General features: G+C 57.3%; 113 protein-coding genes (1 of these 113 cut by a window edge). 52 read left to right on the top strand and 61 right to left on the bottom strand.

All coding sequences use genetic code 11. The features are described 5' to 3' along the window. On the top strand, window positions 1-946 hold the 3' portion of the coding sequence (locus ACR0MP_RS18275; protein ID WP_480887469.1) for an adenosine kinase. 44 nt of this gene lie to the left of the window's left edge; only the last 946 of its 990 coding nucleotides appear in the window; its start codon lies beyond the left edge, outside the window; it ends in the stop codon at window positions 944-946. Between the two features lie 82 nt (window positions 947-1,028). Beyond that, window positions 1,029-2,366 carry a serine hydrolase domain-containing protein gene (locus tag ACR0MP_RS18270; RefSeq protein ID WP_480887471.1) on the top strand — a complete coding sequence of 446 codons (1,338 nt, stop codon included), beginning with the start codon at window positions 1,029-1,031 and terminating at the stop codon, window positions 2,364-2,366. Window positions 2,367-2,372: 6 nt separating this feature from the next. On the opposite strand, the gene ACR0MP_RS18265 is transcribed toward ACR0MP_RS18270, so the two are convergent. After that, the gene (locus ACR0MP_RS18265; RefSeq protein WP_170408516.1) at window positions 2,373-2,858 is read right to left on the bottom strand and encodes an RNA pyrophosphohydrolase; all 486 of its coding nucleotides are present in this window, start codon (window positions 2,856-2,858) and stop codon (window positions 2,373-2,375) included. Window positions 2,859-2,995: 137 nt separating this feature from the next. On the opposite strand from ACR0MP_RS18265, the gene ACR0MP_RS18260 reads away from it, so the two are divergent. The 3 genes from ACR0MP_RS18260 (at window position 2,996) to ACR0MP_RS18250 (ending at window position 5,757) form a co-directional block, all read left to right on the top strand. Next, window positions 2,996-5,023: an NADPH-dependent 2,4-dienoyl-CoA reductase gene (locus ACR0MP_RS18260; protein WP_170408517.1), complete on the top strand. Its 2,028-nt coding sequence runs from the start codon at window positions 2,996-2,998 to the stop codon at window positions 5,021-5,023. A gap of 186 nt (window positions 5,024-5,209) precedes the next feature. Beyond that, complete coding sequence (locus ACR0MP_RS18255) at window positions 5,210-5,371, top strand: hypothetical protein (protein WP_480439055.1); 162 nt, start codon at window positions 5,210-5,212, stop codon at window positions 5,369-5,371. Next, on the top strand, window positions 5,368-5,757 hold the full coding sequence (locus ACR0MP_RS18250; protein WP_170408519.1) for a hypothetical protein: 390 nt from the start codon (window positions 5,368-5,370) through the stop codon (window positions 5,755-5,757). Before ACR0MP_RS18255 ends, ACR0MP_RS18250 begins: the two co-directional genes overlap by 4 nt. Before the next feature lie 26 nt (window positions 5,758-5,783). Here ACR0MP_RS18250 and ACR0MP_RS18245 read toward each other — a convergent pair whose 3' ends face one another. Next, on the bottom strand, window positions 5,784-6,224 hold the full coding sequence (locus ACR0MP_RS18245; RefSeq protein ID WP_170408520.1) for a DUF4399 domain-containing protein: 441 nt from the start codon (window positions 6,222-6,224) through the stop codon (window positions 5,784-5,786). 228 nt (window positions 6,225-6,452) lie between these two features. Between ACR0MP_RS18245 and ACR0MP_RS18240 the strand changes: the two genes are divergently transcribed. Beyond that, a complete protein-coding gene (locus tag ACR0MP_RS18240) occupies window positions 6,453-7,358 on the top strand; it encodes a LysR family transcriptional regulator (RefSeq protein ID WP_170394766.1) in 906 nt (301 codons plus the stop codon). Between the two features lie 67 nt (window positions 7,359-7,425). Here the strand turns inward: ACR0MP_RS18240 and ACR0MP_RS18235 are convergent, their stop codons facing one another. The 5 genes from ACR0MP_RS18235 to ACR0MP_RS18215 all read right to left on the bottom strand — a co-directional run bounded on the left by ACR0MP_RS18235 (window position 7,426) and on the right by ACR0MP_RS18215 (window position 11,298). After that, window positions 7,426-8,241 carry a DUF2189 domain-containing protein gene (locus tag ACR0MP_RS18235; protein WP_480887474.1) on the bottom strand — a complete coding sequence of 272 codons (816 nt, stop codon included), beginning with the start codon at window positions 8,239-8,241 and terminating at the stop codon, window positions 7,426-7,428. 148 nt (window positions 8,242-8,389) lie between these two features. Continuing rightward, window positions 8,390-9,289, bottom strand: coding sequence for an OmpA family protein (locus tag ACR0MP_RS18230; RefSeq protein WP_170394770.1), 900 nt, complete (start codon window positions 9,287-9,289; stop codon window positions 8,390-8,392). Then, on the bottom strand, window positions 9,286-9,858 hold the full coding sequence (locus ACR0MP_RS18225; RefSeq protein ID WP_170408522.1) for a peroxidase-related enzyme: 573 nt from the start codon (window positions 9,856-9,858) through the stop codon (window positions 9,286-9,288). Before ACR0MP_RS18225 ends, ACR0MP_RS18230 begins: the two co-directional genes overlap by 4 nt. Window positions 9,859-9,868: 10 nt before the next feature. After that, window positions 9,869-10,579, bottom strand: a complete 711-nt coding sequence (locus tag ACR0MP_RS18220) for a GNAT family N-acetyltransferase (protein WP_170408523.1) — start codon at window positions 10,577-10,579, stop codon at window positions 9,869-9,871. Next, window positions 10,576-11,298, bottom strand: a complete 723-nt coding sequence (locus ACR0MP_RS18215; protein ID WP_170394779.1) for a molybdopterin-binding protein — start codon at window positions 11,296-11,298, stop codon at window positions 10,576-10,578. Before ACR0MP_RS18215 ends, ACR0MP_RS18220 begins: the two co-directional genes overlap by 4 nt. A gap of 51 nt (window positions 11,299-11,349) precedes the next feature. On the opposite strand from ACR0MP_RS18215, the gene sfsA reads away from it, so the two are divergent. Beyond that, a complete protein-coding gene (gene sfsA / locus ACR0MP_RS18210) occupies window positions 11,350-12,051 on the top strand; it encodes a DNA/RNA nuclease SfsA (protein WP_170408524.1) in 702 nt (233 codons plus the stop codon). A gap of 109 nt (window positions 12,052-12,160) precedes the next feature. Next, window positions 12,161-12,973 (top strand): type I methionyl aminopeptidase, encoded by an 813-nt coding sequence (gene map, locus ACR0MP_RS18205; protein WP_170408525.1) that lies wholly within the window; start codon window positions 12,161-12,163, stop codon window positions 12,971-12,973. On the opposite strand, the gene ACR0MP_RS18200 is transcribed toward map, so the two are convergent. Genes ACR0MP_RS18200 through ACR0MP_RS18185 form a run of 4 tightly spaced genes read right to left on the bottom strand, consistent with a single transcriptional unit; the run spans window position 12,961 to window position 15,568 of the window. Next, the gene (locus tag ACR0MP_RS18200) at window positions 12,961-13,140 is read right to left on the bottom strand and encodes a hypothetical protein (protein WP_170394788.1); all 180 of its coding nucleotides are present in this window, start codon (window positions 13,138-13,140) and stop codon (window positions 12,961-12,963) included. The genes map and ACR0MP_RS18200 overlap by 13 nt on opposite strands. A gap of 25 nt (window positions 13,141-13,165) precedes the next feature. After that, window positions 13,166-13,801 carry an HAD family hydrolase gene (locus ACR0MP_RS18195; protein ID WP_170408526.1) on the bottom strand — a complete coding sequence of 212 codons (636 nt, stop codon included), beginning with the start codon at window positions 13,799-13,801 and terminating at the stop codon, window positions 13,166-13,168. Between the two features lies 1 nt (window position 13,802). Beyond that, a complete protein-coding gene (gene rsmD / locus ACR0MP_RS18190) occupies window positions 13,803-14,360 on the bottom strand; it encodes a 16S rRNA (guanine(966)-N(2))-methyltransferase RsmD (RefSeq protein WP_480887477.1) in 558 nt (185 codons plus the stop codon). Continuing rightward, a complete protein-coding gene (locus ACR0MP_RS18185) occupies window positions 14,357-15,568 on the bottom strand; it encodes an FAD-dependent oxidoreductase (RefSeq protein WP_170408528.1) in 1,212 nt (403 codons plus the stop codon). The genes rsmD and ACR0MP_RS18185 overlap by 4 nt, the downstream gene beginning before the upstream one ends. A 99-nt stretch (window positions 15,569-15,667) precedes the next feature. Between ACR0MP_RS18185 and ACR0MP_RS18180 the strand changes: the two genes are divergently transcribed. From ACR0MP_RS18180 to ACR0MP_RS18165, 4 genes are all read left to right on the top strand, one after another. After that, window positions 15,668-16,153, top strand: coding sequence for a peroxiredoxin family protein (locus tag ACR0MP_RS18180; protein WP_170408529.1), 486 nt, complete (start codon window positions 15,668-15,670; stop codon window positions 16,151-16,153). A gap of 103 nt (window positions 16,154-16,256) precedes the next feature. Next, window positions 16,257-16,502: a glycine zipper 2TM domain-containing protein gene (locus tag ACR0MP_RS18175; protein WP_170394802.1), complete on the top strand. Its 246-nt coding sequence runs from the start codon at window positions 16,257-16,259 to the stop codon at window positions 16,500-16,502. Between the two features lie 11 nt (window positions 16,503-16,513). Next, the gene (locus ACR0MP_RS18170; protein WP_170394805.1) at window positions 16,514-16,861 is read left to right on the top strand and encodes an EF-hand domain-containing protein; all 348 of its coding nucleotides are present in this window, start codon (window positions 16,514-16,516) and stop codon (window positions 16,859-16,861) included. A 28-nt stretch (window positions 16,862-16,889) separates the two neighbouring features. Further along, window positions 16,890-17,198 carry a hypothetical protein gene (locus ACR0MP_RS18165; protein ID WP_170394808.1) on the top strand — a complete coding sequence of 103 codons (309 nt, stop codon included), beginning with the start codon at window positions 16,890-16,892 and terminating at the stop codon, window positions 17,196-17,198. On the opposite strand, the gene ACR0MP_RS18160 is transcribed toward ACR0MP_RS18165, so the two are convergent. Genes ACR0MP_RS18160 through ACR0MP_RS18145 form a run of 4 tightly spaced genes read right to left on the bottom strand, consistent with a single transcriptional unit; the run spans window position 17,181 to window position 19,938 of the window. Further along, window positions 17,181-17,486, bottom strand: coding sequence for a 4a-hydroxytetrahydrobiopterin dehydratase (locus ACR0MP_RS18160; protein ID WP_170394812.1), 306 nt, complete (start codon window positions 17,484-17,486; stop codon window positions 17,181-17,183). The genes ACR0MP_RS18165 and ACR0MP_RS18160 overlap by 18 nt on opposite strands. Beyond that, window positions 17,483-18,670, bottom strand: a complete 1,188-nt coding sequence (locus ACR0MP_RS18155) for a GNAT family N-acetyltransferase (protein ID WP_480887479.1) — start codon at window positions 18,668-18,670, stop codon at window positions 17,483-17,485. Before ACR0MP_RS18155 ends, ACR0MP_RS18160 begins: the two co-directional genes overlap by 4 nt. Window positions 18,671-18,715: 45 nt before the next feature. Continuing rightward, window positions 18,716-19,486: a glycerophosphodiester phosphodiesterase family protein gene (locus tag ACR0MP_RS18150; protein ID WP_170566907.1), complete on the bottom strand. Its 771-nt coding sequence runs from the start codon at window positions 19,484-19,486 to the stop codon at window positions 18,716-18,718. After that, window positions 19,483-19,938: a RidA family protein gene (locus ACR0MP_RS18145; protein ID WP_170394820.1), complete on the bottom strand. Its 456-nt coding sequence runs from the start codon at window positions 19,936-19,938 to the stop codon at window positions 19,483-19,485. The genes ACR0MP_RS18150 and ACR0MP_RS18145 overlap by 4 nt, the downstream gene beginning before the upstream one ends. A 297-nt stretch (window positions 19,939-20,235) precedes the next feature. Between ACR0MP_RS18145 and ACR0MP_RS18140 the strand changes: the two genes are divergently transcribed. After that, window positions 20,236-21,051 carry an MlaA family lipoprotein gene (locus ACR0MP_RS18140; protein ID WP_170408533.1) on the top strand — a complete coding sequence of 272 codons (816 nt, stop codon included), beginning with the start codon at window positions 20,236-20,238 and terminating at the stop codon, window positions 21,049-21,051. Next, window positions 21,041-21,649, top strand: coding sequence for an MlaC/ttg2D family ABC transporter substrate-binding protein (locus tag ACR0MP_RS18135; RefSeq protein ID WP_170408534.1), 609 nt, complete (start codon window positions 21,041-21,043; stop codon window positions 21,647-21,649). Before ACR0MP_RS18140 ends, ACR0MP_RS18135 begins: the two co-directional genes overlap by 11 nt. A gap of 59 nt (window positions 21,650-21,708) precedes the next feature. On the opposite strand, the gene ACR0MP_RS18130 is transcribed toward ACR0MP_RS18135, so the two are convergent. From ACR0MP_RS18130 to ACR0MP_RS18110, 5 genes are all read right to left on the bottom strand, one after another. After that, window positions 21,709-22,518: a methyltransferase domain-containing protein gene (locus ACR0MP_RS18130; RefSeq protein ID WP_480887481.1), complete on the bottom strand. Its 810-nt coding sequence runs from the start codon at window positions 22,516-22,518 to the stop codon at window positions 21,709-21,711. Between the two features lie 108 nt (window positions 22,519-22,626). Continuing rightward, complete coding sequence (locus ACR0MP_RS18125; RefSeq protein WP_170408536.1) at window positions 22,627-23,724, bottom strand: ABC transporter ATP-binding protein; 1,098 nt, start codon at window positions 23,722-23,724, stop codon at window positions 22,627-22,629. A gap of 5 nt (window positions 23,725-23,729) precedes the next feature. Continuing rightward, window positions 23,730-24,629 carry a carbohydrate ABC transporter permease gene (locus tag ACR0MP_RS18120; protein ID WP_170408537.1) on the bottom strand — a complete coding sequence of 300 codons (900 nt, stop codon included), beginning with the start codon at window positions 24,627-24,629 and terminating at the stop codon, window positions 23,730-23,732. Beyond that, complete coding sequence (locus ACR0MP_RS18115) at window positions 24,622-25,494, bottom strand: carbohydrate ABC transporter permease (protein WP_039543053.1); 873 nt, start codon at window positions 25,492-25,494, stop codon at window positions 24,622-24,624. The genes ACR0MP_RS18120 and ACR0MP_RS18115 overlap by 8 nt, the downstream gene beginning before the upstream one ends. A 57-nt stretch (window positions 25,495-25,551) precedes the next feature. Further along, window positions 25,552-26,796: an ABC transporter substrate-binding protein gene (locus ACR0MP_RS18110; RefSeq protein ID WP_170514081.1), complete on the bottom strand. Its 1,245-nt coding sequence runs from the start codon at window positions 26,794-26,796 to the stop codon at window positions 25,552-25,554. Between the two features lie 217 nt (window positions 26,797-27,013). Between ACR0MP_RS18110 and ACR0MP_RS18105 the strand changes: the two genes are divergently transcribed. Beyond that, the gene (locus tag ACR0MP_RS18105; protein WP_170408540.1) at window positions 27,014-27,751 is read left to right on the top strand and encodes a response regulator transcription factor; all 738 of its coding nucleotides are present in this window, start codon (window positions 27,014-27,016) and stop codon (window positions 27,749-27,751) included. Beyond that, window positions 27,748-29,190: a sensor histidine kinase gene (locus tag ACR0MP_RS18100; RefSeq protein WP_170408541.1), complete on the top strand. Its 1,443-nt coding sequence runs from the start codon at window positions 27,748-27,750 to the stop codon at window positions 29,188-29,190. Before ACR0MP_RS18105 ends, ACR0MP_RS18100 begins: the two co-directional genes overlap by 4 nt. Here ACR0MP_RS18100 and fliP read toward each other — a convergent pair whose 3' ends face one another. Genes fliP through fliF form a run of 4 tightly spaced genes read right to left on the bottom strand, consistent with a single transcriptional unit; the run spans window position 29,191 to window position 32,381 of the window. Next, on the bottom strand, window positions 29,191-29,919 hold the full coding sequence (fliP, locus tag ACR0MP_RS18095) for a flagellar type III secretion system pore protein FliP (protein ID WP_170408542.1): 729 nt from the start codon (window positions 29,917-29,919) through the stop codon (window positions 29,191-29,193). Beyond that, complete coding sequence (locus ACR0MP_RS18090) at window positions 29,916-30,203, bottom strand: FliM/FliN family flagellar motor switch protein (RefSeq protein ID WP_170394848.1); 288 nt, start codon at window positions 30,201-30,203, stop codon at window positions 29,916-29,918. Before ACR0MP_RS18090 ends, fliP begins: the two co-directional genes overlap by 4 nt. Next, entirely contained in the window at window positions 30,196-30,792 is a 597-nt protein-coding gene (locus tag ACR0MP_RS18085; protein ID WP_170408543.1) for an ABC transporter ATP-binding protein, read from the bottom strand. Before ACR0MP_RS18085 ends, ACR0MP_RS18090 begins: the two co-directional genes overlap by 8 nt. After that, on the bottom strand, window positions 30,792-32,381 hold the full coding sequence (gene fliF, locus ACR0MP_RS18080; RefSeq protein WP_170408544.1) for a flagellar basal-body MS-ring/collar protein FliF: 1,590 nt from the start codon (window positions 32,379-32,381) through the stop codon (window positions 30,792-30,794). The genes ACR0MP_RS18085 and fliF overlap by 1 nt, the downstream gene beginning before the upstream one ends. Before the next feature lie 119 nt (window positions 32,382-32,500). On the opposite strand from fliF, the gene ACR0MP_RS18075 reads away from it, so the two are divergent. The 5 genes from ACR0MP_RS18075 to ACR0MP_RS18055 are packed head-to-tail and all read left to right on the top strand — an operon-like array spanning window position 32,501 to window position 37,170. After that, window positions 32,501-32,998, top strand: a complete 498-nt coding sequence (locus tag ACR0MP_RS18075; RefSeq protein WP_170408545.1) for a flagellar basal body-associated FliL family protein — start codon at window positions 32,501-32,503, stop codon at window positions 32,996-32,998. 9 nt (window positions 32,999-33,007) lie between these two features. Continuing rightward, window positions 33,008-33,520, top strand: a complete 513-nt coding sequence (locus tag ACR0MP_RS18070; RefSeq protein WP_480887484.1) for a hypothetical protein — start codon at window positions 33,008-33,010, stop codon at window positions 33,518-33,520. Next, the gene (locus tag ACR0MP_RS18065; protein WP_170408547.1) at window positions 33,517-34,110 is read left to right on the top strand and encodes a MotE family protein; all 594 of its coding nucleotides are present in this window, start codon (window positions 33,517-33,519) and stop codon (window positions 34,108-34,110) included. The genes ACR0MP_RS18070 and ACR0MP_RS18065 overlap by 4 nt, the downstream gene beginning before the upstream one ends. Before the next feature lie 46 nt (window positions 34,111-34,156). After that, complete coding sequence (gene motA, locus ACR0MP_RS18060; protein WP_170408548.1) at window positions 34,157-35,026, top strand: flagellar motor stator protein MotA; 870 nt, start codon at window positions 34,157-34,159, stop codon at window positions 35,024-35,026. Beyond that, on the top strand, window positions 35,023-37,170 hold the full coding sequence (locus ACR0MP_RS18055; protein ID WP_170408549.1) for a hypothetical protein: 2,148 nt from the start codon (window positions 35,023-35,025) through the stop codon (window positions 37,168-37,170). Before motA ends, ACR0MP_RS18055 begins: the two co-directional genes overlap by 4 nt. A 680-nt stretch (window positions 37,171-37,850) precedes the next feature. Here the strand turns inward: ACR0MP_RS18055 and betB are convergent. Beyond that, on the bottom strand, window positions 37,851-39,305 hold the full coding sequence (gene betB, locus ACR0MP_RS18050; protein ID WP_480887486.1) for a betaine-aldehyde dehydrogenase: 1,455 nt from the start codon (window positions 39,303-39,305) through the stop codon (window positions 37,851-37,853). A 191-nt stretch (window positions 39,306-39,496) separates the two neighbouring features. Between betB and ACR0MP_RS18045 the strand changes: the two genes are divergently transcribed. After that, a complete protein-coding gene (locus ACR0MP_RS18045) occupies window positions 39,497-39,826 on the top strand; it encodes a hypothetical protein (RefSeq protein WP_170394874.1) in 330 nt (109 codons plus the stop codon). Between the two features lie 6 nt (window positions 39,827-39,832). Here the strand turns inward: ACR0MP_RS18045 and ACR0MP_RS18040 are convergent, their stop codons facing one another. Both ACR0MP_RS18040 and trhO read right to left on the bottom strand, forming a co-directional pair. Then, the gene (locus tag ACR0MP_RS18040; RefSeq protein WP_170394876.1) at window positions 39,833-40,333 is read right to left on the bottom strand and encodes a potassium channel family protein; all 501 of its coding nucleotides are present in this window, start codon (window positions 40,331-40,333) and stop codon (window positions 39,833-39,835) included. Between the two features lie 64 nt (window positions 40,334-40,397). Next, window positions 40,398-41,303 carry an oxygen-dependent tRNA uridine(34) hydroxylase TrhO gene (trhO, locus tag ACR0MP_RS18035; RefSeq protein WP_170408551.1) on the bottom strand — a complete coding sequence of 302 codons (906 nt, stop codon included), beginning with the start codon at window positions 41,301-41,303 and terminating at the stop codon, window positions 40,398-40,400. A gap of 96 nt (window positions 41,304-41,399) precedes the next feature. Here trhO and pncA point away from each other — a divergent pair, with 96 nt between their 5' ends. The 3 genes from pncA (at window position 41,400) to pncB (ending at window position 43,984) form a co-directional block, all read left to right on the top strand. Continuing rightward, on the top strand, window positions 41,400-41,993 hold the full coding sequence (pncA, locus tag ACR0MP_RS18030) for a bifunctional nicotinamidase/pyrazinamidase (RefSeq protein WP_170408552.1): 594 nt from the start codon (window positions 41,400-41,402) through the stop codon (window positions 41,991-41,993). A 132-nt stretch (window positions 41,994-42,125) separates the two neighbouring features. Then, entirely contained in the window at window positions 42,126-42,353 is a 228-nt protein-coding gene (locus ACR0MP_RS18025) for a hypothetical protein (protein WP_170408553.1), read from the top strand. 338 nt (window positions 42,354-42,691) lie between these two features. Next, window positions 42,692-43,984 carry a nicotinate phosphoribosyltransferase gene (pncB, locus tag ACR0MP_RS18020; protein WP_170394888.1) on the top strand — a complete coding sequence of 431 codons (1,293 nt, stop codon included), beginning with the start codon at window positions 42,692-42,694 and terminating at the stop codon, window positions 43,982-43,984. Here pncB and ACR0MP_RS18015 read toward each other — a convergent pair. From ACR0MP_RS18015 to ACR0MP_RS17995, 5 genes are all read right to left on the bottom strand, one after another. Then, entirely contained in the window at window positions 43,981-45,432 is a 1,452-nt protein-coding gene (locus ACR0MP_RS18015; RefSeq protein ID WP_170408554.1) for an aldehyde dehydrogenase family protein, read from the bottom strand. The two genes, pncB and ACR0MP_RS18015, sit on opposite strands and share 4 nt — an antisense overlap. 36 nt (window positions 45,433-45,468) lie before the next feature. Then, window positions 45,469-47,067, bottom strand: a complete 1,599-nt coding sequence (locus ACR0MP_RS18010) for an ABC transporter ATP-binding protein (RefSeq protein ID WP_480887490.1) — start codon at window positions 47,065-47,067, stop codon at window positions 45,469-45,471. Further along, complete coding sequence (locus tag ACR0MP_RS18005) at window positions 47,064-47,879, bottom strand: ABC transporter permease (RefSeq protein WP_480887492.1); 816 nt, start codon at window positions 47,877-47,879, stop codon at window positions 47,064-47,066. Before ACR0MP_RS18005 ends, ACR0MP_RS18010 begins: the two co-directional genes overlap by 4 nt. Next, window positions 47,876-48,823, bottom strand: a complete 948-nt coding sequence (locus ACR0MP_RS18000; protein WP_170408557.1) for an ABC transporter permease — start codon at window positions 48,821-48,823, stop codon at window positions 47,876-47,878. The genes ACR0MP_RS18005 and ACR0MP_RS18000 overlap by 4 nt, the downstream gene beginning before the upstream one ends. A gap of 155 nt (window positions 48,824-48,978) precedes the next feature. Continuing rightward, a complete protein-coding gene (locus ACR0MP_RS17995; RefSeq protein ID WP_170408558.1) occupies window positions 48,979-50,466 on the bottom strand; it encodes an ABC transporter substrate-binding protein in 1,488 nt (495 codons plus the stop codon). Window positions 50,467-50,637: 171 nt separating this feature from the next. Between ACR0MP_RS17995 and panB the strand changes: the two genes are divergently transcribed. From panB to glpK, 3 genes are all read left to right on the top strand, one after another. Further along, window positions 50,638-51,477: a 3-methyl-2-oxobutanoate hydroxymethyltransferase gene (gene panB / locus ACR0MP_RS17990; protein ID WP_170408559.1), complete on the top strand. Its 840-nt coding sequence runs from the start codon at window positions 50,638-50,640 to the stop codon at window positions 51,475-51,477. Beyond that, a complete protein-coding gene (gene panC, locus ACR0MP_RS17985) occupies window positions 51,474-52,325 on the top strand; it encodes a pantoate--beta-alanine ligase (RefSeq protein ID WP_170408560.1) in 852 nt (283 codons plus the stop codon). Before panB ends, panC begins: the two co-directional genes overlap by 4 nt. Before the next feature lie 70 nt (window positions 52,326-52,395). Next, entirely contained in the window at window positions 52,396-53,874 is a 1,479-nt protein-coding gene (gene glpK, locus ACR0MP_RS17980; protein WP_480887495.1) for a glycerol kinase GlpK, read from the top strand. Here glpK and smpB read toward each other — a convergent pair. From smpB to ACR0MP_RS17930, 10 genes are all read right to left on the bottom strand, one after another. Continuing rightward, a complete protein-coding gene (gene smpB, locus ACR0MP_RS17975; RefSeq protein ID WP_170394914.1) occupies window positions 53,871-54,353 on the bottom strand; it encodes an SsrA-binding protein SmpB in 483 nt (160 codons plus the stop codon). The two genes, glpK and smpB, sit on opposite strands and share 4 nt — an antisense overlap. A gap of 44 nt (window positions 54,354-54,397) precedes the next feature. Beyond that, window positions 54,398-54,940 carry an isopentenyl-diphosphate Delta-isomerase gene (gene idi, locus ACR0MP_RS17970; RefSeq protein ID WP_170394917.1) on the bottom strand — a complete coding sequence of 181 codons (543 nt, stop codon included), beginning with the start codon at window positions 54,938-54,940 and terminating at the stop codon, window positions 54,398-54,400. Window positions 54,941-55,084: 144 nt separating this feature from the next. Continuing rightward, window positions 55,085-55,498, bottom strand: coding sequence for a c-type cytochrome (locus tag ACR0MP_RS17965; protein ID WP_170394920.1), 414 nt, complete (start codon window positions 55,496-55,498; stop codon window positions 55,085-55,087). A 113-nt stretch (window positions 55,499-55,611) separates the two neighbouring features. After that, window positions 55,612-56,625, bottom strand: a complete 1,014-nt coding sequence (locus ACR0MP_RS17960) for a P1 family peptidase (RefSeq protein ID WP_170737155.1) — start codon at window positions 56,623-56,625, stop codon at window positions 55,612-55,614. Between the two features lie 82 nt (window positions 56,626-56,707). After that, window positions 56,708-57,454: an SDR family oxidoreductase gene (locus tag ACR0MP_RS17955; protein WP_170408563.1), complete on the bottom strand. Its 747-nt coding sequence runs from the start codon at window positions 57,452-57,454 to the stop codon at window positions 56,708-56,710. A gap of 60 nt (window positions 57,455-57,514) precedes the next feature. Beyond that, window positions 57,515-57,934: an alternative ribosome rescue aminoacyl-tRNA hydrolase ArfB gene (gene arfB, locus ACR0MP_RS17950; RefSeq protein WP_170394928.1), complete on the bottom strand. Its 420-nt coding sequence runs from the start codon at window positions 57,932-57,934 to the stop codon at window positions 57,515-57,517. A 263-nt stretch (window positions 57,935-58,197) separates the two neighbouring features. Beyond that, complete coding sequence (locus tag ACR0MP_RS17945) at window positions 58,198-58,845, bottom strand: queuosine precursor transporter (RefSeq protein ID WP_170408564.1); 648 nt, start codon at window positions 58,843-58,845, stop codon at window positions 58,198-58,200. A 91-nt stretch (window positions 58,846-58,936) separates the two neighbouring features. Then, window positions 58,937-59,821 (bottom strand): esterase-like activity of phytase family protein, encoded by an 885-nt coding sequence (locus tag ACR0MP_RS17940; protein ID WP_170408565.1) that lies wholly within the window; start codon window positions 59,819-59,821, stop codon window positions 58,937-58,939. Further along, window positions 59,794-60,657 carry a penicillin-insensitive murein endopeptidase gene (gene mepA, locus ACR0MP_RS17935; protein ID WP_170737153.1) on the bottom strand — a complete coding sequence of 288 codons (864 nt, stop codon included), beginning with the start codon at window positions 60,655-60,657 and terminating at the stop codon, window positions 59,794-59,796. The genes ACR0MP_RS17940 and mepA overlap by 28 nt, the downstream gene beginning before the upstream one ends. After that, window positions 60,654-62,021: an MFS transporter gene (locus ACR0MP_RS17930; RefSeq protein WP_170737150.1), complete on the bottom strand. Its 1,368-nt coding sequence runs from the start codon at window positions 62,019-62,021 to the stop codon at window positions 60,654-60,656. Before ACR0MP_RS17930 ends, mepA begins: the two co-directional genes overlap by 4 nt. A gap of 133 nt (window positions 62,022-62,154) precedes the next feature. Here ACR0MP_RS17930 and ACR0MP_RS17925 point away from each other — a divergent pair, with 133 nt between their 5' ends. The 3 genes from ACR0MP_RS17925 to yaaA all read left to right on the top strand — a co-directional run bounded on the left by ACR0MP_RS17925 (window position 62,155) and on the right by yaaA (window position 65,364). Further along, complete coding sequence (locus tag ACR0MP_RS17925; protein WP_170394943.1) at window positions 62,155-62,442, top strand: YggT family protein; 288 nt, start codon at window positions 62,155-62,157, stop codon at window positions 62,440-62,442. A gap of 78 nt (window positions 62,443-62,520) precedes the next feature. Beyond that, on the top strand, window positions 62,521-64,560 hold the full coding sequence (gene recQ / locus ACR0MP_RS17920) for a DNA helicase RecQ (RefSeq protein ID WP_170737148.1): 2,040 nt from the start codon (window positions 62,521-62,523) through the stop codon (window positions 64,558-64,560). Between the two features lie 33 nt (window positions 64,561-64,593). Next, window positions 64,594-65,364, top strand: a complete 771-nt coding sequence (gene yaaA / locus ACR0MP_RS17915) for a peroxide stress protein YaaA (RefSeq protein ID WP_170737146.1) — start codon at window positions 64,594-64,596, stop codon at window positions 65,362-65,364. On the opposite strand, the gene ACR0MP_RS17910 is transcribed toward yaaA, so the two are convergent. The 6 genes from ACR0MP_RS17910 to ACR0MP_RS17885 form a co-directional block, all read right to left on the bottom strand. After that, entirely contained in the window at window positions 65,355-65,816 is a 462-nt protein-coding gene (locus tag ACR0MP_RS17910; protein WP_480887498.1) for a VOC family protein, read from the bottom strand. The genes yaaA and ACR0MP_RS17910 overlap by 10 nt on opposite strands. A 9-nt stretch (window positions 65,817-65,825) precedes the next feature. Beyond that, window positions 65,826-68,039 (bottom strand): response regulator, encoded by a 2,214-nt coding sequence (locus tag ACR0MP_RS17905; protein ID WP_480887500.1) that lies wholly within the window; start codon window positions 68,037-68,039, stop codon window positions 65,826-65,828. A gap of 67 nt (window positions 68,040-68,106) precedes the next feature. Next, complete coding sequence (locus ACR0MP_RS17900; protein WP_170408571.1) at window positions 68,107-70,149, bottom strand: hypothetical protein; 2,043 nt, start codon at window positions 70,147-70,149, stop codon at window positions 68,107-68,109. Then, window positions 70,146-72,908, bottom strand: a complete 2,763-nt coding sequence (locus ACR0MP_RS17895) for a DUF4159 domain-containing protein (RefSeq protein ID WP_170408572.1) — start codon at window positions 72,906-72,908, stop codon at window positions 70,146-70,148. Before ACR0MP_RS17895 ends, ACR0MP_RS17900 begins: the two co-directional genes overlap by 4 nt. Then, complete coding sequence (locus tag ACR0MP_RS17890) at window positions 72,905-73,780, bottom strand: DUF58 domain-containing protein (RefSeq protein ID WP_170408573.1); 876 nt, start codon at window positions 73,778-73,780, stop codon at window positions 72,905-72,907. Before ACR0MP_RS17890 ends, ACR0MP_RS17895 begins: the two co-directional genes overlap by 4 nt. Continuing rightward, window positions 73,777-74,784 (bottom strand): AAA family ATPase, encoded by a 1,008-nt coding sequence (locus tag ACR0MP_RS17885; RefSeq protein WP_170394959.1) that lies wholly within the window; start codon window positions 74,782-74,784, stop codon window positions 73,777-73,779. Before ACR0MP_RS17885 ends, ACR0MP_RS17890 begins: the two co-directional genes overlap by 4 nt. 64 nt (window positions 74,785-74,848) lie before the next feature. Between ACR0MP_RS17885 and ACR0MP_RS17880 the strand changes: the two genes are divergently transcribed. Continuing rightward, on the top strand, window positions 74,849-75,427 hold the full coding sequence (locus tag ACR0MP_RS17880) for a DUF1285 domain-containing protein (protein ID WP_480887503.1): 579 nt from the start codon (window positions 74,849-74,851) through the stop codon (window positions 75,425-75,427). On the opposite strand, the gene ACR0MP_RS17875 is transcribed toward ACR0MP_RS17880, so the two are convergent. Then, the gene (locus ACR0MP_RS17875; RefSeq protein WP_480439074.1) at window positions 75,352-76,359 is read right to left on the bottom strand and encodes a DMT family transporter; all 1,008 of its coding nucleotides are present in this window, start codon (window positions 76,357-76,359) and stop codon (window positions 75,352-75,354) included. The two genes, ACR0MP_RS17880 and ACR0MP_RS17875, sit on opposite strands and share 76 nt — an antisense overlap. 179 nt (window positions 76,360-76,538) lie before the next feature. Here ACR0MP_RS17875 and ACR0MP_RS17870 point away from each other — a divergent pair, with 179 nt between their 5' ends. Next, the gene (locus tag ACR0MP_RS17870) at window positions 76,539-77,294 is read left to right on the top strand and encodes a TIM barrel protein (protein ID WP_170408575.1); all 756 of its coding nucleotides are present in this window, start codon (window positions 76,539-76,541) and stop codon (window positions 77,292-77,294) included. A 73-nt stretch (window positions 77,295-77,367) separates the two neighbouring features. Beyond that, entirely contained in the window at window positions 77,368-77,598 is a 231-nt protein-coding gene (locus ACR0MP_RS17865; protein ID WP_170408576.1) for a DUF2798 domain-containing protein, read from the top strand. Window positions 77,599-77,643: 45 nt separating this feature from the next. Here the strand turns inward: ACR0MP_RS17865 and polA are convergent, their stop codons facing one another. The 3 genes from polA to ACR0MP_RS17850 all read right to left on the bottom strand — a co-directional run bounded on the left by polA (window position 77,644) and on the right by ACR0MP_RS17850 (window position 81,442). After that, window positions 77,644-80,445, bottom strand: a complete 2,802-nt coding sequence (polA, locus tag ACR0MP_RS17860; protein WP_480887506.1) for a DNA polymerase I — start codon at window positions 80,443-80,445, stop codon at window positions 77,644-77,646. A gap of 104 nt (window positions 80,446-80,549) precedes the next feature. Continuing rightward, on the bottom strand, window positions 80,550-81,212 hold the full coding sequence (locus tag ACR0MP_RS17855) for a YrbL family protein (RefSeq protein WP_170408578.1): 663 nt from the start codon (window positions 81,210-81,212) through the stop codon (window positions 80,550-80,552). A gap of 44 nt (window positions 81,213-81,256) precedes the next feature. After that, window positions 81,257-81,442, bottom strand: a complete 186-nt coding sequence (locus tag ACR0MP_RS17850) for a zinc-finger domain-containing protein (RefSeq protein WP_170394974.1) — start codon at window positions 81,440-81,442, stop codon at window positions 81,257-81,259. 87 nt (window positions 81,443-81,529) lie between these two features. Between ACR0MP_RS17850 and ACR0MP_RS17845 the strand changes: the two genes are divergently transcribed. Further along, the gene (locus ACR0MP_RS17845) at window positions 81,530-82,522 is read left to right on the top strand and encodes an ABC transporter ATP-binding protein (protein ID WP_170395098.1); all 993 of its coding nucleotides are present in this window, start codon (window positions 81,530-81,532) and stop codon (window positions 82,520-82,522) included. Here ACR0MP_RS17845 and ACR0MP_RS17840 read toward each other — a convergent pair. Beyond that, complete coding sequence (locus ACR0MP_RS17840; protein ID WP_170394977.1) at window positions 82,519-82,986, bottom strand: DUF1203 domain-containing protein; 468 nt, start codon at window positions 82,984-82,986, stop codon at window positions 82,519-82,521. The two genes, ACR0MP_RS17845 and ACR0MP_RS17840, sit on opposite strands and share 4 nt — an antisense overlap. Window positions 82,987-83,182: 196 nt before the next feature. Between ACR0MP_RS17840 and ACR0MP_RS17835 the strand changes: the two genes are divergently transcribed. Beyond that, complete coding sequence (locus ACR0MP_RS17835) at window positions 83,183-84,121, top strand: DMT family transporter (RefSeq protein WP_170408579.1); 939 nt, start codon at window positions 83,183-83,185, stop codon at window positions 84,119-84,121. Window positions 84,122-84,175: 54 nt separating this feature from the next. On the opposite strand, the gene ACR0MP_RS17830 is transcribed toward ACR0MP_RS17835, so the two are convergent. Next, window positions 84,176-85,288, bottom strand: a complete 1,113-nt coding sequence (locus ACR0MP_RS17830; RefSeq protein WP_170394983.1) for an S-(hydroxymethyl)glutathione dehydrogenase/class III alcohol dehydrogenase — start codon at window positions 85,286-85,288, stop codon at window positions 84,176-84,178. 129 nt (window positions 85,289-85,417) lie between these two features. Here ACR0MP_RS17830 and ACR0MP_RS17825 point away from each other — a divergent pair, with 129 nt between their 5' ends. Continuing rightward, window positions 85,418-85,705, top strand: a complete 288-nt coding sequence (locus tag ACR0MP_RS17825) for an I78 family peptidase inhibitor (protein WP_170408581.1) — start codon at window positions 85,418-85,420, stop codon at window positions 85,703-85,705. A gap of 2 nt (window positions 85,706-85,707) precedes the next feature. On the opposite strand, the gene ACR0MP_RS17820 is transcribed toward ACR0MP_RS17825, so the two are convergent. Next, window positions 85,708-86,433, bottom strand: coding sequence for an SDR family NAD(P)-dependent oxidoreductase (locus ACR0MP_RS17820; protein WP_170515234.1), 726 nt, complete (start codon window positions 86,431-86,433; stop codon window positions 85,708-85,710). Between the two features lie 185 nt (window positions 86,434-86,618). Here ACR0MP_RS17820 and ACR0MP_RS17815 point away from each other — a divergent pair, with 185 nt between their 5' ends. The 5 genes from ACR0MP_RS17815 to ACR0MP_RS17795 are packed head-to-tail and all read left to right on the top strand — an operon-like array spanning window position 86,619 to window position 90,819. Beyond that, window positions 86,619-87,947 carry an NAD(P)/FAD-dependent oxidoreductase gene (locus ACR0MP_RS17815; protein WP_480887509.1) on the top strand — a complete coding sequence of 443 codons (1,329 nt, stop codon included), beginning with the start codon at window positions 86,619-86,621 and terminating at the stop codon, window positions 87,945-87,947. Continuing rightward, complete coding sequence (locus ACR0MP_RS17810; RefSeq protein WP_480887511.1) at window positions 87,904-88,443, top strand: hypothetical protein; 540 nt, start codon at window positions 87,904-87,906, stop codon at window positions 88,441-88,443. The genes ACR0MP_RS17815 and ACR0MP_RS17810 overlap by 44 nt, the downstream gene beginning before the upstream one ends. Beyond that, window positions 88,443-89,666, top strand: coding sequence for an MFS transporter (locus ACR0MP_RS17805; RefSeq protein WP_170426002.1), 1,224 nt, complete (start codon window positions 88,443-88,445; stop codon window positions 89,664-89,666). Before ACR0MP_RS17810 ends, ACR0MP_RS17805 begins: the two co-directional genes overlap by 1 nt. Beyond that, window positions 89,663-90,280 carry a DUF3833 domain-containing protein gene (locus ACR0MP_RS17800; RefSeq protein ID WP_170408586.1) on the top strand — a complete coding sequence of 206 codons (618 nt, stop codon included), beginning with the start codon at window positions 89,663-89,665 and terminating at the stop codon, window positions 90,278-90,280. Before ACR0MP_RS17805 ends, ACR0MP_RS17800 begins: the two co-directional genes overlap by 4 nt. Then, window positions 90,277-90,819 (top strand): DUF3833 domain-containing protein, encoded by a 543-nt coding sequence (locus ACR0MP_RS17795; RefSeq protein ID WP_480762702.1) that lies wholly within the window; start codon window positions 90,277-90,279, stop codon window positions 90,817-90,819. The genes ACR0MP_RS17800 and ACR0MP_RS17795 overlap by 4 nt, the downstream gene beginning before the upstream one ends. A 36-nt stretch (window positions 90,820-90,855) precedes the next feature. Here ACR0MP_RS17795 and ACR0MP_RS17790 read toward each other — a convergent pair whose 3' ends face one another. The 3 genes from ACR0MP_RS17790 to ACR0MP_RS17780 all read right to left on the bottom strand — a co-directional run bounded on the left by ACR0MP_RS17790 (window position 90,856) and on the right by ACR0MP_RS17780 (window position 93,808). Further along, window positions 90,856-91,644 (bottom strand): ATP-binding cassette domain-containing protein, encoded by a 789-nt coding sequence (locus ACR0MP_RS17790; RefSeq protein WP_170395006.1) that lies wholly within the window; start codon window positions 91,642-91,644, stop codon window positions 90,856-90,858. A gap of 1 nt (window position 91,645) precedes the next feature. Beyond that, window positions 91,646-92,770 (bottom strand): ABC transporter permease, encoded by a 1,125-nt coding sequence (locus ACR0MP_RS17785; protein ID WP_170408588.1) that lies wholly within the window; start codon window positions 92,768-92,770, stop codon window positions 91,646-91,648. Between the two features lie 87 nt (window positions 92,771-92,857). Then, entirely contained in the window at window positions 92,858-93,808 is a 951-nt protein-coding gene (locus ACR0MP_RS17780) for a sugar ABC transporter substrate-binding protein (RefSeq protein WP_170395010.1), read from the bottom strand. Window positions 93,809-93,995: 187 nt separating this feature from the next. On the opposite strand from ACR0MP_RS17780, the gene ACR0MP_RS17775 reads away from it, so the two are divergent. Next, window positions 93,996-95,000: a LacI family DNA-binding transcriptional regulator gene (locus ACR0MP_RS17775; protein WP_170395012.1), complete on the top strand. Its 1,005-nt coding sequence runs from the start codon at window positions 93,996-93,998 to the stop codon at window positions 94,998-95,000. On the opposite strand, the gene ACR0MP_RS17770 is transcribed toward ACR0MP_RS17775, so the two are convergent. The 3 genes from ACR0MP_RS17770 to ACR0MP_RS17760 are packed head-to-tail and all read right to left on the bottom strand — an operon-like array spanning window position 94,997 to window position 98,160. Then, entirely contained in the window at window positions 94,997-96,130 is a 1,134-nt protein-coding gene (locus ACR0MP_RS17770; RefSeq protein WP_480887513.1) for a Gfo/Idh/MocA family protein, read from the bottom strand. The genes ACR0MP_RS17775 and ACR0MP_RS17770 overlap by 4 nt on opposite strands. 13 nt (window positions 96,131-96,143) lie before the next feature. Then, window positions 96,144-97,037 (bottom strand): sugar phosphate isomerase/epimerase family protein, encoded by an 894-nt coding sequence (locus ACR0MP_RS17765; protein WP_170408590.1) that lies wholly within the window; start codon window positions 97,035-97,037, stop codon window positions 96,144-96,146. A 19-nt stretch (window positions 97,038-97,056) separates the two neighbouring features. Continuing rightward, window positions 97,057-98,160 (bottom strand): Gfo/Idh/MocA family protein, encoded by a 1,104-nt coding sequence (locus ACR0MP_RS17760; RefSeq protein ID WP_170408591.1) that lies wholly within the window; start codon window positions 98,158-98,160, stop codon window positions 97,057-97,059. 129 nt (window positions 98,161-98,289) lie between these two features. Between ACR0MP_RS17760 and iolD the strand changes: the two genes are divergently transcribed. The 9 genes from iolD to ACR0MP_RS17715 all read left to right on the top strand — a co-directional run bounded on the left by iolD (window position 98,290) and on the right by ACR0MP_RS17715 (window position 111,794). Then, window positions 98,290-100,158, top strand: coding sequence for a 3D-(3,5/4)-trihydroxycyclohexane-1,2-dione acylhydrolase (decyclizing) (gene iolD, locus ACR0MP_RS17755; RefSeq protein ID WP_480887515.1), 1,869 nt, complete (start codon window positions 98,290-98,292; stop codon window positions 100,156-100,158). After that, window positions 100,158-100,997 (top strand): phytanoyl-CoA dioxygenase family protein, encoded by an 840-nt coding sequence (locus ACR0MP_RS17750; RefSeq protein WP_480887517.1) that lies wholly within the window; start codon window positions 100,158-100,160, stop codon window positions 100,995-100,997. Before iolD ends, ACR0MP_RS17750 begins: the two co-directional genes overlap by 1 nt. Then, window positions 100,994-101,971, top strand: a complete 978-nt coding sequence (iolC, locus tag ACR0MP_RS17745; RefSeq protein ID WP_170514224.1) for a 5-dehydro-2-deoxygluconokinase — start codon at window positions 100,994-100,996, stop codon at window positions 101,969-101,971. The genes ACR0MP_RS17750 and iolC overlap by 4 nt, the downstream gene beginning before the upstream one ends. Window positions 101,972-101,983: 12 nt before the next feature. Beyond that, the gene (locus ACR0MP_RS17740) at window positions 101,984-102,841 is read left to right on the top strand and encodes a 5-deoxy-glucuronate isomerase (protein WP_170408595.1); all 858 of its coding nucleotides are present in this window, start codon (window positions 101,984-101,986) and stop codon (window positions 102,839-102,841) included. Beyond that, the gene (locus tag ACR0MP_RS17735) at window positions 102,838-103,668 is read left to right on the top strand and encodes a class II fructose-bisphosphate aldolase (protein WP_170408596.1); all 831 of its coding nucleotides are present in this window, start codon (window positions 102,838-102,840) and stop codon (window positions 103,666-103,668) included. Before ACR0MP_RS17740 ends, ACR0MP_RS17735 begins: the two co-directional genes overlap by 4 nt. A gap of 1 nt (window position 103,669) precedes the next feature. Further along, window positions 103,670-104,659, top strand: coding sequence for an inositol 2-dehydrogenase (iolG, locus tag ACR0MP_RS17730; RefSeq protein ID WP_480887519.1), 990 nt, complete (start codon window positions 103,670-103,672; stop codon window positions 104,657-104,659). Between the two features lie 2,201 nt (window positions 104,660-106,860). Beyond that, complete coding sequence (locus ACR0MP_RS17725) at window positions 106,861-109,047, top strand: adenylate/guanylate cyclase domain-containing protein (RefSeq protein WP_480887521.1); 2,187 nt, start codon at window positions 106,861-106,863, stop codon at window positions 109,045-109,047. A 26-nt stretch (window positions 109,048-109,073) separates the two neighbouring features. Then, entirely contained in the window at window positions 109,074-110,225 is a 1,152-nt protein-coding gene (locus ACR0MP_RS17720; protein ID WP_170408598.1) for a phosphatase PAP2 family protein, read from the top strand. Window positions 110,226-110,246: 21 nt separating this feature from the next. Then, entirely contained in the window at window positions 110,247-111,794 is a 1,548-nt protein-coding gene (locus ACR0MP_RS17715; RefSeq protein WP_480887524.1) for a S8 family serine peptidase, read from the top strand. The last annotated feature ends 443 nt before the right edge of the window (window positions 111,795-112,237 follow it).

The following is a 112,237-nucleotide window of genomic DNA, read 5'->3' as shown; positions in this document are numbered from 1 at the left end:
CGTGATTTCCCAAGCCGATGACAGTTTCCTTGAGCTGATGGGCATCGAAAAGGGTATCATGCAGCTGATCGAACAGGAACGCGGCGAGGTACTGTACGCCTCGATGGAAAGCCGGGTGCAGACTCCGGGTGGCTCGGTTGCCAATACCATTGCGGGTGCGGGTGCACTGGGTCTGGATTCGGCGTTTATCGGGCGGGTGCATGATGATGCGCTGGGCCGTTTCTATGCCGATGCGATGAACGAAGACGGGGTGGATTTTGTGAACCCGCCGGTGCCGGGGGGCGAGCTGCCAACCTCGCGTTCGATGATCTTTGTCTCACCGGATGGCGAGCGGTCGATGAACACCTATCTGGGTATTTCGTCCGAGCTGTCTTCTCGGGATGTCTCGGAAGACGTCGCGGGCAACAGCCAGATCATGTTCCTCGAGGGCTATCTGTTCGACAAGGAAAAGGGCAAGGCGGCATTCCTGGAGGCCGCGCGCAACTGCCACAAGGGTGGCGGCAAGGCGGGCATCGCCATTTCTGACCCGTTCTGTGTAGAACGGCACCGGGTCGATTTCCTGCTGCTGATCGAGAATGAGCTGGATTTTGTAATCGGCAACGAGGCCGAAATCAAATCGCTGTTCGAAACCGACGATCTTGAAGAGGCGCTGGCGAAAACGGCCGAGATTTGCCCTCTGGTCGTCTGCACCCGGTCTGGCGACGGGGTGACCGTTCTGAACGGCGACGCGCGCATCGACGTACCAGTTGAAAAGATCGTCCCCGTGGACGCGACCGGCGCGGGCGATCAATTCGCCGCCGGGTTCCTTTATGGCATGGCAACAGGCCGCGATTACGAGACCTGTGCGCGGATCGGCAATGTCTGTGCCCGCGAGGTGATCAGCCATATCGGCCCGCGCCCTGAGGCGAACATGCAGGAGTTGCTGCAGGCTGAGGGATTGCTCTGATCCCGCGAAACGCAACGTAACGCTGGTGCGTCACATTTCGGAATGGCTACCCTTTTTTTGGATGTAAGGGGGGAGCCAATTCATGTTGGGCAGAGCACTCAGGATCACCGCAGGAACATTGGCGTTGGGGCTTGTGGCCGGCGTTGGGTACCTGCTGATCTCTCCGCCCGACCTGTTGCGAGTCGGGACCAACTATTCTGCCAAGATCGTCTGTTCTAACGTGTTCATCGCCAGGCGGGATGCGCAGGAGGTACTGGCGGTTGATGTGCAGGCGCCCGGGCATCCGTTGCTGAAACACGTCTCGGTCTCGGTAGACCCCGAGGCGCAATCAGTATCCGCAAAGCTACTCGGGATCTTCGCCCCTGCGACCAGCCAATATCGCGAGGGGCTTGGATGTGCGAATACGCATGAGGCCCAACCGGTCAACGCCCAGCTAAACACTCTGCCCGCGCTGTCTGATGCACTTTGGCCGGAAGGCACCACCGTGGCCCCAGCGCAGAACTCCAAATTGGCAATGGTTCTGTCGGACCCGACCATTCTGGGAAAGGGCTTCCGCGCCGTAGTTGTGGTGCATGATGGCCGGATCATTGGTGAGGCTTATGCGGATGGATTCGACGAAAATACCCCTCTTCTGGTCTGGTCAATGACCAAAACCATAACCTCTGGATTGATTGGAACGCTGATAAAATCCGGTCAGATGAAGTTGACGGATACACTGGTCGATTCATTTCCCGATTGGGCAGAGGACAACCGGCAGCACATTACCGTCGAGGATATGTTGACCATGTCCAGCGGCCTGCGATGGAACGAAGGCTATGGTGACGTCTCGGACGTGACTCGGATGTTATATCTGAGCGACGACATGGCGGGGTTTGTCACTTCGCTTGAGGCCGAGGCTGAGCCAAATACTGAATTCAACTATTCGTCGGGCACATCCACCGTCTTGGCGCGGGTCTGGCAGGATCAGGTCAAAGATGACAGCTTGTCCTATCCGCAGCGCGCACTCCTGCTGCCACTGGGCATGACCTCGGCCATACTTGAAACTGATGTTTCTGACACCTTTGTCGGCTCAAGCTATATGTACGCCACAGCGCGGGATTGGGCACGATATGGGCAATTCCTGCTGCAGGGCGGCACATGGGACGGGCAGCAAATTCTGCCCGAAGGGTTCACTGACTGGATGTTCGAACCGGTTGCTGTCTCGGGCGGGGCATATGCCAAAGGTCACTTGTGGCGCGACGTGCCGGGTGGAGAACCCCCGTTCGAAGATGCGGTCTGGATGGCCGGACATGATGGGCAATCGGTCGGGATATTCCCTTCGCGTGATTTGGTGATCGTGCGATTGGGGCTTACACCGTCCGATACCGGTTATTCCCCGCTGCCGCTGGCCAAAGCGGTGATTACGGCGCTTGGTTCCTAAACCGAACTACCCGAAATGCGGCTGAAACGCAGAAAGCACCTGCTGGTAGACGTCCTTTTTGAACGGCACGATCTCATCGACCAGCCGCGTCGTGGTCTGCCATTTCCAATGGGTGAACTCGGGGTGCTCGGTGGCGATGTCGATCTGATCATCCCGGCCCAGAAACCGCATCAGGTACCATTTCTGCTCCTGCCCGCGATACCGGCCCTTCCAGATTTTCGGCACAATGTCATGCGGTAGGTCATAGGGCAGCCAGCCGTCGGTCTCGGCGATGATTTCCACAAGATCAGCGGTCACTCCAGTTTCTTCCCAAAGCTCGCGCAGGGCCGCATCGCGCGGGTCTTCGCCCTTGTCCACGCCGCCCTGAGGCATCTGCCAGGCGTCCTTGTGGCGATCATTGCGCTGACCGACAAAGATCAGACCCTCGGCATTCATCAACATCAGTCCCACGCAGGGGCGATAGGGCAGTTTGGCGATTTCATCAGGGGTCATGCGCGGCCTCGTGATTAAGCTTTGCTGCGTCTCTAGCAAGCGTCGCAGTAAAGGCAAAGGGAATGACGTTAGGTTTCGCGTGACAAAGGTGACGCGAAGGTCAATCTGACGGTCAAAGTCGGGAGGGAGAGTTTGCCATGACTGCGTACCCAAACATGTTGGCCCCGCTGGATCTGGGTTTTACCACGTTGAAGAACCGCGTGCTGATGGGCTCGATGCATACCGGTCTGGAAGAGACCGGCGACTGGATCCGTGTCGCCGAGTTCTACGCGGATCGCGCGCGCGGTGGTGTTGCTTTGATGGTGACGGGTGGGATTGGCCCGAACCTTGAGGGCTCGGTGCTGCCCGGGGCCTCGATGATGACCAATGATGAAGAGGTGGCGAACCATTCCATTGTGACCAAACGTGTGCATGAGGCAGGCGGCAAGATCGCGATGCAGATCCTGCATGCGGGGCGCTATGCCTATGGTCCGAAATGCGTTGCCCCCAGCCCGGTGAAATCCCCAATTTCTCCGTTTCCGCCGCATGAGTTGGACGAAGAGGGTATCGAGAAGCAAATCAGCGACATCGTCAACGCGGCTGTTCTGGCCCAACAGGCGGGCTATGACGGGGTCGAGATCATGGGGTCCGAGGGGTATTTCCTGAACCAGTTCCTCGTGACCCACACCAACAAGCGCGAGGATCGCTGGGGTGGGTCATACGAGAACCGGATGCGTCTGCCTATCGAGGTGGTGCGCCGCACGCGGGAAGCCGTGGGGAGCGATTTCATCATCATCTATCGCCTTTCGATGATTGATCTTGTGCCCAATGGGTCGACCCATGACGAAGTCGTTGAACTTGCGCAGCGGATTGAACAGGCCGGGGCAACGATCATCAACACCGGTATCGGTTGGCATGAGGCGCGGATTCCGACGATTGCCACCAGCGTTCCCCGTGCAGCGTTTGCGTGGGTTACCAAGAAGCTGATGGGTAAAGTCGGGATTCCAGTGATCACCTCGAACCGGATCAACACGCCTGAGGTTGCCGAAGAAGTTCTATCGACCGGTTGCGCCGATATGGTGTCTCTGGCGCGGCCCATGCTGGCCGACGCGGATTTCGTGAACAAGGCGATTGCGGATGAGGCCGCGAAGATCGCGCCGTGTATCGCATGCAATCAGGCCTGTCTGGACCACACTTTCAGCGGCAAGCTGACCTCATGCCTGGTCAATCCGCGCGCCTGTCATGAGACCGAATTGGTGATCGGCAAGGCCGAGACACGCAAGACAGTGGCCGTTGTCGGCGCTGGCCCTGCAGGTTTGTCCACCGCGATGACAGCTGCCCAGCGCGGCCATGATGTAACCCTGTTTGATCGCGCCGCCGAGATAGGCGGGCAGTTGAACATGGCCAAACAGGTGCCAGGGAAAGAAGAGTTCTGGGGACTGGTCGACTGGTATCGCACCATGATGGACGACCTAGGCGTGACGGTCGAACTGAACCGCGAAGTCAGCGCAGATGATCTGATCGGTTATGATGAGGTGGTCATCGCCACCGGTGTCACTCCTCGTGATCCACAGATTCCCGGCCAGGATCGGGACAATGTGCTCAGCTACATCGACGTGCTGCGCGACAAGGCCAAGGTCGGCAGCACCGTCGCCGTGATCGGGGCCGGAGGCATCGGGTTCGATGTCTCCGAATTCCTGCTGGAAGACGGTCACAGCCCAACCACGGACCTTCCATTGTGGATGAAGGAATGGGGCGTGACCGACCCCGCAGAACACCGCTCGGGCCTGGCCCCCGAGGGCCCGCAGCCCGAAGCACCAGCACGGCAGGTCACGCTGCTGCAGCGCAAGGCGCAGCGTCACGGCAAGGGGCTGGGAAAGACAACGGGCTGGATCCACCGCGCGACATTAAAGATGAAGGACGTCAGTTTCGTTGGTGGTGTGAATTATGAGCGCATCGACGAGGACGGCCTGCATGTCAGCTTTGGCGAAACCCGCGATGATCCAACCGTCATCGCAGCCGAGTCGATCGTCCTATGTGCCGGGCAGGTCTCGGACCGGTCGCTGGCGGATGAGCTGATCGAACGTGGAATGACCCCGCATGTGATTGGTGGCGCAGATGTGGCAGCCGAGCTGGACGCCAAACGTGCGATCAATCAGGGCACACGTCTGGCGGCAGCGTTCTGACGTTGTAATGCCAGTGCGCTGGAGAAAGCCGCCCCGGAAGAGGCGGCTTTTTTAGTTCCTCTTGACTCAAGTGGTACTTAAGTACATATGTACCACATGAGTCAGAATATAGAACGCACCCAAACAGGAATTCGAATCGAGAAGCGACTTTTGAAGGTTCTCAAAGGGCTGGCAGAATCGCTGGACATGACCCTTGGCGACCTGATTGAGGGCATCGCGCTGCACAGCTTTGAGAACAAGCCAGCCTTCTCTGAAGAGACGCTGAAGAAGATCAAACAGCTCAAAAGTGTCTACGACTTCGATTGGACAGCTGAAGACAGCCACCGTTTCAAGGAGGATGAAGAATGAGCGCATCGCGATACGCCGACGTCACCATCGCATTTGAAGCACACGCAATCGACAACGCAACGTTCGGACACGCCAAACATGTGCAAGTCGCTTATGACCTGCTACGCAAGTATGATTTCATCGATGCCGCAGCGATCTACGCCAAGGGTATTCGCGCGTTAGCAGCGAACGCAGGCGCACCGGACAAGTTCAATCTGACAATCACCTACGCATTCATGAGCCTTATCGCAGAGCAGTTGGCCAACACGCAAGCTACTGACTTTAAGAGTTTCGCACAGGAAAACTCCGACCTGATGGCCAAGTCAGTACTCAACCAATGGTATTCTGCGGAACGTCTCAACACGCAGCTTGCCCGCGATATATTCCTGCTGCCTGCCGCCGCATAATCGTGTTTTGCGGCGAAGGTGAATTGTTACTCAACAGTGATCGTAATCACCTCGGACACAATGGGCGTCGCATGAGGGACGTGGCCTGCATCCCCAAGCACCAGCTGCAAAGTATGCTCACCCGGAGCAAGTTCCAAAGTCACCTCAGTCTGACCGCCACCGAAATGAATGTGATTGTCGTCTGCGGGCAGACCGTATGACAGTTCGTCCGCACCGTCTTCTCCCTGCCCAAGTGGTGGGCGATCAATCAGGAGGTGATGGTGCCCTGTATTTTCCTTGTCGGTTCCTGCAGGGGCAACGCCCATGCCGCTGAGGCCAAAGACTACGATCACAGGTGATTGCACGGTGTCCCCGTCAGACAGGTTGACGAAATAGACCTTCGCATCTGGATTCGATGGTGTTTCCCCTCCGGCCCACGCAAGGCTGGCGATCAGACACAGGGTAATGACAGCAAATAGGGCTTTCATAGTCTCCTCCGTGGTCACAAAAATGCCATTCTCATCATAGCACGATTGGAAAAAAGTCCAGAAAACGGGATTTTGTATCGAAAGGCATGGTCCGCGGCATATAGGCCCGGGCGTTTCCTAGTTGCAAACGATCCGATTCAAAACCCTGATATTATCCCATGTCTGCCCAGTTCTTGCCCAGATTGATCGCGATAAAGAGACAACGAACGGAAGACCTGGGGAACGAGAATGGATCGACTAACTGAAATGGAGGCCTTTTCCAACGTGGTGGACCAGGGTGGTTTCACCGACGCGGCCAAGAAAATGGGCATCTCCAAATCAGCCGTGTCTAAACACGTCTCGAGCCTCGAGGCGCGGTTGGGGGCAAGGCTATTGAACCGGACAACGCGCCGGGTTTCGCCAACCGAGATCGGGTTGGCCTATTATGATCGCGCCCGTCGCGTGCTGAACGACGCAGGCGAAGCGGATGCGCTGGTGACTTCGATGCAATCTGCGCCTTCTGGTCTGCTGCGGATCTCTGTGGCAACAGATTTTGGCGTCAATCACCTGTCGCCGGTCCTGTCGGACTTCCTGTCGGCCTATCCGGACATCACCGTGAACATGGTTCTGAACAACCGCTATGTTGAGCTGATTTCCGAAGGCTTTGACGTGGCCGTGCGCATTGGTGAGCTGGAAGACAGCACGCTGCGCGCCCGTAAGCTGACCGAAACAGTGAAACGCATGGTCGCGTCGCCGAGATATATCGAGCAGTTTGGACGCCCGCAGAAGATCGACGATCTGAACGAACACAAACTGCTGCATTACTCCAGCCAATCCTCGGGCAGCGTGTGGAAGCTGACGGCGCCTTCGGGCGAGAAGCGTCAGGTCCGCACTGCTGGCTGGCTGAGCGTAAATGATGGGCAGTCGCTGCTGAACGCCGCGATCTCGGGGCTTGGGATCGCGCATCTGCCCAGCTATCTATATGCCGAAGCACTGAAATCGGGCGAGGTGGTAGACGCCATGCCATCGCTGCCGGATGAGGTTCAGGGCGTCTATGCGGTCTACCCGCCGGGCCGGTTCACCCAGCCCAAGGTGCGGGCTTTCATTGATTTTCTTGTCGAGTCCTTTGCCGAAAAGGGTCCGATGGATTGGTAGAATTCTCCCTGTGGCACCTAAACGGCCCGTGCTGAATAGCACGGGTCTTTTTTTGTTTAGCGATGCATCAGTTAGTCTCTGGTGATACGGCCCGCTGATACAGGTGCCACGTGGTGTGGCCCAGGATCGGCAGCGTGAAAATCAGCCCCAGAAACGCCGGAACCAGCGACAAAAGCATGGTGACCGAGATGATCGCCGCCCAACTGAGCATTACCACCGGGCTTTCAGCGACCACGCGAATGGACGTGAGCATGGCGGAAACAAAGTTGGTTTCCCGATCCAGAAGCATGGGCATGGCCACCACAGTCACCGAGAACAGGACCGCAGACAAAAACGCGCCGATGCAGGTGCCGACCGCTAGAAAGATCCAGCCTTGCGATGTGAAGAAGATGGTGTTCATGAACCCTTCGAAATCCGAGAAGGACGCCTTTTGCAGGATGATCGCCAGCCAAAGGCGGATTTGGTAGGTCCATACCCAGAAAATGAACAGGGTGACAAAGGCCATCCAACCCATCTCGCGCTTGCGTTGATGGGCCATGACGCTGAGGATTTCGGACCAGCCGAAGCGTTCCCCTTTCTGCATCCTACGGGAGATTTCATAAAGCCCGGCGGCCGCAAATGGGGCAACCAGCGGAAAGCCTACGGCGGCAGGAATGATCATCCAGATCTTGCCAAGCCCGACCAGGCACCAAACGAACAGGATGCCGAAAACCGCGTAGAACAGGCCGAAAAAGCCGCTCATGACCGGGTGTGCGAGGAAGTCGGAAAACCCGGCCTTCAGCGATGCGGTAATATCCTCGGCCGTCAGCCTGTTAACCTCGGGCATGGATTGCTGTGGGACCGTGTTATCCGGCGGAGTGGTATCTTCGGTTTTGGATGCCATGACGCATTCCTCCCAAAGCATGGTGGCTGGTGGGACTGCCTGCCAACAGGCCTGATGGCAAGACAGACGCACCGATTAGCTGCAAGTGTGCATCAGGCCGCGCCATCAGGGCAAGGGGGACACAGGGCGTCCGCGGTGCTCGCGCCTGTTAGTTGACCAGCAACACCGCCTCGACCCGGCGATTGAGATCGCGGCCCTCGGGCGTAGCGTTAGAGGTGATGGGCGCAAGATAGCCTACGCCCTGCGCCTCGATCCGGTCGGCGGCAACACCGTGCGCTTCGATCAGGCGCGCACGCACGGCTTCCGCCCGTTTGGTGCTGACCGCAATATTGGCCTGCAATGCGCCCGTATCATCCGTGTGCCCTACCAGCGCCAAACGGGTCGAAGGATTGTCGGCCAGATAGCCCGCAAGCAGCGCAAGCGAGGCAAACGGCCCTTCGCCCAGCGCGACTTCGCCGGTGCGAAAGTGCAGGTCATCAAGGATGACATGTCCGGTACTGCTGAGATCGTTTAGCAAACCGGCAGGGCCCTCAACGGTTTCCTCGATCACAAGTGGCTGCGCAGGCTGCGTACCTTGCGGGGTTACCCGGATCATCTGCACATAGCCATCCGGCGGGTTGCGGCTGACCAGCAGGCTCAGCACTTCGTCACCGCGGGAGGCGGATAGAAAACGGTAATCGTGGATCGCCACATACATGTCAGGCGTCGGCACCACTTCGGTGCCAAAGCGGAAATCGAACCCTCCACAATTGCGTGCCTCGCATTCAAACGTGATCTCGAAACCTTGCGCCTGAAGCTGATCCCGAAGCGGTGCAAGAATTTGCAGCGTCGTGCTAGACCCGGCCTGCAGACGCCATGTTAGCCGCTCGACACGCCCTTCGACAGTGCGGGATGGAACTGCGCCGTCGGCAAACACGCCGGTTGGCAGGTCGTAGCTGTCCAATGCACTGGTGCGATCCGAAATCTGCCGGGCGCTGGCGGGCAACGTCAGTTCCTGCGCCTGCACAGGCACGGCCAAAAGGAGGCTAAGGAACAGGAAACGGATCATCGGAACTGTGCGTGATACTCGGGGTTCGGGACCATGGCAGTGGCACTGGCCACGCGGTTGGTCATATTGAAGAAACCGGTGACATTGGCAATGTCCCAGATATCGCGATCCGAAAACCCGACATCACGTAAAAGCTGGCGATCGGGCTCTTCGATTGTGGTGCTGGCGGTAGTCATCTTGGCTGCGAAATCCAGCATTGCACGTTGGCGCGCGTCCAATTTGGCGACGCGGTAGTTCATGACCAGCATCTCACCCAGCTGCGGATCGCCCGAAAGCTGCCGCACCGCTGCGCCATGAGCCACGAGGCAGTAGAAGCATTTGTTGATCGAGGACACCACGACCGCAATCATCTCGCGTTCCAGCTTGGCCAGCCCGCTATCGGCCAGCATCAGATCATTATACATCGAAGTGAAGGCATTCAGCTTGTCGATATCGAAGGCATAGGCGCGCAGGACATTCGGCACCATTCCCAGTTTCTCAACACAGATATCAAAGTATTTCTGCGTCTCTGACGGTAGTGGGTCCACCATTGGCAGATCCAGGGCAGTGGGCATGTCCTGTTTTGTCAATTCGTCCTCCTCAGACGCGCTGGCGATAGTGGTATTCTCCGACGATCTTCATCCCAAGCGAGTGATAGAGGCCATTGGCCCCCGCGTTCGCCTTGGTACAGATCACGCTAAGCGTCTGCGCGCCATTGTCCAGCGCCCAAAAGGCCGCGGCGCGCATGGCCCACTGGCCCAACCCCTTGCGGCGGTGATCCGGCAGGATTTCGAGCGCGTGAACCATCGCGATACCTTCATGGATCGCCACGAAGCCTGTTCCTGCGGGCTGATCGCTGTGGCGCAACAAAAGGCCGGTCTTTGGGCCCGGTGCCCGGTACATGATCGCAATCCGTTCGGGGCCGATACCGCCCTGCGCCCAGATCTCACGCATGATGGCCAGCGGTTCCCAGATGTTGAAAACAGTCACGCGCGGGATCGGGATATCGGTCAACTGCTGCGCCGGGCAGGAATAAATATTGACCGGATCAAGGATGTCGTAGCCGCGTTGCGCAAGCATTGCATCCAGCGCCTCATCCCCCGGACGCAGGCAGAAGATGCGTTTTTGACCCATCGCCTGCATGGCGCTTTCGGCCGCATCGATATCGGCGCTGGTGACGTCCCCGGTGCGATTGGCGGCAGAAACGCGTGAACCTCCGCCCTGTCCTTGCCGCAGTCGAAGTGGGCCTTGCGTTTGATAGCCGGCGGCAGGCCATGTGCCATCGACAACAGCGGCCCAATCGGGATTCAAAGCTCGATCTCTTTCGCAAGGCGGGTCATGGCGGCATCGATCCGTCCACCCTCGGTGCCGCGCACGACGACGTTGGCTCCGAAGACGCCATTCGTCTGAAACGGATAACAGCCGATCGAAAGATCGCCGAAGTCTTTGGCCAGTGCGGCCAAAGTTGCTGCAATATCGCCTTCACCCCGATCCACACGCAGCGTCTGCGACAAAAGCGGGCTACCTCCGATGAGCGAAGGCAGAACACTCGCAACCATGGCCTGAAAAACCAAAGGCACCCCGGCCATGACATGGACGTTGTTGATGGTAAAGCCGGGCGCGGTCGAGACCGGGTTGTCGATCAATTCGGCCCCTTCCGGAATACGCGCCATGCGCAGGCGAGCGTCGTTCAGTTCCAGCCCGGATTTCTCGTAATGCGCCTCAAGCAATGCACGCGCGTCGTCGCGAACATCGATATGCACGCCAAAGGCACGGGCGATGCAGTCAGCGGTGATGTCGTCATGGGTCGGACCAATACCACCACTGGTAAACACATGGTCATGGGCCTCTGATAGCGCCCTTACCGCTGCCTCAATCGCGGGTGCATCATCGCTGACAATGCGCACCTCTTTCAGGTCAATGCCGTGTTTGGTCAGCTCTCCAGCCAGATAATGCATATTAGCATCGCGGGTGCGGCCCGAGAGGATCTCATCCCCGATCACCAACATTGCAGCGGTTGGATTGGCCATGACGCGCCCTCCCTCTTGATCGACCGTTAGGGCAGGTATAGGCCCTTGGCCATGCGATTTGAAACCCCCCTTGTCCCCGCTCGACTGATCCGCCGCTACAAACGCTTTCTGGCAGACTGCAGGCTGGAAGACGGGCGCGAGGTGACAGCCCATTGCGCCAATCCGGGCTCAATGATGGGGCTGGCAGAACCGGGTGAGAAAATCTGGCTGGAGCCCAACGACGATCCGAAGAAAAAGCTGAAATACGGCTGGCGGCTGGTCGATCATGAGAACGGGCATTTCACAGGGGTCGACACATCAGTCCCCAACAAGGCGCTTCGGGTGGCGCTCGAGGCGCGTGAAATCCCCGAGCTGGCCGCCTATGAAACCGTGCGCCCCGAGGTCAAATACGGTGGAAACAGCCGTATCGATTTCCTGCTGACTGGGCCGGGCCTACCCGATGCTTATGTCGAGGTCAAAAGCGTCACCCTCTCACGCCAAGCGGGCCTCGCCGAGTTTCCCGACAGCGTCACCGCACGCGGCACCAAACATTTGGGTGAACTGGCAAAGATGGCCGTACAGGGCCACCGGGCGATCATGCTTTATTTGGTGCAAAGGACCGATTGCAATCGGTTTGCACTGGCCGATGATATTGACCCAGCCTATGCGGCGGCGTTTGAGGCGGCGATAGGTGTTGAACGCTTTGTCGTTGGAACTCGGATCACGCCCGAAGGCGTCTGGGTTGAGCCCGCTCGGCAATGGGGCACGGGCTAGAAACTTCTTTGATAGACCCTATTTACTAGTTGAAAACCGAGCCCTCTGGTACTTTCTGCACAAGCAGCGTAAAAGAAGTGCTGCGTGAAATATTTGGAGTCCCGCACCGATGAAAGAACATCGTGGCCGTCTGACCAAAGACGGTATCCGCATCTATGAACAGAGTGACTTTGCCGGCATGCATGCGGCAGGGGCGCTGGCTGCGCGGATATTGGATGACATTGCTGAACATGTTTTTGTCGGCCAGACCACCGGTGCGATTGACGGGCTGATCACTCAGATGGTCGAGGATGCAGGTGCGGAATCGGCAACCATTGGCTACAAGGGTTATCAGCACGCCAGCTGCATCAGCGTGAACCACGTGGTCTGTCACGGTATCCCCGGCGAGAAGAAATTGAAGGACGGCGATATTTTGAATATCGACGTCACTGTCATCGTCGATGGCTGGTTCGGTGATACGTCGCGCATGTATGTGGCGGGTAAATTGCCGCGCAAGGCCGAACGGCTGATTCAGGTGACCCACGACGCACTGTTCAAAGGTATCGAGATGGTCAAGCCGGGCAATACTTTCGGCGATATCGGCCACGCCATTCAGGCCTATGTCGAGGCGCATCGGATGAGCGTTGTACGCGATTTCTGCGGCCACGGTCTGGGCCGGGTGTTCCACGCGCCACCAAATGTCCTGCACTATGGGCGTCCGGGTACCGGAGCTGTGTTGGAAGAGGGCATGTTCTTTACCATCGAGCCGATGGTCAATCTGGGGCGTCCTGAAACCAAGACACTGTCCGATGACTGGACTGCCGTGACCCGCGACAAATCGCTGTCGGCGCAGTTCGAGCATTCGGTCGGTGTGACCGCAGATGGGGTTGAGATTTTCACCTTGTCACCGGGCGGCAAATATCACCCGACCTATTCGTCCTGATCGGTCGCCTGATCGCGTAGTAGCTTCAGTAGCAAGGTTTCATCCCGCCACGGGATGACCGCGTCGTGAATGAACACCGGCGCGCGCATCGGTTTGGGCGGAGGCCCAGTTGTGGTGTCAGCGTCTTTCGAAAAAGCCCAGAGCGGAGGTGTGATAGCGCGGTCCATGGACCAAGCATAACACGTTTATGGCTCAAAGTCCCAAAAGCTTGGGCGCATGTAACATGTCGGAGAACACTTCGGCCCCTAGTTCTTCCAATCGCGCACCATCATCATGGGCCGCATAGCCCAGGCAGCGCATATTGGCGCGCATTGCTGCGGTGACACCGTTTTCGCTGTCTTCGATCACAACCGGCACCGTTGCGCCGAAATGCTGGGCAGCGGTCAGGAACAGGGTCGGGTCGGGCTTGCCCGTTCCAAGCACCTGAGCCGAAAACATCACATCTTGAAAACGCTCCCAAAGACCATTCTGGCCCAAAGTGATCTTCATTTTCTCAGGCCGACCATTTGAGGCGACACAGTAGGGAATGTCGCTTGCATCCAGTTGCGCCAGCAATTCACGGATACCCGCGACCAGAGGCGTGCCTGCTTTCAGCGTCTCGTAGATTTCCGCATAGATTTGATCAGTCCAGTCATCCGGCAGATCAGCCCCCAGCTCGCGCGCCTTGTCGCGCACACCGGTCATGGTGCCACCAACAAACAGGGACATGCATTCGGCTAAGGACAAGTGCAGGCCATGGCCGGCGAGATTGTCGACCATGACCTGATTGGACAAAACCTCGCTATCGACCAGAACGCCGTCGCAATCAAAGATAACCAGATCGTGCATCTCAGCCCCCTGTGCGCCACATCAGCGAGATATGCGTGTCGCCATACTTCCGCGTGTCGTGCAGCGTAAAGCCCTCGGGCGCAGTCATTGGGGTGCTTTCTTCCCAGACGATCAGAGCGTCATCAGACAGCCAACCAACTTGGGTAGCCGCGGCCAGTGCCCTTTGACCCAGAGCTTTTCCGTAAGGCGGATCCAGAAAAACCAGATCACAAACAGCGCCCGGGTTTTCGCCCAAACGGGTCGCATCCCGCCGGATCAAAGTGGTCTGGCTGGCGCTTCCGGTCAGGGCGATATTCTTGCGGATCAGACCCTGCGCGACCCTCCCATCATCGACAAACGTGACGTGGGACGCGCCGCGAGACAGCGCTTCAAGTCCCAATGCACCGGTGCCCGCAAACAGGTCGAGAACCTGCAAGCCGTCGAAGTCGATCTGACTATTTAAAACGTTGAACAGGCTTTCCCTTACCCGGTCAGTGGTCGGGCGAAGATGCGCACCGGCATCGCCTTTGCCAACCGAAGTCAGAGCCCGGCCCCGGAAGTCTCCGGCGATGATCCTCACGCTTTGAGCAGCGGTTTCAGGTCCGCTTCTGGGTCGGCAACGACAACAGGATCAGCGGTCTTTCCCGCATCAATCAGGCGTTTGCCGACCATATAAGCACGCGGGTCATTCATCGCATCGACCGCGATCAGCTGATCGCCCTTGTAGTACCAGAAGGACACCGTCGCGCCCTCACCCTTGCGAGTCACCACACGGTCATAGCCGGTATTCAGCCCGGCGATCTGAAGCTTGACGTCATACTGGTCCGACCAGAACCAAGGTGTTGCGGTGTAATCCTTAGCTGCACCCAGCATGTTCTGGGCCACGATTTCGGCCTGATCAATGGCGTTCGGCACGCTTTCCAGGCGAATACGGCCTTCGCCATGCGGGAACGACGCGCAATCGCCCGCCGCCCAGATCGACGGATCTGAGGTGCGGCCATGGGCGTCGGTCTTGATGCCGTTATCCAGCTCTAACCCAGCTATTTCAGCCAATTGAATCGACGGCGCGATGCCGACGCCAACCACGACGAAATCCACCTCAAGCTCGGTGCCGTCGGTCAGAATAGCACCCTTCACTTTGCCGTTTTCACCAACCAGACGATCCAACCCGACGCCCTCACGAATGTCGGCCCCGTATTCGGTGTGCAGCGTGCGAAAGTAGTCGCTTGTCTCTTTGGCCGCGACACGCTGAAGGATGCGGTCGGCCATCTCGACCAAGGTCACCCTGACCCCGCGCTTGGCACAAACGGCGGCGGCTTCAAGCCCGATATAGCCGCCACCAACGATCAGCGCGCGGGCGCCATCCGATACCCGAGGTTCCATCTCGTCGATATGGGCGAGATCTCGCACCACATGGACACCCTCAAGATCGCCCCCGATCGCTGCGGGCAGGCGGCGTGGGTCGGACCCAGTGGTCAGCGCCAGTTCATCATAGGTGATCACCTCATCGCCGAGGGTCACCGTCTTGGCCTTTGGATCAATCGCCGTCACACGTTGACCCAACCGTAGGGTGATATTGTTTTCGGCATAGAAGCTCTCGGGCCGCAGGAACAGGCGCTCCAGTTCCATCTCGCCCAACAGGTAAGCCTTGGACAAGGGCGGGCGTTGGTAGGGCAAATGCGGCTCGGCTCCGATCAGGGTGATGTCACCTTCGAACCCGTCCTTGCGCAGCCGTGCTACCAAAGAAGCACCGGCCTGCCCTGCCCCGATCACGACAATATGGCTCATGTTTCGCTCACCCTGCAGAATTCACGTGGTTACTTTGTTTCGACCACCTATATTGCGGCAAAGCCCGACTCTGCAAATCCAAATGACAGGAGCGTAAAAATGATTGCAACAGGTGACATGCTGCCCGAGGCCACGCTGATCCAGATGGGTGCCGAAGGCCCCGAGGAGGTTCGGATTTCAGACAAGACCAAAGGGCGCAAGGTTGTGATCTTCGCTGTACCCGGTGCGTTCACCGGAACCTGCACAACCGCTCATGTACCAAGCTTCATGCGGACCAAGGACCAGTTCGATGCCAAGGGTGTAGAAGAAATCATCTGTATCTCGGTCAACGACCCTTTCGTGATGGGCGCCTGGGGAGAAAGCACCGGTGCAACAGCGGCCGGGCTGACCATGCTGGCCGATGCGGCGTCCGAGTTTACCAAGGCCATCGGCATGGATTTCGACGCCCCGCCCGTAGGCCTGATTGCACGCTCCAAACGCTATGCAATGCTGGTTGAAGACGGCAAGGTCGTGGCGATGAATCTGGAAGAAAACCCCGGTGTCTGTGAGGTCTCGGCTGGTGAAGGCCTGCTTGATAGTATCTGATCCCTGTCGGCCCCGGTTTGACCGGGGCCACGTGAAACGCATTTAACTTGATGCAACGCCCCGATGCGCCAATACTTGGCCCATACAACTGGGGAGTTCATTGATGCGACTGAAATTGCTTACATTGTTTCTTGGCACCGCCGGGGCCCTGGCGGCGTGCGGACCTGCACCCACACCCCAACAACAGGCTGCCCGACAGCACGAGATCGCCTGCCTGAGTGGTACCATAGGCGGCGCCCTAATCGGTGGAGTGATCGGCAATCAATTTGGCGGTGGTTCAGGCAAGACCATCCTGACGGCGGCGGGCGCCGCTGCGGGTGGCGTGTCTGGCGAACGTTACGCGTGCTGAGGAGATTTGAGATGAAACGAGTATTGATTATCACCACCGCATTCCTGATGGCTGCTGCTGCAAACGCCGAGACCGTCGCAGAACTGCACGAGGCCGAGTTGAATAACATCGACACCAACAATGACGGCTTCCTGTCCAAAGACGAATTCAACGCCTTCTCGGACTATGCATTTCAGGCAATGGACGAAGACAAGAACGGCACTCTGGGCCTGAGCGAAGCAAAACCGTTTTTGGATATCAAACAGTTCGAAGCCGTTGACCGGGATGGCGACAGTCTTATCTCAAAGGCAGAGTATGTCAGCCAAATGCAGAACGATTTTGACGCTGCGGATAAGGATGGCAACGGTCTCTTAGATTAAACGCCAACTTGGTTGGCAGGAGCGTGTCATGAATAAATGGATCTGCCTCGGTAGCCTGGTGGCTTTGGCCGCATGTGACGTACAGCAATCCCCGGTGATCAGCGGCCCTGATGGTCAGGTGCAGATTCAGATCAATACCAGCGGTCTGACCTGCTATGAAAATCGGTGTCTCGACATCAATCCGTCGGCCCGCAGCGTGCGGTCCGTCGGCACCCGTACGATCAGAATTCCGGGCAATATCAATGTCAGCGACGGCACGATCACCCCGGCAGAATTCAAGCAGCTGGGAACGGCAACATTGCTGGCCGGTGGGACGGGTTCACGCGGAGACCGTTAGCAGGCTGTCCATCTTACGCGCCAGCTTGGCGTCTTGTGCAGACAGACCGCCAACATCATGGGTCGACAGGACCACCTCTACCGTGCGGTAGACATTCGACCATTCGGGGTGGTGGTTCCATTTCTCGGCCCAGATCGCCACCTGCGTCATCCAGCCAAAAGCGGCGACAAAATTATCGAAGATGAAGGTCTTGGTGATCGCATCGCGGTCTTCGACCATGGTCCAGCCATTTCTGAACAGCGGGTCCAGCAGCGGGCCGCGGGTCTCGGTTGACAGAAGTTCGGTCATTGCTGTTCCTCCGGGTTCGATTTCCTGAACGGACCATAATCCGTCAGAATCTCGATCTCTTCTCCCACTGCGTGGGACTCGGCGTCCAGATATTTCTGAACCGCATCAGCAAAACCCGGATCGCCAACCCAGTGCAAGCTATGCGTACGGGTTGGCAGATAGCCGCGCGCCAGCTTGTGCTCGCCCTGTGCACCGGCCTCAACCCGGGCCAGGCCTTCTGCAATGGCAAAGTCGATCGCCCTATAATAGCACAGTTCGAAATGCAGGCAGGGGTGATGCTCGACACAGCCCCAGTAGCGGCCAAAGAGCGTTTCCCGCCCGATGAAGTTCAACGCCCCTGCGATGGGGTATCCGTTGCGTTCCGCCAGCACCAAGGCGATGTCATCCGTCATGGTTTCCTGAGCGATATCAAAGAATTGTCGCGTCAGGTAGGGCGAGCCCCATTTTCGCGCGCCGGTATCCTGATAGAACCGCCAGAACGCGTCCCAATGCTCGGGTCGCAGATCATCGCCGGTGATTGTTCGAATCTGCCCACCGAAATCACAGGCCTGCGTGCGTTCCTTCTTGATATTCTTGCGTTTGCGCGAGGACAGCGCAGCCAGAAACTCGTCAAAATCGGCGTAATCATCATTGAGCCAGTGAAACTGCTGCGAGTGACGCACCATCAGGCCCATCTGTTCCCCTGCCAGCGCCTCGGCCTCGGTACAGAAGGTCGCGTGCAGGGAAGAAATTCGATTCTCGGCGGCCAGTTGCACCGCTCCTTGCACCAGCGCCGAGATCCCGACAGCATCGTAGCCGGGTCGCACCAAAAAACGCCTGCCAGTCGCGGGTGTGAAGGGCACCGCGATCTGCAGCTTGGGATAATATCGCCCGCCCGCGCTTTCATAGGCATGAGCCCAGCTATGGTCGAAGATGTATTCACCTTGGGAGTGCGACTTGGCAAACATCGGGGCTGCCGCAATCAGCATCCCGTCCAGATAGGCTGTCAGGTATTGCGGCTGCCAGCCAGTACCACGCCCGACCGAGCCGCTTTCTTCCAGGGCATGCAAAAACCGATGTGTCGTGAACGGATCAAGCGGTCGCCCGCCATCGGCAACCTCAGGGCAGGCGCAACTGTCCCAGTCGCTCGCGGAAATCTGCGAGACCGATGTCAGAACCCGAACCTCAATCTGTGCCTGATCCATATCCCCTCCGCGCTGCACCTTTATCTGTGATCGCGCGCGCCGGGATCAAGCGGGATGTTCGGCCAGATAGCCTTCGAACGTAACATTATCGGCAACCTTGCGTGCCTCTGCTTCTTGTTCAAGCGAACGCACGGTCCAGCACAGGATCGGCACACCCTGTGCCTTCAACTCAGCGACCCGGGGGCGGTCAAGATCGATGACTTCATGGCTGATAAAGCTGGCTCCAACGCGGTCGAAATCCGGGATGTTGCGCAGATGATCGCAGACGGCTTGCGGCAGAAGCTCGACCTTGGGCTCATAAGAGCTGGTAACGAGACCGCGCGGCAAATGTGGCGCAAGGCGTGCAATCTCTGCGACTGAATGCGGGTTGAACGACATCAACGCGACCGGGCCTTCATAGTCTTTCAGTGCGCTTACAACATCTGCTTCCAAAGCGCCGATATCGGGGCCCATTGCACCATCTTGATCCTTCAGCTCGATGAGCAAGGGCACCCGTCCTGCAACAATGGCCAGCACCTCTTCGAGCGAGGGGATACCTTCACCGTCAGAATGCAGAAGCGTCTGGGCCCGCGCTTGTGTCTCGGTGATCTGTTGGATCGGTCCGGGCTGCCCGGTCAGACGTGTCATGTCATAGTCGTGAAACACCATGGCCCGATTGTCACGGGTGCGTTGCAGATCAATCTCGACCCCATAACCGGCGTCAATTGCGGTACGAATGGCGGCCCGGCTATTCTCGGGCCGCTGATCAGAAATGTCATGCAGCGCGCGATGTGCTATCGGGCGCTGCAGGAACTCAGACGGAAGGGACGGTTTCATTGAACCTCGAAAATACCCTCGATTTCAACGGCAACACCCAAAGGTAATGAGGCTGCGCTGACGGCCGAGCGCGAATGACGACCGGCGTCGCCCAGCGCTTCGACCAGGAAGTCGGAGGCCCCGTTGATCACCTTCGGCTGTTCTGTGAAATCAGCGGTCGAGTTTACAAAACCGGTCAGCTTGATCACGCGCACCAGCTTGTCGATATCGCCACCACAGGCCGCCTTGACCTGAGCCAACAGGTTGATGGCGCAGACTTTGGCTGCAGCGGCGCCTGCCTCAACATCCATATCATCACCGAGCTTACCAGTGATCAGATCATCCGCCTTGGAGATCTGGCCCGACACGTAGACAATGTTGCCAATGCGCACGAAAGGAACGTAGTTCGCTGCCGGAGCAGGTGCGTCCGACAGGCTGACACCCAGGCTGTCCAGTTTTGCTGCGATGCTCATGTGGATTATCCTCATCTCATAGTGATTCCGCGCGGACGCTAACCGGGAAAACCTGTTTCCGAAAGCGTGAAAGCGGGATTTTTCCCATTGCCTGCAAACTGGGCAGGTCTTCTCTTATTCAGGAAGTGTTGAATTCGTGTCACTTTACGTCGCCCCATCGGCTGAGGTAAACGCGAGTTGTTGTTTCAAATCCTGCGCGAAACCTCTATGTGAGACCAATTGCGCCACCAAGGGTGCAAAGGCTGTATTGATTGAAGGCCCGGATACCGCTGGGCAATTTTCGGAGTAACGAAGACAGTGCCAAGTTACATTCGTCTGAAGCACCTGATCATATTCGGCATCCTGACGGTCCTATCGGCATGCGCGACGCAGCCTCAGGACGCAGCGGCGCGGGGTGAGATTTTTGACCCCTATGAAGGGACCAACCGGGGCATTCACAAGTTCAATCTGGGTGTGGACCGATTCCTGTTCCGACCGGCCTCGAAAGGCTATGTGAAGATCGTACCAGATCCGATGGTTACCAGTTTCAATCACTTTGCCGAAAACCTGACGATGCCCGGGCAGGCGCTGGACTATCTGCTGCAAGGCAATCTGAAACAGTCCGGCAATGCGCTGCTGCGCTTTCTGATCAACTCGACCGTGGGCGGCTTTGGCCTGTCAGCCCCGGCCGATGAGCTGAACCTGCCGCCTGTTGATACTGATTTCGGCGAAACCCTGCATGTCTGGGGCGTGGGCGAAGGTGCTTATGTGGAACTGCCCTTCTACGGCCCGTCCACCGCGCGCGATGCGGTCGGCGTTGTGGTCAACCTGTTCTCGAATCCGATCAACTTTAGCCCGACCCGCCCGGTCGACAATATTGGTGTCTATGCCGAGGTCGTGCGGCGGATGGGAGATCGCGGTCGGTTCTCGGATACAGTTGATTCGATTCTGTACGAAAGTGCAGACAGTTACGCGCAAGCGCGCACGATCTACCTGCAAAATCGCCGCTTTGAACTGGCAAGGGATGATGAAGACGCCTATCTGGGTCTGTATGACGATCCCTACGCCACCACCGGGACCGACCCTGTCAGAGACCCCTATCTTGACCCGTACGAGGACCCCTATGCCGAATAACCTGTTGAACCGACGCCGTTTTGTGGCCACCGCCCTGACCGGGATGACAGTTGCCGCATTGCCTCTGCCCGCGTTCGCGCTGACCGAAGCGCAGGCCAAACAGCTGGTCAACAGCGTTGTGGCCGATATCACGCGTATCATTGACTCGGGTAAATCCGAAAATGCCATGCTGCGTGATTTTCAAAAGATCTTTGTGCAATACGGTGATGTGCCGATCATGGCCCGCTATGCGCTGGGGGCGGATGCACGCACAGCCTCATCCGCACAGCTGCGTCAGTTCACCAAAGCGTTCGAAGGCTATATTTCGCGCAAATATGGTCGCCGGTTCCGCGAGTTCATCGGCGGTGAGGTCACCGTGCGTAACGCGCGCAAGATCAAGACCGGATACGAGGTCAGAACCTCGGTCAAATTGCGCGGCTCATCCCCGTTCGAAGTGACATTCCTGGTGTCCGACAAATCGGGTCGTGGAAAGTTCTACAACATGTTCATCGAAGGTGTGAATTTGTTGCTGACCGAGCGCACAGAGATTGGCGCAATGCTGGATGCGCGCGGCGGCGACCTGAATCGCCTGATCAAGGATCTGAAAAAGACTGGCTGATCAGAGGTATTATCCTACGCCGGCCACCGCTCGACCCGTTCGCGCGGTGGCTTTTTTGTTCAGGTTGCAGGCTTGCGCGCGATCTGGCTGACATAAGACATGTAGCCAAAAAACGTGCTTGCAGACACACGCGCCCGGGCCTCGGATTTCAGCGCCTGTGCCGTTTCAGGCGCCAACAACCCGGTCTCGGCCATTCGATCCGCACCACGGTCGATAACGGTCAGAAAGTAAGTCGCCTCTCCTTCGGCCACATAACCGTGTCCCCGGCGACGGCCCAACTCAAAACCTGCTTGAGAGAGTGCACCGCCAATCTGGCGCATGATCCAGAGGTTTGTGACGTTCTGATTGATCATGAACCGAATGAGTTGATCCAGAGGATCAAAATCGGCAATCTGCGCTGTGGCGGTATCGTAGTCCCCATCGCAAATCGCAAATATCCCGCCCGGTTTCAGTATCCGAAAGGCCTCGGAAACCACTTCTTCGGGGCCGGGTACATGGCACAACAGTGTATGCGCCAGAACAAGGTCTGCTGAGCTATCTTCAAGCCTGGTTGCCTTTGCATCGCCGGTTTCAAAAACAAGATTGCTCTCGCTGGCGAAGCTGTTTCTCGCACGTTCGACCATAACCGGTGAGGGCTCAATGCCGAGCGCGCGCTCCACCCCGCCAACTGACAGCAGCTCTTGCGTGATGTGCCCGGTGCCTGAACCCAGCTCAACCGCGAACCCGCCCTCAGGGACAATCAGATCACTTAGATAGCTATCCCTGATATCTTTCTGCGCCGGCTCCAGACACCGCGCTTCCATAGCTTCGGCGATACGCTCTTGGACCGAGATATCCTGCCCGGCCAGATCGGAATACGGATCGGACATAGCGCGCCTCCCTTCGCTACGTCCCAAGATAGCATATTTCAAATTTACCGGCCAAAACCGACTGTGATTGGTATGGCCCACCCCGGGTTGGTGCGGGCCAACGGCAACTTAATTCAGCCGTTCACCCGTTTCCTTGGCAAAGTAGGACACCTTGCTCATGTCGAACGCCAGGTTCAGCAATTGACCTGCCTGCGCGCTGGTTTCAGCATGCAGCCGCGCCGTGACCTGCTTGCCACCCAATTCCGACACAACATAGGTATCTGCCCCTGCGGGTTCGACCATATCGACCATGCAGGCGGCTTCCTGCACGCCTGCGCCAGCGCGGAACCCCGCCTCGGCGATATCTTCAGGGCGTAGACCAAGGATGACATCCTGCGGCAGAGACAAGTCGCGTGCATCGTTCAGAACCAGCGTTTCACCGGATTCGCGCGCGATCGAGATTTGCGTCCCCGAGCCATTGTTCGATGCCTGTGCCGGGATCAGGTTCATCGCAGGTGAGCCCATGAAATCCGCCACAAACAGGTTGGCCGGGTTGTTGTAGATCTCGGCCGGAGTACCGATCTGCTGCACGACCCCGCCTTTCAGGACTACGATCTTGGTGGCCAGCGTCATCGCTTCGATCTGGTCGTGGGTAACATAAACTATGGATGCGTCCAGTGTCTGGTGCAGCTTCTTGATCTCGGTCCGCATCTCGACCCGCAGCTTGGCGTCAAGGTTCGACAGCGGTTCATCGAACAGGAACAGCTTGGGGTCGCGCACCAACGCCCGGCCCATCGCGACCCGCTGACGCTGACCACCCGACAGTTGGCTGGGGCGGCGGTTCAGCAATGGCTCGATCTGCAGCAAGGAGGCGACGTCTTTCAGCTTGGCTTCCTGCGTGGCCTGATCGACCCCGCGCACTTTCATGCCGAAGGTGATGTTCTTGGCCACCGACATGGTCGGGTACAAAGCGTAAGACTGGAACACCATCGCGATGTCGCGATCCTTGGGGCTGACATGGGTCATGTCGTTGCCGCCGATGGACAATGTGCCACCGGTGATCTCTTCCAGTCCCGCAATGCAGTTCAGCAGCGTAGACTTACCGCAGCCCGAGGGGCCGACAAGCACCAGGAAGTCGCCCGGTTCAATCGAGATGTTGATGTCTTTCAGAATCTCGGTCGCGCCGTAATTCTTGTAGAGTTTGTTGATATCAAGGATGGGAGCCATGGGTCTTATCCCTTCACAGAGCCAGCGGTCAGGCCGCGGATGAAATACTTACCGGCAACGACATAGACGAGCAGCGTCGGCAGCCCCGCGATGATCGCGGCAGCCATGTCGACGTTGTATTCTTTGACGCCGGTGGTGGAGTTTACGATGTTGTTGAGCGCAACAGTCACGGGCTGTGTCCCTGCCTGGCTGAACGACACGCCGAACAGGAAGTCGTTCCAGATCTGCGTGAACTGCCAGATCACGGTCACCACGATGATCGGCAGCGACAGCGGCAGGAAGATCGACCAGAAAATTCGCATGAACCCAGCCCCATCAACCCGCGCCGCCTTGGTCAGCTCGGCCGGAATGGTGACATAGTAGTTGCGGAAGAACAGCGTGGTGAAGCCCAGCCCGTAGATCACATGGACAAAGATCAGGCCCGGAATGGTACCCGCAATCCCCATCATACCCAGCAGACGTGCCATTGGCAGCAAAACAACTTGGAACGGGATGAAGCAACCGAACAGCATCAGCGAGAAGATGATATTGGCCCCTTTGAACCGCCATTGCGCCACGACATAACCGTTCAGCGCACCCAACAGGGTCGACAAAAATACCGCAGGCACCGCGATCAGGACCGAGTTCCAGAAATAGGGCCGCAGACCTTCACACTGGATACCGGTACAAGCGCCGGACCATGCGGTTTTCCAAGCGTCGAAGCTGACCTCTCGCGGCAGCGAGATCAGGCTGCCGGTGCGGATTTCCTCAAGGCTTTTCAATGATGTCGTCAACATCACGAAGAGCGGCATCAGGTAATACAGTGCGAACAGACCAAGCAGGACATAAAGCAACCAACGCAGGGCAATCTTGCCAGTGGCGCTTTGGGTGCGGGTTTGTGTTTGGGGCATCGACAGATCAGTCATTTTTCGCCCTCAGCTCTGAGTAAAGATAGGGAACCACAATGGCAAAGACGACCAGCATCATGATCATCGCGGACGAGGCTGCTTGACCAATATCGCCGCGCGAAAACGCCATGGCGTACATATAGGTGGCTGGCAAATCGGTTGCGTAGCCCGGACCGCCACCAGTCAGGGCGATGACAAGGTCGAAGCTTTTGATTGCGAGGTGCGCAAGCACGATGAAAGCAGACAGGAAAATCGGGGCCATCGAAGGGATGATGATCGCCGTATAGATGCGCCACGTGGGGATACCATCGACCTGTGCGGCCTTGATGATCTCGCCATCGACCGAACGCAAACCGGCCAAAAACAACGCCATGACGAAGCCGGAACTCTGCCAGATCGCGGCGATCACGATAGTGTAGATCGCATAGTCAGGGTTCACCAGCCAGTCGAATTCGAAATTCGGAAAGCCCCAGCCCTGCACCATGGATTCGATGCCCAGGCCCGGGTTCAAAATCCACTTCCACGCCGTACCGGTCACGATCATCGACAACGCCATCGGATACAAGTAGATCGTCCGGATCGCGCCTTCGACGCGGATCTTCTGATCCAGCAGGATGGCCAGCAACAGGCCCAGTACCATCGCGATCACGATGAACAGCGCGCCAAAGATATACAGGTTGTTGATCGCCGTATCCCAGCGGGGAGAGTCGAACAGGCGTTCATACTGAATGAAGCCTTTGATCTCGTATTTCGGCAGTAGTTTCGATCGGGTTAGCGACACCCATGCGGTCCATCCGATAAATCCGTAGACAAAGATCAATACGGCGATGAACGACGGTGCCAGCACCACCTTGGGAAGGTGGTTTTCCAGCCATTCGGACATTTTAGCCTCCGGGGAAAGATGCTCTGCCCCTCACTATAGGGGGCAGAGCGTATTGGATCAGTAGCTGTTTGCTACCGCGTCCGCCAGTTGCTGAACCGCGTCAGCCGAGGACATATCCGAGTTGAAATGTGCGGTTACAACATCCGTAATCGCACCGGCCTGCGACCCGCGCAGCGCCATGCCATGGGCATAAGACGGCAGCAGCGAACCGCCTGCCGAGGTCGAACCCATATCTTCGGCCGAGATTTGCGCGCAGATGTCGAACGCATCCAGCGCCACATCAGTCCGCGCAGGGATCGAGCCCTTGTTCAGGTTGAACACTTCCTGGAATTTCGGCGCGACGATCAGCTTGGCCAGCAATTCCTGACCAGCGCGGTTGTCGTCACCTTCCACTTCGAACATGGCGAAGCTGTCGACGTTGTACAGATATCCGTCGCCGGGGGTCGAGGCACACAGGAAGTCTTCGCCGGGCTTCTTGCCAGCCGCCAGGAATTCGCCTTTGGCCCAGTCACCCATGATCTGGAAAGCTGCTTCGCCATTCATCACCATGGCGGTGGCAAGGTTCCAGTCGCGGCCTGAGAAGTTTTCGTCCACATAACCGCGCAGGGTGCGCATCTGGTCAAAGACCTGCACCATGGTGTCCGAGGTCAGCGCCTCGGGGTCGAGATCGACAAAGGCTTTTTGATAGAACTCGGGGCCACCCAGACCCAGCGCAACCGCTTCGAACACTGTGGCGTCTTGCCATGCCTGGCCACCATGGGCCAAAGGGATCACTCCGGCAGCCTGCAGTTTTTCGGCAGCGGCGTTGAACTCTTCCCATGTTGTGGGCATTTCAATGTCGTTGGCGGCCAGAACGTCAGCATTGGCCCAAATCCAGTCGATGCGGTGCACGTTCACAGGTGCTGCGCACCACGTACCTTCGCACATCATGTGGCCTGCAATCGATGCTGGCAGCACATCGGCCCAGCCTTCGGCTTCTGCCACGGATGAAATGTCTGCCAAAACGCCCTCTTCATACCATTCCTGAATGGCAGGTCCTTTCAGCTGAACAGCAGTCGGCGCGTTACCCGCAAGAACCCGGGCCCGCAGCGCAGTCATGGCCGCATCGCCGCCGCCACCTGCGACCGGCATATCGGTCCATGTGCCGCCGTTCGAGGCGAACTCTTCCTGCAGAACCGCGACCGATTTCGCCTCACCACCGGATGTCCACCAGTGCAGAACTTCGGCCTTTGGTTCAGCCACAACAGCCGACCCGGCCACTACGGCCAAGGTCGACACGGTGGCAAATGCAAAACGCTTCATTTTTTGTTCTCCTCCCTGAGAATTCGGTGCCACCCCAAGGGCGGCCATAGGTGATATAGCGCTAACGGATTGCCGCATGGCAACGCAGAATGCGATGCAATATCCTGACAAGGTGGAAATTTTCACCGCTTTTGTTACCCCGTGTTACGTTGGCCTTGAATCCGTTTCCATTCGTTACAATTGGCGGCGACGGAGAACCCTGAGGAGGAGAAACAGAGTGGGCATTCCCCGGCTCCTGGTGGTGGACGACGATTCGGAGATGCGGTCGATGATGACCCAGTTCTTTCAGCAGAACGGGTATATTGCTCTGCCTGCCAGTTCCGAAAGTGAAATACGCACGCATCTAACGTCGGGGCGGATCGACCTGATCCTGTTGGACGTGATGCTGGGCGATGAAAACGGCGTCGAGATCTGTGCCCGGTTGCGGGCCGAACAGGATGTACCGATCATTCTGGTCTCGGCCCTGTCGGCGGATCATCAGCGCATGGCAGGATATGAGGTTGGAGCAGACGATTACATCGCCAAACCATTCAACCCGCAACTGTTGCTGGCCCGCGTCCGTGCGGTGATGCAACGCGCCCGACGCACGCCTTCGCTGGCATACCGCCGCCGCACGCGCACCTTTCACTTTGACGGCTGGGTCTTTGACGGCAAACGGGACGAGGTGCATTCGCCCGAAGGCTATCTGGTTTCCCTGTCCCAACGGGAGACCGCCCTGCTGAAGGTTTTGCTGGCGAACCCGCATATTCCGCTGACCCGTGATGAGATCGCCGCCGCACTGGATGTAACCGGTGAGGCCGACAAGCCCGAGGCGCAAGGCCGTGCCATAGATATGCTGGTGGGGCGGTTGCGGTCGAAAATCGAGGCCAATCCAAAAGACCCCCAGATGCTGCGCACCGAGCGCGGTGTTGGCTATCTGTTTACCGCTGACGTTATGGTGGATGAGGACGCATGACCCTGCGCCTGCGCAGTTTTGGCTGGCTCTGGACCCTGTCCGCCTTTGTCGCGGGGCTGGTCGCTGCCGGGATGTGGTTCACCTCGGCACAGGCGTGGAACCGGTACCAGACCGCAGCATTTGTTGCTGGTTTCACCATATACGAAGATTTGCGAGCGGGGATGGCGCCGCCACCCGGCCTGTTGATCAACCCATTGCCAACCGAGGCAGCCGCTCTTGCTGACAGGGGAGCGTTCCAGCAAATGCCCGGCTTTGCGGATCGCCGCTTTGTCACCAATCTGTCGATCCTGACCGACAGTTCAGCTCCCTTGAGTGGCCGCGAATTGACGCTTGCGGTGTTATCGGATCGACTGGTCTATCCGGTTTCAGACATCGTCTCCGGCAGCGATCAGACCGGCCCCGAGAAGATGGGGAACCTGACCCGTCTGTTGGCCACATATTGCAGCGAACCTATCCTGATCGCGCAATTCGGGCGCGGAGTTTGGCAGCAAGTCGACGGCACCGAAATCTGGGGCTGTAAGGCTGCGCCGGTTGATCTGCGTTTGCCCGCGATATTACTGGGCATTGTGTCCTTGGCGGTGCTTCTGACCTCGGTCGGGAATGTTTCTGACAGTTTCGCACGCTTTGCTCAGGCACTAGGCGACCGCCGACGTCGCGGCGGGCCGCAAAGCTATGACGCGGACGGGCCCGAAGAGCTGCGCGATATCGTGACTGCGGTGAATGATCACCTCGATGCCGAACGTGCGCAGCTTGAGAAACGCGCCATTGTACTGTCGGGTGTCAGCCACGATCTGGGGACACCTGCAACCCGCGTCCGGCTGCGTGCGGCGCTGATTCCCGATGGAGAGTTGCGCGAAAAGCTCGAGGCCGATGTGGACCAGATGACCGGCATGATCGAAAGCGTGCTTACTTACACGCGATCGGAACTCAGCGTCGAGGAACCGCGCCAGATATCGCTGACCTCGCTGGTTGAGTCGCTTGTGGCCGATTATCAGGATATGGACCGGCCTGTGTCGTTGAAAGCCGTTGATCCCGTTGTCGTCGAAAGCGCGTCGTCTGTTTTCATGTCACGCCGTGGGCATGCGTCGCTGCCGGAAACGCGGCGCATCCTGGTGACGGGTCAACCGATCGCATTGAAACGAGCGTTGTCCAATCTGATCGACAATGCGCTGAAATACGGTCGTCACGCCGAGGTTGAACTGGAAACTGATGCTCAGACCGCCACGATCATCGTCGAAGACAAGGGCACCGACCTATCGGTCGCGGATATCGAGGCGCTGTTGGCACCGTTCCAGCGCGGATCAAACATCGGATCTTCGGACGGGTTCGGATTGGGCCTGACAATTGTCAGCACCGTTGCCGAACAACATGGCGGAACGCTGAGTTTCGAGGCCGGAGATCAGGGTCTGCGCGCGCGACTACAGATCACACGGCAATAGTCATGGCGCATAGCTGCGCACCAAGGCGCTGGCGATCAAGGCCCAGCCATCAGCGATGACGAAAAACGCCAATTTGAACGGCAGCGAGACCGTAGCCGGAGGCACCATCATCATTCCCATCGACATCAAAACCGCTGCGACAACGAGATCGATAATCAGGAAAGGCAGGAAAATCAGGAACCCGATCTGAAAGGCCCGCGCGATTTCCGACAACATGAAAGACGGCATCAGCACGGATAACGGGGCCTCGGGCGATAGTTGAATCGCAGCACCATCCGGGCGCAGGTCTGCCATGGCCTGAAACGTGTCGGCATCAATACGCGCTGCCATAAAACTGCGAAACGGCACCAGCGCGCGTTCCAGCGCAGGCTCTAGGTCAAGCGTTTCCTCGACCATCGGCTGAATCCCGGTCTCCCACGCCTCGGTAAAAACCGGCTCCATGACGAAATAGGTCAGAAACAGCGCCAGACTGACGATCAACATATTTGGCGGTGACTGCTGCAAGCCGATTCCTTGCCGCAGGATCGCCAAAACCGTGATCAAAAACGGGAAACAGGTGATCATGATCGCCAGTCCCGGTGCCAGGCTGAGCACCGTGATCAGCAAAATCAACTGTATGGTCCGGGCCGAGATCGACCCGCCTTCGCCCAGGGACAGCGACAGTTCTTGCGCCGCGCCACCGGAGGGTATGACCAGCAAAAATGCCAGCCAAAAAAGGTGGCGCATCATCCGATCCCGTTCTGCAGATCCGAGATTTCGGTCAGCCGTACAGCCAGTTGCCCGGACTGATCGCCCTCCATCTCTTCCAACAAACCGCGCGCGACCAATTGGTCCCCGACATAGAGGTCAACCGGATCCTCGATCCGCTTGTCCAGTGTCAGTACGGCATTTTCGCCCATGCTCAACAGGTCACGGATCAAAGGCCGCGCACGCCCGACCGAGACGGTGACTTCGATCGGAACAGTCTCGAACGGGTTGGGTTTTTCGGGTTTCGGTGGTTGAGGATCACTCATTTGACAAAGCCTCTTTTGCTTCAAACAGATATGCGTCGAACGCTGCAGCAATGGATGAGAGCAAGGCAGCGCAGTCCACCTCGCGTTGGGCGATCCCCACCTGCAATCGCGCCTGTCCCGGCTGGAGCGAGACATCCTCGATAACCTGGGGACGCGGCGAGATATCCTGCGGCAGCATCGCCTCGACCTGATCCGAAGTGCCCGCCGGAACAGTCAGCTGCAGTGGCTGGTCGACCTGCTCACGCGCCATGTCGCAAAGCTGCTCGGTCAATCGCTTCGCAAAGCCATGCTCGATCGTCTCAGGCAGAATAGTCTGAACCAGGCTTTGGAACATCGGTTCCAGCGACAGGGTCATGCGGGTCAATGCTTCTTGATAGGTAAAGGACAGGTCGGATAACGTCGCCGACAGATCGGAGCTTAGCTGTGTGCCAGTCTGTTCCTGCGCCTGAACCGCATCTTCCCAGCCCGCCCCATAGCCTTGTTCAAATGCAGCAAGCCGCTGTTCTTCCAGTGCGTCTTCATCCAGTAGATGTACGGCCACCCCAGCCGCAGGGGCGGTGAAGTCTTCAAGAAGATGAGCGATCGACATCACACCTTCTCCTCGCCTTCTTCGAGCCAGCTGCGCAGGATCTCTACCGTCTCTTCCTGCTTGTCGCCGATCATGGCGCGCAAACGGTCGACAGGATCTTCCCCTCGCGCAGCGGCAATCGCCGGAACATTCGGCTGCGCCGCATCCGCGAGCGGTGCAAAGTCCGGCGCATCTGCGGTCGCAATTTCCCCGGTCAGGGAAGGCGCTGGGGCGACCTCGACCGGTGCACCTGCTGGCAGCAGCGCCGATGCCGCAGATTTCGTCAGAATTGGCCGTATGACAAACAGACCCAAAACAAGGGAAACCAGCGCCAAAACCACCATCTGGATTAGCGACATAGCGTCGATATGCATGTTCTGCCAGATCGACCCGGACACCAACTCGCCCTGGGGTTCAACCATGGGCAAGTCGAGCGATTTCAGTGTGATGACGTCGCCGCGTTCAGCATCAAACCCGACCGCAGAAGCCACAAGCTCTTGCAGTGCATCAAGCTCGGGCTGCGGCATGGGTTCAAAAATCTCGACGCCATCTGTGCCTGCCGCTCGAACACCATTGACCAGCACCGCGACAGTCAGACGTTTGATCGCACCTGGCGCGCGATGAACTTCCAACTCGGTCTCTGACACCTCATAATTCACCCGTTCGCGGGTCTGAGTGGCATTCGAATTGGATTCATCGCCTCCTGCCCCGTCGCCATCCGGCAGATTCGACGCCACTGTCACATCCGCTGACTGATTACGCGCACTGTCCGACCGTTCTTCAACATCTGTGCTGATCGCAACACGGCCTTTGGGGTCAAAGCGACGTTCCCGTATAGACTCGGTTTCGGTCACCGTATCTACGCTGACCTCAACCACCGCGTTGCCGGCCCCGACCCGGGCTTCGACCAGACGTAGAACTTTCTCACGCAATTGGCGCGCCTTATCATCTGCAGTATCGGCTGCCACCGCCGTGTCCTGCGCGCCAATCACAGCCCCGTTCGAATCAATCACAGTGACGTTTTCCGGTGCCAGCCCGCTAACCGCCGACGCCACTAAAAACCGGATCGCCTTTGCCTGATCTCCGTTAATCGGTGCACCCGACGGGACCAGATAAACCGAAGCGGTTGGCGCTATGCTGCGCTGAAACGGGTTGGAGGAGCTGTTGGCGATGTGCACCCGGGCCTTGCTGACATGCGGGCTGCCCACAATCGTGCGCGCCAGCTCTCCTTCTTTTGCGCGCCAATAGGCGGCATCAAACATCTGCGACGTAGTGCCAAAGCCGCTGAGCGAATCCAGCAGTTCGTAACCGCGATTGCCGTTCGCAGGCAGGCCCTCGCTAGCCAAAGTCATCCGCAACTCATCCCGCTGAACGCCGGGGACGTAGATCGAGCCACCCCTTATTTCATAGTTCACACCACGCTGGTCCAGCGCCCGCACGATATCCCCGGCTGCACCGCTTTCGAGCCCCGCATAAAGCAGCGTCATCGACGGCGCTGTCACAATCCGTGACATCGCAAGCACACCCAGAAACACCAGTGCCACGGCACCGGCCACGATAATTTGTTTGCGCCTGTCCAAACTTGCCCAGACAGTTCCGATCTGCTGCACGCTTACCTCCGACTCACCGACATTCTGTGCGGCTCTGCCCTTGTTTGGACGATTGCCCTTAACAATCGGTTAGTCCCTGAGGGGTTATGACGGTTGCCGAACAGATTCATGAGGACCGCATGACCGACGCAACTGCAGATGAGGCGGAAGCCCCTAAAAAATCAGGGAAAAAGGGCCTTCTGCTTGGACTGATTCTGGCTATCGCGGGCGGTGTTGGTGGCTATTTCATAACTGCATCCGGCCTGCTTCCCATAGGTGGGTCCGAGATGGTGAAAGAGGCCAAAAAGAAAGGCGAAGACGCTTCCGTAAAGGCACTTCCCGATGTGAAATTTGTCGATCTTCCGCCGGTGATCATCTCGGTCAAGTCAGATGATTCGCGACATTTGAAATTTCACGCGCAGCTTGAAGTGAACGCGGGCTACGCCGCCGAGGTTGAAAAGATGCAGCCGCGAATCATGGACGTTCTGAACAGCTATTTGCGCGCCCTTGAGTTAACCGATCTGGAAGATTCTCTGGCTTTGATGAGGATCCGCGGACACCTGCTACGACGCATTGGGATCGTCGTGGGCGAAGGCCGCGTGCGTGACGTTCTGGTCATGGAATTTGTACTGAATTAGGAGGCGATGGTGGAGTTGATTGCCGATATTCTTCTGGTTGCGGGCGCTCTTGGGGCTGGTCTGTATTGTTTCGTTCTGTCGCGACGCCTGAAGCGGTTTACCGATCTTGAGAAGGGTGTGGGTGGCGCCGTTTCCGTGCTGTCCTCGCAAGCAGAAGAGTTGCGAAAATCGCTGGATAGCGCGCGTCAGGCTTCGGATGATTCCGGCACCGCGTTGCAGACGCTGACCGAACGGGCGGAAACCGTCGCACAACGGTTGGAGCTTATGATGGCCTCGATGCACGACGTCGTTCAGGAAGAGCCCTCTGAGCCGGAAGTTCCCATGGATCAGCCAGATGACGCACCTGCTGAGGGCAGGTCTGAGCAGCCCGGCGAAGCAAAAGAAACTGTATCCGATCCGTCTGGTGAACCAACTGAGGTCTCGACTGAGCCATCGGAAGCACCACCAGAGCCGCCCGCAAAGAAACCAGAAGGCCTGATGTTCTTTCGGCACGCCGCACCATCTGACGGAGCAGCGAAATGAGTCGCAACCGGGCAAAAGCGCCTGATCGCCGAGCGCGCGGCGGTGTTCTGACCGTCATTTCCTTGCTGATGGTCGGCTCTGCGATTATTCGCATCGGGCTTGAGGCCGGGCCTGCACTTGCCCGCGGCGCGGAACCAAACATGGCCTCGCCCGTCGGTGGTGAACGCAAAGAGGCGAATGCGGCAGATCTACAATTGCTGCTTACGGAACTATTGCGCCGTGAAAAGACTCTAAACCAGCGTGAAAGCACGATTTTGGACCGGGAACGGGCGCTCGACATTGCCGATCAGGCCATCGAAACCCGGCTCACCATGCTGGAGGACGCCGAGAACGCTCTGCGTGAAACGGTGGCGATTGCCGAAAAGGCCGCCGAAAACGATCTGACACAACTGACTGACGTGTATCAGAGCATGAAGCCCAAAGATGCCGCCGCGTTGTTCGAAACGATGGACGCGGTATTCGCCGCTGGCTTCCTGTCTCGCATGCCACCTGAAGCTGCCGCTGAAGTTATGGCCGGTCTCAGCCCCGAGGCTGCTTACACCATCAGCGTGATCATGGCCGGGCGCAATGCACGTGCCCCACAGGAATGACCCTCATGGCCATATCTATCTGCACCCTCAACGCTGGAGACCTTTCATGATCGGGCTCATCGGAATTGCCGTCATCTTTGTCATGGTATTCGGCGGCTACCTTGCCGCAGGCGGCAAGATGGCCATCATTATGAAATCACTGCCCTTCGAGATGATGATGATCGGAGGGGCCGCAGTCGGCGCATTTCTGATCAGCAATGATATCGGCGGCGTAAAACACACTGCCAAGGATATCGCGAAAGTTTTTAAAGGACCCAAATGGAAGCCCGAGGATTATCGCGATCTGTTGTGCTTGTTATTCTCTCTGATCCGGATCGCACGCGCGAACCCGGTCGAGGTAGAGCAGCACATTGAAGAGCCAGGAAGCTCATCGCTATTTTCCGCATATCCCAAGATTCAAGCCGACAAAGAAGCGGTGGACCTGATCTGTGACACCATGCGCTCGGCGGCGATGAACTATGACGACCCGCACCAGGTTGAGGAGGTGCTGGAAAAGCGGATGGAGGCGAACTTCCACCATGCCATGCATTCAAGCCACGCGCTGCAAACCGTTGCTGACGGGTTGCCCGCCTTGGGGATCGTGGCCGCCGTTCTGGGTGTGATCAAGACGATGGGATCAATCGACCAACCACCGGAAGTTCTGGGTAAGCTGATCGGCGGCGCGTTGGTTGGGACGTTTCTGGGGGTTTTTCTGGCTTATGGATTGGTGGGTCCTTTCGCGGGCAAGCTGAAATCTGTTGTTGAAGAAGACAACCACTTTTACCAACTCATCAAAGAGGTTCTGGTGGCTAATCTTCACAACCACAACGCGGCCATGTGTATAGAGGTCGGCCGCCAGAACACACCGACCCACAACCGGCCCGGTTTCTCGGAACTTGAAGACGCGCTTAAGGAACTCAAGCAGGCTGCAGCATGATCCGCGCATTGTCTTTGGTCTTGCTCGCATGGGGCACAAGCGCGTCAGCACAGGCTTTGACCGTGCGATCGGGCGAGCATGAGGGATACACGCGACTGGTGGTACAGGTCCCCTCTGGCACCGGTTGGATGTTGGATCCGGTCGAGAACGGCGCGCGGCTGAGCATTGGCATCGATAATGCGACATTCAACACTGCAGCTGTCTTCGACCGCCTGTCGGGGAACCGTCTGCAATCGCTTCAACAGGCCGGGCCAGGTGCAGCGTTGGAGATGACATTTGGGTGCGACTGCGTGGCAACGGCATTTCTGCATCGCCAAACTATGGTGGTCATAGATATCGCACCCGACCAGGGTACACCTGCAAATGACCCGGTAGAGCCAGAGGCGCTTCCCAGGACTGCAAGTATCCCGGCCCCAAAACCCTTACCTACTGATATTCCAGCCACCGAACTGGCCTTGCCTTTGCTGCAATTAAATCAACGAAATTTTGAGGAGCAGTTGGCATCACGTATATTGCAAAGCGCTGATCGAGAGGTTGTTGATCTTGAACTGGCAGGTGTCGGAAGCAGGGAATCGTCCAGTTTTGGGTCGCTGCGATCTTCGGAAAAGCTGGTACCAAATCTGCGACTGTCTTCGGTGCTCGATGAGGTTTCGGGGCTAGGCAATCTGGCAGTTCCTCAGATTGATAGCAAACCGGAATGTATCACGGACAGCGAACTGGGTTTTGGGACATGGTCGGGCGCTCGATCATTTTCCGAGGATGTGGCCGAATTGCGGGTCGGGCTATTTCAGGAATTCGATCGTGTCGACCAGGCGCATGCAATGGATTTGGCGAAGCTCTATACGTATTTCGGGTTCGGTGTAGAAGCGCACCAAGCCCTGTCTTTGTTGTCGGAGACCTCGGTTGAGCAGCGCAGAGTAGCGGCCATCGCATCAGTGATGGACGGGTTGCCTGCGCCGACGCCGAACCCTTTGGAAGGACAGCAAAGATGTGATGGTGCCGCCGCACTCTGGGCGCTTTTGAGTAAGGGTAAACTTCAATCCGATGCGCATGTGAAGGCGATCGAACGCAGTTTTGGTCGGCTGCCGTGGCATCTCAGGCAACATCTCGGCCCGGATATCGCCGAGATGTTTGTCTCGGCAGGCCGACTTGAAGTATCGCGCCGGATCTTGCGTGCGGTCGAACGGGTCTTAGAGGACGAACCCGCTGATGTAACCTTTGCCCAAGCCAAAATCGCGGATGCTGCAGGGGATACCGATACCGCAGAAACGCTGTTGACCGAGGTCATATCGGCGCCCGATGCCGCGACCGATGCGCCGTTGGCACTTGCGCGGTTGATCGAAAAGCGGTGGTCGGACCGGGGTACGGTCTCGCCCCGCGACCTCGATTTAGCTGCAAGTTATGCGCGCGAGCTTCGGAAGTCCGATCTTGGCCCGATGTTGGCGCGTGCACACGCTTTGGCGATGGCTTTGTCGCAGGATTTTACCGGAGCTCTTGCCAGTTTTGAGGATGTCTCGGATTCCGACGAATGGCAGAGGACACGAGATCAGGTATTCCAATTGCTGGCGGAGCGGGCGGACGACATTACTTTCCTGCGCCATGTGATGGAATTGAAGGACAAGCGACGCAACGCGCTGGCGGTCGAAACTGCCGTGTCCATGGCAGAGCGATTGGCTGACCTTGGGTTTTCAGCGCAGGCTTACGCGCTGGCAAACCGACCGCAAGATCGGGAACGCAGCCGTGATCGTGCTCGGCTTCGGGCAAAGGCGGCTCTGTTGGGCAACCGTCCCCGTCAGGCGCTGCTGGAAATCGCGGACGATTCCTCGGACACCGCGCAAGAGTTGCGCGCCCAGGCCATGATGCAAACACAGGATTTCGATGCCGCCGCGCGCGCATTGCAGGCAGGCGGGAAGCACGAGATGGCCGATCGATACAACTGGTTGGCGGGCTCCGGCGGTGCGGATGAAGAGAGGTCAAACACCTTCACCGATTTGTCCCGCATCCGAACGTCCCTGATCAAGCCCGTTGCGCGGCAGCCGGACAAGCCGTTGTCGGACGCCGCAATGCTAATACAGGACAGCACCATCGCACGCGCGCAGATCATTGAAATGCTTGAGACAGTGCGCACAATTGACCCGAACTGAACCTTGGAAGTCTGTTCTTGCAGGGACAGGTGTAACTGATTTGGCCTGTAGGCTGATAGACGCCAAAATCAGCCTCTAACAAAGGTATTGAATTCATTTGGACTTCCTATGCGTTAATCCATGATGCCCATGGGACAGTGGCGGTAAACTCAGTGAACGTGTCGAAGATCTACAGCTGGCTCAATGATCATTCAGGACCACCGCACGCGTTCAAGTGTGCTGGTTCTTGGACAACTCTATCTGAAATTACGATCACCACATCTGCCCTTGGTAATCCAGGCCGAGTGACTCAGACTTTCTGAAACCGTATTCCAGGGCATTACGGTTGCCACATCGGGATCCTGCAGACCCGCCCCAGAGATTTGTTCAGCCCAGATGTGAACATGCACCGCCAAAACAGCCGCTACAATTGGCATTGCGTATTGTGCCGGGGACATGGTCTGGGGTTGGCCCCAAGTTAGCTCGCCCTTTCCAGCATCGCCACGTCAATCCAACCAAACTTGGCCAGTTGATAAAGGATCAAACTGCACCGATCACATAAGCTTGGGCGTGTGTTTTCACAGGCTGATCTCCGGTTTGCGGAGGAGGCGTCTTGAGGAATTTAGTCATATGTACGAGCCGGCATGTGCTCTGCCCCCGACGTGAACCATCAAGAACAGAGACTATTCAACCGGATTTATTCAGTATGGGGCCTCCACATCATTCATCGAGACGTAGACTGTCTTCATCTCGCTGAAGTGGTTGATTGCCAGTTTCGAGTTCTCGCGACCGACGCCCGACATCTTAGATCCGCCGAACGGTGCCTCAACCGGGGCCAGGTTATAAGTGTTGATGTAACAAGTCCCCGCCTCAAAACCTGCCACGATGCGGTGGGCGCGGGTTAGGTCGTTGGTGAAGACGCCGGCGGCCAGACCGAATTCAGTGTCATTGGCACGGGCCAAAACCTCTTCTTCGGTGTCGAAGTCCAGCACCGACATCACCGGGCCGAAAATCTCTTCGCGCGCGATTGTCATATCGTCCTTAACATCGGCAAAAACCGTGGGCTGCATGTAGAAACCATCGCCTTGGACCCGTTCGCCGCCATAGATCAGCCGCGCGCCTTCAGCCTTACCCTTTTCGACATAGCCAAGCGCGATATTCATCTGGTTTTCGCTGACCATCGGGCCAAAGTTGACCTCTTCATCCATCGGGTCGCCGATTTTCGCCGTAGCAAGGCGTTCAGACAGGCGCTTAAGGAACGCTTCCTTGATTCCCTTTTGCACAAAAACTCGAGTGCCGTTGGAACAGACCTGTCCCGAGGAATAGAAATTTCCCAGAATGGCGCCTGACACGGCATTTTCGATGTCGGCGTCGTCGAACACGATCATCGGGGACTTGCCACCCAATTCCATGGTGACATGTTTCATGCCATCGGCGGCAGCAGCGTACACCTTGCGACCCGTTGGAACCGACCCTGTTAGCGAGACCTTGGCCACTCGGGGGTCGGTCACCAGGCTGGCGCCTACATCACCGTAGCCCTGAACAACGTTATAGACGCCTTTGGGTGCACCTGCCTCGATCAAAATCTCGGCTACTTGCAATGCCGACAGCGGAGTAGTCTCGGAAGGCTTGAAGATCATTGTGTTTCCGCACGCCAACGCCGGGGCACCCTTCCAGCAAGCGATCTGCGTCGGGTAGTTCCATGCCCCAATGCCCACACAAACGCCCAGCGCCTCGCGGACGGTATAGACAAAATCCCCGTCTGCCAGAGGGATATGTTCGCCGGTCAGCGAGGCCGCCAGACCGCCAAAATACTCCAGCGCATCCGCGCCGCTGGTAGCGTCGGCCACCAGCGTTTCCTGCAGAGGTTTGCCGGTATCATGGGTTTCGATAATCGATAAGTCACGATTGCGATCCCGCATGATGTCGGCCGCGCGTCGCAGCACACGGCCTCGCTCGGTGCCCGATAGGGCAGCCCAGGCCGCTTGGGCCGATTTTGCACTGTTTAGAGCCTTTTCAACAATCTCAGGCGTGGCGGAATGCAGCCGTGCGATGACCTCTCCGGTGGCGGGGTAGATAACGTCGATGGGCGCGCCATTGGTGTCCTCGACAGACTCGCCATTGATGAAGTGGCTGGCCTTGGGTTGAAACTTCATGCCGGTTCCCTTTGTGTTCAGAAATCTCTTTAGGCAAAGAGATCGCGTACGTTGAGGATCGAACTATCGATTATTGACTGATCAGTCAATCAAGTCGCAAATTGGCAGGATCTCGCCTAATACAAAGGGTCTTCCCTTGAAACGAAAGGTTAATGTTCTATTTATGTTCTGCACAGTCAGAGGATTACCCGATGGCCCAGAACATGCGAAATTCCGCCCTGAGCGGCCCGACAAACGACTATCACCTGCTGCCAGTTACAGATCGGCAGATGCGCTTTGCCCGCGCCATCGCGCAACAATCAGCGCTTGAGATTCCGGTCGAGGCGCAGCGTGACCGCAAATCCCTGTCGGACTGGATTTCAGCCCATAAGCCGCATGATCCGTCGCCCTTTGCAAACTACCCAACAGGTAAGCAGGTTGCTTTTGCCGAACGTATCTCGCGTAGCAAGCGCCGCCCGATCCCGTCCGAATGTTTCCGCGACAAACAAATGATGTCGCGCTGGATCGATCATAATAAATAGATCGCTCTATTTGCCGTGGTTGCGCGCGTATAGCGCGACGGCGGCGGCCACAAACATGCCCAACAGGATGTAACCCGTCACAGCCTCGGCCACAGCCAGCCCACGGCAAAAGCCAGTTGGGGACATGTCCCCATATCCGACCGTTGTGAAGGTGACGTATGAGAAATACAGAATATCGGCTGGCCCTTCAGCGCCGATCACACAATGATCGTTATATCCAAACGCGCCGTAGACGGCTGCGAACAGGAATGGCACGACCTGAATGAAGGACACCCCCATCAGGAACAACAACCTCCGGGGGGATTTCACCTGGGTCATGTAGTACCAAGACTGCGAGGCGATCCAGATTAGAAGGCCTACCGAGGAAAGCGTGCCAATGGTGTCGCCTGCAGTAGCTTCGTTCAGGCGCGACAGACCGTACCACGCAAGAAAGCTTGCCAAGACCAGCCCAAGCGCCGCCAGCAAAGTTGATTTCCATTCTTCCAGGGTTCTGGGTTCGTGGGTCATGAGCGCTCCGTCGGTTGGGCTTGCGCACAATCATCCGATTTCAAACGCGGCCTGCAAGCTGATTTCAGTCAGAGCCCAGATGTTCCTCGCCCCGCGCGCGGGCCAGCTGTATCTGCTTTTGCCGCTCGCGAAACCGCGACTTATCCTGTTCTGAAGTCTCATTGATACACCGATGGCAGGATACGCCATGCTCGTATTCAGGGCGTTTCACATCTTCGGGCAGGATCGGGCGACGGCAACCATGGCACAGCTTGTGTGGGCCTTCGACCAGCCCGTGACCAACTGAAACGCGGTTGTCGAAGACAAAACACTCACCCTGCCAAGTGCTGTCTTCGGGTGGCGTTTCTTCCAGATACCGCAGGATGCCACCTTTCAGGTGATAGACATCCTCGACCCCTTGCCCCAGCAGGTAGTTGGTGGATTTTTCGCACCGGATGCCACCGGTGCAGAACATGGCAACGCGTTTGTTGTGAAAGCGCTCCTTGTTCTGTTCCCACCACGCCGGGAAATCGCGAAAACTGGCTGTATTAGGGTCTATTGCACCCTCGAATGTGCCAATCGCCACCTCGTAATCGTTGCGGGTGTCGATCAACACCACATCATCTGATCGGATCAGCGCGTTCCAGTCCTCAGGCTCGACGTAATTCCCGACATTTGCGCGGGGATCGACATCGGGCTGGCCCATCGTCACGATCTCTTTCTTCAACCGCACCTTCATCTTGCCGAAGGGCGGATTGTCCGAGGTCGCCTCTTTCCACTCAAGATCACTGCATCCTGGCAACGCACGGATATGCGCCAGAACCGCATCGATACCTGCGCGGGGTCCGGCGATGGTGCCATTGATCCCTTCTTGCGCCAGCAGCAAGGTGCCTTTCACCGACTGCGCGCGGCAAAGCTCGTGCAAAGCCGGGCGTAGCGCATCGGGGTCGGGAAAACGCGTGAAATGATAGAGGGCAGCGATTGTGTACATGTGGGCGATCTAATGCCCTTGGCAAAAACACACAAGAGACCGCATTGACGATACCCGCTGCGCACCATACCGATAACACGACTTTAGGAGGCCAGCATGTCCCACGCCCTGCTCGTTATCGATGTTCAAAATGACTTCTGCCCCGGCGGCGCGCTTGCCGTTGCCGGAGGGGACGAGATCGTCGCACCGATCAATGCGATCATGGATACGTTCGATACGGTGATCCTGACACAGGATTGGCACCCGGCGGGGCATTCTTCATTCGCCAGTTCTCATACTGGCAAAGCGCCGTTCGAGATGATCGACATGCCTTATGGCCCTCAGGTCTTGTGGCCCGATCACTGTGTTCAGAGCAGCGCAGGCGCGAACTTCCATCCGGATTTGCGAACAGATGGCGATCTGATCATCCGCAAGGGATTTCGCAGCGCTATCGACAGCTATAGCGCGTTTTTCGAAAACGACCATTCCACGCCCACTGGTCTAAAAGGCTATCTTGAGACGCGCGGGATCACGCAGCTGACCATGGTCGGTTTGGCGACAGATTTCTGCGTGCATTATTCGGCGGTAGATGCGGCACAGCTGGGGTTTGATGTCACTGTCTTAAGCAACTTGTGCCGCGCCATTGATATGGACGGATCTTTGGCTGTCGCAGAGCAGGCCATGCGCGCAGCAGGTGTGACACTGGCCTAAGGATCAAAGCGCGGCACCGTGCTCGGCCAGCAGTTTCAGAAACACAAACAGGATCACGGCAAGACCTAACGCGAAACCGATACGCCCAGAAACCGTGCGACGCTTTGGACGCACTGGTCTTGGGCGTGGCGCTTGCAATGGTCGCTCGGGCATTTTCCGGTTCACGGTCCCGGGCTTTGCGGTCCTGATATGGCCCAAGAAGTGATGGAAATCGAACTCACCACTATACTCTCCCTGGACACCCATATTCCGGATATTCGCAAAAAGCCGCTTTATGATCAGGAGGCGATCTTCAGCCTCTTCTGGCCGAAAATAACCTCGGGCAAGATGCCCATCCGACTCATCCAGGCTAAATCCTGATTCCAGAAATATTCTGCGAATCTTGGGCGATGCAGCGCGCAAAGCGTCTGCCGTCTTGATATCCCTGAACCGCGCCCGCACCGGGGGCCGCCCAGTTATCGATGTTTGCCCATGCTCAGGATCAACCTCATCCGGAGCTATTGCAACAATGTCAAAATCGTACTCGAGACTCATTCACTAACTTCAACCTTCAGTTCCATCCCCACCCCTCACTAAAGCGTGAAGGAAACCCACAATAAGCCCGTAATGTGTTCTGTCGTGGGCATTGTTCCCAATTCCGCGACTCTTGCCATTTCGTGCTCCGATTGATCTAACAACGGAAATTGCAGGAGGTCCCCATGGTCGATATCGCGACGCGGGTCTACAATCATAAATGGAAGATTGACCCGATAATCCGGTCATTGATCGACACAGATTTCTACAAACTGCTGATGTGCCAGTCAGTGTTTCGAAATAAGCCCCAAACCGATGTGGTGTTTTCGCTGATCAACCGGTCGAATCACGTGCCATTGGCCCGTTTGATCGATGAAGGCGAACTGCGCGAGCAGTTGGATCACATCCGCTCGCTAAGTCTGAGTCGTGGGGAAAGCACGTGGTTGCGGGGCAATACATTCTACGGCAAGCGTCAGATGTTCCGCCCGGATTTCATGGAATGGTTCGAGAACCTGCGCCTGCCCCCTTACCATCTGGAGCGTAAGGGTGATCAGTATGAGCTGACCTTTGAGGGCAAGTGGCACGAGGTCATGCTATGGGAGATCCCGGCGCTGGCCGTACTGATGGAATTACGCTCACGCGCGGTTCTGAACGATATGCGCCGGTTCGAACTACAGGTGCTCTATGCCCGTGCAATGACACGCGTATGGGAAAAGATAGCCCAGCTTCGCACTATTGAGGGGCTTGGGATCGCGGATTTCGGTACGCGGCGGCGGCATTCCTTCCTTTGGCAGGACTGGTGTGTGCAGGCCATGATTGAAGGTTTGGGCTCGTCCTTTACCGGAACGTCCAACTGTCTGATCGCAATGCGACGCGAAGTTGAGGCTATTGGCACCAACGCACATGAACTACCTATGGTGTATTCTGCGCTCGCCGAAGACGACGCCGCGCTTGCGCAGGCGCCCTATGACGTCCTCAGCGACTGGCACGAGGAACATGATGGAAATCTGCGGATCATTCTGCCCGACACGTATGGCACCAAAGGGTTTCTGGACCGCGCGCCTGACTGGCTGGCAGGCTGGACCGGCATTCGCGTTGACAGCGGCGACCCCGCAACTGGCGCAAAAATCGCAATAGACTGGTGGAAATCACGCGGCGAAGACCCGACGCAGAAGCGGGTTATTTTCTCGGACGGGTTAGATGTGGACAAGATACGCGAATTGCACGCTCAGTTCGCGGATCAAACCAATGTCTCGTTCGGCTGGGGTACGTTGCTGACCAATGACTTCCGCGAACTTGTACCGAATGACGCATTGGCTCCCTTTTCGCTAGTCTGCAAGGCGGTCTCGGCCAATGGCTACCCGACGGTCAAACTATCTGACAACCCGGAAAAGGCGATGGGACCCGCCGAGCAGATTGAGCGGTACAAGCGCGTCTTTGGCGTTGGAGCGCAGGAGCCGATCGAAGTGATCGTTTAGCCGTGGTAGGCCGCAACCGTCTTAAGCTGCGAGAACCCATAAAGCGCCTCGAACCCTTTTTCGCGGCCATGGCCGGATTTTCCAACGCCGCCAAAAGGCAGCTCGACACCTCCACCCGCGCCGTAGTTGTTAATGAACACCTGCCCCGAACGCAAACCCTTAGCCAGCCGCATTTGACGCCCACCATCTCGGGTCCAGACGCTGGCAACAAGGCCATATTCGGTGCTATTTGCTATGGTTAGAGCCTGTTCTTCGGTGTCAAACGGGATCAGAACCTGTACGGGGCCAAAGATCTCATCCCGCGCCAAGGCATGATCGGGCGGCACATCCGAGAACAATGTGGGCCTGACATATGCGCCGGATTCGGGTGCGCCAGCCGCAATCTGGCCCTCGGCGGCAATCGCCAAGTCCGAGCCTTGGTGAAGGAAACCGGTCACGATTTCTTTTTGCCGTGTTGAGATCAGCGGACCAACGCGCAAGTCCTGGACCGCCGGTCCAACGGTGAGTTCTTGATAGGCAGTCGCCATACGGGATTTCACCGCATCATAAACACCGCGCTGCACCAGAATGCGCGAAGAGGCCGAGCAGGTCTGGCCCGCATTCTGTATACCCGCATTCACCAGATACGGCAGCGCGGCATCCAGATCGGCATCATCGAAAACCAGTTGCGGCGACTTGCCGCCCAGTTCCAGTGTCACCGGAACAACGTTTCGTCCCGCCGCCTGCTGAACCAACGCGCCTGTCGCGACCGAACCGGTGAATGAGATGTGATCCACACCCGGGTGTTCCGACAGGGCCGCGCCCGCCTCAGCCCCCAGGCCAGGCACCACATTCAGGGCGCCAAGCGGAAGGCCCGCCTGTATCGCCAGATGCGCGAAGGCCAGTGCGGTCAGGCAGGCCTCTTCCGCCGGTTTCAGAACACAGGCGTTACCCATTGCCAGCGCCGCCCCGACAGAACGGCCAATGATCTGCATCGGATAATTCCACGGCACGATGTGGCCGGTCACACCATGCGGCTCGCGCAACGTGTAGACGGTATAGCCATCCAGATAGGGAATGGTCTCGCCCATCACTTTATCCGCAGCACCACCATAAAATTCGCAATACCGCGCCAATGCTACCGCATCTGCCCGCGCTTGGGTCAGCGGTTTGCCGACATCCATCGCCTCTAGCTGTGCCAGATCATCCACTCGGTCTAGAACCAGTTGCCCCAGCCGGGTGAGGATACGCCCTCGCTCCAGGGCCGTCATGCGACCCCAATCGCCATCGCACGCGGATCGGGCGGCCCGCACCGCAGCGTCGATATCGGTTTGGCCACCTCGAGCGATCTGGCAGATCTCGGAACCGTCCGAGGGATTCACCAGCAGCAAGGTTTGACCTGACGCGGGCATTTTCCATTCTCCGCCGATCAGGCAAAGGTTGGGATCGAACCAGAGGGGGTTAGTCATCGGAAGCTCCAATATCAGGCTCTATACGGGGGTTTTTCATGCAGCGCCTCGTCCTGTCTCCGGCAATTTCGGCGCCGCATTGATCAGAGTTCGTGTGTAAGGATGCTGAGGCTCTGTGAAGACTTGCTCGGTTTCACCCTGTTCCACAATCTTGCCGGCCTGCATCACCAGCACACGATCGGTGATGGTTCGAACCACGCTCAGGTCATGGCTGATGAACAGGTAAGTCAGATCGTAAGCCGCACAAAGCTCGGCCAGCAGGTCGAGAATTTGGGCGCGGACCGAGACATCCAGCGCCGAGACAGCCTCATCAAACAGGATCAACTCGGGTCGAATAATCAGAGCGCGCGCAATAGCGATACGTTGCCGCTGCCCACCCGAGAATTCGTGAATGTAGCGGCCCGCATCATCGGGGCTTAGGCCAACGGCGGTAAGCATCTCAGCGACGCGATCCTGCCGTTCAGAACCGGTTGGCGGGGTGTCCAGCAAATGAAATGGCTCGGTGATCAGGCGCGCGACCCGGTGGCGAGGATTGAAGCTGCCATAGGGGTCCTGAAACACCACCTGCATCTTGCGTCGCACTGCCAGATTGGGTTTGTGGCCGGTGAAAACAGGCTGGCCATCAAGGGAAATGCGGCCTTGCTGCACCTCCTCCAAGCCTAAAATGGCTCGTGTTAGGGTCGATTTTCCACAACCGGACTCTCCAACCAGCCCTAAACGCTCCCCCCGATTCAGGGTAAAGCTGACCTGATCGACGGCCCGATGATGACCGGGCGTGGCAAACAGGCGCGTTCGGGGCAGACGGTAGTCCCGCACCACGTTCTCGACCTCAAGCAACGCTCGCGGTGCAGGAGAGGTCGGCAGGTTGACTTGATGCCCCGAAGCTTCGAACAGCATACGGGTGTAAGGGTGCTGCATATGGCGCAGGAGATGATCTGTTGCGCCCGTTTCAACAACCTCCCCATGCCGCATGACCACAATCTGATCCGCCATGTCTGCAACCACCGCCAAATCATGCGTGATCATCAGCAGACCCATGCCATACTCCGACACGAGCCCTTTAAGCAGATCAAGGATTTGCGCCTGCGTGGTCACATCAAGCGCCGTTGTCGGCTCATCCGCGATCAACAGTCGGGGGCGCAGTGCAATCGCCATGGCGATCACCACTCGCTGGCGCTGACCGCCTGACAGTTCGTGAGGATAACGCTTCAACGGAAACCTGTCGGTTGGCAATCCAACCCGGGCCAGAACCTCTTCGGCCCGAGCGCGCGCTTTGGCCGGGGGCATGGCCTTGTGGATCAGGATAGTCTCCATAACTTGATCGCCGATGGTCTTCACCGGGTTCAGGGCAGTCATCGGCTCTTGGAAAACCATTCCGATCGCAGCGCCCCGCAACGCACAAATCTCGGCCTCAGACCGGTTCAGTAGGTTCTGGCCCTCTAACTCTAGCACCCCATCTACTTCGGCATCGTTTGGCAGCAACTGCATCACGGCAAAGGCTGTCATTGATTTGCCCGAACCGCTTTCTCCGGTCACAGCCACGATCTGCCCAGGGGCAATCGACAGGTTGATCTTCTTTAAAATCGGCGTGCCATGGATAGCCAACGAGAGGTCCTTGATTTGCAAAAGACTCATGCGCGGGCCACCCGTATCCGAGGGTCCAACCAATCGCGCAAGCCATCTCCCAGAAGGTTCAGGCCCAGAACCGTCACGATGATGGCAAGACCTGGAATCAGAGCCAAATGCGGGGCAAAACTAACCATCGTCTGCGCATCGGCCAGCATTCTGCCCCAGCTTGGCGTAGGGGGTTGCGCACCAAGACCGACATAGGACAGCCCAGCCTCGGCCAGAACGCCAAGTGAGAACTGGATTGTTCCCTGAACAATCAGCAGATTGGCGACATTGGGCAGGATATGTTCAGCCGATATCCGTGCCGCGCCTTTGCCTGACACGTGGGCGGCAAGGATAAACTCGCGCTCCCAAAGAGACAAAGCTGCGCCTCGGGTGATGCGGGCAAAAACGGGGATGTTGAAGATACCGATGGCGATGATCGCGTTTATGGCCCCGGCACCAAAGACGGCGGTGATCAGAATGGCGATGACGAGAGAGGGGAATGCAAAGACCAGATCATTGCCGCGCATGATGAATTCATCTAGCCACGATCCACTGCGCGCAGCGGCAGCCAGACCCAAGGGAACGCCCAGCGCCATGCCAATCCCGACCGCGACCAGCGCCACCGCAATCGAGGTGCGCGCACCAACCATGATCATCGAGAACATGTCGCGTCCGAAATGATCGGTACCGAACCAGTGCTGTGCGCTGGGTGGCTGCAGCTTGGCCGGAATGCTCAGCGCGGCGTGGTCGTATGGGGTCCAGACAAAGGACACCAGCGCTGCCAGCACCACCAGTGAGGACAGCGTCGCGCCAAGGATCAGGTTGCGGCTCATGTCCTGCTCCTCAGCCTTGGATCGACTGCGGCATAGGCCAGATCGACAAAAAAGTTCACCATGATGACGGCAAAGACCAGCAGCATAACGACCGATTCCACGACGATCAGATCGCGCGCCGATATGGCCTGAAAAACCAGCCGCCCGAGGCCGGGTAGATAAAACACCTGTTCGATGATGATCGAACCCGCCAGCAGGAAGGAAAATTGGAGTCCAATGATCGTCAGTACTGGGATCAGAGCATTCCGCACTCCGTGTCGCCAAAGCGCCTGCCGACGCGAAAGGCCCTTGGCGCGTGCAGTGCGCATAAAATCCTCGGCCAGAATATCCAACAGAGCCGAGCGCATAACCCGCGCAAGGATCGCCGCTTGCGGCAGGGCCAATGCAATGGCTGGAAGGGTCAGTGAATGTAGACCGGTCCAAATGCCGTTCTCCCAACCCGCGAAACCGCCGGCATTGAACCAGCGCAAATTGATGGCAAAGACCAGCACCAGCATCATCGCGAACCAGAAATTCGGCACCGCGATACCAAGCTGAGTCGCACACATCACGGTCAGATCACCCGGTTTGCCTCGCCGTGAGGCTGCGTAGATACCGGCGGGGAAAGCAATCAGCGTGGACAGGGTCAGCGCGTATAAAGCCAGCGGCAATGACACCCACAATCGATCTGCGATCATCTGCGACACGGGTGTGCGATAGGTGTAGGACGTACCAAAATCCCCAACCAACATCCCGCCGACCCAGTTGAAGTACCGCTCGATCTTCGAGACATCGAGGCCCAGTTCAGCTCTCAGCGCAGTCAATGTATCGGCCTGCGCATTCACGCCCAGCATGAACGACGCCGGATCGCCGGGCGCGACCTCGATCACTGCAAAGATGACAACCGAGGCGACGGCCAGGCTCAGGATCAGCGACAGCAGACGTTTGAGGGCGTAGCGGAGCATTTGGAAACGTTAGGGTCACATCCCGTGAGGGTCCAGCGCCTAAGGCACGAGAAGATAGACAAAAAGAAACCCGCCAAACCAGAATCCTTGTGGGTTTCATGGTGCAACAGTTCGCGCCGGGGCGCTGGCCATCGCCCCGGTCCAACTCTGTTCTTCTATTCGGACCAACTGATCCCGGTCAGATCGATCGCTGCCGTGGGTGCGTTTTCCCATAGCCCCTCAACACCGGCCTTGGCCACGCCAAGCTTGGCAAGTTGAAACAGGTACCCGTTGACGTAATCGGTCGAAATCAAGCGCTGTGCCTCACCCAGCAAACGTGTGCGCTCATCAGGGTCCGTGGTCGAATTCAGCGTGTCCATCAATGCCTGAAAGTCGGTGCTGTCATATTGGAAGTAATAGTCGGGCCGGGCATAAATACCGATATCCATCGGCTCGGTATGGCTGACGATGGTCAGGCCAAACTCCTTGCCCTTGAACACGCTTTCCAGCCACTGCGCCCATTCCACATTGATGATCTCGGCGGTGATGCCAATATCGGCCAGTTGGGCAGCGATGATTTCACCCCCGCGTCGGGCGTAGGAAGGCGGCGGCAAGTGCAGCGTGGTCTCGAACCCATCGGGATACCCGGCCTCGGCCAGCAGCGCCTTGGCTTTTTCCGGGTCATAGGCCGAATTGCCGGTCAGATCGACGTAAGCCGGATTATGCGGAGCAAAATGCGTACCGATGGGTGTGCCATAGCCGAACATAGCCCCATCAATGATGGCCTGCCTGTCAATCGCGTGGGCCAATGCCTGTCGGACCAATATGTCATCAAACGGGGCTTGTTTGTTGTTGGTCGACAGAATGGTTTCCCCCTCGGTCGAGCCGACAAGAACCTGAAAGCGCGGATCAGCCTCGAATTGCGGCAGATTCTCGGGTGCGGGGAAGTTGTCGAACACGTCTACATCCTCGGCCATCATGGCGGCAAAGGCGGCGGTCGGATCCGAGATAAACTTAAACGTTGCGGTCTCTAACGCGGGCTGTTCGCCCCAATAGTCGGGGTTGCGATTCAGGATGATGCTGTCACCCTGCAGCCAGTCAGAGAAGGTGAAGGCCCCCGTGCCAACCGGATTGGTCTTGATATTCTCGATGCTTTCGGGCGCAACGATCACCGCGTCACCCCAGGCGAGATTGAAAAGGAAGTTCCCGTTCGGCTCATTCAACGTCACCTGAACGGTCAGGGGGTCCACCACCTCGACACTTTTAATGCCCGCAAACAAAGCCTTCTGCGCGTTGGCGCTGTCTTCTGCCGTGGCGCGATCAAGGGTGAACTTGACGTCCTCGGCATCCATCGTTGTGCCATCGTGAAATGTCACACCGTCGCGCAGCTTGAATGTGTAAACGGTACCGTCATCCGAGATTTCCCAGCTTTCGGCCAGCCCCGGCACCACCGAGCCATCCCCCATGAACCGGGTCAGGCCTTCGAAGATATTGGTGTAGACGACCGAATCGATAGCCTGCGCCGCAGCGCTGGTCGGGTCCAGATGCGGTGGCTCAAGCTGCATGGCGATGGTGATGTCAGATTTGGCCATGGCCTGCGTGGCAAACAGGCCCGCGCCAAGGACCAGGGCCGACGCGAACGAGCGAAAGCGCTGCTTTGTCATGAAAATCTCTCCCCACTGAAATTGGCTAGCCCTGCTTTTTTCGGGCCGATCTGCGACCAATGTCCTCGCAAACCCGAGGTCAATCAAGGAATTGTTGGCGCAACCGGGGTTTCTTTGCGCCTGCCGCATCTGCTATGCCGCGCTGCAACATGAAACCTGCGAGGAGCGAGCATGAGCGCCACCGCCCGCAAGAAAGCCCCGAACGCCGAGGATATCCGCGCCCGGAAAGGTACTGATCCTCTGGTCTCGTTGACCGCCTACACAACACCGATGGCGCAGTTGATGGATGCGCATTGTGACTTCGTTCTGGTCGGTGACAGCGTCGGCATGGTGTTGCACGGGTTGACGTCGACTCTTGGTGTGACGATGGAGATGATGATCATGCACGGCCAGGCCGTTGCCCGTGGTCTGGACAAGGCAATGATGGTGATCGACATGCCTTTCGCCAGCTACGAGCATGACCCGGCTCAGGCATTCCGCAATGCAGCCCGGCTGATGTCGGAAACAGGAGCTGGGGCGGTTAAGCTGGAAGGTGGCTTCGAGATGGCTGAAACCATCCGGTTTCTGGTCAAACGCGGGATCCCGGTGATGGCACATATTGGCCTGACACCGCAGTCGATAAACACTTTGGGTGGCTATAAGGTACAAGGGCGCGACGAACAGGCCGATGCCGTATTGGCCGACGCCCGGGCCGTCGCCGAAGCAGGCGCGTTTTCGGTCGTGTTAGAGAAAGTTCCGCAGGGTTTGGCAAACCGAATTACCGCTGAGATTGCGATCCCCACAATTGGCATTGGTGCCTCGGCCGGGTGCGACGGGCAAATTCTGGTGGTGGACGATATGCTTGGCTTTTTCACCGCCTTCAAACCGAAATTCGTCAAACGCTATGCTGATCTTGGCCCGTTGGCCGAAGCCGCCATTGCTGAATACGCAGCCGAGGTTCGTGCGCGAAGCTTCCCGGCAGACGAACATGTCTTTGCCGATGCCGTACCCGTCAAAGGACCCAAGTCATGACCGCGCCTATTCTGCGTCGACTGGCAGACTTGCGTGCGCTGACTCGTGATTGGCATCTGAATGGTGAGGTGATCGGAATTGTCCCCACCATGGGTGCGCTGCACCAGGGGCATCTGTCGCTGGCCGAAGCCGCGAAGACGGCTTGCGACCGGGTGATCGTGACGATCTTTGTAAACCCCAAGCAGTTCAACAACCCCGAAGACCTCGCCAACTATCCGCGCACCGAACAAGAAGACGCAAAAAAACTCACGCCTTACAACGTCGATGCGATTTACACGCCCGACCCGGATGAGATTTACCCAGATGGCTTCGCCACCACAGTCTCGGTCTCGGGTCTGACCGTCGCGATGGAGGGAGAATTCCGCCCGGGTCATTTCGATGGTGTGGCAACAGTTGTCGCCAAGCTGTTCCTGCAAACGCAAGCGGATCGAGCCTATTTCGGGGAAAAAGACTATCAGCAGCTTATGATCGTCCGCCGGATGGCCCGCGACCTCGATATTCCGATCGAGGTGATTGGTTGCCCCACGGTGCGTGAACCTTCGGGCCTCGCAATGTCTTCGCGCAATCAAAGGCTATCCGAGGATGGTCTGGCCATCGCAGCCGAAAAACATCGTATCATGCGTGCAGTTGTTCAGGCGCTGGAAAACGGCGAAGAATTCGAAGCTTTGGCTTCTCAGGCACAGGCCGATCTTTTGGCCGCCGGCTTCAACGAAGTGGAGTATCTGCAACTACGCTGCGCTGAAACGCTGGAGCCTATGACCCATGCCAAACGACCCGCACGACTGTTTGCGGCAGCCTTGGTCGACGGCGTGCGGCTGATCGACAATCTACCGGTGTCTCCGGTCTGATTTCCCCTCTGGTACGTTTGGTTGTGTTTGCGCTAAAGTCCTGCAAAACCAAAGCGGGAGGGGCGCAGGAATGACCTATATACTGGCAATCGATCAGGGCACCACATCGTCTCGTGCAATCCTGTTCGACGCGCAAATGCAGCGCGTCGGCACTGCGCAGCACGAGTTTACACAGCATTTCCCACAGGAAGGCTGGGTTGAGCATGATGTCGAGGAGATATGGGACAGCGTTCTGACGGTTTGCCGTGAAGTGATGCAAACGACAGGTGTATCCGCGGCACAGATCGCTGGTATCGGGATTACCAACCAACGCGAAACCACTGTCATCTGGGATCGCGCCACTGGGGCCCCCATTCACAACGCAATCGTCTGGCAGGACCGTCGCACCGCTGAGATTTGCGAGCGTCTTCGCAAAGCCGGATGCGAGGATGACGTAACTGCCCAGACCGGTCTGCTGCTAGATCCTTATTTTTCAGGCACCAAGGTCAAATGGTTGCTTGATACCGTCCCCGGCGCACGCGACCGTGCCGCCGCCGGAGAGCTGCTGTTCGGCACAATCGATACCTTCCTGATCTGGCGACTGACAGAAGGGCGCGTGCACGCCACCGATGCCACCAATGCGGCCCGCACATTGCTATTCGATATTCACAAAGGGGAATGGAGTACCGAGATCTGCGACTTGCTGGACATCCCCCAAGCTTTGTTGCCCGACGTGCGCGATTGCGCCGCAGACTTCGGATCGACCTCACTGTTTGGCGGTAACACTCCAATTCTCGGCGTGGCGGGGGATCAGCAAGCTGCCACCATCGGACAGGCCTGTTTCCAGCCGGGCATGATGAAATCCACCTATGGCACGGGCTGTTTCGCACTACTCAACACCGGTACGCAGCCAGTTGAATCGAAAAACCGGCTGCTAACGACAATTGCCTATCAGTTGGACGGGCAGAAAACCTATGCGCTTGAAGGCTCGATTTTCATTGCCGGTGCGGCGGTGCAATGGCTGCGCGATGCGTTGCAAATCATCGAAACCGCACCGCAAAGCGGTGAACTGGCCGCCAAAGCTGATCCAAACCAGCACGTTGTTCTCGTCCCTGCCTTTACTGGGCTGGGCGCGCCTTATTGGAAACCCGATTGCCGGGGCGCAATCTTTGGCCTGACTCGCAATTCAGGCCGCGCCGAAATCACGCGCGCCACGCTGGAAAGCATCGCGTTCCAGACCCGCGACCTGTGGCACGCCATGCAGGGCGATTGGGGCGCAGAGACTGACGTGATCCTGCGCGTCGACGGCGGAATGAGCGCCTCGGACTGGGCCATGCAGGGGCTTTCCGACATTCTGGGCGCCCCGGTCGACCGCCCGGTGATGCAGGAAACCACCGCGCTTGGTGCCGCATGGCTGGCGGGCATGAAAGCGGGTGTCTACCCGGATCAGGCCGGATTCGCCGAAACCTGGGATCTGGACCGGCGGTTTGAGCCTGCAAAACCCGTTGCTGACCGAGACGCGGCCTATTCGCGCTGGCAACGCGCGGTTCAGGCGGCCATGGCGTTCTAACTGTGGTCCTTCATCAAGCGCTGTTTCTGCCGTGACCAGTCGCGCTTGGCCTGCGTTTCGCGCTTGTCGTGCAGCTTCTTACCTTTGGCGATGCCGATCTTCAGCTTCGCCCGACCCTTGTGATTAAAGTAAAGCACCAGCGGCACCAGCGTCATGCCTTTGCGTTGGGTCGCGTTCCACAGGTTCGACAGTTCCTTGCGTGACACCAGCAGTTTACGGCGGCGGCGTTCTTCATGTTTGAAGACCTTGGCCTGCTCATAGGGCGCGATATAGCTGTTGATCAGCCATAGCTCTCCGTCATCAACCGACGCATAGCTTTCAGCAATGTTCGACCCACCGGCACGCAGGGATTTGACCTCGGACCCTTCCAGGACAATACCGCATTCGAGATCGTCTTCGATCGCATAATCGAAGCGCGCACGCCGGTTTTCGGCGATCACTTTGTAATTCGGGTCAGTGTTCTGCTTCTGCTTGGCCATGACGCGTTGATGTATGCCGCTTGCGTCCGCCTTGCAAGGCAGGGTTATGAATTGGCCGAGATTATCAGGTCAGGTCCAAATATCGTGTCAGCGTGATTGTGCAGATAAATCTTGAGCCACGGGGTAAAACGGTCGGGGTGCCGCTTCACCTCGGCCAGCAGATCGTGGTAATCGACCCAGCGGATATCCATCACTTCTTCCGGGTTAGGCTCGATTTTCAAGGCTCCACGCACATGGGCCAGAAAGACGTCGACCACCTCGTTCTCGACCATTCCGTTGCCGACATCGGCGTGATACTCCAATCGATGCCGGTATTCGGGGTAAAGTCCGGTGATGCCCAATTCTTCGCGCAGGCGCCGGACGGCACAATGCGAAGCGCTTTCGTCCCAATCCGGATGCGTACAACAGGTATTCGCCCATAGACCCGGCGTGTGGTATTTGCCCATCGCCCGGCGTTGCAGCAATATCTCGGTCCCGCGCACGGCAAACACGGACACAGCCTTGTGTCGCAGCCCCTTTTCATGCGCCTCCAGCTTGTCGACGGGTGTCAGTTCGCCCTCAACCCAAGCCGGGATCAAGATTCCCATCTGTCGTCTCCTGTTGGCGATCTCCGGTGCACATGGCCTTACCGGTTTTCCCCAAAGTGGCGCTGATTACAATGTCAATCAATCGCACGAAAGGCCGCAGGGGCTGCGGCATTTCGAAGTTCGTCTGTAAACCTGTTGGCGGAGTTACTCTCCCGAAACGCTCACGATATAGGCGTAAACGTCTTCGGCGCCTTTCTTCAGCTTGAAGGTCATTTTCGACTTGGCCGAGGTTTCCCCCAAATAGTCTTTCAAGAATGCTTTGGGGTCTTGGGCGTAGGCCACGAAAGTCTCTTCATCCCAGACCAGCCCATTTTCGCCCGCGGCCACGATGCTATCGCCGTATCTGAAGCCTTCTTCAGTGCCGGCGGTGCGGCCTGCGATTCCGTACAGGTTCGGACCCGTCTTACCGCCCTTAACGATAACTTCACCCGCAGGGTCAGCAATCATGTGACAGGATTTACATTTATTGAAGGTCTTCTTACCCGCTTCGGCATCACCTTCTGCATAGACAGGAAGGGCCAGCAGACCGGCAATTGCGGTGGCAAGGATACGATTCATAGCTTTTTGCTCCGATATGAATTGGCTGCACCGAATGGATCGCTGGCACAGCAGAGAGTCAACGCGCAGATTGCCGCGCGACGGCACTGTGTCACAGGCGATCGGTGTCGTACTTAACCGAAGTCATGTAACTGCGACCAGCAGGGCAGCAGGTCGCCAGCGCGGGGGGAAGCCAGATAGATAGCCCGTGCAATCGCGCGCGCAAGACAGATCGAGGCCGCATGGCCGATCATCGCCATCGCCTCGGGGCCAATCGTGCGCGCGCCGGTGCTGAGACCAAATACCAGATCTCCATCGCCAGGCGTGTGCGCAGGAACAATGGCACGGGCGATGCCGTCATGGGCTGCTACCGCCAGACGCTGGCATTGCGGTTTGGTCAGCGCTGCATCAGTTGCAACTATAGCAATCGTGGTGTTTGCGCGATCTGGCGGAGCAGAATGCATCATCTGCGCCTTACGGCTGACAAGAGAGGAACCAAGACCCGAGGTCGGATCTGGCCCCAATCCACCGAACTCGCCATCGATCTCAAACGGCGCAGCCCAAAAATGCCGATCACCCGGTGTGGTTACGCTGCCAAGCGGATTGGCCGCCACCAGCGCGCCGACGGTTACGCCACCCTCAAGCTTTAACGAAGCCGAGCCTAAGCCACCCTTGTGCATCGCGGCCAATGCGCCGGTACCAGCCCCCACCGAGCCCAGTTCAAATTCTGGTGAGGCGGTCAAATACGCAGACTTCCCCAGATCGCGATAAGGATTTTCGGTCCAGTTCTTATCTCCACCATTGAGTAGATCGAACAGAATCGCGCCCGGCACGATGGGCACGACGGCCGAACCGACCTGAAATCCGCGCCCCTGAGCGCGCAATGCGTCTGAAACGCCCGAGCACGCATCCAGTCCAAAGGCCGAGCCGCCGGACAAAGCAATCGCGTCGACCCGATCAACAGTTTTGTCGACCGCCAGAAGGTCGGTCTCACGCGTGCCGGGGGCGCCGCCCATCACATGAACCGAAGCTATGAACGGGTTGTCCGCCGTCAGGACAGTTGTGCCTGATTTAAGCGTATCATCGTGCGCATTGCCAACCTTGAGGCCAGCGACATCAGTGATCAGGTTTCTGGGTCCGGGGTTCATTTTCGTCTCGCACACTGGGCCGGAAATCGCGATGGCGCGCGCTGCCTCCGGCGGAGATATTTATGGCCAGATGAAGGGCGGATCAGATGCATCGGCCTCCGTCCACTTCCAGGGCTGTGCCGGTGATCATGCTGGCCTCGTCCGAGCAGAGGAAACAGGCGGCGTTTGCCATATCTTCGGGGGTTGAGAAGCGACCAAGCGGGATCGTCGACAGGAATTTGGCGCGGATTTCCGGGGTGTCTTCACCCATGAAGGATTTCAGCAGCGGGGTTTCACCCGCCACCGGGCAGATCGCGTTGACGCGCACGCCCGAAGGGGCAAGTTCGACGGCCATCGTCTTGGTCGCGGTGATCATCCAGCCTTTGGAGGCGTTGTACCAGTTCAGATTGGGCCGCGGCGACAGGCCTGCTGTTGAGGCCACGTTCAGGATCGCCCCCGCGCCACGTGCCTTCATCTGCGGAACAAAGGCGCGCGCGGTCAGGTAAACGGATTTCATGTTCACGGCGAAGACGCGGTCGAATTCATCGTCATCGACGTCCTCAAGTGGGGCCGGCAAGTGCGTCACGCCCGCATTATTCACCAGAATATCAAGCTTTCCGAATTCTTCCGACACAGCATGTGCCATGGCCTGAACCGATGCCGCATCCGAGACGTCAACGCGCTGTGCGATGGCATTCGTGCCGACCGCAGACGCCATGTTGGAAGCCGCTTCGCCATTGATATCTGCGATCATCACGCGGGCACCTTCGGCCAAGAATTTTTGCACAATCCCTGCGCCGAACCCGGATGCGCCGCCGGTTACGATGGCGGTTTTTCCCTCAAGCCTCATGGCTTTACCTCCCCTGCGTCTTGCACCGGCAGAGTAGCAACGTGCAGCGAAACTGCCAGATCAATCTTCGGACACTTTGCCTCGCAGGGCTTTGACATCCGCGCGGGCTTTCTTAGCAGCAAGCCTTCGCTTGACCGAACCATAAGTGGGTTTGGTCGCGATCCTGCGCTTGGGATTGACCAAAGCCCGCGTGATCAGTTCAGCCAACCGGGCGCGCGCGATGTCGCGGTTGCGGGCCTGCGAGCGTGTTTCTTCACATTGAATGATGATCGCGCCGTCCTTGGTCCAGCGACGTCCGGCCAGCCGTTTCAGACGTGTCTTGACCGGATCAGGCAAGGAAGGTGAGCGCGCGGCCTCGAACCGCAGCTCAACGGCGGTGGAGACCTTGTTGACGTTCTGCCCACCCGGACCAGAGGACCGCACGAAGCTTTCGGTCATTTCCCAGTCTTGCAGGGCGATATCGTCGGTGATGCGCAACATGGATCGGACCTTACAGGGCGCAGTTGAAAACAAAAAGGGCCGCCCCGGCGGGACGGCCCTTCGAAAGTTCAGGAGGTTGGGTCGGTTAGATCAATCGACCAGCCGGAGCGAGCGCTCCGCCAAGGGCTGCCTTAACAGGCGATCCCCCCGGTTGTTCCAACACCTCTCTCCAATCTCTTTCTCGACACTGGATCACCTCCTTTTCTATCTGTTGCGGTTAATTTTGAGCCTGACACAAGATGCGCCAATCTCAAAGCACTTTTTTATGCAGGCTGCGCGGCGGTCAAACGGGCAACAATCACCTTGAACGGAATCAGGGCGATTAGCGCCAGCGACAGTTTCACCAGCCAGTCGGCGAAGGCCAGCGTTACCCAGAGCGGGGCCATCGGGCCGCTTAGCATAAACGGCACAGGCTCCCACGCCCAGTTGATCGCTGAATCTGCATTGGCACCAAAGACGGTAACTGAGGCCGAGAACGCAAGGGTAAAGAAGATCGCGGTGTCCAGCGCCGAGCCAACCAGTGTCGACACCAGCGGCGCGCGCCACCAGCGGCCACCTCGCAGTGAGTTGAACACAGTGACGTCGGTCAATTGCGCAATCAGGAAGGCGGTGCCCGAAGCCACAGCAATGCGCAGCGGTACGGCTGCATAGGTAAACCCGTCACCCTGCAGCATGATCTGGCTGCCGATCAGCGAGCAGATGATACCGGTGACAAAACCGGCGAATACGACCTTGCGGGCCGGACCCACGCCGTAGACGCGGTTCATGATGTCGGTGACCAGAAAGGCCAACGGATAGGTGAAGGCACCCCAGGTCAATAGGCCGTCAAGGATCAGGAACTGGACCAGGATGTTTGAGGCCACGACGATCGAGGCCATGGCAAGGATGCCGGGAATATAAGAGCGTTGCATTTTCAGATGCCCGTTTTGACAAGGTAGCGGCGACTTGGCCCCAGGCTCATCCCGAGGCAGGCCGTGCGTTTAGACCTTTGTATGCGGTCTGTCAATCAGGCAGCAAGTATTCCACCAACTCGGTACGTTGCAAGGAACGAAAATTGTCGTCCGATACCATGGTTGCGCGCAACCGCCCGTTCTGATCGCGCCAGACCGAAAGACCCTCCAGATTGTCATGGGTCCCGGTAGCGGTTTCAAACAGCGTTTCTTCGGCCTTGGGCACGTCGCCAGAGATCACCCAGCGTCGCAGGCGTGAGCGGAAGCCGATGAAAGCCACCGCACGCTCTAACACATAGAGCCTCCCGTCGGGCCCGAAATCCGCTGCAACCGGTAGGAACTTTCCACGGGGCGGCAACACAAAAGGCGCTGACCAGCGTGCGCCATCCCAGCGATAGACCGGTATATCGCCTCGAACAGTGCGGGTCTTTTCGGTCAGCGTATACAACCGCCCGCGACCATCTATCGCCAGCGCTTCAAATGAGCCGTTGAGGTCCATATTCAGGAACTCTCGCGGGCGCGGCAGAACCCGTCCATTGGCGTCGGGGGCAGTGTAATGCACGACTCGGTGAACGCCTTCGAACGAGACGTAAACGCTGCCATCTGCAGCAACGGCGAGCCCTTCGGAATCCCCTGCCCTCCCCTTCAAGATACGGCCTTTGCTGGACAGAATCGGCCACTGGTCAAGGATTTGGATGTTTCTGATCGTATCTTGATCTCGTTCAATCCGCGCGGTGATCAGTGTTGACCGGTCACTGATAGCGACCATGTTCCGCCCGTTTTCAGAGATATGAATCGCCGAAAATCCACCGAACCAGTTGGCGTTGTTGCGCCAGACATAGCTGTCCAGCAGCGAAGCCTGCTTAAGCTCCACCGCCTGAACAGTCCCTGCCAGCAGAAGCGCCGTGATCAGTTGGATTGCAGAACGGCGGTACATTGCTGGGGAAGGTCCGCCATTCGATATTCACGACGCTTTTTCGGTGCTGGCGCATTTGGATCAGGTGGCGGTGGGTTCAGAATATTGCGCACCCATTGCTGCGCCTCGGCGCAACCATCACCCTTGGGTGGCGGGTCCTGATTTACACAGCCTTTCGATCCTTTCGGGCATTTCAACCGCACGTGGAAATGATAGTGATGTCCCCACCATGGCCGGATCTTGCGCAGATAGGCTTTGTTGCCCTTCTCGTCATTGCACATCTGCACCTTTGCACCTGGGAACACGAAGATCCGGGCAACGCGCTTGTCCTTGGCGGCTTCGCGCAATACCGCATGGTGCTGCTTGGTCCAGTTGCCGTTTACATACGCGCCGTTCGCGCGGCGCAAGGATATAGACGAGATATTCTCGCGTGCTTTGCGGCTTAGGCGCATGTTATCGCCCGGCAGCATCCAGATATCGATATCCAAACCCAACTGGTGCGAACGATGGCCCGAGGTCATCGGCCCCCCCCGCGGTTGGCTGATATCCCCGATATAGAGACCATTCCACCCCGGTTGTTTCGCGGCAAACCGGCTGAGATCCTGCACATAGTCGATCGCCTGAGGATGCCCCCAATTGCGATTGCGCGACAGGCGCATGGCTTGCCAAGTTGGCCCGGTTTCAGGGAGTTGCACCGACCCGGCGGCGCACCCGCGCGAATAACTGCCGAATGCGGCAGATTTTTGCTGCGACCCAACCTTCTGGGCTCCGAATAACTGTTTGGCCAAGGGCTGTGCCGTGGCCGTGCCTGCCAGTTCTATTGCGGCCAGAACGGCCAAAAAACGTAGTAAAATCATCTGCTCTGATCCCCTTCCGGTTTCACCCAGCGCATCAGGACTAGGCCCAGAATAAACAACAGAATGATCGGTGACACCCCCAGTCTTGCACTACCGGTTGCTGCTGTTGCTATTCCGATCAATAGCGGCGCTGCAAAGGCGGTCGCCCGACCCGAAAGCCCGTACAGCCCAAAACTCTCGACCGGGGTGGCGGGATCAGTATGGCGTACCATCATTGAACGGCTGGCGGATTGCAGAATACCTCCCATGCCGCCGATCAGAACTCCGCACCCGAAGAACGCCATGTCCGGCAGGCCCGAGCCTACGGGTAATGAAATTCCGTAGATCTGTGTTCGATCCATCGACACAACCGTTACGCAGACAAAGATCAGAACCCAAATCGCAACCAATATCACCGGTTTAGGGCCGTACTTGCGATCCATCTTGCCCCCGATCCACGCAAAGATGGCCGAGGCCAGAACGCTGACGATTCCAAATACGCCGATTTTTATCAGGTCCCATTCAAGCACCAACCGCGCGTAGACGCCTCCGAAACTGTATAGCCCGTTCAACGCGTCGCGATAGAACATCGACGACCCCAGATAGGTCGCCAGACTGACCCGGTGACGCAAAGCCGCCACGGACTTGCCCAGCAAGCGCAGCGCCTCACCCACGCTACCCTGTTTGTTGGTCTCAGGATCATCCCGAACCCACAGGAAATACGGCACCATGAACAACACGAACCATCCAGCGGTGAAGGGGCCGACAAACCGCGTCCCTTCACGCGTTGCCGCATCCAGCCCGAACAACGGATCCATACCAATCAAGGTCTTGCCGTCGGGCTGTTCAACAAACAGCGCCAGCATGATGGCCAGCGACAGCAGGCCTCCGAAATAGCCGAAGGCGAAGCCCGAACCTGAAATCTCGCCCACTTCTCTATCGTCACCCAGATCGGGCAGCTGAGAGTTGATGAAGATCAGTGCATATTCTGCGCCCACAAAGCCCAGACCAAAAGCCGATAGCATCAACCACATGTTGGAGCCATCGGGCATCGTGTACCACAACGCGGCAGACCCCACCGCGTACATCACCGAAAACCCGAGAATCCACGGGATGCGCCGACCCGAAACATCCGCCATCGCGCCCAACAGGGGCGCTCCGAACGCGATGATCAGCCCAGTTATGGTCAGGCAATTCGCCCAGACGGTCTGCGCCTGCGCCGCCGCAGCATCGGTGTCTAATCCAGTATTCGCATAGTATTGAGCCGCCACCCCGGCGAAATAGGGGCCAAAGACAAAGGTCACCAGCAATGTATGGAACGGCTGGCTGGCCCAGTCGAAAAACCACCAGCCCCAGATGCGCTTACGCTTGGAAATCTCCGCCATCTCTGCCCCATATTATTATTGTTGCGATCATAAGACGGGGCTTTGGGTCAATTCGCAAGCGTTCTGTTGGGGCGCACTTGCTCTTTGCGGCTGTGACGCTTAGGTCTCAGGGCAATTGACGAACGGAGTGCCCATGCTGTCGCTGATCCAAATCCTTCTGCTGATCCTGGACATTGTCTGGTTCATCATCCTTGCCCATGTGATCATGAGCTGGCTGATCAACTTCCAGGTGCTGAACCTGCACCAGCAACTGGTGGCGCAAATCTGGTACGGACTGAACCGTTTGTTAGAGCCGATCTACGGCCCCATTCGCCGCATTCTGCCCGCCATGGGCGGTCTGGATCTGACCCCTCTGGTGGTGCTGATCGGGGTCTATGCGTTGCGGATCATCCTGATCAACAACGCGGTCTATTTCTACTGACCTCTTGTTCACCGAATCTTAGTATGTGATGGTCCTGTCTTAAGAGCAGATAAACCATAAAACAGGACCCTCCGTCGCATGTTCGACTCCGCACCCTTGTTGCGAGACGTTTTCGGATTCGACGACTTCCGCCCCGGTCAGGAAGAGATCGTCGACGCCGTGACCGCAGGTGAAAACGTGCTGGCGATCATGCCCACTGGTGGGGGCAAGTCCTTATGTTTCCAATTACCTGCGTTGCTGCGAGACGGCGTGACTGTTGTGATCTCTCCGCTGATCGCCTTGATGCGCGATCAGGTGCGTGGGCTGCAGGAAGCCGGTGTCGAGGCGGGCGCGCTCACCTCGGGCAACACCCCCGAAGAAACTGATGCGGTGTGGGACGCATTAGAGGCTGGGCGGCTCAAGCTTCTGTATATGGCGCCCGAGCGTCTGGCCGCCGGGTCGGCGCTGGGGATGCTGCGCAGGATCAACGTCAATCTGATCGCGGTGGATGAGGCCCATTGTGTCAGCCAATGGGGCCACGATTTCCGCCCTGATTATCTGCGGATCGGAGAGCTGCGGCGCGCTTTGAATGTTCCCCTCGCCGCGTTCACCGCGACAGCGGATGCGGAAACGCAGGACGAGATCGTCGAAAAACTGTTCGACGGTGTTGAGCCGCGCAAGTTCCTGCGGGGGTTCGACAGGCCCAATATCCATCTGGCTTTTGCCGCCAAGGATGGACCGCGCAAACAGATCCTCGATTTCGCTGCCGCGCGCAAAACCCAGTCCGGCATTGTCTATTGCGGGACCCGCAACAAGACCGAGGTGCTGGCGCAAGCCCTGCGCGCCGAAGGTCACACGGCCTGCCACTATCACGGCGGGATGGAGGCCGAGGATCGCCGCATCGTGGAAGCTCGCTTTGCGCGCGAGGACGGGCTGATTGTCGTCGCTACGGTCGCCTTTGGCATGGGTATCGACAAGCCGGACATCCGCTGGGTCGCCCATGCGGATTTGCCGAAATCGATCGAGGCCTATTATCAAGAAATCGGTCGCGCCGGACGCGATGGTGGACCAGCCGAGACCCTGACCTTGTTCGGGCCTGACGATATCCGACTACGACGCTCACAGATCGACGAAGGGCTGGCCCCACCTGAACGGCGCATGGCGGATCATGCGCGTCTTAACGCGCTGCTGGGATTGGCCGAAGCACTGAAATGCCGCCGCCAGACCTTGCTGGGGTATTTTGGGGAACAGGCTGAACCCTGCGGCAAGTGCGATCTCTGCGACAACCCGCCTGAAGTCTTCGACGGCACAACGCCCGTCCGCATGGCTCTGTCCGCCATTCTACGCACCGAGGAATGGTTCGGCGCAGGTCATCTGATCGACATTCTGCTTGCCAACGAGACCGATAAAATTCGCGCACGGCGACACGACAATCTGTCCACCTACGGCATCGGCAAGGACTGGTCGCGCCCGCAATGGCAAGCGATCTTCAGGCAGATGATGGGCCATGATTTGGTGCGCCCCGACCCTGAACGCCACGGCGCGCTGCGTATGACAGAAACCGCCAAACCCATCCTGAAAGGTGAGGCGTTGATCGATCTGCGCAAGGATACCATCCGCAAAGCCACCCGACGACCCGCTGTCAAAGCGATGGTGTCCGAGGAAGACGCGCCGCTGCTCTCGGCGCTCAAGGCCAAGCGGCGCGCACTGGCCGAGGCCGCTCGGGTCCCGGCTTATGTCATTTTTCCTGATCGCACCCTAATTGAGATGGCAGAAACCCGACCTGCAAATCTGGATGACATGGCGCGGATCGGCGGTATCGGGTCAAAGAAACTGGAACGCTATGGTTCCACTTTCCTTGAGGTGCTGACCGGCGCGGTAGAAGAGCTGCACCCCGCAAGGCGCAAACTTGCCGGCCGCAATCAGGGCGACATTTACGATCAGTTGCTTGAGGTTCAATCGCAATTGTCGCGTGGCCCCGACGGGATCGACAAACCGCTAAGCTGTACGGCCTCGCAACTGGCGAAAGTGGCGCAACTGCACCCGGATGATCCACGAGCGATGGAGCAGGTTCTGGGTGACCGTCGTCACGAAAGGTTTGGCGCGGCGTTTCTGGACGTGCTGCAACAGGCGGGCTAGATACGCCTGAACAGGCGAGAAACGAGGGCGGATATGCTGGTAGTAATTTCCCCGGCCAAGCGGCTGGATTGGGCAGAACGAAACGTCGAATTAACCCAACCCGATTTTCAGGATGACGCGATCCGCTTGTCGAAGACCGCACGCAATCTGACATTGGGCAATCTGAAAAAACTGATGGACCTGAGCGACGACTTGGCCCGCCTGAACCGCGACCGGTATCGTATGTTCTCGGACGCGCCCGATGCGGAGACGACGCGCCCTGCCGCACTGGCGTTTGCGGGCGATACCTATCAAGGGCTTGAAGCCGCATCGCTGGATGCCGACGAAATGGCCTGGGCACAGGATCACCTGCGCATTCTGTCCGGGCTTTATGGCGTATTGCGCCCGCTGGATGCCATACAGGCCTACCGGCTTGAGATGGGTAGTAAACTGAAAACCAGACGCGGAAAAAACCTGTACGAATATTGGCGCGATCAGCTAAGCAAGGTGCTGAACGCGCAGGCCGCCGAAACTGACAGCAAGGTTCTGGTGAACTGCGCCAGTCAGGAATACTTCGGCGCGGTCGACCTGAAGGCACTGAAGCTGCCCGTTGTGACCCCTGTCTTCATGGAGGACAAGGGCGGCACCCCCAAGATCGTCAGCTTCTTCGCCAAGAAAGCGCGCGGTGCGATGGCACGCTACATCATCCAGCACCACCTGACCGATCCCATTGGCCTGTTGGATTTCGACAGCGGTGGTTATGAATACAGGGCAGATCTGTCTGACGACTACAAACCTGTGTTTGTTCGCCCCTATCAGGCCTGATCGAGCAGTGAAGGGTCGTAGGCTACAAGCTCAACGGTGTTCCGTTCGGGGTCTTGGGTGAAGATACCGCGCCAGCCGATCCAGCCGAAATGCTCGACCCGATAAGGCTGGTCGATCTGGTCGTACCAGCGCATGACAGCATCCTGTTCGACAAAGGGCAGCGACAGCGCGATATGGTGCAGGGCCGAGGCACCCCCTGTTACTGGCATTGCCGCGCCAGTCTGGCCCGATCCACGCTCAGAGCCAACAGACTGGTGAAACAGGGCCAGCACCTGTGTATGTCCACCAAACCCTTCGGCAATCCGAAAAAAGGTGATGGCGCTGTTATGGTCGCCTTGCAATCGCTGCAACCCGATCACCTTCTCATAGAAATACACCATTGCCGCCATATCGGTGCAGCGAATTGCAATCTCACCCAATCCCCGGGGGCGAAAACCGCGCTCATCTGACATAAATCGATCCTATTCCGTACTTTCACCTTCTGCACCGACCAATTGGGCATCGGCTGGACGATGTTCCAGTATCATCTTGTGGATCAGTTTCTTGTGCAACGGTTTGGTCAGATAATGATCAAGCCCGGCTGCCAGTATGCCCTGATCATCCCCTGTCATGGCATGGGCCGTCAGGGCCACTATGGGAACATGTCGATCCGTTCCGATCTCGCGCCGCCGGATTTCACCCGTCGCCTCTTTCCCATCCATCTTGGGCATCGAGATATCCATGAAAATCAGGTCCGGGTCGAAACTGGCGAAGGTTTCGATCGCCTCCAACCCATTGGAGACGAATCTCAAATCGATATTCAGATCTTTGGTCATCTTTTGAAGGATCAGTTGATTGGTTCGATTGTCCTCGGCTGCCAGAACCCGCATCAGCCTCTGATTCTGCGGAACTTGCGCATAAGTCTCGGGATCAGCGACGCAGTCGTCACTGCGATCCGACTTGAATACAGGAGCACCCAGCGCCATCAGCCGTGAATACAGCTCGGCGCGAGGAATGGGCTTTTGCAATACGCCGTCAATCAGGCGATGGGCCGGGTCGGCATGAATCACACCCGGATTGGCCGACATCACCACAATTGGCAGACCACCCCATCCTTTGTCGCGCAGTGTTGTGGCGAGTTCCAGACCGTCCATGTCCGGCAGATCGTGATCGCACAGCACCAGATCAATAGTTTTGTCCATTGCAGAAAGCGCTTCAGCCCCTGTTGAACAGGTGAGCGCCTGAGACCCAAGGCGACTCAGTTGCTTGGTCAAAATGGCGCGGTTGACGGCCATATCCTCGACCACCAGAACACGGCCCAACTGCCCCGCCAGATCAGGCGGAACGGGCTGCGGACCCTCAGCCGTGGGCAGTGTGATACGGAACCCAAAGCAAGATCCTTTGCCCGCGTCACTTTCGACCCAGACGGCACCGCCCATCATCGAGATCAGCCGCTTGGTGATTGCCAGCCCCAAACCCGTGCCTTCGAATTGGCGGTTCTGGGCATCCTCAACCTGATTGAATTCACCAAAGATGTGCGGGACCTTGTCGGCTTTGATTCCGATACCCGTATCCTCGATGGCCACGTGGATGTCGCAGGTTTCAGTTGTCGCGTCAGGAACACCGGTCACCCGGATAAGGACATGGCCCTGCGCGGTAAACTTCACTGCATTGCCGACAAGGTTGGTCAGAATCTGCCGAATCCGCCCCGGATCACCCACATAAAGCGTCGGCAGGAACAGGTCATAGTCCACCAGCAAGGTCAGGCCCTTGTCGCGTACGCTGGGTTGCAACAGCATCGCGACCTCAAGGATACAGCGCTCCAAATCGAACTGTTCGGGGTGCAGCGTCAACTTGTCGGCCTCGATCTTGGAATAGTCGAGAACATCGTTGATGATGACCAGCAAAGCCTCGCCCGAATTGCGAATTGTGCTTACATAGAGCCTTTGTTCTTCGTTCATCGGGGTTTCGGTCAGCAGTTCGGTCATACCGACGATCCCGTTCATCGGCGTGCGAATCTCATGGCTCATATTGGCCAGAAAGGCGGATTTGGCGCGGTTTGCGGCCTCGGCCCGTTCACGTGCAGCGTTTAGCTCGGCCTCATGCCGGACCGAGGCTGTGATGTTCAACGCCAGGCTCAGCACGTCACCGCCGTGGCCCCGCTGATCAATCAGCCGGATATACTGGCCGTTCCACAACTGGATCACCTCGGGTTCGGGGTGCGGTTGCGCCCAGCGTGCAAGCATACGCGCCTGCCAGTCCGCGATATTCTCCGCGCCGATGTCCACGATACCTTCATGGGTCAGAATTTCGAGAATACGCGTGTAGCTGATCCCCGGCGCGACCTCTTCCAGCCCATCGAAAACGCTTAGGTAAGCGGCGTTGGCACCGATCAGTGTGTTGTTGCCGTCGAAAAAGGCAAACCCGTCAGGGATGGTCTGGATCGAATGCCACAGGCGGCGTTCAGCCTCTTCGATCTTGGCATTGGCCACGGTCAGATCGGATTTGACCTTTTCGTTTTCATCGCGAACCGTCGCAACCTCGGCCTGAGACTCATCGATCTGACGTGTCAATGCGATAGCATGACGTCCCAATTTGCGGTTGGCAGCAGACAACTCGGCCTGTTTCAGATGCAACAACCGCTCGGCCGCCAGTCGTGCGCGCCGTTCCTGCGCCAGTTTCTCAGCAAGACTCATGTAAAGTTTTCCCGCGATAATCTGCTCAGAGCATCGCGGTAGAGCATGAAAAAGTGCTTAAGCAGCGTTAGCGACGTCCCTCACGCAACCAACCGGCCAAGAGGAACCCACCGGCCAGCAACAGCACCAGCCAGGGTGGAAGCAACCCGGCCTGTGTAACATCGCGAGTTTCATAGGCGTCGCGCGGGGTCAGACCGATCCAGCCCCGACCTGCTGCCGGTCGGCCCGCACGGACATTCCGGATTGTGGGCAGACCCTCTTCCAACCGGATCGTTCCCCCGCGCAGGCTGGCCAGAACGGGGCTTAGAATCTCATCGGTCGCGATCGTGCGCTCGAATTCCTTTGGTGCAGCAGGACCAAGACCGATCACGGCAGAATGCGCACCCTCTTCCAGACGGTACAGGCCAATTTCAGGGCCGAAGTACTGCGCCTCGAACCGACCGGGCGAGACTTCGTTTAGCGTAATCTCCAAGGTGTCACCATTGGGGAGGGTGACCGTGACTGGGCCAACCTCATCCTCCAGCGTTTGACGGATAATACGCATGGACTGGCCGTTCGCTTCGGCCCACAGCGCCTCTTCCTCAAGCTCGGGTTCTTTCATCATCCAATGCGCCAGCCTGCGGAGTAGTTCCAGCTGCGGGCCACCACCCTCAAAGCCGCGGCTCCATAGCCAGGCGTGGTCTGATGCCATCAGCGCCACACGGCCTTCACCCACGCGATCCAACAGCAGCAACGGACGATCATCCACGCCGGTCATGAGCATATTGCCGGACAGCTGGCTGACATCGATCTGGCGCAGCCAAGCGCCCCAAGTCTCAGCATCGCCCAGATCAGCGGTAACCGGATGACGCTGGCCCAGATCGGTGACCATGGGCACGTACCGTTCCTCGTAAACCCGCGCACTGGGTTTTGCGGGCAGGACCGGCCCAAGCGGGGATCGGTACAGGCTGTCAGCCGTGGCAAAATCAGGGCCAGCAGCGACCAGCACCGCGCCACCATTGACGATATAGTCGCCAACATTGTCCAGATAGATCGCGGGCAGGATGCCGCGCCGTTTGTAGCGGTCAAAGATGATCAGGTCGAAATCATTGATCTTCTCCAGAAACAACTCTCGCGTTGGGAAGGCAATCAGTGAGAGCTCATCCACCGGTACGCCATCCTGTTTTTCCGGCGGCCGGAGGATGGTGAAATGGACCAAATCAACCGAGCTGTCAGATTTCAGCAGGTTGCGCCAAGTACGCCCGCCCGGATGCGGCTCGCCCGATACCAGCAGAACACGCAGGCGATCCCGCACACCGTTCATCTGGATCAGAGCCGTGTTGTTGCGGTCGGTCAGTTCGCCCTCGGCCTGCAGGACCGTGAACTGGATGACGTTCCGACCACCATGCGGCAGCGTGATCGGGAGCTCGACGTCCAGACCGATTGGAATGGTGAACTGCTCGGGTTCACCTCCATCGACGGATATCTCAAGCGGAGCGTTAGTAACTCCAGCAGGCGCAGCGCCGGTATCTTCGACGCGCAGGGTCAGGGTCACGGGCTCACCGATAATGGCGAAGGCTGGGGCGTTACGCACGATCAGGCGCCGATCCCAATCGCCTTCGCGCCCGGTCTGCAACAGATGCATTGGAGCAGGTAGGTCGGGTGCCAGGTCTGCATCATGAACGATGCCGTCTGACACCACGACAATGCCCGCAATCCGTGCACGGGGTTCTTCGGCCAGTGCCGCGTTCAGCGCAGCCATGACCTGCGTGCCCTCGTCACCATCGCCGTCACCAACCTGGATGCGGCGCAGCTCGGTATTATCTCGGGCTTCGATCTCGGTCGCGAGGTCGTTGGCAGCCTGAGCAGTCTGTTCGGCACGATCCGATAGGGTTTGACTGGCGCTTTCATCTTCGATCATCAACACGATGTCGGTAAGCGGCGCGCGATCTTCGACCTGATAAACAGGACCGCTAAGCGCCCCGAGGATGACCAAGGCCGCCAAGCCGCGCAGGGCCCAGCCCGACAGACCGCGCCAAATCGCCAGAACCACACCTGACATGGCAATCAATGCCACGGCTGCCAGAAACGGCCACGGGATTAGCGGGTCAAAGATGACGGTTCCGGTCATTGTCCCAACCTGTCTAAAAGCGCGGGCACGTGAACCTGATCGGATTTGTAATTCCCGGTCAGCACATGCATTACCAGATTAACCCCAAACCGATTGGCCAACTCGCGCTGTCGTTCTCCGGCATAACCGCGACCCACGGGCAACAGGGACTGACCGTTGCGATCCACCGCCCAGGCCCCGGCCCAGTCATTACCGCCGATCACCACCGGGGTCACGTTATCGTTGAGGTTTCGGAAGGGCATTCCTTCGATCTGCTCGGCATCGGGTGGCGCGGCCTCGACCCAGACCTCGGTGCCAGAATATCGTCCGGGGAAATCCTGCAGCAGATAAAAGGCGCGGGTCAGGACATGATCACGCGGGACAGGCTCTAATGAGGGGATATTCAACGGGGCGGCCAGTTGTTGCAGCTTGCGCCCATTGGGGCTGGACGCCCCGAAACCGGCGATATCGGCGTCGCGCGTATCAAATAAAATCATCCCGCCCGAACGCAGATAGGCGTTCAGCTTTGCATAGGCTTCAACCGAGGGCTGTGGCTGGTCCGGAGTAACAGGCCAATAGAGCAGCGGAAAGAATGCAAGCTCATCACGTTCAAGGTCGATGCCAATCGGGTCGGCGGGTTCGACCGAAGTGCGAAAATGCAGCGTCTGCACCAACCCACGCAGCCCGGCCAGCGCGATATCGTCGACCTGAGCATTCCCGGTAAGTACATGGGCCAGCACAAGCTCATGCGTCGCGTTCAATGCAAAATCGGTGTCTTCAGGGGTCTGCGCCCGCGCCTCAGGGGCAAGGAACAGGGCAGCAAGCGCAAATGCAACAGGGGTTGCCTTGGCCAAGCGCCCCGACAACGCCAAAGACGCAATCACATCGATTGTCAGCAACAACAGTGCAAGGCCAAGCAACAGCCCTTCCAACGGAGTCTCATTGCTGATCTCCTGACCCCGGATTGGGACGTCAGACGGCCAGACCACCGGGGATAGTACAGCATCCTCGGCAAGAACATTCCGCGCCAGTTTCTGCTTGCCGTTTTCATAAAGCCCCGGGCGCAGGTCCGGCCCGATTTGCCCAGAAACCAGTTCGACTCCATCGACACCGGGCAGCGTTCCTGCGTCAGTCAAAACACCGAAGCCATCCATTATTTGAATCGGCTCCCATACGGTGCCCTGCATCTGAGCCTCTTGACGCGATTTGGCAGCAGAGGCAACGGCAAGCCGGTCGAGCATTTCGACAAACAGCCCGGACAGCGGCAGGCTGGACCATTCCGCATCAGCCGTGACATGGAACAGAACCACCTGCCCCAGCCCCAGCGGTTTTCGGGTCACCAGTGGTGTGCCATCCGACAGTGACGCAATGACCCGATCCGACAAATTAGGGTCTGGTTGTGCCATGACCTGAGTGGTCACAGAGACGTCCGCAGGAATCTCCAACCCATAGAACGGCGAGTTTTCAGTGAACGGAGCAAGCCCCTTCGCTTCACCCCAGCTCATGGCGCCGCCGACCGAGCGGCCCCCGCTACGAAGTCGAACCGGCAACAGTGCATCCTCAGTATCGCGCCCCAGATCGCTGGCGGCCATGCGCGGGCCGGCAAAGCGCAGCAATAGGCCGCCCTGTTCAACCCATTCGACGACTTCAGTCTGTTCCGACTCGGACAGCTTGGCCACATCCGCCAATACGATCACATCCGGGTTAGCGGGGAGAACCTCGGCCAGGCCGCCTTCGACAAAATCAGCGGTCGGAATCAGCACCTGTGTCAGGTAGTGAAGCGGCGACAGTAACTCTAACCCTTCGCGGTTCAGGGTACCTGCGATCAATGCCACTTCGCGCCGACGCAGGCTGTCATCTGTCAGTGTAATGGCACCGGCAGAGCGCTGGCCTTGAATCTCGAACCGTGTAATGCGTGCGCGCAGTTCCGATGGAAGCGCAAGATCAATTTCCGCCTGCGTAGAGCCGTTTTCGAACTCAAGATTGGTCGATTGCAGCACCCGCATTGCTCCTGCCGGGTCGCGCCCCTGCGCCAGAACGGTGACTCTTTCCTCTGGTCCTGGATTAGCGCGCTGTACGCTGAGTCGGATTGCGCCGTCCTGATAGGTGGCGGGCAAGATCGCGGTAACGGGTGCAGAGGATTGGTAGACAATCACGTCCCCACGCGCCTGCAGGGCAGAAGTCAAACGATCATGGCCGACATAGGACAGACGGTCGCTGAACCAATGGGTGTCGAAGCCACCTTCGACCTGCCCCAACGCGATCAGAGTTTGGTCAATCTGCGCTTGGGTTGGCTGCCACGGCATCGGTGTAAGGCCCGGCAGACGACCACGCCACGCCTCGGCGGCCTGAAACACAGGTGCCTCAGGCTCAGTCAGACGCAAGATCGACACAGGACGACCCGCCCGCCCGGCTTCCGTCAATTGCGCATCAATCTGATCAAGTGTCGAGGACCAACGTGTCGCGCCTCCCCAGCTTGCATCCAGTACCAGCAGAAGCGGCCCGGATCCGGTCTCATCGCGTGAGGGGTTCAGCACCGGCCCTGCCAGCCCGATGATGATCGCTGCGGCTGCCAGCATCCGCAGTAGCAGCAACCACCATGGTGTACGGTCCGAAACGCTTTCATCATCCTTCAATCCCAGCAGCAAAGTGACCGCCGGGAAAAGACGTCGGATCGGTGCAGGTGGGACGGCACGCAGGATCAACCACAAAATCGGAAGGGTCAGAAGACCCAGCAGCACCCAAGGCGCGGTAAATCCGATTCCTGCAAGAACCGTCATTGCGCACCCCCATCCAAGGCGCGATAAAGCCACAACAGAGCCGATTGAGCGCTGTCATCGGTGTGATGGAGCCCCATCTGCCAGCCAGTCGCGCGGCACAGGTGGGTCAGCGCATCCTTGCGCGCCGCTAAGCGATCCAGATAACGATCGCGCAAATCAGCGGCCTTCAAGGTTTCATGTCGAGCAGTGCCACCAACACTTTCAAAAATGGTACGTCCCGAATAGGGAAAGGACTCCTCGCTGGGGTCCAGAACCTGCAGCAACACGCCGCGCACGCCCCGGTCAGCGGCTTTGGTAAGGGCCAGCTCGACCTCGTCCAGCGGCCCAAGAAAATCCGAGATAAACACCGCACGCGCATGCGGGATCATGGCGCGGTGTTCGGGTGGCGCGTAATCGGTTTGCGCATCTTCAGACCAGGCTTGGGCCAGCCGAATGATCTGAGCATTCCCCCTGCGCGGGGGCAGCGTCGTGCCAGTCAGACCAACGCGCTCGCCGCCACGCACAAGCAGGATAGCGGTCGACAGCCCCAGGAGGCGCGCACGATCGGCCTTGGTCGGCAAGTTCTTGTCCGAAGCAAACCGCATCGACGCGCCCTGATCGACCCAAAGCATGATCGACTGTGCAATCTGCCATTCGCGCTCACGTACAAACTGCTGATCACCACGGGCCGAACGGCGATGGTCGATCAACCGGCGACTGTCGCCAATCTGCGCAGGGCGGTACTGCCAGAAATCATCCCCCAGACCCGAGCGTCTCCGCCCGTGATCGCCCAATAAAACGGTTCCGGCCAGATGCTCGGCCCGCGCCAATAACGGCGGCAACCGGGACGCTTCGGCCTCGGAGCGTTCGCGTAGGGTCTGGGCGGCGCTCACGCCGCGGCCTCAGTTCGGACCAGCCCAGTAGCGGTGGACTCAATCAGGTCAGAGAGGCTGTCACCACGTGCCCGCGCCGCGAAGTTCAACGCCATACGGTGGCTAAGAACCGGACGCGCCATGGTCAGAACATCCTCGGCATTGGGGGCCAAACGGCCTTCCAGCATCGCATTTGCGCGCACGGTCATCATCAGAGCCTGCGCAGCGCGCGGTCCGGGACCCCAGGCAACAGTTTCCTTCACCCGCTCTGACACACCTGCCTCATCCGGGCGGAAGGCGCGGACCAGATCGAGGATCAGTTCGACAACCGACTCTCCTACAGGCATCCGGCGCAACAGAACCTGTGCGGCCAGCAATTCTTCTTTCGTGAAAATCTGATGCGCCTCGGCTTCCTCGACGCCCGTGGTAGCCAGCAAAATATCTCGCTCGGTCTGGCGATCCGGATATTCCACGTCGACCTGCACTAGAAACCGGTCCAGTTGAGCTTCGGGCAATGGATAGGTCCCTTCCTGCTCAATCGGGTTCTGCGTTGCCAGCACATGGAACGGTACGCCCAATTCGCGGTCTTCGCCCGCGACTGTCACCGTACGCTCTTGCATCGCCTGCAACAGCGCCGATTGGGTCCGGGGACTGGCACGGTTGATCTCGTCCGCCATCAGCAACTCACAGAAAATCGGGCCGGAGATGAAGCGGAAATGGCGGCTGCCATCTTCGGCAGTATCCAGCACTTCCGAGCCCAGAATATCAGCAGGCATCAGGTCCGGCGTGAACTGGATGCGGTTGCCATGCAGGCCCATCACGGTCGAAAGCGTCTCGACCAACCGCGTCTTGCCCAGCCCCGGCAGACCGATCAGCAGCGCGTGACCGCCGCACAAAAGCGCGGTCAGGGTCAGGTCCACGACCTTCTCCTGCCCGATAAAGCGGCGGGTGATCGAGGATTTGGCCTCTTGCAGCTTGTTTTCCAGCGCTTCGATCTCGGACACGAGGTCGGCAGGTTCGGACATGAGGTTCCCTTCCGTGGACTGTTATGATTGAAGTGTATCGCGCTGAGAGGAAATGGCAAAAGCAATGAGCGGACAAAAACCCGTGACCCCTTCACCAGACGGTCTGGCAGCTTCGGTCAAAGCGGCCAAAACGCGGGGTTTGCCGCCCGTTCACCTATGGAATCCTCCGTTTTGTGGCGATCTGGACATTCGGATCGCCAAAGATGGCACATGGAGTTATCTAGGGTCACCGATCAACAGGGTCGAGCTTGTTAAGCTATTTTCCTCAATTCTTAAGAAAGAAGAGGGTAGGTACTTTCTCGTCACTCCCGCTGAAAAGGTGGGAATCACCGTCGAGGATGCGCCGTTTGTTGCCGTTGATTTTGAGCATGAGGGACAAGGCAGAGCCCAACGTCTGACTTTTACGACGCAAGTGGGCGATACAGCCATCGCCGGGCCCGATCACCCGATCCGCATTGTCCTAAATACGGAAACTGATGAGCCCTCACCCTACATATTGATGCGCGCGAATCTTGAGGCGCGCATTGATCGCAAGAGCTTTTACCGGTTGGTCGAGATCGCCAGACATCACGACGGTTGGTTTGGTGTCTGGTCGGACGGCCAGTTTTTCCCACTGATCGCATCTGATGTGCTAGAGGATTGAACCGGTCGCGGCTTGCGGTCCTGCGCCAGCACGACTGCAAGTGCCACCAGCGACGCGCCCAGCGCGCGGGTCCAGTTCCAGTCCTCGCCCAGCGCCATCATGATCACCATCACATAAAATGGCGCGATATTGATGTGGAATGACGCCAGGGCGACCCCTAATTTTCCTACTGATGCTATGAAGAAAAACTGGCTCAGGCCCAGTGAGAACAGTGCGTAGAACACCAACATACCCATCTGCGCCACATCAACGGGGCGTGTAGGCAAGACCTCTAGCCCCAGCAATCCGGCTAACGGTACTAGAATGGCTGCGGTCGACAATCCTCCGACCAAGGTAATGGTGCTACGGCCCAACTGGCTAAGCTCGGGGAAGTCGCGCGCAGTGGCCATGCTGGCCCAACAGAACAGCGCGGTAGACACCACTGCGCACATCGCACCCAGTCCTAATTGTGCCGGTGCCACCGCGCTGGTGGCAATCAGGCCGCCAATGATTGAAATCACCAATCCCAGCGCAAAGCTCCAGCGCAATCGCCGCGTTCCCGCCACAAGCTCCATGATCGTAGCGATCAAAGGCGCACACGAGGCGATAATGGCAACGGTAACTGGGTCGGTCAGCTTCTGCGCCACAAGGATCAGGAACATCCCCGACCCTAGCCCCAAACCTCCAACCAGGAGGGCATGGCCCCAACGGGCGCGCAATACCTGAGCCGGTCCGTCCAGAATCAGCCAGATTGGTACCATGACCAACACCGCAAGAGACATCCGTGCTGCGAACAGGGCGATAGGTGGCCAGCTTTGCAATAGGATCTCAGCCGCCGGGAAACCCGCCGCCCACGTCAGCATCGAAGCCACCGCCAGCGTATTTCCGGTGAACGCGGTCTGTCGACCGTCAGATACAGCTATAGCGGTCCCGCGCGCGGGTTCAGGGCTCATGGCCATCGTGATCAGACCTTATTGTTGGCGCGGCCCTCGCAACGGGATACCGCTCGAGCCTGATGGTCCCTGATTCGAAAGCCTTTATCTGGCCGATTTTCGACAATCTGTCGTTTTCAGTCTCTTTCACGTGGCCGTCGTGATCGCTAGGCTCTGCAAAGTTCGACACCGGATGCCCGATGCCCAGATTTGCCGCCAATCTTTCACTGCTGTTTGCAGAACTGCCCTATCTCGACCGGTTTCAAGCCGCCGCGCAGGCCGGGTTTACGGCTGTTGAAATTCTCTTCCCCTACGACCTCGCGGCCAAAGAGACCCGCCGCGCGCTGCTGTCCAGCGGGCTTGATCTGGTGCTGATCAACGCCCCGCCCCCGAATTATACCGGCGGTGAACCGGGTTACGCCGCCATGCCCGGCAGCTCTGACAGGTTTAAGTCCGATATCCGGCGCGTTCTGCGCTACGCGGATGTGCTGCGGCCAGAGATGATTCACGTTATGGCCGGATACGCTTCCGGCCCCGAGGCCCTGCGTTGTTTTGTCGAGAACCTGCAATGGGCCGCCGACCTCGCGCCGGCACAGCGGTTTACAATCGAACCGCTCAACCCCGTATCGCAACCCGGTTACTTCCTGAACAATTATGATCTGGCCGCCGAAGTGCTGGACCGCGTCGACCGCGCAAATGTCGGCCTACAATATGACAGTTTTCATGCGCAGATGATCCACGGCGACGCGCTGGCGATTTGGCTCCGTTTTCAGCCCCGTATTGTCCATGCACAGATCGGGGCTGCGCCGGATCGCTCGGAACCCGGGCTGGGTACAATGGACTTTGCCGCGTTGTTTGCTGCGATGGACCAGTCGGATTACAGCGGCTGGGTCAGCGCCGAATACAACCCCTCAACCCGGCGGACTGAGGACTCACTGGCTTGGATACAGTATTAAACCCTGCATGAACGCTGGATTTTCAGACTGAAATGGCGCAATTGAGGGCATCGACACGCCAAGGATGCCTCGCATGATATCTGCCCGCTATGCCAATGCCCTGTTCGCCTTGATCATGTCCGGCCTGATGTCCTGCGTCGTCACCGGCATAGCCACGCTCAAAGCTATCGGCTTCAGCCCTTCAACACTCGGAGACTGGATGGCCTCTTGGGCCTTTTGCTGGCCTATCGCCTTTACCGTCATCCTGACGCTGGGCCCTTTCGTAAAACGCCTGATCGCCCGCCTGGTCAGGCCAGAAGCCTGACCCGCTGCAAAGAGGGCCCGCAGGGCTTGATGAGCAGCGCCGCCCCTAATGGGCCTCGGCCCAGTTCGCGCCTTGTCCGGCATCCGCGACCAGCTTGATATCCAGCTTCACTGCCGGATCAGCCGCCCCTTCCATCACCGCGCGCGCGACCGAAATGGTTTGATCCACAGCCTCTTCAGCCACTTCGAACAGCAGCTCGTCATGCACCTGCAACAGCATCTTGGCGGGCAAGCCGTTGATCGCATCCGGCATCCTCACCATCGCGCGCCGGATCACATCTGCTGCCGTCCCTTGGATCGGAGCATTGATCGCAGCACGACGCGAGAACCCCGCATGCGGCCCCTTGGCATTGATCTCGGGTGTATGGATTTTCCGGCCGAACAGGGTCTGGACATAGCCATTCTCTTTGGCAAACGCGATCGTGTCGTCCATATAGCGCCGGATGCCCGGGAAACGTTCGAAATAGCGATCGATGAAACCCTGCGCATCCGCCCGGGGAATGCGCAGATTGCGCGCCAACCCAAAGCCCGAAATGCCGTAGATCACACCAAAGTTGATCGCCTTGGCCTGACGACGGATATCCGGCGTCATCTCGTCCAACGGAACATCAAACATCTCGGACGCTGTCATTGCGTGAATGTCCAATCCATCCGCAAACGCCTGTTTCAGGGTCGGAATATCGGCGATATGGGCCAGTATCCGTAGCTCAATCTGGCTGTAATCAAGGCTGACCAGCACATTGCCCGGTTCGGCAATGAACGCCTCACGTATGCGCCGACCTTCCTCAGTCCGCACCGGAATGTTTTGCAGGTTGGGGTCGGTCGAGGCCAAACGGCCCGTATTCGCCCCCGTAATCGAATATGACGTATGCACCCGGCCCGTATCAGGATTGATATGGGTCTGCAGCGCGTCCGTATAGGTCGATTTCAGCTTGGAGAGTTGCCGCCAGTCCAGCACCCGGCGCGGCAGTTCATGTTCGGTCGCAAGGTCCTCAAGAATGTCCGCCCCGGTCGAGTACTTCCCGGTCTTGCCCTTCTTGCCGCCCTCAAGCCCCATTTTGTCGAACAGGATTTCACCCAGTTGCGCCGGCGAACCGACGTTAAAGTTCTCACCCGCCAATTCGTGGATTTCAGCCTCTAATCCGGCCATCTTCTGCGCAAATGCATTTGACATTCGGCTGAGAACATCGCGATCGACCTTGATGCCATGCATCTCCATTTCTTTGAGAACCGGCACCAATGGTCGTTCAAGTGTTTCATACACCGTCGTCACCTGAACCTGATGCAACTGCGGCTTGAATAATTTCCACAGGCGAAGGGTGATGTCCGCATCCTCGGCAGCGTAGGCCGTGGCCTCGTCAATCGGCACCTTGTCGAAAGTGATTGCAGACTTGCCCGAGCCAAGCAGAGGTTTGATGGGAATCGGCGTATGGCTCAGATAGCGTTCAGATAGCGTATCCATGCCATGCCCATGCTCACCGCCATGCATGGCGTAGGACATCAGCATCGTGTCGTCGATGGGGGCGACGTCGACGCCATATCGCTTAAAGATCTTGGCATCGTATTTCATGTTCTGTCCGATCTTCAGGATCGACGGATCCTCAAACATCGGTTTCAGCAAGTTTAGAGCCGCATCCAGCGGCATCTGTCCATCGGCCAGCGCATCCGATCCGAACAGATCATCGGTCGCGCTTTCACGGTGAGTCAACGGGATGTAACAAGCCTCACCCGCCTCGACACATAGCGAAATCCCGACCAAATCGGCGATCATCTCATTCAGGCCAGTGGTCTCGGTATCCACCGCAACCCAGCCGCGCTCGTAGGCCTGATCGATCCATTTCTGCAAAGCCGCAGCATCGCGCAGGCATTCGTATTTCGTTGCATCAAATGGGACGTCTTCGGCCTGTGACTCCGCCTCGGGCGTGGATATATCGGGGATGACAGGGGAATCGACGCCCAGCTTGTCAGCAATGCGTTTGGTGAGCGTCCGAAATTCCATCTCTGCCAGAAACTTCATCAAAGTCTCAGCATCGGGATCCTTCACCTCAAGGTCATCCAGAGTGAAATCCAACGGTGTGTTTTCATCCAATTGCACAAGTTTCTTCGAAAGCTCGATCTGGTCGCGCTTTTCGATCAGAGTCTGGCGGCGCTTGGGCTGTTTGATCTCTTCAGCGCGATCCAGCAGGGTTTCCAGATCGCCATATTCATTGATCAACAGCGCTGCCGTCTTCACACCAATGCCCGGAGCGCCCGGTACGTTATCCACCGAATCCCCGGCCAAAGCCTGCACATCGACAACCCGCTCGGGCCCGACGCCGAACTTCTCAACCACCCCATCGCGATCGATCCGCTTGTTCTTCATCGCATCCAGCATCTCGACACCGCCGCCCACAAGCTGCATCAGGTCTTTGTCAGAACTGACAATGGTCACCCGCCCACCGGCCTCACGTGCCTGAACGGCGAGGGTCGCGATAATGTCGTCGGCTTCATAGCCTTCAAGTTCTTTGCAGGCGATGTTGAACGCTTTGGTGGCTTCGCGCGTCAGCGGCATTTGCGGGCGCAAATCTTCGGGCATCGCTTCACGATTGGCCTTGTAGAGATCATACAGATCATTACGGAACGTATGCGAGCCCTTGTCGAAGATCACCGCAACATGGGTCGGCGCATCCGGCCCGGCGTTCCCTTCGACATATTTCTGCAGCATATTGCAGAACCCCGATACCGCCCCAATCGGTAGCCCATCTGATTTCCGCGTCAACGGCGGCAAAGCGTGATAGGCGCGGAAGATAAAGGCTGATCCATCAATCAGATGCAGATGGCAGCCTTTTCCGAATTGGGTGGTGGTCATATGAGGCTCCTGCGCTGGGTTGCGCCAAGTTGTACATAAGGGCTGCACGAAAGACGAGGCCGCCTGGCAAATTCGTTGCGACCTAATTTGCCCGTGGTCTGGCCTTAGCTATTCGAAAAGGTGCGCTTATCCGCATTCCAAGCCAAACCTGCTTTTTGCGCGATCAACGAGAACTGTTTGTTCAGCGAGCGATCATTCAGACGTTGGGACAGGCTGCGCAGTGGGATGAGGTTCCGCTCACCATATCCATCGATCAGGAAGCAGGCCGGACCAGCGCCCCTTGTCCCGTAGACAATATTCGAACTTTTGACGTCGCGCGCGACGATGTGAAGGTCAAACATCTGCCCGACGAATGCATTCAGCGCATCTAAAACCGGGGCGTCCAATCCACTACGGCAGACTTCATACAGCTTTGGTGCAAGCCCGCCATCAAGGCCAGAAATGCGCTCAACCACAACCCCCGCCCCATGCGTCGTCTGAACCACGCCCAACATCCTGGACAGGGGTGAACGCTCAATTTCTGTCCCGAGTTTCAGCGATACCCGCAGCTCGCATTCCAGCTCTTTTAGCGTGCTGCGATACTGCGCCTCGGGGAACAGTTTCCATGCCAGTCGCTTGCCAAGCCTGTGCGAGACACGATCTTGGGACCGGGTAAAAACTTTGATCAGTAAGTCAGGATGACCGGGAAAGTCATAGACACTGCGCACAGTCCCGTTCGCGATTGGCTGGCTGTCGGAAAGGTCAATCGTTTTGGCTGTGAACAGCATTATCCATCCTCGCCAGTTACGACCGCCTGCCGTCCTGGTCGCCCTTACGCGTCCTGACCAGAGTCCTCACCACGCAGCACGTATTTGCAATCGCAATAGGGGCACTCGACCCAACCAGTGTCTTCGGGAATCTGCAGCCAGACGCGCGGATGACCCAGCGCACCCTCGCCACCATCGCAGGCGACGCGGGTAATTTCGACAATCTTGGTTTCCGGCGCTTCGATGGTCACGGCTGGCGATCCTTCTTTGGTTGTCGGCCTCGCGGGCATGTATTAGGTGCGTTTATGGGCGATGAGCAAACCGGGGGCAAGGGCCACATGTCCGATGCGGCAATCACAATCAGATCACTGCGCAAGACCTATCGCGGCGGCAAGGGCCAGCCCGAGAAACAGGCTTTGAAAGGGATCGACCTGACGGTGCCGCAGGGGTCCGTTTTCGGTCTGCTTGGCCCGAATGGAGCCGGCAAATCGACCCTGATCAACATTCTGGCGGGGCTGGTGGTCAAAACGTCTGGCAGCGTCTCGATCTGGGGCTTCGACCAGGATCAAAACCCGCGCCAATCCCGCGCCGCCATCGGCGTGATGCCTCAGGAATTGAACCTTGATCCGTTCTTTACACCTCGAGGCGCATTAGAAGTTCAGGCCGGGCTGTACGGTGTTCCCAAGTCTGATCGGCGAAGCGATGAGATCCTCGACCTCGTTGGCCTTGCCGACAAGGCCGAGGCCTATGCGCGCACGCTCTCGGGCGGAATGCGGCGGCGTCTGCTGCTGGCCAAAGCGCTGGTGCACCATCCCAAGATTCTGGTGCTCGACGAACCCACGGCGGGTGTGGATATTGAACTGCGACAGATGCTTTGGGCCAATGTGCGCAAACTGAACGAACAGGGCATGACCATCATCCTGACCACGCACTATCTGGAAGAAGCGCAAGAGATGTGTGACGAGATCGCCATTATCAATCACGGCGAAAAGATCGCACAAGACAGCACGGCCAATCTGCTGGGCCGCATGGACAGCCGAACCATGGTGATCGTGCCGGATAGCCCCATTCAGACTCTGCCTGTAGCGGATAACGTGATTGCAGCGCAACGTGAGAACGGCGACCTTGTGCTGCAATACCACAGCAACCTAACTACAGCCGAGCAGGTGCTGGAATCTGTACGTCAGGCCGATATTCGCATCCAGGACGTCCGCACTGAAGAAGCTGATCTTGAGGATGTGTTCCTTGCGTTGACCTCCAGTCGGGTCGACGACGCAACTGTCAACGACCCGAACCAACCACATCGGGGGATGCACCGCGTCAAGCTTTAGACACGATCGATCCGTGCGTGATAACAGTTGTTCAGAGCAGATCGGATGTGGATGTAAGCGACTTCAGCGCGGGAGAAGATTTTTTCAGCCGCCTCATGCAACTGCGCCTGTGGGGTGATGATCCCGGTTCCATAGACAATTCGGTCGTCCGGACCATACCCTTTGATCAGGTAGTTGGGCGAGTCGGTCAACGCCTCGGGCAGCACATCCTCACTTTCATAGCGTGCGCAGGGGTCGGCACAAAGGAAGATCGGTCCAGTCTCTGCATAAGGCTGCGTTTCCGGGAAGGGTCGGTGCGCCAACACCAGCATCTCTTTGCCTTCCGGTATGTATTTCAAACAATGACGGCATGGGTTGCCCGCCCCATTGGAAATCGCGCGCTCTGGTGGGTTTCCATATCCATCCGGCGCACCGGCGCGATATGCCTGGACCTGCTGTGTTGGTAGGGCTGAAATTCCGTGCATGATGTTTCTCCTTGATTTGAGATGATCATGGCAATCGCTTGTTTTGGACTCGACCCGTTTCCTGCGTATTGCAAAATCTGCAACCCTGCTTGCAAAAGAATGTTAGCGATAAAATAAGGGCTACCCGTCAGACCAATTTGGGTCTAAGCAAACATCAAACACCCCAAACGATCCATCTATGATTGAGGCTTTTGTCATGAGCGCTCAGAACTCCACCCTTCGTGGGCTTGCCTTTGCGTTCTTAGGCTTTGCCGTCTTCGCGACGCATGACGTACTGATCAAGGTGCTGGGTGGCACCTATTCGGTTTTGCAGATCATCTTCTTTGCGACGCTGTTTTCCTTTGTCCCTATGGCAGTAACAATTCTAGCCGATCGGACCACTGGGAATTTCCTGCCGCGGCATCCGTGGTTGGTGCTGTTGCGATCAGCGACGATGATCATGGCCATGTCTTGTGCCTTCTACGCTTTTTCGGTGCTGCCGCTGGCCGAAGTCTATTCCCTGCTATTTTCCTTCCCGCTGATCGTAACTGTTCTGTCGATTCCGATTCTGGGTGAGGTGGTCCGAGCCCAAAGGTGGGCGGCCGTGGGCGTCGGCCTGATCGGCGTCCTGATCGTCCTGCGCCCTGGCGCGACCGAAATCACCCTGGGCCATTTAGCGGCCCTGGCAGCAGCCTTCTGCAGCGCATTTGCTTCGGTTCTTGTCCGCAAAATCGGGAATGAAGAACGCTCTGCCGTCCTGATCCTTTATCCTATGCTGCTGGCCATCGCCGTCATGAGCGTCGCCCAACCGGCAGTTTATCAACCACCATCATTGCTGCATCTGGCGATGATGGCGTTTGTCGGGGTGTTCTCGGTAATCGCACAGCACCTGATCATCCTTGCTTATCGCGCCGCCCCCGCCGGCGTCATTGCCCCCAGTCAATACAGCCAGATCATCTGGGCCACGATCTTCGGCGTGATTTTCTTCGGCGAGCACCCGGATATCTGGGTCGCCGTTGGCGCAAGTATCATCATCGCATCAGGTGTTTTCGTGGTTTGGCGAGAGAGCCGATCAAACACTACCTCTGCTAATACGCCTGTGCTGCGCGTCAGGTCGCCCCGGTCAGATACTGGAGCGACGAGGCCCGGAGAATAAGAAACGGCGCGCATTGCAGCGCGCCGTGCAATCCATTTCAGCCCTTATAGAGCCTTAGTAGACGACCACTGATCGGATACTCTCGCCCTTATGCATCAGGTCGAAACCGTGGTTGATGTCATCCAGGCCCATGGTGTGGGTAATCATGGGGTCGATCTCGATCTTCCCGTCCATGTACCAATCCACGATTTTCGGGACGTCGGTGCGTCCACGCGCTCCGCCAAACGCGGTGCCACGCCATGAGCGGCCTGTTACCAGTTGGAACGGTCGGGTCGAGATTTCGGCACCCGCAGGTGCCACACCGATGATGATCGATTCACCCCAGCCCTTGTGAGCCGATTCCAGCGCTGCGCGCATTACGCCGACATTGCCTGTGGCGTCAAAGGTATAATCCGCGCCGCCCTTGGTCAGGTTGACCAGATACGGCACCAGATCACCTTCGACCTCAGAGGGGTTCACGAAATCGGTCATGCCGAACTTGGTCGCCATTTCCACCTTGGCTGGATTCAAATCAACGCCCACGATCTGATCCGCGCCAGCCAGACGCAGGCCCTGAATCACGTTCAGGCCGATACCGCCCAAGCCGAACACGATGGCACGGCTGCCAATTTCTACCTTGGCAGTGTTGATCACCGCGCCAATTCCGGTGGTCACGCCGCAGCCGATATAGCAGATCTTGTCAAAGGGCGCGTCCTCACGCACTTTGGCGAGCGCTATTTCAGGCAGAACCGTATGGTTCGAGAAGGTCGAGCAGCCCATGTAGTGCAGGATCGGATCGCCATCCAACGTAGAAAAACGCGAGGTGCCATCCGGCATGAGGCCCTGGCCTTGGGTTTCGCGAATTGCCTGGCACAGGTTGGTCTTGGGATGCAGGCAGTATTCGCACTCACGGCACTCGGGCGTATAGAGCGGGATGACGTGATCGCCGGGTTTCAGGCTGGTTACACCCGGGCCGACCTCAAGCACGACACCTGCGCCTTCATGGCCCAGAATGGCGGGAAACAAGCCTTCAGGGTCGGCGCCCGACAGGGTGAATTCATCGGTATGGCAAATGCCTGTCGCCTTGATCTCGACCAGAACCTCGCCCGCTTTGGGGCCTTCAAGGTTTACGTCCATCACTTCCAAAGGTTTGCCTGCCTGAACGGCGACGGCGGCACGGGTACGCATGGTGCTTGTCTCCCTGTCTGTTTTGCCCGACCCTGCGTCAAATACAGGGTTTTTTCAACTGCGCTTTCATGACAGGTTGGCTAAATCTTTGATATTTCAGAAACGACATCACCAGAAAGCCCTGCGCCAATGTACCGTTTATTTCCGATCTTAATTCTTCTGACCGCATGTTCTGAGACCTCTGCACCGCAGGACGCGGCGCTTGAACTAGAGGAGGCACCGGTTGAACTTGCATTTTGCAAGGGAGAACCGTTTGCGAACACTATTGGTGAACCGGTTTCAACCATACAAGCCCAACTGCCTGAACGGTCGCGCGTTCTGGGCCCGGATGATATTGCCACGCAGGATTATCGCATCGACCGGCTGAACGTTTATGTGAACGGCGCAGGCACAATTCAGAGGCTTACCTGCGGATAGGGTCACTTTCCCCGGTACACCAGAATATCGGGCAAATAATCGATCAGGCGCACAACCCATGAGAACGGTGCCGGGAAATCGGTTCGAAACCGGCGACGGGACATGGCGCGCACTACGCGATCGGCCGCATCTTCGGGTGTCATCAGCATCGGCATTTTGAAACTGTTCTTGTCGGTCAGACGGGTCTTGATGAACCCCGGATTGACAATGCGCACCGTCACGCCTGACCCTGCCAGATCGTGCCGCATGGTCTCGGCCAGCGAGATCAGCGCAGCCTTGCTGGCCCCGTACGAGATCGCATTGGGAAGCCCATGATACCCGGCAAGCGACCCAATCAGCGTGATATCACCACTGCCTGAGCCCACAAATCCGGGGACGGTTTCACCCAACACCCGAAGCGCACCGGAATAGTTCACATCGCTGATCGCCAAGGCGGCATCGGTGTCCCAATCTGACGTACTGATCGGCTCATAGGCGCCTGCGTTGTAGACAAGCGCGTCAATTGAGCCAGCCTCCACCACAGCGCGGCGCACAGTGTCGAGATCAGTCACATCCATCGGTACAGCACGTGCATTGGGCAAGGTGCCACAGATTTCATCCAATCGCTCGGCATTGCGAGCAGAAAGGATCAGATGCGCGCCTTCGCGGCTCAGCTTTTCGGCCAAGCAACGGCCCAACCCTTCGCTGGCGCCAATGATCCAATAGGTTTTTCCGTCAAAACTGCTCATGCGTAAGTCTTTTTTCGTACTACTGGGTCGAATACGTTCTGACAGCAGCAATGGATCACGCCCAGCGCTCGTAGCATTCGGCCAGATAACACTACATAGCGCGTCGGAAAAAAACTTCTAACGCGGTTGATCCAAAGGCTCATTCCCTGCGTATCTTGTTGTAAATACCGAATAACGAGGATGGAATGTTCGACGAAACCCGGGGCGTACGCAAGAAAATCGCAGTCATAGGCGCAGGCATTTCAGGTCTCTCCGCAGCTTATTACCTTTCCGAAGACAACGATATAACCTTGTTCGAGGCTGAGCCCCGACTGGGCGGCCACGCCCGCACGGTGATGGCCGGAAAGAACGGAGATCAGCCGGTAGATACCGGTTTCATCGTCTTCAACTATGTCACATACCCCTATTTGACCCGGCTGTTTGATGAGCTGAACGTGCCGGTCACCAAAAGTGAGATGAGCTTTGGTGCAACTATCGACAATGGCCGCATTGAATATGGGTTGAACAATCTGCGCACTTTGACCGCGCAGAAGCGCAACCTCGCGCGTCCAGCCTATTACAAGATGATCGCCGACATCCTGCGGTTTGGCAAAGAGGCCCCCGAAGCCGCGCAGGACGACGACACCACGATCGGTGAGCTTGTGGATCAACTGCGTCTCGGCCACTGGTTCCGGCACAATTATCTGATGCCGATGTGCGGCGCGATATGGTCAACTCCGGTCGAGTTCGTCGATCAGTTCCCAGCCCGCTCGCTGGTGCAGTTCTTCCGCAATCACGCGCTGCTGGCCTCGGGCCGTGCCAATCAGCACCAGTGGTACACCGTGAAAGGCGGCAGCATCGAGTATGTCCGCCGGATCGAAACTGCGCTACGTGCGCGCGGTGCTGACATCAGACTGTCCGCACCCGTGCAGCGGATCGAGCGGCATGATCTGGGCGTCACCGTCCATGCAGGAGGTGAGGCCGCTCTGTTTGACGAAATCATACTGGCAACCCATTCCGATCAGTCCCTCGCCATTCTGGGTGATGCAGCGACCGAAGCGGAAAAAGCGGCGCTCGGCGCGATTAGATATCAACCGAACAAAGCTATCCTGCACTGTGATCCCCGCCAAATGCCCAGGCGGCGTGCTTGCTGGTCCAGTTGGACCTATCGATCGCAAAAGGGCAATGTTGGGGTCACATATTGGATGAATCGGCTTCAGAATATCCCCGATAGTGACCCGCTGTTTGTGACCCTGAACGCCGCCTCAGAGATTCCCGCGGACAAAATCTATGACGAGGTCGAGTTCGCCCATCCGGTTTTCGACAAAGCCGCCCTGCGCGCGCAAGGGCAAATCCGCGAGATGCAGGGACAGAACCGAACCTGGTTTGCCGGGGCGTATAACCGGCATGGTTTCCACGAAGACGGGATTGCCAGCGCAATGCATGTTGTCGAGCGCCTCACCGCAATCCCGCAGAGCATCGGAGCTGACAATGGTATCCCTGAAACGGACCTCGCTGTTTCGGCCAGCATATAGAACCTGTTGCGCTGCGCTGCTGTCACTGGCGCTGATGGTCCCCGGCGGACTGGCGGCTTCGCCTTTGTCGGATGCAATCAAAGACCCTAAGCTGCGCGGCACCGGGACATTCCGTTTTCTGGGGCTGCCGCTCTATGACGCCAAGCTTTACACGCCCGACGGTGCCGCATTCAGCTGGAACGAGAATTTCGGACTGCAACTGACCTATCGAAAAAACCTGAAACAAAAAGCGCTGGTCGAGTCGACCCTGGAAGAGATGGCCCGACAAGGCAATTCTGCGCCGACGGAAGCCCAATTGCAGGGCTGTTTTCAGGCGGTCAGCAAAGGCGATAGCTATCTGGCCATCGCGCAAGGCCCCAACAGCGTCAGCTTCTGGCGCAACGGAAGCAAAACCTGCACCCTGACAAATCCGGGTATCACACGCAGCTTCATGTCAATTTTTCTGGGTAACAATACACGATCCGCCTCGTTCACACAGCAGTTGAAGGGGCAGTGATGCTGTACCCGCGTGTCAGCCTCTATGCGCTGATGCTTGCTGCAGCAGGTATCCCGCTCTACATCCACCTGCCGCGCTTTGCAGCCGTGAATCTCGGTATCGGGCTGGGGGTCATTGGCACCATTCTGCTGGTCATTCGGCTGGTCGATCTGGTGCAAGATCCACTGATTGGCTGGGCCATTGATCGCTGGCCCGGTGGGCAAATGTTGTTTGCCGCCGCCTCTGCGCTGGGTCTGGCGATTGGATTCCCATTGCTGTTTGGTTTGCCAGAAGGGGCAAGTATCGCCGCATTAGTGTCTATTCTGATCCTGTTATTCTCGGCCTACAGCCTCGGGACCATCTTGCTTTATGGCCGCAGCGCCACGCTGGCGAAACAGGCTAGCGCGAAGGAACTGATGACACTAGCCGCCTTCCGCGAAGGCGGACAACTGACCGGAGTTATCATAGCAGCCGCAGCACCCGCTGTGTTCGTGGCGCTTGGCGCAGCCGCGCAAGGGTATCCGGCCTTTGGAATGTTTCTCGGGCTTCTGAGCGTTGTGACTCTGGCTGTTACTCTGCCAATGTGGCGACGCACGCCGATCACCGGTCAAGGGCTGTCCTTTGCAGGCCTAGGACAGGCTGGGGCTTTACGTCTGCTTGCCCTTGCGTTGGTCAACAGCCTGCCCGTCGCCATCACCTCGACCCTGTTTCTGTTTTTTGTTGAAGATCGGCTGCAACTGCCAGGCAAAGCGGGGCCATTGCTGATCCTGTTCTTCCTCAGCGCCGGGCTCAGCGTTCCGTTCTGGGCCAGGCTCAGCAACCGAATTGGCCCGAAACAGACTCTAATGATCGCCATGCCGCTGGCCATTCTCGGCTTTGTCGGGGCCGCTCTTCTAGCCCCTGGGAATCTCGTCGGTTTCGCCATCATATGCCTCGCATCCGGCGCGGCGCTTGGGGCGGACATGGTTGTCCTGCCAGCAATGTTCTCGGTCGTTCTGACCCGGGCCGGGCTGAACGCATCTGCTGCGTTCGGCATCTGGTCCTTCGCAGGCAAGCTGGGTCTAGCTCTGGCCGCCTTTTTCACACTGCCGCTACTGGAACGCAGCGGCTTTACACCTGGACAGGCCAATTCTGCCGAGGCTTTGAATACACTCACCCTCGCCTATGCGGTGCTGCCCTGCATCTTGAAACTCGGAGCGTTTGGCATGGTCCTGACCCTCCCGACAGAGGTCTCTGCCAAATGAAAACGCTCCTGATCTGTCTGCTTGCGATTTTTGCGCTGTTTGCTGTGAAGAACCGGTTCCTCAGTTTCCGCTCGCAATCACCCTCCGACTACAGCGGAACCGGACCTGAGTTTTCACTCAAAAAGAACCTGAATGGCGAAATCCTGTCCGAAGGATTGATCTATGGCCCCAACGGCAAGATGTCGAACAGCTTTGTCGCACGCATGGTGGGCGAATGGGACGGCAATACCGGTACGCTGTCCGAGTATTTCACCTATTCCAACGGCAAACAGATGACCCGCAAATGGCATCTGACGTTGGGCACGGGCAACACTTTCACCGCAACAGCGGACGATATTGTCGGCGAGGGCAAAGGCGTGATTTCGGGCTCAACCGTCAAGCTAACCTATCGCATCATCCTGCCCGAGGACGCGGGCGGGCATACACTGGATGTGACCGACTGGATGTATCTGACGGAGAACGGTGTAATCATGAACCGGTCCGAGATGCGAAAATTCGGGATCAAGGTGGCCGAGCTGGTCGCCACGATGCGCCCTGCGCCTGAAGTGAAATCCGCCCATCTGCATGGCGCAAACGGCCACGATACAGACTCTGAACTGAGGGTTTTGCAATGATCGCCCGCCGTACCCTTATTGCAGGGGTCGCGATCGCGGGGTTGGCCACTCTCGCCGCATGCTCGGCCAAACCGCGTATACCAAAAACGTTTCTGTCAGATCGTCAACTGAACCTTGAAGAGTTCTTCGAAGGTAGGACTGTCGCTTATGGTCAGTTTCAGGATGTACTAGGTAATGTCCCGCGTCGCTTCCAGGTCGATATTGACGGCACATGGGACGGAGAGACTCTGACGCTTGTCGAAGATTTCGTCTATGACGATGGTGCGACCGAACAACGGATCTGGACCCTGACCAAGACCGGCGATGACACTTGGACCGGCACCGCTCCCGGTGTGCTGGGCACAGCCAGTGGGGTCGAAAGGGGCGATACGTTTAACTGGAAGTACAAAATCGACCTGCCCGTCAAAGACGGCACCATGCGTGTCAATTTCGATGACTGGATGTGGTTGTTGTCGGATGACCGGTTATTGAACCGAGCCTATGTTTCGCGTTTTGGCGTAAGGCTGGGTGAAATCATATTGTACTTCGAGAAGAAGTAGTCACCCCGCCAGCACAGCCAGCGGGGCAAAAAAGTATCAGACGGTTCCGCCCAGACTGCCTTCAAGCTCGACCATCTCCTGACCACCGGCCATCAGGTCCTGCAGCTCTTCCGGGGTGATCTGGCCACGCTGCGCCGTACCCAGCGTCTGCCCGCGATTGAGAACCGTGAACCTGTCACCAACCGCCAGTGCATGGCGGACGTTGTGAGTAATGAAGACCACCGCGATCCCCTGCTTGCGCACCTTGTCGATGGTCGCCAGAACGTTGGCTGTTTGGCGCACCCCAAGGGCCGAGGTCGGTTCATCCAAGATCAGAACCTTCGCCCCGAAATGCACCGCCCGCGCGATGGCGACGGTCTGGCGTTCACCACCTGACAGCGTGCCCACCGCCTGATCAGGGCCGCGCAGGTTTATCCCCATTTTCTTCATCTCTTCCATCGTGACCTTGTTGGCATAGTCATGATCAAAAAAGTGAAGAGGTCCGACCTTCTTTACCGGCTCATTGCCCATGAAGAAGTTGCGCGAGACCGACATCAACGGGATCATGGCCAGATGCTGGTGCACGGTTGCGATCCCGGCCTCGATGGCATCACGCGGGTCGGCGAAATGCATGGGGTGGCCTTCGAACAGAATCTCTCCGTGCGTAGGCTGGTGCACGCCCGACATAGTTTTGATGAAGGTCGACTTGCCCGCACCGTTGTCGCCGAGAAGGCAGTGGCATTCACCGGGGAACACGTCCACCGAGACACCCGCCAGCGCGATCACGCTGCCGAAGTGCTTTTCGATGTTTTTCATCTGGATGATGGGTTCATGTTCGGGATTCATATCAACGCTCTCCCGTGATGATGCGGCGAATATAGGTGTTGAGGATCACAGCCCCCAGCAGGATCACCCCAAGGAAGACCCGGAACAGCGAGCTTTCGACACCGGCAAAGAACAACCCCTGTTGCACCACGCCAAAGATCAACGCGCCCAGCGCCGCGCCCAGTACCGAGCCGTATCCTCCGGTCAGAAGCGCGCCGCCGATGACCACGGCGATGATCGCCTCGAACTCTTTCAGCAGACCCCGGTCAGCACCAGCCGATCCGAACTCCATCACCTGACAGACCGCAAAGACGGTGGCGCAGAAGGCCGTGAACATAAACATCAGAATCTTGACCCGGTTCACAGGCACACCCGAGTTGCGTGCCGCCTCAGCATCCCCGCCCGAGGCGAAGATCCAGTTGCCGAACCGCGTTTTGGTCAGCAGCACATGACCAAAGATGATCAGTGCGATCGCCCAGACGATCAGCATTGGAATACCATCCACAACCGGCTGACCGGCGCGGGTGCCACGCTCGAATACGGCGATGATCCCGGCATCCCCGAGCCATTGGAACAATCCCTGCAAAATTTTACCACCAAAGATCGGCGCCAGCCAATCGCCTTCGGCTGCGTCTTTCACACCGCCGATAATAGTTTTGCGCTCGATCACCTGCGGCAGGAAGATGGTAAAGCCGCGCAAGATGAACAGAAAGGCCAGCGTTACGATAAAGCTGGGCAAACCAGTCCGGATCACGATCCAACCATTCAGCGCGCCGATTGCCACCGCCATTGCAAACGTGACGAGAATTGCCATCCAGACCGGCCACGCGAGCGTGACCGAAAAAATTGCGATCATCATGCCCGAAAAGCCGATCATCGACCCGACTGACAGGTCAAACTCACCCGCGATCATCAGAAGGCAGGCACCCACGGCGATGATCATGAACTGCGCCGAGACAACCGACCAGTTCATCATGCCCTGTGCGTTGAACATGCCGCTGTCAAAAGCGAACAAAAGAAAGAAGGTGAAGACGGCAACGGTGCCAACCATCCCGCCAAGTTCAGGCCGGATCAAGGCCTTGCGCAGCGGCGATATTTCTTTAATCCGTTCGTCGGTTACAGCCGTGTTTTGAGCAGACTCGCTCATTAGAACGCCCCTCCGAGTTAAGCAGTGATTTTGCGTCAGATAGTTGTTGGCGGGCGCCGCTTTGGCGGGGCGCCCGCGCTGTAAGAATCAGCGGTACTCGCCAGCAAATTCTTCGATCTTGGTCAGACCATCAGCAGTTACGAAGCCGGGACCCGAATTGATGTTGTTGCCCGGCAAAACGCCATAGCGGTGGTAGTTGGTCATCACAACAACCGGCAGGTAAGCCTGCAGGAAGGGCTGCTGATCAATTCCCCACTGGATCACGCCAGACTTGATGCCTTTGACAATCTCACCACCCAGATCGAAGGTGCCGAAATAGATGTCACCGGCCATACCATTTTCTTCCAGCGCCAGAATTGTCGGATCAGCCGAGGTTGGACCCAGTGTCAGAACCGCATCAGTATCCGGGTTCGCCGACAGATAGGCCAGCACGCGGTTCTTGATCTCGGCTGGGTCCTGGCCGGCGTCGATCATCTGATCCCCCAGTTCAATGCCCAAGCCGTCTGCAAAGCCCTGACAACGTTCCTGGCTTGAGGGCTGAACGATATAGTGGTTCACACAAAGGAACGAGCCGATGCCGTCACCCTTGGCGCGCTGGCCTGCAGCAAATCCGGCATCATATTCGGGCTGACCCACATACATCAGGGCACCAACTTCCCGGGCCTGATCCGGCGTACCAGTGTTCATGATGATCACATCAACGCCCGCATCGACCGCCGATTTGATCGGTCCGCTCAGCACATCATAATCCGCCAACGTGGTAATGATCCCGTTCGGGCCCGAAGCAGCCGCCTGATCGATAATCCGCGCCATATCGGCAAGGTCGCCAGTGGGCGGATTGCGGTATTCGACTTCGACACCCATCTGGTCGCCTGCCAGCGCGATGCCGTTCTTGATCGTGTTCCACCAGCTATCGCTGTCTGGCGCGTGGCTGACCAGAATGTACTTCTCACCTTCCGCCGCAGCGCCCGTGGCTGCGATCAGAGGCGTCGCAGCTACCGCCGCCGCCAGCGCCAACTTCTTCGTCAGTGAAGTCATGATGTCCTCCCAAAACTCATGTTATCGCGGATTGAGGCAGTCCTTCGCACCTCTCCGACTCGAGTTAGAGCATATCTGTCAAAATTTTGCAACCGGTTGCAAACGGTGTCAGATGTGTTTCATACTGTATCTGCCAAAGAATACAGGTAAAAGGACTGCCACTAAACGCAGGAAGGTCAGACGGATCATGGCTGTCACATTGAAAGAGGTTGCAGAACGCGCCGGCGTTTCACGTTCGGCGGTGTCGCGCACTTTCACCGATGGGGCCTCGGTATCCGACAAGATGCGCCGAAAAGTCGAGAAGGCCGCGCGTGAGCTGGGATACAGCCCAAATGCACTGGCTTCATCTCTGACCACAGGCCGAACTAAGCTGATCGGGCTGGTCTCGAACAACTTCCACAACCCGATTTTTCTTGAAGTTTTCGACCTCTTTACCCGGGGGCTGCAGGACCGAGGCCTGCGCCCGTTGCTGGTGAATCTGACCGACGAGGTTGAACCCGAAAATTCGGTACGAATGCTGCGCCAATATTCGGTCGATGGCGTTGTCGTAGCGTCGTCGACCTTGCCGCCCGGGTTCGCAAAAGCGTTTCGGGATGCTGGCGTACCAGTGGTGCACAGCTTTGGCCGGTCATCCTCTTCACCGCAGGTTCATGTGGTCGGGATCGACAATGTGGAATGCGGACGCATGGCGGCCCGCGAGCTGGTCGCGCGTGGTTATACGAAAGTAGCCTTTCTCGGCGGGCCCGAGGCGGCGACCTCGACTCAGGATCGCCATGCGGGATTCATGTCAGAGATGGCCCGGCATCCTAGCATTGATGTGACCTGCTCGTTTGCTGAGGCTTACTCATTCGATGCAGGTCGTCAGGAAATGCTACGCTTGCTGCAATCTGAGCGGGCTGATGCATATTTCTGCGGCGATGACGTGTTGTCCATCGGGGTGTTATCCGCAATTCTGGATAGTGGCCTAAAGGTGCCCGAAGACATCGGCATCATCGGCCTGAACGACATGGAAATGGCACGGTGGGAGAATATTGATCTCACCACCATCCATCAGCCGATCCGGCAAATCGTGAGTTCCTCGATCGAGCTAATGGTGGCAACCCTGAACGAACCCGACCGATATCCGGAGGCGCGGATATTCCCATGTTCGGTGGTGGAACGGGGCACATTGCGCCCCGTATCTGAGAGTTAACGAAACATCGGTGGCCGGGCATCCATCCACGCGCTGCCCTGTTTCGCCGACTCGACCGCTGTATGCACAGCCGCCATCGACCGCATGCCGTCTGCCGCATTGGGCAAGCCGTCGCGGGTTTCCCCGGCAATAGCATCTGCGAGATCGCAATAGATATTCGCAACCGCCAACGGGAACCCTTCGGGATGCGCAATCGCCACCCGGCTGAGTCGTTGCGCGTCTTCATGCAGCCCGCCTTCGCCTTTTTCTATGATCTGCAGGCGACCACCAACAGGCGTGTAGATAAGCTGGTTCGGCTGCTCCGACGCCCATCGAAGACCGCCGGTTTCTCCGAACACCTGAATGTCGAACCCGTGCTGCCGACCGATGGCGACCGAAGAGGTCCACAACCGGCCAACAGCGCCTTTTGTCGTGCGGAAGTTGACCATGGCATCATCTTCAAGTTCACGGCTGCCAATGGTTGAAGCAAAATCTGCAGACAGGGTCTCAACCTCATCATCCGCAATGAATCCGGCCATGTGCATCGCGTGGATACCGCAATCAGCGAACTGCCCGGAAACACCCGCCATCGCAGGATCATAGCGCCAGCGCACGCGTGGATTGTCAGCATCAGTGGCGTCTCCGTGATGGCCGTGACTGAAATTGGTAACGACCAGACGGATTTTGCCGATCTCACCTGCGCGCACCATCGCGCGAGCCTGACGCACCATCGGATAAGCCGAGTAACAGTAGTTTACCGCGCAAATCTTCCCTGATTTCTCGGCGACTTTGACAATCTCTTCGCCCTCTTCCACCGTCATGGTCATGGGCTTTTCGCACAGCACGTTGAACCCGGCCTCAAGGTACGCTTTGGTGATCTCGAAATGCGTCGCATTTGGAGTGGCTACAGTGACCAGATCAATCCGATCCTCGCGCCCGCGCTCACCTTCCAGCATCTCGGTCCAGTCGCCGTAGGCTCGGTCTGCCGCGATACCCAATCGTTGGGCGTATTCGCGACCAATGTCAGGCCTGTGATCCAGCGCTCCGGCGGTGAATTGGAAATGCCCGTCCGCCAGCGCCCCCAACCGGTGCGCCGGTCCGATCTGGCTACCTTCGCCGCCTCCGATCATGCCCCATTTCAGCTTGGTCATGGTCTGGACCTCCTTAACTGAAACCAATTGATTCAAGGTATTCACGATTCTTCCGCGCGTCCCCTACAGGATCAGGGTCGAGCGTTGGGTCGCAATCCTGCTCGACCGTGCACCATCCTGTGAAACCAGCGTCCAGCAGCACCTGGCGAACGGTCGGAAAGTCCACGTCGCCGTCGCCCAGATTGCAGAAAATCCCCTGCCCGCAAGCATCATAGAAGCCCGTCCGATTGGCAATTACATCCGCTTTCACTGTCGGAGAGATATCCTTGAAGTGCATGTACGAGATCCGATCAACGTAGCGCTTCATGAAGCCGACCGGATCGAACCCGGCATAAGAGTGATGCCCCGTATCGAAGCAAATTTTCAAAAGGCTTTCATCGACCTCGTCCAGCAAACGGATAAGTTCAGGTTCAAAGTCCATGAAGCCCGCAGCATGAGCGTGCATCCCAACGGTCAGCCCGTATTCCTCGGACCCGATCCGCGCGCTTTCAGAAAGGCGATCCCGGAACGCCGTCCACTCGGCCTTGTCCATCTGCTCAGCCTCATCGGCGCGACCAGCGGTTGGCGCGCGGCGGGGTGAGATCGCATCGATCAGCACCATATGCTGCGCCCCATGCGCTTTCAATGCGCGAGCGGTGCGGTGGGTGGCGTCCAGCACGTCTTCCCACGCGTCGGGGTCGTGATAGTTGCGGAACACAACGCCGCCGATCAGTTCAAGATCATGCTCGGCCAGCGCATCGGCCAGCACCGCAGGGTCTTCGGGCATGAAACCCACCGGGCCGAGTTCGATACCCTTATACCCGGCCACAGCGCATTCGCTGAGAACTGTTTTCCAATGCGGATTGCGCGGGTCCTGCGCAAATTCCACGCCCCAGGAACAGGGCGCATTGCCAATTCTGATGCTCATCTTGTCTTGTCTCCGATGCTCAGAAATCTTCGATATTTTTCCAGCTTTCATCCGCTGACGATGCCAATGCCGCAGCGACGACCCGGTTGACCTCATGCCCGTCGTGGAAGGTCGGCCAAACCGGTTTACCTGTCTCGATTGCACGCAAAAAATCGCGTGCTTCGATGATTATCTGGTCCTGATAGCCCGTGCCATGGCCAGGGCCCTGACAGAACGGCTCATAGTCCGGGTGTGCGGGGCCGGTCAGGATCTTACGAAAGCCACGCTCAGCTTCGGGACCCTCCATACGGTAGAGCCACAAAACGTTCTGGTCTTCCTGATCAAAGCGGATCGCACCCTTGGTGCCACTGATCTCATAGGCATAGCCCATCTTGCGCCCCGTCGCGATTCGACTGATATAGATCGATCCCATTGCTCCGTTCGCGAACCGCACCATCATCTGAGCGTGGTCGTCATTGTCAACTTCGCCACCCGGGCGGCTATTGTGCACGGTTTCGACCTCGGCCATCACGCGTGAAATCGGGCCGATCAAAGCCAGTGCGGCATTGATCATATGAGGCGCAAGATCACCCATCGTTCCGTTCGACATTCCTGTTGTACGCCAGGTTGCCGGGGCTTGAGGGTGCGCGTAGAAATCTTCGGTATGCTCACCCCGAAACCATGTGATGTCGCCGATCTCTCCTTCGGCTATCAGAGCGCGAGCGTATTGGCTGGCCGGGGTGCGGATATAGTTGAAACCAACCATGTTGGCCAAGCCCGAGGCCTCGGCCGCTGCTAACATCGCCGCACCATCCTCCAGCGACGCGCCCAAAGGCTTTTCACACAGCACAGGTTTGCCCAGCGCAAACGCTGCCTGAGTGATCTCGCGATGTGTTTCCGGAGGCGTGGCGATCACAACGGCCTCTACCTTCGGGTCGTTCACCAACACACGCCAGTCATTCGTCGAGCGCGCGAATCCATAGGCCTGACGATACCGCTCAGCGCTTTCCGGTGACGAGGCGCACACCATCTCTAACCGTGGTCGCAAGGCCGTGTTGAACACCGCCCCAACCGAGGACATGGCGACCGCATGGGCCTTGCCCATATATCCGCCGCCTAGAATGCCAATGCCGATCTCTGCCATTCCGACGTCCTCCCTCGCTTTTTCTTGAAAACCATTTGCAACCGGTTGCAAAACTTGTATCGTGAGAATAGGACTCTCGCAAGCTGCATTCGGCACTGCATCATAATTTTCCTAAAGGAGCCCGCAGACATGTCCGCGCAACACGACACTGTTTACCTGACAACGGCGCAGGCGATCATTCGCTGGCTGTCGAACCAGTTCATCGAGATCGATGGTCAGGAATATCGCCTATGTGGCGGGGGCTTCGGGATTTTTGGTCATGGCAATGTGACCTGCCTGGGCGAGGCACTGAATACTGTCCGGGATGAGCTGCCGTTGTATCGCGGACAGAATGAACAGAGCATGGGATTCGCCGCCGCAGGCTATGCCAAGCAGTGGCTGCGTCAGCGATTCATGTTCTGCACCGCTAGCGCAGGCCCCGGCACTGCGAATCTGTTGACTGCTGCTGGACTGGCCCATGCGAACCGGCTGCCAATGCTGATGTTGTGCGGGGACACGTTCATCACCCGCTTACCGGATCCGGTTCTGCAGCAGATGGAGAACTACTATGACCCGACGTTTGGTGTGAATGACGCCTTCAAACCGGTCAGCCGCTATTGGGATCGCATCACGCATCCGGCACAGGTCATTCAATCTCTGCCCGCCGCTATAGCGACAATGCTGGACCCGGGCGATTGCGGGCCGGCGTTCCTCGGGTTGCCACAGGATGTGCAGGGTTGGACCTATGATTACCCGGTGAAGTTCTTTGAGAAAAAAGTGCATCGCATTCGTCGCCAATCTCCCGATGCGGATGAAATCGCCGATGCCGCTACCGCGTTGGCAAGCGCGAAACGCCCGATGATCATCGCGGGTGGGGGCGTGCAGTATTCCAAAGCCGTGACCGAGCTGACCGAATTCGCCGAAAAGCTTCAGATCCCGGTCGTCGAAACCATCGCGGGCCGCGCCAATATGCTGGCGACCCACCCGCTGAACATTGGCCCGATCGGCGTCACTGGATCGGACAGTGCCAACGCAATTGCGGAGCAAGCCGATGTGATCATCGCTGTTGGCACGCGGCTGCAGGATTTTACCACCGGATCGTGGACCGCCTTTGCCAAAGACGCTCAGTTCATCTCGATCAATGCTGCGCGGCATGATGCGGGTAAGCACATGTCCTTACCAGTTGTTGGGGATGCCAAGCTTTCAATTCAGGCTCTAACACAGGCAATTGACTACACGGCTGCATCCGATTGGGTTTCACTTGCGCAAGACGAGCGCCGCAATTGGGATGCTTACGTGGCTGAGAATGTGTCTTACGGGAACCGTCCAAATTCCTATGCTCAGGCCATCGGCGTTGTGAACGAACTCTGTGACTCGCGTGACCGCGTGGTCGCCGCTGCCGGAGGTCTGCCCGCTGAAGTCACCGCCAACTGGCGCACGCTGGATATTGGCACCGTTGATGTTGAGTTCGGATTCTCCTGCATGGGCTATGAGATCGCAGGCGCTTGGGGGGCGCGCATTGCCCAATCTGAGCGTGAGCCGGATAAGGACACGATTACGTTTTGCGGTGATGGCTCATATCTGATGCTGAACTCGGACATCTATTCCTCGGTTCTGAGCCGCAAAAAGATGATTGTTCTGGTGCTGGACAATGGCGGTTTTGCAGTCATCAACAAGCTGCAGAACAACACAGGCAACGAAAGCTTCAACAACCTGCTGGAAGACTGCCCCACCATCCCCGAAGCCTTTGGCGTTGATTTCGCGGCCCACGCGGCCTCGATGGGGGCCACCAGCGAAAAGGTCGCGAACCCGGCAGAACTGGCCGAAGCGTTCAAGCGCGCCAAGGCCAGCGACAAGACTTATGTGATTGTGATGGACGTGGGCGCCTATGAAGGCTGGACCACTGAAGGCCATGCATGGTGGGAGGTTGGAACACCCCACACTTCGGCTGACGAGAGGGTTCGTGATGCTCATGTCGAATGGGAATCGACCCGCGAAAAACAACGCAAGGGCATCTGATGAAACGGTTCAAGGCAGAAACGGCTGACCCAGACGTCATTGTGGATGAATTGCTGAACGGTGATGGAGTCGTCGCAATCTCGGGCCTTTTCACCCCTGAAGAGATCGCCGAGGCACGTGCCATCGTCATGGCCGAATCCGAAACAGCGGCCGAGAAAGTGACCCATTTCCAAGGCGCTGCGGAAGAGGATGGCAAACTGAACCTGCAGCGGCGGGTCTGGAATCTGTTGGCTAAGGGCGACGTGTTTTCACGCATGGCTGCGCATCCGGTTCTGATGAAGATCCTCCGCAAGTTTCTGGGGACCGAGTTCATCATGGGCTCGATCGCTGCTAATCGCATCCTGCCGGGCGGGCCGGGGCAGGAGCCGCATGTCGACTATCCCTATTGGGACTTTCACAGCCCCGAAACGCATCCCGTCGGTCTGAATGGATCATTTCCGATGAATGCACAGGTCTCGGTTTTGCTGGACCCGTTCACCAAGGAAAGCGGCGCGACCGGCTATGTACCCGGATCGCAGAAAGAGCTGCGTTATCCCACGCCCGAAGACAAGTTCTATGACAAATGCGAGCAGATGACCGGTGAGCCTGGTGATGTTGCTCTGTTCTATGGCGTAACGTGGCATTGCGCGATGCCGAACAAAGCGGATCACGACCGCAGCGCGATCCTGATCCAGTATCTGCCCAAATGGGTTAAACCGATGGAAGATATGCCCGCTGCGCTACCGCAGGATTTCCTTGCTCAGGTAAGTCCCGATCTGCGGCAGTTGCTGGGCCTGAATTATCCCTACCCCGAGGTGCTGGATACCGCGCGGGCAGGCAATACCGAGGGGCGCACGTGACTCTGATTGAAGGTATAAAAGGTAACCGCTTTGCCGTGTTCGGCAGGGCCGGAATGGACATGTTTGCGGATCCGGTCGGAACCAAAAGCGAAGACGCACAGTTGTTTCGCGCCGATCTGGGCGGATCAAGCGCCAATATCTGCGCCGGACTGGTGAAGCTGGGATCGCAAGCGGCGCTGGTCACCTCGGTCTCGGATGATGCCGTGGGGCGGTTCTGTGTGAACCGGCTGCGGGACTATGGCGTTGAAACGAGATATGTCCGAGCTGTGGGTGGCGAGGCGCGTACGTCCTTGGCTGTCTACGAAAGTTGCATTGAAGACTTTCAGAATGTCATCTACCGCAACGGCGCCGCTGATTTCCAGGTAACCGAGGCGGATATGGATGAGGTCGACTACAGCGCCTTCTCAGCCCTGATCACGGCGGGCACGGTGTTTGCTGCGGAACCCTCACGCTCGGCCACCTTCCGCGCATTTGAAAATGCGCGCGCCTCAGGTCTGCCGGTGATCTTCGACATCGATTACCGCCCCTATAGTTGGCCATCACCCGAAGTCGCCTCAGAGGTTCTGACCCGCGCAGGGAATGAAAGCGATCTGATCGTAGGCAATGATGAAGAGTTCGGCTTTATGGCGGGCGGCATCGAAAAAGGTTTAGACAAGGCCCGCGAATTGGCGGCCAACGGCAAGATGGTGATCTACAAGATGGGCCATGAGGGGGCCATTACGCTGGCAGACGGGCAAGAGGTCCGCACCGGCATCTACCCGGTTACCGCCGTGAAGCCCAACGGCGCAGGCGACAGCTTCCTGGCCGGACTGCTGGCCTCGATCGCTGCGGGGCATGACCTGCGCGATGCGGTGCTGCGCGGTTCGGCCTGCGCGTCGATCGTCGTGTCGAAACCCGGCTGCGCCGGGGCCATGCCGACGACGCCCGAACTTGACGAATTTCTGGCCCAACACCCGGGCTCCACGGATACCTGAAAGGAGACGCAGATGCATATTGCGCCCCATGACAACCAGAACAAACCTATCGTCGATGCCGACCATGATCTGGTGCCGCTAAACTATTTCAACATCGTCAAACTGAAAAAGGGCGAGGTGTTCGAATATGCCGTACCGGGCTATGAGACCTGCATCGTGCCCGCCACCGGTACCGTGGATGTCGATGTGGACGGCGCGATCTATACCAACCTTGGCAACCGCGCCATCGACGTCTGGGATGGCGAGCCCGAGGGCGTATACGTTCCCGTCGGCGCCAAGGTTCGAATAACCTGCATGACGGATGAAACCGAAACCTTCATCGCGGGCGCAAAATTCGACCGTGTGCTTGAACCCTTTGATGTCCGCGTACCCGAACTGGATCTGGTGCAGTATGGATCGGACGACACCAAAACCCATCGAAAAATCAAACACATTCTGGGCGCGAACCATCACGACAAGGTCGGCCGCTTGCTGGTGTCTGAACTTTATACCGTGGGTCAGGGCGGCTGGTCCGGCTTTCCCAGCCACAAACATGACACCGACCGCAAAAGCGACGATGGCGAAATGATCGAAACCCGCCATGACGAAACCTATAATTTCCGCTTCCGGCCCAACTATGGTTCTGGCGTCCAGATGCTGCAGCGCGAAGACAACAAGCCGGGTGATGCCTATCACATCATGGATGGCTCGACGATCCTGCTGGACAAGGGCTATCACCCCTGCGCAGTTTTGCCGGGGTATGAAATGTACTATTTCACCATCCTCGGCGGGCTCAGTCAGCGCTCGCTGAAGCAGTATTTCCAACCGACCCATGCAGCCCAGCTGCATACGATCCCGGGCATTATGGACATGGTGGCCAAGTTCAAATGAGCCTTGTGACATTATCGGACGTGCTGCAACCCGCGCTGCGCGACGGCTATGCCGTGGCCGGGTTGGTGACGCTGGGCTGGGAGGATATGCGTGCCTACGTGGCCGCTGCCGAAGCCGAAGGCGTACCGATCATCCTGCAAGCCGGCCCATCATGCCGCGAACACACGCCGCTGCCGGTTCTGGGCAAGATGTTCCGCCATCTGGCCGAAGGGGCCAGTGTGCCTGTCGTGGCCCATCTGGACCATGGCTACACCCATGACGAATGCCACATCGCCATCGACAGCGGCTTCACCTCGGTCATGTTTGACGGATCGCGCAAGCCTTTGGAACAGAATATCGCCGAGACCGCTGCAATTGCCGAGATGGCCCATGCCGCTGGTGTCTCCTGCGAGGGGGAAATCGGTTTTGTCGGCTATTCGGGCGGTGAAGGTTCGGACGGAACCGACCCGGAGGAAGCCGCGCAATTCGCCCGAGAGACCGGCGTGGATGCAATGGCGATCTCGGTCGGCAACGTCCATTTGCAACAGAACAAAGAGGGCGGTCTGGACGAGGCCCGTATCCGCGCCATCGAAGCCGTGACCGATATACCTCTGGTAATCCATGGCGGCTCGGGCGTGCCGGTTGCGCAACGTGCTGCGCTGGCGCGCGGATCGAAAATCTGCAAATTTAACATCGGGACCGAGCTGCGAATGGCCTTTGGGAATGCCCTGCGAACGGCCGTGAATGCCGATCCGGACAGGTTCGACCGCGTTCAAATACTGAAAGATACACATGAACCGGTGGTCGAGGCGACGCGCCGAGTACTGAAAGCGTTCAAAGGGGCATGACATGCTGAATATCGGGCTATTGGGATGCGGGCGGATCGGTCAGGTTCATGCGCGCTCGATCGGGCAGATTGATGGCGCACGGGTGAGCGCAGTGGCGGACGCATTCACAGAACCGGCTCAGATGCTGGCCGACAAAACTGGCGCACAGATCCTGTCGGCGGACGAACTGATCGAAAGCAAAGATGTCGATGCTGTCGTCATCGGTACTCCGACCGACACCCATTACGATCTGATCCATAAAGCGGCGAATGCCGGCAAAGCGATCTTCTGCGAAAAGCCGGTGGACATGTCCGCTGACCGCATCCGCGACTGCATCAAGGTGGTCGAAGCCACCGGCGTGCCCTTCATGACGGCCTTCAACCGCCGCTTTGATCCGAGCTTTGCCAATATTCAATCCCGCATCGCCGAAGGTGAGATCGGCGCGGTCGAAATTGTCACCATTCTGTCCCGCGACCCCTCGCCGCCACCGATCAGCTATATCGAAAGCTCGGGTGGGTTGTTCCGCGATATGATGATCCATGACTTGGATATGGCACGTTTCTTGCTGGGCGAAGAACCTATCAGCGTTTACGCTGTTGGATCATCGCTCGTCGATCCCGAGATCGGCAAAGCCGGAGACGTCGACACCGCAGCCGTAACCCTGACGACAGCCAGTGGTAAGATTTGCCAGATCTCCAACTCGCGCCGCGCCAGCTATGGCTATGATCAGCGCATCGAGGTGCATGGCGAGAAGGGCATGTTGCGGGCCGAAAACATGTTGGAGAATGCGGTTGAGGTCGCGACTCCGTCGGGTTTCCGCAAAGCCCCCGCCCGGCATTTCTTTCTTGAACGCTACGAAGGCGCCTATGAAGCCGAGATGGCCCATTTCACTGACGCTGTGTCCGGATCAGGACAACTTGCACCAGGTATCATCGATGGGCTGCGGGCTCAGTTGCTGGCCGATGCGGCGGATGCGTCCTTGAAGCAGGGCACCGTTATCAACCTCGATTGAGGTTTTTGGGAAATCATCGAGGTTCAAGGTACGACGCGCCAAACTCGTACCCCCTCAAGAAATCATCAGACATCTTCTAGGCGCGCCGTATCGTTTTGGTATCTGGGCGAGATGTCCGGAATGTGTCTGAAAGATTAATTTTCCCAACTACGGGGAACCCCCAATATACGGGCCTACAAGCATCGCATAACCTGAGTTCAACGGACCACTTTCACTGATCCGTGTATCCCCTTCAGAGGGGTTGGCTCGACCCCCTCGCCAACCCCTCTGCTAGGTGGAATGTGAGGCGACGCTTTCAATCTAATACCGCCACCGCGAGATTTGGACGAAGCGGGCTTGTTTTCGGGCCTTAGACCTGTTCACTTTGGGTGACGACGGCGTCAACGATGAACGAAAAAGAAGTGCATGGTGTTTCTTTAATTTTTTAGTTTCAATGTCTTACTACAAAACCACCGACACCCCGAGAGAACAGTTGTCACGAGCGCGACAACATGCGCTTAAAGGCCCTACAACTTTGCGGTGCTACATTAGATCGCTGAAACAAGCGCATTCACGGCTCCGGCAAAACCAGCCACTGCCACAACACTTGCCAAAATGACGCAAAGGATTTCCAACGCACTGAGTTTCATATCGGCCCCCACCGGAATGCTGCACCCGGCATAGAGCAAGTCTTGAAAGGCGAAAAGTGAGCTTATGTTTACATTGCGGAAACTTGCTATCTAGGCAGCGCTTACTTGCTCAGATACCGCTCTCAGGACGTTAGTTGGGGTCGTTCTGATGGCATTTCTATCTTGACCTGTTGCACCTCTGCATCGCCGATTGCACATCATTCGGCGCGCAACGATCAATGGAAAGATACCTGAAACTGCGCCCATAGAATCTAATGGCGCTGTCGAGGTACACCATAACTACACCCAGATGCGCGATACAAAAGGTTTGAACGCGCATTGTATCAACGCCACCGAAAATGCGCTTCATTCATTGGACGATCAGAAGACTGCTCGTGGGGCGGCATATCGAACTAGGTAACCCCCTCAAATCCAGTTGGAAAAACTAGAAAGTGCTAAAAATAAATACATGCCGCCCACTGTGGCAGGATGGCATTATGGCAAAAATGTGTCCACGGCTAAATTCGAAACTCTTAGTTCGTGAATTGGAAACAAGATGTTTCGGAAAGATTCTCGGGACCACTGAGAACCCTGCACTTCGAAGGTGCTCAGTGATGAGAGTTTGAATTCGAAAGATAACACTGTGACGTCACTCTCTCCACCTATGAAGAAGGCTCGATAAGCGGACCATCGCTGCTTGGTGTCCTTCTCAGCAGAAACTACGATACCTCTCATTGGATGAGGGATAGCCTCATCAAGCTTCAACCGAACAGCACGGCCAACACTGGATGGGCACTTCCCGAGCTACTGAACTGACACTTTAAACTGGAATGCATCTTGCTTCCCCATCTGTGCCCATCGCGCATCCTTCGTTCCAGAGAACGGGTCAAGTCATCAAACCTTGGGAGCAAAATTTGTTCTAAACAAAAACGGGGGAGTTCTAGGTTAGTTCAATATACTTCAACTGATAAGCATCCATTTTGACGAAATAAAGTACAATGCTTCAATTGGTAGAAATCCAAAGAACTAATTCAATTGTAACACGACCCTTGGGTTTTTCCGTTGTGTTGTCATAGAGAAAGATGAATTAGCAGCGCTTGAAGTCTTGGTACGTGTTGATGCAATAATTGAAGCCAATGACAAGATGTCAAGAAACGCCTTTTGTCGATATTCAAGTGGCATTCGCTCTTTGACCTCTTAATGTGCATCCTTATCTCGCGCTGCGACGGTGCGTTTCTTTCTTATTCACCGGAATCAAGCACTTATGAAGTAATGCGGAAGCTTTCCCTCTTTAACATCTACCAATGACCGGAAAGTATCAGTTCATATCACCCACCACTAAATTTATTTATTTATATCTGGCACTTAACAAATACCTGCGTTCGCAATTGCAAATGTCGAGCGCGTTTAATGTCGACGAGTTACTGAGATTAGTGTACTACTGACCCTAACTGTGGGGTTATTTTTATTAAAACAATCGATCAGGGTGTCGAATTTTAGGCATTAGAAACGTTTAATATATTTACTTTGAGGTCAAGATATGGGGTAGACCAGACAAAGTTTTCCAAGACTAAAACACCCGAAGCCCGCCTAATGGCCATCGTGTTCATTGATGCATGTGGGTACTCGTTAGCGGTTCGCGAAACTGAAATGCGAACCCTATCCACTATTCGCGCGGATCTGAATTTAGCCAGTGAAGTAGTGGTCGCACTTGGAGGTGAAGTCACGGGTATTGCTGGTGATGGTTTTTGCGCGACATTTAGAAGTGTTTCAGTCGCGGTAGAAGCCTCGTTGAGGGTACAGGAAACTCTTTCCGAACAAGTCGGAAACTATGATCGCGGATTCAGGATCGGTGTACATGTTGGTGATACATTTGAAATAGACCGCCAAATCATAGGGAATACCGTAAACACCGCGGCCCGTATCGAAAGTGCTGGATCGGCCGGTGATGTCCTGGTCTCCAGTGCGGTCCGAAATTCGCTTCGGGGTGGAAACGACTTTCGGTTTGTCTCCATCGGCTACCCAACACTAAAAAATCTGGGAAACTCTCTCGAGTTATTCAAGGTGATCAGAGTTTCGGACCAAGGGTCGCTGACAAAGGCCCGTCTCGAATTGATTGGGTATCCGAAGTATTGGGGCTCCCAAAACACTTTGCTGGACCTAAGCAACGAGCAGACAATGCTTCTCTCGCTCTTAGCTTGCTCTCAAGGTGTTTTTTCAGCGCATCGGGCTGGCGAAATTATTTGGGAGGACCAGTCTACTTCTGAAAGGTCTGATTTATTGGAGCGGCTCGTTGACGCCACCAATGAACACACGGGTTTGGCAACCCTAATCAGTGTAGTTCGCGACAAAGATCTCATTTGCCTCAATCAACAAGAATTGGAAATAGACGTAACGGAGCCAGCAGCAGAACTATCGAATAATAGGCTGTTGGAGGGTTTCAATTGCCGCAATGCTGCTTTCATGGATTGGCTCCAGCATCAACGGTCTGCGGTTCGATGCATCAACCAAGATGGTGCTAATCTAGTAAGCAAAACCGATCTCACAACTCAGCCAACGCCTAATGCGTCATGGGTAGAAACTACGAGAACAAATTTCGTAATTGGCCTTCTAGCCTCAGATGTGGGAGCGGGATCGGAAAAAGCCTCTTTCGTAGCAAATATCGTCGCAGAGCAGCTATCAAAATCTCTTTCGGAAACCGAGGCCCTGATTGTTCAGGACTATCGCACCCCGAACGTGCCCGGGCCATACAACTCCAGCCCCAGCCACGGTGTTGGTCCCGACTTGTTTCTTCAGTGCAGAGCGTCAGCCTGCGAAAGCATGCTTCAAGTTTCTGTCACTGCAATGCGCCCCGAGGACCGGAAAGTTATTTGGAATCAGAATGTGGTGGCTGATCAGGGCGACTTTCTTGGGCTCTCAACCTCCAGCGTTGCAGCTTTTGTAAGCTACGCTACCGATGCGCTCCTCACGGCATTGGTGAATGGGCGTCATATGCGAGACCCCGCTGCCCATCATGCTGCAAAGACGGCGATCTCAGCAGTCCATCACTTGCTAACAATGTCTGGACCCGGTTTGGACCATTTGCAGGCAGACATATTGGCGGCCTACGAAATCGACCCCAAACCTGTTTACTTGGCCTGGCTAGCATATTTTACGACGTTCCAAATCGGCGAACGTTACGGAACGTGGGACATTGAGCTTGAAGAAAGAGCACGAGAGCTAGCGAGGCGAGCAGTCGAAGCTGACGCAGATAACGGGACCGTTTTAGGGCTTGTCGCTCACGTCTATTCCTACGTGTTCCGCGAGTTTTCGATTGCTCAGGACCTTTCTGACAGAGCCCTGGAGCTGAGCCCATATCGTGCAATGTGTTGGGATTCTGCTGCGATGCTCTACTGCTATACCGATCGTCCGAGGCTTGCAGTGGAGGCGGCGAACAAAGCTAGGGTTATCGGACGGCACAGCCCTTATCGTCATCTATTCGACGGCGCAAGCTGCGTAGCATCGTTGGTAAATGGCGACTTCGAACAGGCCGTCAAATTTGGCGAAAACGTGATGGCGGTACAACCACAGTTTAAAGCAGTTATGCGCTATCTGGCGGCATCTTACGGTCACTTGGGCGATCACACCAAAGGTGAGAAAGCGTTACATCGACTTGTCGAATTGGAGCCAGACATGTCTCTCACAAGTATTCGAGAAGACTGGTTTCCGGTTCCAACCCGCTTCAGCGCAAAACTTATGGAGGATGGTCTGAGCCGTATCGGGCTGCCAAAACAAATTTAGTATTTCGATCAAGGGAGGGGGATTCATTGAATTACGTTAGTTTTCTCAACAACTTCGGTATGCTCGTTCGGCGTGGGGAATTGATTTCGTGTAAAGTTTTAAAGCTGGCGAACTTGGGCGCAGCGAACAATCCTGAGCGAAATAGGGATGAACTTGTATCGCTAATCTATGACGAACAGCAGCAAACATTCTGGGCGTACATCAATGCGATTCGTGAGATCAAGGACGACATAATTGATGATCCAACACTTGAAAAATTGAATTTGTTTTTTGATGAGATGACTCTGGTAGATCGTCTTCAGCGGAACGAACAAGTAGCTAATTCGGTTGCCACAGAAATTGGAAGCCGGTCTGCACTCGGAGCCGCTGTAATTGCGATGGGTCAGTCTTCATCCTTTGCCCTGAACCGCAACAGAAATAGAAACCGCAATAGAAACAGGAATCGAAATAGAAACAGAAATAGGAATCGAAATAGAAACAGAAACCGCACTGAGTTCGATTTCGGTGGGAGCGATGCCTCATTTGGTTGGCGCGAAATGCGTGATCTCTGTAAAATTGGCATTCCTATTGATACAAGTATTCTCGGGAAAATCTGGGAGAATATTGATCTTCTACCACCTCCAGGACCCGATGAAAGCCTGAACGAAACCACTCATCTGCTGGAGCTTCAGGAGCAACTGAAACAGCCAGATCAAGTGCGCCGTCGCGACGAAATTGTTGCACAAGCGCAGTTCGGAATTGACGATTACCTGACCCCTTTAGGGATTGACGAGCAGGGCGGATTTGATGCGACGAAGGCCTTGATGGTCATCCTGCTGGAAATCACCAACGAGATCGGCCTTACTTACAAGAATAGGTTCAGCCGACCTCGACCAAACATCGTGCAGCCGCTTATCCGTCCTTACATCCCCGTACCATATCACGCTGCATATCCATCCAACCATTCTTATCAATCATTCGCGATTGCAGAGCTGTTCTCTCGGCTGGTTCCAGAGCATCCGGGAACGATAGCGCTTTTCCATCGCGCCCAGCGTATTGCCGAGAACCGAGAATGGGCAGGTCTACACTACCCAAGTGATACAGCTGCAGGACGAAGTCTCGCAAAGAAAACAGTGGTTTATCTAACAGAAGCTCTCGATGAACTGATGGATGAAGCCCAAGACGAATGGCTGGGATAGCTACAAAGGGGAGGTGAGCCAATGCCTGTTGGCGATGAGTTATATAAACGTTACTACTATCTTTGGCATCTGGTGGCGATCAATGCGATTTCCGTACCAACTGGCACCTCATCTGGTGAGGTTTGCCCGACGATAACTGGTGTCGAATGGGATTTTGCAGGACGGGATGTAAAAATTGGCCTCATTGATATGGGGGTGGCCCGGCATCATCCAAACTTAGAAGCGCCAGAGGCCCCCCTTCCCCCTCCAGATCAAGTTATTTGGAATGATGCAATTGATCTAGCGAGCCACCCGTATGGAGCAAAGTACGAGGAGTTATCGGCATATCCTGCAGCAAACAGACACCGCGAGCTGCCAGAACAACATTTGACCGGAATCAGCGCTTTGGTCATACCTGGTCTCGACCCCGAAGAAACCGAGATAATTAACAGAATTAGTAACGGTTTTGGCGTCAAGCGTTACGTCGATGCCTATGATGATCGGTATGCCGCTCACGGGACTGGATGTGCCGGCCTGACGAGCGGTACCAGTTATGAATTGGATCAGTTCGGCAATGCGGGTAATATTGCCCCTTACTTTGGCGTAGACCCGCTAAGCAAAGTAGTTCCTATCACAACTTCAATATCTCCTAGCCCTGAAGAACTGATAGCGGCCTTTCTTTATGCAGAAGCGAAAGGTGTGGATGTCATTCTATTTCCGCGCGATGCCGCTGACCCTTCGTATTGGCCCGGCTATCCAACCTCTTTTGACGATGATGAAGAGACCCGCCTTCACAAAAGCAAGGCGGGAGAAGTTCATGAAGATATATTGGATATCCAAAAATCCTGGGCTCTACTTGAGAAAGTCATAGAATGGGTAAGCAAGCAGACGCCTGTTGTATGCGCCGCAGGTAATGAGGGCAGGAGTGAACTGATTTACCCGGCTAGTTTGTCATCCAATCCCGCAAACGGTGTCATTTCAGTAGGCGCCGTCAATTACAACGGCTACCGATCGGGTTATTCCAACTACTCGGGTGATCTGACCGTAGTCGCACCTTCAGATGACGGAGAAGTATATAACCGATACCAAATCCGATTGGACCGTCGCGCTGCTTCAGCAGGCGACTTCTGGGTAGAGAACGTGCACAAAAAGCGCGAACCACCTTATGATGATATCCCTGAAATTTTATTTGCCTCACAACGGTTGCTTTCCTTGGATGTTCCAGGACCGCGGGGCTACGTGGAAGGAACATTCGCTGGCCCCGTGAAGAAACGAGAAAGTGCGCGCGACGATCCTTCGGGATTATATGCTGAATTTGGGGGCACATCGGGTGCTGCTGCCTTGGTCGCCGGAGCAATCGCGATGATGCAGCGCAAGTCGACTTCAAAGGTGTCAGGTGTTGACGTCAAGAACATTTTCGAAGGTTTTTCGGCTGATACCAATAAACTAAATCTAGACCACTGGTATTGGTTAGATGCAGGGTCATCTTTGCAGCCAGATGCCATGAACTCATATACTACACCGAGCACTGATGAGCTTTTTGGGCAGGCAGGACTATTGGACGTCGCAAAACTACTTTTACAGGTTTGAACAAACTAGGACGTGTGATTGGTTGATACCGCTCCTTTCAAGGCATTTTGCCGCAAAGGAGATTGAATATGGGAATGAAGCGCACGGATTGATTCGTCTCTGCTGCGAGACGGATCAAGCTGATCATAGGGCTTTCACGCCAACAGACTGCGTTTGAACTCGGCATTGGCCTTAAGCGATCGGAACGCTTGGTGAAGAATACCAATATCGCGCCATTAATGGGTTGGGATCAGAAGCACGTAGAGCGATAGATTCAGGGTCATCCCTATTCTCCCATTCTTCCTCACGCGTCGATTTAAGGGCGTGGCGCTATAAAGTGCTTGATCGTTAAGCAATTGATCGGGGTGATCAATTGTAGTCTGCGCGGGCTGCTCTGGGATTTTCTAAAGTTGGTTGCGGGAGCAGGATTTGAACCTGCGACCTTCAGGTTATGAGCCTGACGA

Source organism: Ruegeria sp. K3 (assembly GCF_056531845.1).
Note: the sequence above shows the minus strand (reverse complement) of the source record. Positions and strands in the feature narration are given on the sequence as shown.

What these genes read in the sequence shown, in the direction of transcription:
- idi (WP_170394917.1), bottom strand. Translation starts at nt 54,940, where the DNA reads ATGGGAATCTTGATCCCGGCTTGGGTTGAGGGCGAACTGACACCCGTC.
- ACR0MP_RS18180 (WP_170408529.1), top strand. Translation starts at nt 15,668, where the DNA reads ATGATTGCAACAGGTGACATGCTGCCCGAGGCCACGCTGATCCAGATG.
- ACR0MP_RS18165 (WP_170394808.1), top strand. Translation starts at nt 16,890, where the DNA reads ATGAATAAATGGATCTGCCTCGGTAGCCTGGTGGCTTTGGCCGCATGT.
- ACR0MP_RS17930 (WP_170737150.1), bottom strand. Translation starts at nt 62,021, where the DNA reads ATGGCGGAGATTTCCAAGCGTAAGCGCATCTGGGGCTGGTGGTTTTTC.
- panB (WP_170408559.1), top strand. Translation starts at nt 50,638, where the DNA reads ATGAGCGCCACCGCCCGCAAGAAAGCCCCGAACGCCGAGGATATCCGC.
- ACR0MP_RS17800 (WP_170408586.1), top strand. Translation starts at nt 89,663, where the DNA reads ATGAAAACGCTCCTGATCTGTCTGCTTGCGATTTTTGCGCTGTTTGCT.
- iolG (WP_480887519.1), top strand. Translation starts at nt 103,670, where the DNA reads ATGCTGAATATCGGGCTATTGGGATGCGGGCGGATCGGTCAGGTTCAT.
- ACR0MP_RS17795 (WP_480762702.1), top strand. Translation starts at nt 90,277, where the DNA reads ATGATCGCCCGCCGTACCCTTATTGCAGGGGTCGCGATCGCGGGGTTG.
- smpB (WP_170394914.1), bottom strand. Translation starts at nt 54,353, where the DNA reads ATGGCCAAGCAGAAGCAGAACACTGACCCGAATTACAAAGTGATCGCC.
- ACR0MP_RS17845 (WP_170395098.1), top strand. Translation starts at nt 81,530, where the DNA reads ATGTCCGATGCGGCAATCACAATCAGATCACTGCGCAAGACCTATCGC.
- ACR0MP_RS17955 (WP_170408563.1), bottom strand. Translation starts at nt 57,454, where the DNA reads ATGAGGCTTGAGGGAAAAACCGCCATCGTAACCGGCGGCGCATCCGGG.
- ACR0MP_RS17725 (WP_480887521.1), top strand. Translation starts at nt 106,861, where the DNA reads ATGGCCATCGTGTTCATTGATGCATGTGGGTACTCGTTAGCGGTTCGC.
- ACR0MP_RS17805 (WP_170426002.1), top strand. Translation starts at nt 88,443, where the DNA reads ATGCTGTACCCGCGTGTCAGCCTCTATGCGCTGATGCTTGCTGCAGCA.
- ACR0MP_RS18185 (WP_170408528.1), bottom strand. Translation starts at nt 15,568, where the DNA reads ATGAGCCATATTGTCGTGATCGGGGCAGGGCAGGCCGGTGCTTCTTTG.
- ACR0MP_RS17790 (WP_170395006.1), bottom strand. Translation starts at nt 91,644, where the DNA reads ATGAATCCCGAACATGAACCCATCATCCAGATGAAAAACATCGAAAAG.
- ACR0MP_RS17770 (WP_480887513.1), bottom strand. Translation starts at nt 96,130, where the DNA reads ATGACCAAGCTGAAATGGGGCATGATCGGAGGCGGCGAAGGTAGCCAG.
- ACR0MP_RS17905 (WP_480887500.1), bottom strand. Translation starts at nt 68,039, where the DNA reads ATGAGTCTTGCTGAGAAACTGGCGCAGGAACGGCGCGCACGACTGGCG.
- ACR0MP_RS17870 (WP_170408575.1), top strand. Translation starts at nt 76,539, where the DNA reads ATGCCCAGATTTGCCGCCAATCTTTCACTGCTGTTTGCAGAACTGCCC.
- ACR0MP_RS18245 (WP_170408520.1), bottom strand. Translation starts at nt 6,224, where the DNA reads ATGAAAGCCCTATTTGCTGTCATTACCCTGTGTCTGATCGCCAGCCTT.
- ACR0MP_RS18075 (WP_170408545.1), top strand. Translation starts at nt 32,501, where the DNA reads ATGACCGACGCAACTGCAGATGAGGCGGAAGCCCCTAAAAAATCAGGG.
- ACR0MP_RS17810 (WP_480887511.1), top strand. Translation starts at nt 87,904, where the DNA reads ATGGTATCCCTGAAACGGACCTCGCTGTTTCGGCCAGCATATAGAACC.
- ACR0MP_RS18115 (WP_039543053.1), bottom strand. Translation starts at nt 25,494, where the DNA reads ATGTCCGAATGGCTGGAAAACCACCTTCCCAAGGTGGTGCTGGCACCG.
- glpK (WP_480887495.1), top strand. Translation starts at nt 52,396, where the DNA reads ATGACCTATATACTGGCAATCGATCAGGGCACCACATCGTCTCGTGCA.
- ACR0MP_RS17880 (WP_480887503.1), top strand. Translation starts at nt 74,849, where the DNA reads ATGAGCGGACAAAAACCCGTGACCCCTTCACCAGACGGTCTGGCAGCT.
- arfB (WP_170394928.1), bottom strand. Translation starts at nt 57,934, where the DNA reads ATGTTGCGCATCACCGACGATATCGCCCTGCAAGACTGGGAAATGACC.
- ACR0MP_RS17765 (WP_170408590.1), bottom strand. Translation starts at nt 97,037, where the DNA reads ATGAGCATCAGAATTGGCAATGCGCCCTGTTCCTGGGGCGTGGAATTT.
- ACR0MP_RS18240 (WP_170394766.1), top strand. Translation starts at nt 6,453, where the DNA reads ATGGATCGACTAACTGAAATGGAGGCCTTTTCCAACGTGGTGGACCAG.
- ACR0MP_RS18250 (WP_170408519.1), top strand. Translation starts at nt 5,368, where the DNA reads ATGAGCGCATCGCGATACGCCGACGTCACCATCGCATTTGAAGCACAC.
- ACR0MP_RS17760 (WP_170408591.1), bottom strand. Translation starts at nt 98,160, where the DNA reads ATGGCAGAGATCGGCATTGGCATTCTAGGCGGCGGATATATGGGCAAG.
- ACR0MP_RS18005 (WP_480887492.1), bottom strand. Translation starts at nt 47,879, where the DNA reads ATGAGCCGCAACCTGATCCTTGGCGCGACGCTGTCCTCACTGGTGGTG.
- ACR0MP_RS17715 (WP_480887524.1), top strand. Translation starts at nt 110,247, where the DNA reads ATGCCTGTTGGCGATGAGTTATATAAACGTTACTACTATCTTTGGCAT.
- ACR0MP_RS17780 (WP_170395010.1), bottom strand. Translation starts at nt 93,808, where the DNA reads ATGACTTCACTGACGAAGAAGTTGGCGCTGGCGGCGGCGGTAGCTGCG.
- ACR0MP_RS17830 (WP_170394983.1), bottom strand. Translation starts at nt 85,288, where the DNA reads ATGCGTACCCGTGCCGCCGTCGCCGTTCAGGCAGGCAAACCTTTGGAA.
- ACR0MP_RS17940 (WP_170408565.1), bottom strand. Translation starts at nt 59,821, where the DNA reads ATGTACCGCCGTTCTGCAATCCAACTGATCACGGCGCTTCTGCTGGCA.
- iolD (WP_480887515.1), top strand. Translation starts at nt 98,290, where the DNA reads ATGTCCGCGCAACACGACACTGTTTACCTGACAACGGCGCAGGCGATC.
- motA (WP_170408548.1), top strand. Translation starts at nt 34,157, where the DNA reads ATGATCGGGCTCATCGGAATTGCCGTCATCTTTGTCATGGTATTCGGC.
- mepA (WP_170737153.1), bottom strand. Translation starts at nt 60,657, where the DNA reads ATGATTTTACTACGTTTTTTGGCCGTTCTGGCCGCAATAGAACTGGCA.
- sfsA (WP_170408524.1), top strand. Translation starts at nt 11,350, where the DNA reads ATGCGATTTGAAACCCCCCTTGTCCCCGCTCGACTGATCCGCCGCTAC.
- ACR0MP_RS18110 (WP_170514081.1), bottom strand. Translation starts at nt 26,796, where the DNA reads ATGAAGCGTTTTGCATTTGCCACCGTGTCGACCTTGGCCGTAGTGGCC.
- ACR0MP_RS17865 (WP_170408576.1), top strand. Translation starts at nt 77,368, where the DNA reads ATGATATCTGCCCGCTATGCCAATGCCCTGTTCGCCTTGATCATGTCC.
- ACR0MP_RS18010 (WP_480887490.1), bottom strand. Translation starts at nt 47,067, where the DNA reads ATGAGTCTTTTGCAAATCAAGGACCTCTCGTTGGCTATCCATGGCACG.
- ACR0MP_RS17740 (WP_170408595.1), top strand. Translation starts at nt 101,984, where the DNA reads ATGCATATTGCGCCCCATGACAACCAGAACAAACCTATCGTCGATGCC.
- ACR0MP_RS17875 (WP_480439074.1), bottom strand. Translation starts at nt 76,359, where the DNA reads ATGAGCCCTGAACCCGCGCGCGGGACCGCTATAGCTGTATCTGACGGT.
- ACR0MP_RS17825 (WP_170408581.1), top strand. Translation starts at nt 85,418, where the DNA reads ATGTACCGTTTATTTCCGATCTTAATTCTTCTGACCGCATGTTCTGAG.
- ACR0MP_RS18145 (WP_170394820.1), bottom strand. Translation starts at nt 19,938, where the DNA reads ATGAGCATCGCAGCAAAACTGGACAGCCTGGGTGTCAGCCTGTCGGAC.
- ACR0MP_RS17820 (WP_170515234.1), bottom strand. Translation starts at nt 86,433, where the DNA reads ATGAGCAGTTTTGACGGAAAAACCTATTGGATCATTGGCGCCAGCGAA.
- ACR0MP_RS18090 (WP_170394848.1), bottom strand. Translation starts at nt 30,203, where the DNA reads ATGAGTGATCCTCAACCACCGAAACCCGAAAAACCCAACCCGTTCGAG.
- trhO (WP_170408551.1), bottom strand. Translation starts at nt 41,303, where the DNA reads ATGTACACAATCGCTGCCCTCTATCATTTCACGCGTTTTCCCGACCCC.
- ACR0MP_RS18120 (WP_170408537.1), bottom strand. Translation starts at nt 24,629, where the DNA reads ATGACTGATCTGTCGATGCCCCAAACACAAACCCGCACCCAAAGCGCC.
- ACR0MP_RS18200 (WP_170394788.1), bottom strand. Translation starts at nt 13,140, where the DNA reads ATGGACCGCGCTATCACACCTCCGCTCTGGGCTTTTTCGAAAGACGCT.
- ACR0MP_RS17995 (WP_170408558.1), bottom strand. Translation starts at nt 50,466, where the DNA reads ATGACAAAGCAGCGCTTTCGCTCGTTCGCGTCGGCCCTGGTCCTTGGC.
- recQ (WP_170737148.1), top strand. Translation starts at nt 62,521, where the DNA reads ATGTTCGACTCCGCACCCTTGTTGCGAGACGTTTTCGGATTCGACGAC.
- ACR0MP_RS18150 (WP_170566907.1), bottom strand. Translation starts at nt 19,486, where the DNA reads ATGAAACCGTCCCTTCCGTCTGAGTTCCTGCAGCGCCCGATAGCACAT.
- ACR0MP_RS17960 (WP_170737155.1), bottom strand. Translation starts at nt 56,625, where the DNA reads ATGAACCCCGGACCCAGAAACCTGATCACTGATGTCGCTGGCCTCAAG.
- ACR0MP_RS17815 (WP_480887509.1), top strand. Translation starts at nt 86,619, where the DNA reads ATGTTCGACGAAACCCGGGGCGTACGCAAGAAAATCGCAGTCATAGGC.
- ACR0MP_RS18255 (WP_480439055.1), top strand. Translation starts at nt 5,210, where the DNA reads ATGACCCTTGGCGACCTGATTGAGGGCATCGCGCTGCACAGCTTTGAG.
- ACR0MP_RS17785 (WP_170408588.1), bottom strand. Translation starts at nt 92,770, where the DNA reads ATGAGCGAGTCTGCTCAAAACACGGCTGTAACCGACGAACGGATTAAA.
- ACR0MP_RS17885 (WP_170394959.1), bottom strand. Translation starts at nt 74,784, where the DNA reads ATGTCCGAACCTGCCGACCTCGTGTCCGAGATCGAAGCGCTGGAAAAC.
- ACR0MP_RS18270 (WP_480887471.1), top strand. Translation starts at nt 1,029, where the DNA reads ATGTTGGGCAGAGCACTCAGGATCACCGCAGGAACATTGGCGTTGGGG.
- ACR0MP_RS17895 (WP_170408572.1), bottom strand. Translation starts at nt 72,908, where the DNA reads ATGACGGTTCTTGCAGGAATCGGATTTACCGCGCCTTGGGTGCTGCTG.
- ACR0MP_RS17855 (WP_170408578.1), bottom strand. Translation starts at nt 81,212, where the DNA reads ATGCTGTTCACAGCCAAAACGATTGACCTTTCCGACAGCCAGCCAATC.
- ACR0MP_RS18215 (WP_170394779.1), bottom strand. Translation starts at nt 11,298, where the DNA reads ATGGCCAATCCAACCGCTGCAATGTTGGTGATCGGGGATGAGATCCTC.
- ACR0MP_RS18055 (WP_170408549.1), top strand. Translation starts at nt 35,023, where the DNA reads ATGATCCGCGCATTGTCTTTGGTCTTGCTCGCATGGGGCACAAGCGCG.
- polA (WP_480887506.1), bottom strand. Translation starts at nt 80,445, where the DNA reads ATGACCACCACCCAATTCGGAAAAGGCTGCCATCTGCATCTGATTGAT.
- fliP (WP_170408542.1), bottom strand. Translation starts at nt 29,919, where the DNA reads ATGATGCGCCACCTTTTTTGGCTGGCATTTTTGCTGGTCATACCCTCC.
- ACR0MP_RS18175 (WP_170394802.1), top strand. Translation starts at nt 16,257, where the DNA reads ATGCGACTGAAATTGCTTACATTGTTTCTTGGCACCGCCGGGGCCCTG.
- ACR0MP_RS18260 (WP_170408517.1), top strand. Translation starts at nt 2,996, where the DNA reads ATGACTGCGTACCCAAACATGTTGGCCCCGCTGGATCTGGGTTTTACC.
- ACR0MP_RS18265 (WP_170408516.1), bottom strand. Translation starts at nt 2,858, where the DNA reads ATGACCCCTGATGAAATCGCCAAACTGCCCTATCGCCCCTGCGTGGGA.
- ACR0MP_RS18195 (WP_170408526.1), bottom strand. Translation starts at nt 13,801, where the DNA reads ATGCACGATCTGGTTATCTTTGATTGCGACGGCGTTCTGGTCGATAGC.
- ACR0MP_RS17910 (WP_480887498.1), bottom strand. Translation starts at nt 65,816, where the DNA reads ATGTCAGATGAGCGCGGTTTTCGCCCCCGGGGATTGGGTGAGATTGCA.
- ACR0MP_RS17965 (WP_170394920.1), bottom strand. Translation starts at nt 55,498, where the DNA reads ATGAATCGTATCCTTGCCACCGCAATTGCCGGTCTGCTGGCCCTTCCT.
- ACR0MP_RS18000 (WP_170408557.1), bottom strand. Translation starts at nt 48,823, where the DNA reads ATGCTCCGCTACGCCCTCAAACGTCTGCTGTCGCTGATCCTGAGCCTG.
- ACR0MP_RS18155 (WP_480887479.1), bottom strand. Translation starts at nt 18,670, where the DNA reads ATGGATCAGGCACAGATTGAGGTTCGGGTTCTGACATCGGTCTCGCAG.
- map (WP_170408525.1), top strand. Translation starts at nt 12,161, where the DNA reads ATGAAAGAACATCGTGGCCGTCTGACCAAAGACGGTATCCGCATCTAT.
- ACR0MP_RS18015 (WP_170408554.1), bottom strand. Translation starts at nt 45,432, where the DNA reads ATGACTAACCCCCTCTGGTTCGATCCCAACCTTTGCCTGATCGGCGGA.
- ACR0MP_RS17750 (WP_480887517.1), top strand. Translation starts at nt 100,158, where the DNA reads ATGAAACGGTTCAAGGCAGAAACGGCTGACCCAGACGTCATTGTGGAT.
- ACR0MP_RS17775 (WP_170395012.1), top strand. Translation starts at nt 93,996, where the DNA reads ATGGCTGTCACATTGAAAGAGGTTGCAGAACGCGCCGGCGTTTCACGT.
- ACR0MP_RS17735 (WP_170408596.1), top strand. Translation starts at nt 102,838, where the DNA reads ATGAGCCTTGTGACATTATCGGACGTGCTGCAACCCGCGCTGCGCGAC.
- ACR0MP_RS17900 (WP_170408571.1), bottom strand. Translation starts at nt 70,149, where the DNA reads ATGACCGGAACCGTCATCTTTGACCCGCTAATCCCGTGGCCGTTTCTG.
- ACR0MP_RS17945 (WP_170408564.1), bottom strand. Translation starts at nt 58,845, where the DNA reads ATGCAACGCTCTTATATTCCCGGCATCCTTGCCATGGCCTCGATCGTC.
- ACR0MP_RS18135 (WP_170408534.1), top strand. Translation starts at nt 21,041, where the DNA reads ATGCCGAATAACCTGTTGAACCGACGCCGTTTTGTGGCCACCGCCCTG.
- ACR0MP_RS18235 (WP_480887474.1), bottom strand. Translation starts at nt 8,241, where the DNA reads ATGGCATCCAAAACCGAAGATACCACTCCGCCGGATAACACGGTCCCA.
- betB (WP_480887486.1), bottom strand. Translation starts at nt 39,305, where the DNA reads ATGAAGTTTCAACCCAAGGCCAGCCACTTCATCAATGGCGAGTCTGTC.
- ACR0MP_RS18160 (WP_170394812.1), bottom strand. Translation starts at nt 17,486, where the DNA reads ATGACCGAACTTCTGTCAACCGAGACCCGCGGCCCGCTGCTGGACCCG.
- ACR0MP_RS18230 (WP_170394770.1), bottom strand. Translation starts at nt 9,289, where the DNA reads ATGATCCGTTTCCTGTTCCTTAGCCTCCTTTTGGCCGTGCCTGTGCAG.
- yaaA (WP_170737146.1), top strand. Translation starts at nt 64,594, where the DNA reads ATGCTGGTAGTAATTTCCCCGGCCAAGCGGCTGGATTGGGCAGAACGA.
- ACR0MP_RS17925 (WP_170394943.1), top strand. Translation starts at nt 62,155, where the DNA reads ATGCTGTCGCTGATCCAAATCCTTCTGCTGATCCTGGACATTGTCTGG.
- ACR0MP_RS17835 (WP_170408579.1), top strand. Translation starts at nt 83,183, where the DNA reads ATGAGCGCTCAGAACTCCACCCTTCGTGGGCTTGCCTTTGCGTTCTTA.
- ACR0MP_RS18130 (WP_480887481.1), bottom strand. Translation starts at nt 22,518, where the DNA reads ATGTCCGATCCGTATTCCGATCTGGCCGGGCAGGATATCTCGGTCCAA.
- ACR0MP_RS18100 (WP_170408541.1), top strand. Translation starts at nt 27,748, where the DNA reads ATGACCCTGCGCCTGCGCAGTTTTGGCTGGCTCTGGACCCTGTCCGCC.
- ACR0MP_RS18085 (WP_170408543.1), bottom strand. Translation starts at nt 30,792, where the DNA reads ATGTCGATCGCTCATCTTCTTGAAGACTTCACCGCCCCTGCGGCTGGG.
- ACR0MP_RS18065 (WP_170408547.1), top strand. Translation starts at nt 33,517, where the DNA reads ATGAGTCGCAACCGGGCAAAAGCGCCTGATCGCCGAGCGCGCGGCGGT.
- panC (WP_170408560.1), top strand. Translation starts at nt 51,474, where the DNA reads ATGACCGCGCCTATTCTGCGTCGACTGGCAGACTTGCGTGCGCTGACT.
- pncA (WP_170408552.1), top strand. Translation starts at nt 41,400, where the DNA reads ATGTCCCACGCCCTGCTCGTTATCGATGTTCAAAATGACTTCTGCCCC.
- pncB (WP_170394888.1), top strand. Translation starts at nt 42,692, where the DNA reads ATGGTCGATATCGCGACGCGGGTCTACAATCATAAATGGAAGATTGAC.
- ACR0MP_RS18040 (WP_170394876.1), bottom strand. Translation starts at nt 40,333, where the DNA reads ATGACCCACGAACCCAGAACCCTGGAAGAATGGAAATCAACTTTGCTG.
- ACR0MP_RS18170 (WP_170394805.1), top strand. Translation starts at nt 16,514, where the DNA reads ATGAAACGAGTATTGATTATCACCACCGCATTCCTGATGGCTGCTGCT.
- ACR0MP_RS18045 (WP_170394874.1), top strand. Translation starts at nt 39,497, where the DNA reads ATGGCCCAGAACATGCGAAATTCCGCCCTGAGCGGCCCGACAAACGAC.
- ACR0MP_RS18125 (WP_170408536.1), bottom strand. Translation starts at nt 23,724, where the DNA reads ATGGCTCCCATCCTTGATATCAACAAACTCTACAAGAATTACGGCGCG.
- ACR0MP_RS17840 (WP_170394977.1), bottom strand. Translation starts at nt 82,986, where the DNA reads ATGCACGGAATTTCAGCCCTACCAACACAGCAGGTCCAGGCATATCGC.